The organism is Novosphingobium sp. GW821-FHT09E05, assembly GCF_059416165.1.
The window spans coordinates 1,353,037-1,463,332 of the sequence record NZ_JBWKOQ010000001.1; the positions used below are offsets into that span (position 1 = coordinate 1,353,037).

The 110,296-nt window shown below is 66.9% G+C and carries 112 protein-coding genes and 2 tRNA genes (1 of these 114 cut by a window edge); 53 read left to right on the forward strand and 61 right to left on the reverse strand.

The window, feature by feature from the left end; all coding sequences use genetic code 11:
• Window positions 1–195: 195 nt before the first annotated feature.
• A tRNA-Asp gene (locus AC07M9_RS06320) sits at window positions 196–272 on the forward strand.
• Between the two features lie 91 nt (window positions 273–363).
• Here AC07M9_RS06320 and AC07M9_RS06325 read toward each other — a convergent pair.
• From AC07M9_RS06325 to AC07M9_RS06340, 4 genes are all read right to left on the reverse strand, one after another.
• The gene (locus AC07M9_RS06325) at window positions 364–591 is read right to left on the reverse strand and encodes a DUF2842 domain-containing protein (protein WP_494882260.1); all 228 of its coding nucleotides are present in this window, start codon (window positions 589–591) and stop codon (window positions 364–366) included.
• 5 nt (window positions 592–596) lie between these two features.
• On the reverse strand, window positions 597–1,214 hold the full coding sequence (locus AC07M9_RS06330) for a 5-formyltetrahydrofolate cyclo-ligase (protein WP_494882262.1): 618 nt from the start codon (window positions 1,212–1,214) through the stop codon (window positions 597–599).
• 156 nt (window positions 1,215–1,370) lie between these two features.
• Window positions 1,371–1,691 (reverse strand): cell division protein ZapA, encoded by a 321-nt coding sequence (locus AC07M9_RS06335; protein ID WP_494882264.1) that lies wholly within the window; start codon window positions 1,689–1,691, stop codon window positions 1,371–1,373.
• Window positions 1,684–1,881 carry a hypothetical protein gene (locus tag AC07M9_RS06340; protein ID WP_494882266.1) on the reverse strand — a complete coding sequence of 66 codons (198 nt, stop codon included), beginning with the start codon at window positions 1,879–1,881 and terminating at the stop codon, window positions 1,684–1,686. The genes AC07M9_RS06335 and AC07M9_RS06340 overlap by 8 nt, the downstream gene beginning before the upstream one ends.
• 238 nt (window positions 1,882–2,119) lie before the next feature.
• On the opposite strand from AC07M9_RS06340, the gene tkt reads away from it, so the two are divergent.
• The 6 genes from tkt (at window position 2,120) to AC07M9_RS06370 (ending at window position 9,022) form a co-directional block, all read left to right on the forward strand.
• The gene (tkt, locus tag AC07M9_RS06345; protein ID WP_494882268.1) at window positions 2,120–4,108 is read left to right on the forward strand and encodes a transketolase; all 1,989 of its coding nucleotides are present in this window, start codon (window positions 2,120–2,122) and stop codon (window positions 4,106–4,108) included.
• Window positions 4,109–4,124: 16 nt separating this feature from the next.
• Window positions 4,125–5,132: a type I glyceraldehyde-3-phosphate dehydrogenase gene (gene gap, locus AC07M9_RS06350; protein WP_494882270.1), complete on the forward strand. Its 1,008-nt coding sequence runs from the start codon at window positions 4,125–4,127 to the stop codon at window positions 5,130–5,132.
• 62 nt (window positions 5,133–5,194) lie between these two features.
• Window positions 5,195–5,620 carry an MOSC domain-containing protein gene (locus tag AC07M9_RS06355; RefSeq protein WP_494883894.1) on the forward strand — a complete coding sequence of 142 codons (426 nt, stop codon included), beginning with the start codon at window positions 5,195–5,197 and terminating at the stop codon, window positions 5,618–5,620.
• Window positions 5,617–6,816 (forward strand): phosphoglycerate kinase, encoded by a 1,200-nt coding sequence (locus tag AC07M9_RS06360; protein ID WP_494882272.1) that lies wholly within the window; start codon window positions 5,617–5,619, stop codon window positions 6,814–6,816. The genes AC07M9_RS06355 and AC07M9_RS06360 overlap by 4 nt, the downstream gene beginning before the upstream one ends.
• A 117-nt stretch (window positions 6,817–6,933) precedes the next feature.
• The gene (locus AC07M9_RS06365) at window positions 6,934–8,022 is read left to right on the forward strand and encodes an acyltransferase family protein (RefSeq protein WP_494882274.1); all 1,089 of its coding nucleotides are present in this window, start codon (window positions 6,934–6,936) and stop codon (window positions 8,020–8,022) included.
• 88 nt (window positions 8,023–8,110) lie between these two features.
• The gene (locus AC07M9_RS06370; protein ID WP_494882276.1) at window positions 8,111–9,022 is read left to right on the forward strand and encodes a fructose bisphosphate aldolase; all 912 of its coding nucleotides are present in this window, start codon (window positions 8,111–8,113) and stop codon (window positions 9,020–9,022) included.
• A 136-nt stretch (window positions 9,023–9,158) separates the two neighbouring features.
• Here AC07M9_RS06370 and AC07M9_RS06375 read toward each other — a convergent pair whose 3' ends face one another.
• Window positions 9,159–9,668 carry a hypothetical protein gene (locus AC07M9_RS06375; protein ID WP_494882278.1) on the reverse strand — a complete coding sequence of 170 codons (510 nt, stop codon included), beginning with the start codon at window positions 9,666–9,668 and terminating at the stop codon, window positions 9,159–9,161.
• Window positions 9,669–9,771: 103 nt separating this feature from the next.
• Between AC07M9_RS06375 and thiE the strand changes: the two genes are divergently transcribed.
• On the forward strand, window positions 9,772–10,410 hold the full coding sequence (gene thiE, locus AC07M9_RS06380) for a thiamine phosphate synthase (RefSeq protein WP_494882280.1): 639 nt from the start codon (window positions 9,772–9,774) through the stop codon (window positions 10,408–10,410).
• Between the two features lie 102 nt (window positions 10,411–10,512).
• On the opposite strand, the gene AC07M9_RS06385 is transcribed toward thiE, so the two are convergent.
• Genes AC07M9_RS06385 through npdG form a run of 6 tightly spaced genes read right to left on the reverse strand, consistent with a single transcriptional unit; the run spans window position 10,513 to window position 15,690 of the window.
• Window positions 10,513–11,328 (reverse strand): sugar phosphate isomerase/epimerase family protein, encoded by an 816-nt coding sequence (locus tag AC07M9_RS06385; protein WP_494882282.1) that lies wholly within the window; start codon window positions 11,326–11,328, stop codon window positions 10,513–10,515.
• 5 nt (window positions 11,329–11,333) lie between these two features.
• Window positions 11,334–12,593: an MFS transporter gene (locus AC07M9_RS06390; protein ID WP_494882284.1), complete on the reverse strand. Its 1,260-nt coding sequence runs from the start codon at window positions 12,591–12,593 to the stop codon at window positions 11,334–11,336.
• Window positions 12,594–12,595: 2 nt separating this feature from the next.
• Window positions 12,596–13,516: a TIGR03619 family F420-dependent LLM class oxidoreductase gene (locus tag AC07M9_RS06395; RefSeq protein WP_494882286.1), complete on the reverse strand. Its 921-nt coding sequence runs from the start codon at window positions 13,514–13,516 to the stop codon at window positions 12,596–12,598.
• An 11-nt stretch (window positions 13,517–13,527) separates the two neighbouring features.
• Window positions 13,528–14,385 (reverse strand): SDR family NAD(P)-dependent oxidoreductase, encoded by an 858-nt coding sequence (locus AC07M9_RS06400; RefSeq protein WP_494882288.1) that lies wholly within the window; start codon window positions 14,383–14,385, stop codon window positions 13,528–13,530.
• A gap of 52 nt (window positions 14,386–14,437) precedes the next feature.
• Window positions 14,438–15,043, reverse strand: coding sequence for a 2-phospho-L-lactate guanylyltransferase (gene cofC / locus AC07M9_RS06405; protein ID WP_494882289.1), 606 nt, complete (start codon window positions 15,041–15,043; stop codon window positions 14,438–14,440).
• On the reverse strand, window positions 15,040–15,690 hold the full coding sequence (gene npdG, locus AC07M9_RS06410) for an NADPH-dependent F420 reductase (RefSeq protein WP_494882291.1): 651 nt from the start codon (window positions 15,688–15,690) through the stop codon (window positions 15,040–15,042). Before npdG ends, cofC begins: the two co-directional genes overlap by 4 nt.
• 82 nt (window positions 15,691–15,772) lie before the next feature.
• Here npdG and cofE point away from each other — a divergent pair, with 82 nt between their 5' ends.
• Genes cofE through cofH form a run of 3 tightly spaced genes read left to right on the forward strand, consistent with a single transcriptional unit; the run spans window position 15,773 to window position 19,832 of the window.
• A complete protein-coding gene (gene cofE, locus AC07M9_RS06415) occupies window positions 15,773–16,555 on the forward strand; it encodes a coenzyme F420-0:L-glutamate ligase (protein ID WP_494882293.1) in 783 nt (260 codons plus the stop codon).
• Window positions 16,552–17,505 carry a 2-phospho-L-lactate transferase gene (gene cofD, locus AC07M9_RS06420; RefSeq protein ID WP_494882295.1) on the forward strand — a complete coding sequence of 318 codons (954 nt, stop codon included), beginning with the start codon at window positions 16,552–16,554 and terminating at the stop codon, window positions 17,503–17,505. Before cofE ends, cofD begins: the two co-directional genes overlap by 4 nt.
• A gap of 2 nt (window positions 17,506–17,507) precedes the next feature.
• A complete protein-coding gene (gene cofH / locus AC07M9_RS06425) occupies window positions 17,508–19,832 on the forward strand; it encodes a 5-amino-6-(D-ribitylamino)uracil--L-tyrosine 4-hydroxyphenyl transferase CofH (RefSeq protein ID WP_494882297.1) in 2,325 nt (774 codons plus the stop codon).
• Window positions 19,833–20,008: 176 nt separating this feature from the next.
• On the opposite strand, the gene AC07M9_RS06430 is transcribed toward cofH, so the two are convergent.
• From AC07M9_RS06430 to AC07M9_RS06440, 3 genes are all read right to left on the reverse strand, one after another.
• A complete protein-coding gene (locus AC07M9_RS06430) occupies window positions 20,009–20,485 on the reverse strand; it encodes a VOC family protein (RefSeq protein ID WP_494882299.1) in 477 nt (158 codons plus the stop codon).
• A gap of 144 nt (window positions 20,486–20,629) precedes the next feature.
• Window positions 20,630–21,808: a sulfotransferase family protein gene (locus tag AC07M9_RS06435; RefSeq protein ID WP_494882301.1), complete on the reverse strand. Its 1,179-nt coding sequence runs from the start codon at window positions 21,806–21,808 to the stop codon at window positions 20,630–20,632.
• Window positions 21,809–22,015: 207 nt separating this feature from the next.
• Complete coding sequence (locus AC07M9_RS06440) at window positions 22,016–22,888, reverse strand: helix-turn-helix transcriptional regulator (protein ID WP_494882303.1); 873 nt, start codon at window positions 22,886–22,888, stop codon at window positions 22,016–22,018.
• Window positions 22,889–23,051: 163 nt separating this feature from the next.
• Here AC07M9_RS06440 and AC07M9_RS06445 point away from each other — a divergent pair, with 163 nt between their 5' ends.
• From AC07M9_RS06445 to AC07M9_RS06455, 3 genes are read left to right on the forward strand one after another with little or no spacing between them, the layout of a single operon-like run.
• A complete protein-coding gene (locus AC07M9_RS06445; protein ID WP_494882305.1) occupies window positions 23,052–23,843 on the forward strand; it encodes an SDR family NAD(P)-dependent oxidoreductase in 792 nt (263 codons plus the stop codon).
• A 23-nt stretch (window positions 23,844–23,866) separates the two neighbouring features.
• Window positions 23,867–24,880, forward strand: coding sequence for a zinc-dependent alcohol dehydrogenase (locus tag AC07M9_RS06450; protein ID WP_494882307.1), 1,014 nt, complete (start codon window positions 23,867–23,869; stop codon window positions 24,878–24,880).
• Window position 24,881: 1 nt separating this feature from the next.
• The gene (locus AC07M9_RS06455) at window positions 24,882–26,129 is read left to right on the forward strand and encodes an MBL fold metallo-hydrolase (RefSeq protein WP_494882308.1); all 1,248 of its coding nucleotides are present in this window, start codon (window positions 24,882–24,884) and stop codon (window positions 26,127–26,129) included.
• Between the two features lie 49 nt (window positions 26,130–26,178).
• Here the strand turns inward: AC07M9_RS06455 and AC07M9_RS06460 are convergent, their stop codons facing one another.
• Window positions 26,179–27,267 carry a helix-turn-helix transcriptional regulator gene (locus tag AC07M9_RS06460; protein WP_494882309.1) on the reverse strand — a complete coding sequence of 363 codons (1,089 nt, stop codon included), beginning with the start codon at window positions 27,265–27,267 and terminating at the stop codon, window positions 26,179–26,181.
• A 110-nt stretch (window positions 27,268–27,377) separates the two neighbouring features.
• Between AC07M9_RS06460 and cysD the strand changes: the two genes are divergently transcribed.
• The 11 genes from cysD (at window position 27,378) to AC07M9_RS06515 (ending at window position 39,317) form a co-directional block, all read left to right on the forward strand.
• Window positions 27,378–28,280, forward strand: a complete 903-nt coding sequence (gene cysD, locus AC07M9_RS06465) for a sulfate adenylyltransferase subunit CysD (RefSeq protein ID WP_007685178.1) — start codon at window positions 27,378–27,380, stop codon at window positions 28,278–28,280.
• Entirely contained in the window at window positions 28,280–30,217 is a 1,938-nt protein-coding gene (gene cysN, locus AC07M9_RS06470) for a sulfate adenylyltransferase subunit CysN (protein WP_494882311.1), read from the forward strand. Before cysD ends, cysN begins: the two co-directional genes overlap by 1 nt.
• Entirely contained in the window at window positions 30,217–30,954 is a 738-nt protein-coding gene (locus tag AC07M9_RS06475; protein WP_494882312.1) for a 3'(2'),5'-bisphosphate nucleotidase CysQ, read from the forward strand. Before cysN ends, AC07M9_RS06475 begins: the two co-directional genes overlap by 1 nt.
• A gap of 116 nt (window positions 30,955–31,070) precedes the next feature.
• Complete coding sequence (locus AC07M9_RS06480; RefSeq protein ID WP_494882313.1) at window positions 31,071–31,742, forward strand: TetR/AcrR family transcriptional regulator; 672 nt, start codon at window positions 31,071–31,073, stop codon at window positions 31,740–31,742.
• Between the two features lie 187 nt (window positions 31,743–31,929).
• A complete protein-coding gene (acuI, locus tag AC07M9_RS06485; protein ID WP_494882314.1) occupies window positions 31,930–32,913 on the forward strand; it encodes an acrylyl-CoA reductase (NADPH) in 984 nt (327 codons plus the stop codon).
• Window positions 32,914–33,066: 153 nt separating this feature from the next.
• Window positions 33,067–34,776, forward strand: a complete 1,710-nt coding sequence (locus tag AC07M9_RS06490; protein WP_494883895.1) for a class I adenylate-forming enzyme family protein — start codon at window positions 33,067–33,069, stop codon at window positions 34,774–34,776.
• Between the two features lie 122 nt (window positions 34,777–34,898).
• Window positions 34,899–35,330 (forward strand): nuclear transport factor 2 family protein, encoded by a 432-nt coding sequence (locus AC07M9_RS06495; protein WP_494882316.1) that lies wholly within the window; start codon window positions 34,899–34,901, stop codon window positions 35,328–35,330.
• Between the two features lie 48 nt (window positions 35,331–35,378).
• Window positions 35,379–35,825: a MarR family winged helix-turn-helix transcriptional regulator gene (locus tag AC07M9_RS06500; protein WP_494882318.1), complete on the forward strand. Its 447-nt coding sequence runs from the start codon at window positions 35,379–35,381 to the stop codon at window positions 35,823–35,825.
• A 467-nt stretch (window positions 35,826–36,292) separates the two neighbouring features.
• On the forward strand, window positions 36,293–37,030 hold the full coding sequence (locus AC07M9_RS06505) for an SDR family oxidoreductase (RefSeq protein ID WP_494882320.1): 738 nt from the start codon (window positions 36,293–36,295) through the stop codon (window positions 37,028–37,030).
• A gap of 40 nt (window positions 37,031–37,070) precedes the next feature.
• Window positions 37,071–38,552, forward strand: a complete 1,482-nt coding sequence (locus tag AC07M9_RS06510; RefSeq protein WP_494882322.1) for an aldehyde dehydrogenase family protein — start codon at window positions 37,071–37,073, stop codon at window positions 38,550–38,552.
• A 24-nt stretch (window positions 38,553–38,576) separates the two neighbouring features.
• Window positions 38,577–39,317: a TetR/AcrR family transcriptional regulator gene (locus AC07M9_RS06515; protein WP_494882324.1), complete on the forward strand. Its 741-nt coding sequence runs from the start codon at window positions 38,577–38,579 to the stop codon at window positions 39,315–39,317.
• 109 nt (window positions 39,318–39,426) lie between these two features.
• Here AC07M9_RS06515 and purC read toward each other — a convergent pair whose 3' ends face one another.
• The 3 genes from purC to AC07M9_RS06530 all read right to left on the reverse strand — a co-directional run bounded on the left by purC (window position 39,427) and on the right by AC07M9_RS06530 (window position 43,026).
• Window positions 39,427–40,209 carry a phosphoribosylaminoimidazolesuccinocarboxamide synthase gene (gene purC / locus AC07M9_RS06520; RefSeq protein WP_494882326.1) on the reverse strand — a complete coding sequence of 261 codons (783 nt, stop codon included), beginning with the start codon at window positions 40,207–40,209 and terminating at the stop codon, window positions 39,427–39,429.
• A gap of 202 nt (window positions 40,210–40,411) precedes the next feature.
• Entirely contained in the window at window positions 40,412–40,918 is a 507-nt protein-coding gene (locus AC07M9_RS06525) for a low molecular weight protein-tyrosine-phosphatase (RefSeq protein ID WP_494882328.1), read from the reverse strand.
• A gap of 284 nt (window positions 40,919–41,202) precedes the next feature.
• The gene (locus AC07M9_RS06530) at window positions 41,203–43,026 is read right to left on the reverse strand and encodes a response regulator (RefSeq protein WP_494882330.1); all 1,824 of its coding nucleotides are present in this window, start codon (window positions 43,024–43,026) and stop codon (window positions 41,203–41,205) included.
• A 412-nt stretch (window positions 43,027–43,438) separates the two neighbouring features.
• Between AC07M9_RS06530 and AC07M9_RS06535 the strand changes: the two genes are divergently transcribed.
• The 3 genes from AC07M9_RS06535 to AC07M9_RS06545 are packed head-to-tail and all read left to right on the forward strand — an operon-like array spanning window position 43,439 to window position 46,442.
• A complete protein-coding gene (locus tag AC07M9_RS06535) occupies window positions 43,439–45,193 on the forward strand; it encodes a pilus assembly protein TadG-related protein (RefSeq protein WP_494882332.1) in 1,755 nt (584 codons plus the stop codon).
• Window positions 45,190–45,792 carry a TadE/TadG family type IV pilus assembly protein gene (locus AC07M9_RS06540; protein WP_494882334.1) on the forward strand — a complete coding sequence of 201 codons (603 nt, stop codon included), beginning with the start codon at window positions 45,190–45,192 and terminating at the stop codon, window positions 45,790–45,792. The genes AC07M9_RS06535 and AC07M9_RS06540 overlap by 4 nt, the downstream gene beginning before the upstream one ends.
• Window positions 45,789–46,442 carry a TadE/TadG family type IV pilus assembly protein gene (locus AC07M9_RS06545; RefSeq protein ID WP_494882336.1) on the forward strand — a complete coding sequence of 218 codons (654 nt, stop codon included), beginning with the start codon at window positions 45,789–45,791 and terminating at the stop codon, window positions 46,440–46,442. The genes AC07M9_RS06540 and AC07M9_RS06545 overlap by 4 nt, the downstream gene beginning before the upstream one ends.
• Before the next feature lie 46 nt (window positions 46,443–46,488).
• On the opposite strand, the gene AC07M9_RS06550 is transcribed toward AC07M9_RS06545, so the two are convergent.
• The 4 genes from AC07M9_RS06550 to AC07M9_RS06565 all read right to left on the reverse strand — a co-directional run bounded on the left by AC07M9_RS06550 (window position 46,489) and on the right by AC07M9_RS06565 (window position 55,105).
• On the reverse strand, window positions 46,489–48,543 hold the full coding sequence (locus AC07M9_RS06550) for a glycoside hydrolase family 97 protein (RefSeq protein WP_494882338.1): 2,055 nt from the start codon (window positions 48,541–48,543) through the stop codon (window positions 46,489–46,491).
• Window positions 48,540–50,159: an alpha-amylase family glycosyl hydrolase gene (locus tag AC07M9_RS06555; protein ID WP_494882340.1), complete on the reverse strand. Its 1,620-nt coding sequence runs from the start codon at window positions 50,157–50,159 to the stop codon at window positions 48,540–48,542. Before AC07M9_RS06555 ends, AC07M9_RS06550 begins: the two co-directional genes overlap by 4 nt.
• 49 nt (window positions 50,160–50,208) lie before the next feature.
• On the reverse strand, window positions 50,209–52,038 hold the full coding sequence (locus AC07M9_RS06560) for an alpha-amylase family glycosyl hydrolase (protein ID WP_494882342.1): 1,830 nt from the start codon (window positions 52,036–52,038) through the stop codon (window positions 50,209–50,211).
• A 268-nt stretch (window positions 52,039–52,306) separates the two neighbouring features.
• Entirely contained in the window at window positions 52,307–55,105 is a 2,799-nt protein-coding gene (locus AC07M9_RS06565) for a TonB-dependent receptor (protein ID WP_494882344.1), read from the reverse strand.
• A gap of 293 nt (window positions 55,106–55,398) precedes the next feature.
• Here AC07M9_RS06565 and AC07M9_RS06570 point away from each other — a divergent pair, with 293 nt between their 5' ends.
• From AC07M9_RS06570 to AC07M9_RS06580, 3 genes are all read left to right on the forward strand, one after another.
• Window positions 55,399–56,433 (forward strand): LacI family DNA-binding transcriptional regulator, encoded by a 1,035-nt coding sequence (locus AC07M9_RS06570; RefSeq protein ID WP_494882346.1) that lies wholly within the window; start codon window positions 55,399–55,401, stop codon window positions 56,431–56,433.
• Window positions 56,434–56,689: 256 nt separating this feature from the next.
• Window positions 56,690–58,216 carry an MFS transporter gene (locus AC07M9_RS06575; RefSeq protein ID WP_494882347.1) on the forward strand — a complete coding sequence of 509 codons (1,527 nt, stop codon included), beginning with the start codon at window positions 56,690–56,692 and terminating at the stop codon, window positions 58,214–58,216.
• Between the two features lie 176 nt (window positions 58,217–58,392).
• Complete coding sequence (locus AC07M9_RS06580) at window positions 58,393–59,550, forward strand: isovaleryl-CoA dehydrogenase (protein WP_494882348.1); 1,158 nt, start codon at window positions 58,393–58,395, stop codon at window positions 59,548–59,550.
• On the opposite strand, the gene AC07M9_RS06585 is transcribed toward AC07M9_RS06580, so the two are convergent.
• Window positions 59,547–60,587 (reverse strand): NmrA family NAD(P)-binding protein, encoded by a 1,041-nt coding sequence (locus AC07M9_RS06585; RefSeq protein WP_494882349.1) that lies wholly within the window; start codon window positions 60,585–60,587, stop codon window positions 59,547–59,549. The genes AC07M9_RS06580 and AC07M9_RS06585 overlap by 4 nt on opposite strands.
• A 214-nt stretch (window positions 60,588–60,801) precedes the next feature.
• Between AC07M9_RS06585 and AC07M9_RS06590 the strand changes: the two genes are divergently transcribed.
• Window positions 60,802–62,004 carry a cytochrome P450 gene (locus AC07M9_RS06590; RefSeq protein ID WP_494882350.1) on the forward strand — a complete coding sequence of 401 codons (1,203 nt, stop codon included), beginning with the start codon at window positions 60,802–60,804 and terminating at the stop codon, window positions 62,002–62,004.
• 10 nt (window positions 62,005–62,014) lie between these two features.
• The gene (locus AC07M9_RS06595; protein WP_494882352.1) at window positions 62,015–62,335 is read left to right on the forward strand and encodes a 2Fe-2S iron-sulfur cluster-binding protein; all 321 of its coding nucleotides are present in this window, start codon (window positions 62,015–62,017) and stop codon (window positions 62,333–62,335) included.
• 12 nt (window positions 62,336–62,347) lie between these two features.
• On the opposite strand, the gene AC07M9_RS06600 is transcribed toward AC07M9_RS06595, so the two are convergent.
• The 4 genes from AC07M9_RS06600 to AC07M9_RS06615 all read right to left on the reverse strand — a co-directional run bounded on the left by AC07M9_RS06600 (window position 62,348) and on the right by AC07M9_RS06615 (window position 64,933).
• Window positions 62,348–62,977 carry a molybdenum ABC transporter ATP-binding protein gene (locus AC07M9_RS06600; protein ID WP_494882353.1) on the reverse strand — a complete coding sequence of 210 codons (630 nt, stop codon included), beginning with the start codon at window positions 62,975–62,977 and terminating at the stop codon, window positions 62,348–62,350.
• On the reverse strand, window positions 62,967–63,668 hold the full coding sequence (gene modB / locus AC07M9_RS06605; protein WP_494882355.1) for a molybdate ABC transporter permease subunit: 702 nt from the start codon (window positions 63,666–63,668) through the stop codon (window positions 62,967–62,969). Before modB ends, AC07M9_RS06600 begins: the two co-directional genes overlap by 11 nt.
• Before the next feature lie 7 nt (window positions 63,669–63,675).
• Entirely contained in the window at window positions 63,676–64,458 is a 783-nt protein-coding gene (gene modA / locus AC07M9_RS06610) for a molybdate ABC transporter substrate-binding protein (protein WP_494882357.1), read from the reverse strand.
• A 94-nt stretch (window positions 64,459–64,552) separates the two neighbouring features.
• Entirely contained in the window at window positions 64,553–64,933 is a 381-nt protein-coding gene (locus AC07M9_RS06615) for a winged helix-turn-helix domain-containing protein (protein WP_494882359.1), read from the reverse strand.
• Between the two features lie 536 nt (window positions 64,934–65,469).
• On the opposite strand from AC07M9_RS06615, the gene AC07M9_RS06620 reads away from it, so the two are divergent.
• On the forward strand, window positions 65,470–65,673 hold the full coding sequence (locus tag AC07M9_RS06620; protein ID WP_494882361.1) for a hypothetical protein: 204 nt from the start codon (window positions 65,470–65,472) through the stop codon (window positions 65,671–65,673).
• Between the two features lie 202 nt (window positions 65,674–65,875).
• On the opposite strand, the gene AC07M9_RS06625 is transcribed toward AC07M9_RS06620, so the two are convergent.
• From AC07M9_RS06625 to AC07M9_RS06635, 3 genes are read right to left on the reverse strand one after another with little or no spacing between them, the layout of a single operon-like run.
• Window positions 65,876–67,321, reverse strand: a complete 1,446-nt coding sequence (locus AC07M9_RS06625; RefSeq protein WP_494882362.1) for an efflux transporter outer membrane subunit — start codon at window positions 67,319–67,321, stop codon at window positions 65,876–65,878.
• Window position 67,322: 1 nt separating this feature from the next.
• A complete protein-coding gene (locus AC07M9_RS06630; RefSeq protein ID WP_494882364.1) occupies window positions 67,323–68,873 on the reverse strand; it encodes a DHA2 family efflux MFS transporter permease subunit in 1,551 nt (516 codons plus the stop codon).
• A gap of 5 nt (window positions 68,874–68,878) precedes the next feature.
• On the reverse strand, window positions 68,879–69,994 hold the full coding sequence (locus tag AC07M9_RS06635; RefSeq protein ID WP_494882366.1) for an HlyD family secretion protein: 1,116 nt from the start codon (window positions 69,992–69,994) through the stop codon (window positions 68,879–68,881).
• 94 nt (window positions 69,995–70,088) lie between these two features.
• Between AC07M9_RS06635 and AC07M9_RS06640 the strand changes: the two genes are divergently transcribed.
• Entirely contained in the window at window positions 70,089–70,868 is a 780-nt protein-coding gene (locus tag AC07M9_RS06640) for a tyrosine-protein phosphatase (RefSeq protein ID WP_494882368.1), read from the forward strand.
• Window positions 70,869–70,884: 16 nt separating this feature from the next.
• On the opposite strand, the gene AC07M9_RS06645 is transcribed toward AC07M9_RS06640, so the two are convergent.
• Window positions 70,885–71,295, reverse strand: a complete 411-nt coding sequence (locus tag AC07M9_RS06645; RefSeq protein WP_494882370.1) for a hypothetical protein — start codon at window positions 71,293–71,295, stop codon at window positions 70,885–70,887.
• 137 nt (window positions 71,296–71,432) lie between these two features.
• Between AC07M9_RS06645 and efp the strand changes: the two genes are divergently transcribed.
• The 5 genes from efp (at window position 71,433) to AC07M9_RS06670 (ending at window position 73,955) form a co-directional block, all read left to right on the forward strand.
• Entirely contained in the window at window positions 71,433–71,996 is a 564-nt protein-coding gene (gene efp / locus AC07M9_RS06650; RefSeq protein WP_007677137.1) for an elongation factor P, read from the forward strand.
• A complete protein-coding gene (locus AC07M9_RS06655; RefSeq protein WP_494882372.1) occupies window positions 71,996–72,400 on the forward strand; it encodes a hypothetical protein in 405 nt (134 codons plus the stop codon). Before efp ends, AC07M9_RS06655 begins: the two co-directional genes overlap by 1 nt.
• A gap of 57 nt (window positions 72,401–72,457) precedes the next feature.
• Window positions 72,458–73,279 carry an inositol monophosphatase family protein gene (locus AC07M9_RS06660; protein ID WP_494882374.1) on the forward strand — a complete coding sequence of 274 codons (822 nt, stop codon included), beginning with the start codon at window positions 72,458–72,460 and terminating at the stop codon, window positions 73,277–73,279.
• A gap of 192 nt (window positions 73,280–73,471) precedes the next feature.
• Window positions 73,472–73,804 (forward strand): hypothetical protein, encoded by a 333-nt coding sequence (locus AC07M9_RS06665; RefSeq protein ID WP_494882375.1) that lies wholly within the window; start codon window positions 73,472–73,474, stop codon window positions 73,802–73,804.
• A gap of 67 nt (window positions 73,805–73,871) precedes the next feature.
• Window positions 73,872–73,955 (forward strand) — tRNA-Leu (locus AC07M9_RS06670).
• Window positions 73,956–73,973: 18 nt separating this feature from the next.
• Here the strand turns inward: AC07M9_RS06670 and AC07M9_RS06675 are convergent.
• The 8 genes from AC07M9_RS06675 to AC07M9_RS06710 form a co-directional block, all read right to left on the reverse strand.
• Window positions 73,974–74,813, reverse strand: a complete 840-nt coding sequence (locus AC07M9_RS06675; protein WP_494882376.1) for a transcriptional regulator — start codon at window positions 74,811–74,813, stop codon at window positions 73,974–73,976.
• Window positions 74,810–75,964 carry a GNAT family N-acetyltransferase gene (locus tag AC07M9_RS06680; protein ID WP_494882377.1) on the reverse strand — a complete coding sequence of 385 codons (1,155 nt, stop codon included), beginning with the start codon at window positions 75,962–75,964 and terminating at the stop codon, window positions 74,810–74,812. The genes AC07M9_RS06675 and AC07M9_RS06680 overlap by 4 nt, the downstream gene beginning before the upstream one ends.
• Before the next feature lie 119 nt (window positions 75,965–76,083).
• Window positions 76,084–78,183, reverse strand: a complete 2,100-nt coding sequence (locus AC07M9_RS06685) for a sodium-translocating pyrophosphatase (RefSeq protein WP_494882378.1) — start codon at window positions 78,181–78,183, stop codon at window positions 76,084–76,086.
• Window positions 78,184–78,320: 137 nt separating this feature from the next.
• Window positions 78,321–79,280 carry a thiamine-phosphate kinase gene (gene thiL / locus AC07M9_RS06690; RefSeq protein ID WP_494882380.1) on the reverse strand — a complete coding sequence of 320 codons (960 nt, stop codon included), beginning with the start codon at window positions 79,278–79,280 and terminating at the stop codon, window positions 78,321–78,323.
• A 42-nt stretch (window positions 79,281–79,322) separates the two neighbouring features.
• Window positions 79,323–79,766, reverse strand: a complete 444-nt coding sequence (nusB, locus tag AC07M9_RS06695) for a transcription antitermination factor NusB (protein ID WP_494882381.1) — start codon at window positions 79,764–79,766, stop codon at window positions 79,323–79,325.
• Window positions 79,766–81,055 (reverse strand): histidinol dehydrogenase, encoded by a 1,290-nt coding sequence (hisD, locus tag AC07M9_RS06700; protein WP_494882382.1) that lies wholly within the window; start codon window positions 81,053–81,055, stop codon window positions 79,766–79,768. The genes nusB and hisD overlap by 1 nt, the downstream gene beginning before the upstream one ends.
• The gene (gene hisG, locus AC07M9_RS06705) at window positions 81,055–81,711 is read right to left on the reverse strand and encodes an ATP phosphoribosyltransferase (RefSeq protein WP_494882383.1); all 657 of its coding nucleotides are present in this window, start codon (window positions 81,709–81,711) and stop codon (window positions 81,055–81,057) included. The genes hisD and hisG overlap by 1 nt, the downstream gene beginning before the upstream one ends.
• A gap of 69 nt (window positions 81,712–81,780) precedes the next feature.
• The gene (locus AC07M9_RS06710; RefSeq protein ID WP_494882384.1) at window positions 81,781–82,053 is read right to left on the reverse strand and encodes a BolA family protein; all 273 of its coding nucleotides are present in this window, start codon (window positions 82,051–82,053) and stop codon (window positions 81,781–81,783) included.
• Between the two features lie 40 nt (window positions 82,054–82,093).
• Between AC07M9_RS06710 and AC07M9_RS06715 the strand changes: the two genes are divergently transcribed.
• Window positions 82,094–82,678 carry a J domain-containing protein gene (locus AC07M9_RS06715; RefSeq protein ID WP_494882385.1) on the forward strand — a complete coding sequence of 195 codons (585 nt, stop codon included), beginning with the start codon at window positions 82,094–82,096 and terminating at the stop codon, window positions 82,676–82,678.
• Window position 82,679: 1 nt separating this feature from the next.
• Here the strand turns inward: AC07M9_RS06715 and AC07M9_RS06720 are convergent, their stop codons facing one another.
• The 10 genes from AC07M9_RS06720 to AC07M9_RS06765 form a co-directional block, all read right to left on the reverse strand.
• Complete coding sequence (locus AC07M9_RS06720) at window positions 82,680–83,159, reverse strand: GFA family protein (RefSeq protein WP_494882387.1); 480 nt, start codon at window positions 83,157–83,159, stop codon at window positions 82,680–82,682.
• Window positions 83,156–83,605 carry an SRPBCC family protein gene (locus AC07M9_RS06725; protein ID WP_494882389.1) on the reverse strand — a complete coding sequence of 150 codons (450 nt, stop codon included), beginning with the start codon at window positions 83,603–83,605 and terminating at the stop codon, window positions 83,156–83,158. Before AC07M9_RS06725 ends, AC07M9_RS06720 begins: the two co-directional genes overlap by 4 nt.
• 11 nt (window positions 83,606–83,616) lie before the next feature.
• Entirely contained in the window at window positions 83,617–84,270 is a 654-nt protein-coding gene (locus AC07M9_RS06730) for a glutathione S-transferase family protein (RefSeq protein WP_494882391.1), read from the reverse strand.
• Complete coding sequence (locus tag AC07M9_RS06735; protein ID WP_494882393.1) at window positions 84,267–84,665, reverse strand: VOC family protein; 399 nt, start codon at window positions 84,663–84,665, stop codon at window positions 84,267–84,269. Before AC07M9_RS06735 ends, AC07M9_RS06730 begins: the two co-directional genes overlap by 4 nt.
• 7 nt (window positions 84,666–84,672) lie before the next feature.
• Complete coding sequence (locus AC07M9_RS06740) at window positions 84,673–85,161, reverse strand: VOC family protein (protein ID WP_494882395.1); 489 nt, start codon at window positions 85,159–85,161, stop codon at window positions 84,673–84,675.
• Window positions 85,158–85,784 carry a glutathione S-transferase family protein gene (locus tag AC07M9_RS06745; protein ID WP_494882397.1) on the reverse strand — a complete coding sequence of 209 codons (627 nt, stop codon included), beginning with the start codon at window positions 85,782–85,784 and terminating at the stop codon, window positions 85,158–85,160. Before AC07M9_RS06745 ends, AC07M9_RS06740 begins: the two co-directional genes overlap by 4 nt.
• 87 nt (window positions 85,785–85,871) lie before the next feature.
• Window positions 85,872–86,687, reverse strand: a complete 816-nt coding sequence (locus tag AC07M9_RS06750; protein ID WP_494882399.1) for a VOC family protein — start codon at window positions 86,685–86,687, stop codon at window positions 85,872–85,874.
• A gap of 2 nt (window positions 86,688–86,689) precedes the next feature.
• Window positions 86,690–87,061 (reverse strand): DUF1428 domain-containing protein, encoded by a 372-nt coding sequence (locus AC07M9_RS06755; protein WP_494882401.1) that lies wholly within the window; start codon window positions 87,059–87,061, stop codon window positions 86,690–86,692.
• A 3-nt stretch (window positions 87,062–87,064) separates the two neighbouring features.
• The gene (locus AC07M9_RS06760) at window positions 87,065–87,745 is read right to left on the reverse strand and encodes a glutathione S-transferase family protein (protein WP_494882402.1); all 681 of its coding nucleotides are present in this window, start codon (window positions 87,743–87,745) and stop codon (window positions 87,065–87,067) included.
• A 27-nt stretch (window positions 87,746–87,772) separates the two neighbouring features.
• Window positions 87,773–88,201 (reverse strand): VOC family protein, encoded by a 429-nt coding sequence (locus AC07M9_RS06765; RefSeq protein WP_494882404.1) that lies wholly within the window; start codon window positions 88,199–88,201, stop codon window positions 87,773–87,775.
• A gap of 78 nt (window positions 88,202–88,279) precedes the next feature.
• On the opposite strand from AC07M9_RS06765, the gene AC07M9_RS06770 reads away from it, so the two are divergent.
• From AC07M9_RS06770 to AC07M9_RS06790, 5 genes are all read left to right on the forward strand, one after another.
• Window positions 88,280–88,999, forward strand: coding sequence for a winged helix-turn-helix transcriptional regulator (locus AC07M9_RS06770; protein ID WP_494882406.1), 720 nt, complete (start codon window positions 88,280–88,282; stop codon window positions 88,997–88,999).
• 83 nt (window positions 89,000–89,082) lie between these two features.
• A complete protein-coding gene (gene cobS / locus AC07M9_RS06775) occupies window positions 89,083–90,078 on the forward strand; it encodes a cobaltochelatase subunit CobS (RefSeq protein ID WP_494882408.1) in 996 nt (331 codons plus the stop codon).
• Window positions 90,079–90,339: 261 nt separating this feature from the next.
• Window positions 90,340–90,552, forward strand: a complete 213-nt coding sequence (locus AC07M9_RS06780; RefSeq protein ID WP_494882410.1) for a hypothetical protein — start codon at window positions 90,340–90,342, stop codon at window positions 90,550–90,552.
• 33 nt (window positions 90,553–90,585) lie between these two features.
• Window positions 90,586–90,894 (forward strand): DUF1508 domain-containing protein, encoded by a 309-nt coding sequence (locus AC07M9_RS06785; protein WP_494882412.1) that lies wholly within the window; start codon window positions 90,586–90,588, stop codon window positions 90,892–90,894.
• Between the two features lie 149 nt (window positions 90,895–91,043).
• Window positions 91,044–91,175: a hypothetical protein gene (locus tag AC07M9_RS06790; RefSeq protein ID WP_007677072.1), complete on the forward strand. Its 132-nt coding sequence runs from the start codon at window positions 91,044–91,046 to the stop codon at window positions 91,173–91,175.
• Between the two features lie 20 nt (window positions 91,176–91,195).
• On the opposite strand, the gene AC07M9_RS06795 is transcribed toward AC07M9_RS06790, so the two are convergent.
• Window positions 91,196–91,351 (reverse strand): hypothetical protein, encoded by a 156-nt coding sequence (locus AC07M9_RS06795; RefSeq protein ID WP_494882414.1) that lies wholly within the window; start codon window positions 91,349–91,351, stop codon window positions 91,196–91,198.
• 206 nt (window positions 91,352–91,557) lie between these two features.
• Window positions 91,558–92,304: a tRNA pseudouridine(38-40) synthase TruA gene (gene truA / locus AC07M9_RS06800; protein WP_494882416.1), complete on the reverse strand. Its 747-nt coding sequence runs from the start codon at window positions 92,302–92,304 to the stop codon at window positions 91,558–91,560.
• A gap of 100 nt (window positions 92,305–92,404) precedes the next feature.
• Between truA and AC07M9_RS06805 the strand changes: the two genes are divergently transcribed.
• Window positions 92,405–92,929, forward strand: coding sequence for a cupin domain-containing protein (locus tag AC07M9_RS06805; protein WP_494882417.1), 525 nt, complete (start codon window positions 92,405–92,407; stop codon window positions 92,927–92,929).
• Between the two features lie 3 nt (window positions 92,930–92,932).
• Here the strand turns inward: AC07M9_RS06805 and fmt are convergent, their stop codons facing one another.
• Window positions 92,933–93,841, reverse strand: coding sequence for a methionyl-tRNA formyltransferase (gene fmt, locus AC07M9_RS06810; protein WP_494882418.1), 909 nt, complete (start codon window positions 93,839–93,841; stop codon window positions 92,933–92,935).
• Between the two features lie 60 nt (window positions 93,842–93,901).
• On the opposite strand from fmt, the gene recR reads away from it, so the two are divergent.
• From recR to AC07M9_RS06825, 3 genes are all read left to right on the forward strand, one after another.
• The gene (gene recR, locus AC07M9_RS06815; RefSeq protein WP_494882420.1) at window positions 93,902–94,498 is read left to right on the forward strand and encodes a recombination mediator RecR; all 597 of its coding nucleotides are present in this window, start codon (window positions 93,902–93,904) and stop codon (window positions 94,496–94,498) included.
• Window positions 94,499–94,561: 63 nt separating this feature from the next.
• Window positions 94,562–95,131: a peptide deformylase gene (def, locus tag AC07M9_RS06820; RefSeq protein WP_494882422.1), complete on the forward strand. Its 570-nt coding sequence runs from the start codon at window positions 94,562–94,564 to the stop codon at window positions 95,129–95,131.
• 72 nt (window positions 95,132–95,203) lie between these two features.
• Entirely contained in the window at window positions 95,204–96,754 is a 1,551-nt protein-coding gene (locus tag AC07M9_RS06825) for a DNA recombination protein RmuC (RefSeq protein WP_494882424.1), read from the forward strand.
• Between the two features lie 86 nt (window positions 96,755–96,840).
• Here AC07M9_RS06825 and AC07M9_RS06830 read toward each other — a convergent pair whose 3' ends face one another.
• From AC07M9_RS06830 to AC07M9_RS06860, 7 genes are all read right to left on the reverse strand, one after another.
• Complete coding sequence (locus AC07M9_RS06830; protein ID WP_494882426.1) at window positions 96,841–97,674, reverse strand: TrmH family RNA methyltransferase; 834 nt, start codon at window positions 97,672–97,674, stop codon at window positions 96,841–96,843.
• Window positions 97,675–97,692: 18 nt separating this feature from the next.
• Window positions 97,693–97,971 carry an HPr family phosphocarrier protein gene (locus tag AC07M9_RS06835; RefSeq protein ID WP_494882428.1) on the reverse strand — a complete coding sequence of 93 codons (279 nt, stop codon included), beginning with the start codon at window positions 97,969–97,971 and terminating at the stop codon, window positions 97,693–97,695.
• Window positions 97,968–98,372, reverse strand: a complete 405-nt coding sequence (locus tag AC07M9_RS06840; RefSeq protein ID WP_007677042.1) for a PTS sugar transporter subunit IIA — start codon at window positions 98,370–98,372, stop codon at window positions 97,968–97,970. The genes AC07M9_RS06835 and AC07M9_RS06840 overlap by 4 nt, the downstream gene beginning before the upstream one ends.
• Before the next feature lie 48 nt (window positions 98,373–98,420).
• On the reverse strand, window positions 98,421–99,356 hold the full coding sequence (gene rapZ / locus AC07M9_RS06845) for an RNase adapter RapZ (protein WP_494882429.1): 936 nt from the start codon (window positions 99,354–99,356) through the stop codon (window positions 98,421–98,423).
• Window positions 99,357–99,447: 91 nt separating this feature from the next.
• Complete coding sequence (locus AC07M9_RS06850) at window positions 99,448–99,882, reverse strand: HPr kinase/phosphorylase (RefSeq protein WP_494882431.1); 435 nt, start codon at window positions 99,880–99,882, stop codon at window positions 99,448–99,450.
• Complete coding sequence (locus tag AC07M9_RS06855) at window positions 99,879–101,477, reverse strand: sensor histidine kinase (RefSeq protein ID WP_494882432.1); 1,599 nt, start codon at window positions 101,475–101,477, stop codon at window positions 99,879–99,881. The genes AC07M9_RS06850 and AC07M9_RS06855 overlap by 4 nt, the downstream gene beginning before the upstream one ends.
• Window positions 101,470–102,249, reverse strand: a complete 780-nt coding sequence (locus AC07M9_RS06860; protein WP_494882433.1) for a response regulator transcription factor — start codon at window positions 102,247–102,249, stop codon at window positions 101,470–101,472. Before AC07M9_RS06860 ends, AC07M9_RS06855 begins: the two co-directional genes overlap by 8 nt.
• A 307-nt stretch (window positions 102,250–102,556) precedes the next feature.
• Between AC07M9_RS06860 and AC07M9_RS06865 the strand changes: the two genes are divergently transcribed.
• Window positions 102,557–104,164, forward strand: coding sequence for a phosphoenolpyruvate carboxykinase (locus AC07M9_RS06865; protein ID WP_494882434.1), 1,608 nt, complete (start codon window positions 102,557–102,559; stop codon window positions 104,162–104,164).
• A gap of 612 nt (window positions 104,165–104,776) precedes the next feature.
• Here AC07M9_RS06865 and AC07M9_RS06870 read toward each other — a convergent pair.
• Window positions 104,777–106,825, reverse strand: coding sequence for an ATP-binding protein (locus tag AC07M9_RS06870; RefSeq protein WP_494882436.1), 2,049 nt, complete (start codon window positions 106,823–106,825; stop codon window positions 104,777–104,779).
• Between the two features lie 207 nt (window positions 106,826–107,032).
• Between AC07M9_RS06870 and AC07M9_RS06875 the strand changes: the two genes are divergently transcribed.
• Together AC07M9_RS06875 and AC07M9_RS06880 are read left to right on the forward strand one after the other, a co-directional pair.
• Entirely contained in the window at window positions 107,033–108,193 is a 1,161-nt protein-coding gene (locus AC07M9_RS06875; protein ID WP_494882437.1) for a PIN domain-containing protein, read from the forward strand.
• Window positions 108,194–108,774: 581 nt separating this feature from the next.
• Window positions 108,775–109,128: a hypothetical protein gene (locus AC07M9_RS06880; protein WP_494882438.1), complete on the forward strand. Its 354-nt coding sequence runs from the start codon at window positions 108,775–108,777 to the stop codon at window positions 109,126–109,128.
• Window positions 109,129–109,256: 128 nt separating this feature from the next.
• Here the strand turns inward: AC07M9_RS06880 and AC07M9_RS06885 are convergent, their stop codons facing one another.
• Window positions 109,257–110,296: the 3' portion of a DUF885 domain-containing protein gene (locus AC07M9_RS06885; protein WP_494882440.1), read on the reverse strand. The gene runs 805 nt beyond the window's last position; the window shows 1,040 of its 1,845 coding nt (coding positions 806–1,845); the start codon falls outside the window, past its right edge; the stop codon is at window positions 109,257–109,259.

Genomic DNA, 110,296 nt, shown 5'->3' on the forward strand with positions numbered 1-110,296 from the left:
GGTGTAGCTCAGTTGGTTAGAGTGCCGGCCTGTCACGCCGGAGGTCGCGGGTTCGAGCCCCGTCACTCGCGCCACTTGGGAATTTCTTCTGCCCCGGCAGAGGAAACCATTCCATGCCCCTGACAAGGCACGGAATTCCGGTCAGCCGGAAACATATCAGAGGTCGGGCTTGTCTCGGCCTTTTTTCATCGCTGCGCGGGTGTAGCTCAGTTGGTTAGAGTGCCGGCCTGTCACGCCGGAGGTCGCGGGTTCGAGCCCCGTCACTCGCGCCACTTCTCATGAAGTGGCAAGCACCGCGATGAAGCAAAACGGAAATAAGGCCGGGCCAGTCCCGGCCTTTTTCGTATGTGCGGCCAGGCGCGGCTACTTGGCGGGCGCGCTCCAACGGCCGGTTTCCATCCAGATCAGGAAACGCCCCAGAGGCATGATCCACACGATCCCCAGAACGACGTAGACCGGCGTCTGCGCCAGCGCGTTCCAGCCACCGATCAGCGGCGGTACGAGGCTGGCCACGGCGACGCCGTAAATCACCAGCGCCGCGACGAGGCTGAGGATGCCGACGGGGATTCGCCAGGTGGGGGTCTCGCGCATCGGGCTCAGGCTCCTGCAACCGGTTCGACGTGGTACATGCGGGTCGGCGTGACGATGGCGGCCAATGCGCGGTCGTGGTTCTCGACAGGCAGTTCGTCGGCCAACTGGCAGTCCCACGCGAGGCCGATGGCCGGGACCTGCGGATGCGCGCCCAGCCAGCGGTCATAGTGGCCGCCGCCCTGTCCAAGGCGGTGACCGCTCGCCGTGAAGGCGAGCAGCGGTACGACCACGAGGTCCGGGATCACGGCTTCGCTGTGCTGGGCCGGCTGCAGGGCGCGCCAGGGTCCGGCGGCGAGCGCCGATTCGTCCCAGGGATTGTCCCAGATGCGGAACTCCATCGGCGCGCTGCGCGAAGCGAACCACGGCAGCGCGACCCTGCGGCCGGTTTCCGAAAGCCAGCGCGCCCATCCGAGCGCGGGCGCTTCGGAGCCGGCGGGGTGATAGAGGCCCACGGTGGCATCGGCGGGGATCATCTCCACCAGCGGCGCGGGCGGGCGGCTGAGCATCAGCGCGCGAAGCCCTGCGGGTAAGCCGGCGACATGTTCGGCGCGTGTCTGACGATGGGACCGCCGGAGGGCGGCCTTTGCATCAGCAAAAGGAATGGGGGGTGACGGGTCCACCATGGGTCGTTTCCTAGAAATCCACTGACGCGTTTGACGTCAGGTGGGAACCATGTGCGTCGGACCAGGATCCGGGCAGGGACAGTCCCCAAAGGATTTGCTTATAGCCTCAGGGATGTTCGAACGGCACGTGCCGGGCAGATCCCGTCACGTCCCTATCTAGTCGTTCGGCGCGTCACTCTCAAGGAGGGATGCGAGATTTTCGACACGCGATGCGATCCGGCCGAGACGTTCGGCCAGTGCGGGAGGGATTCCGGGGGATGCAGGCGCCGGGACCGGGCGGTTTCGCAGCTCGTGCAGTTCGTCGGCCATCATCAGTGCAGCGAACAGAAGCATGCGCGTCTCGGTCTGGCCCGCGGCGCCCGATGCGTTCGCCTTCTCGTCGATGAGGCGGCCAAGCCTGGCGACATGCGCCTCCTCGCCGTCCGCACTGGCGAGCGTGAAGCTGCGCCCGCCGATCGAAACCGTGACGTTACCCATTTTTGTGGTCCCGCTGGGCGAGCAGGGCATCGAGCCCGGCGAGGGACTGCGCGACGCAGGCCTTGAGATCATCGTGACGGCGGCGAAGGTCGGCATCCCCGTCGGTGCCGACGGGGCGGGCCGCGGCTTCGATCCGCGCCAGCGCTTCCTCGATCCGGTTGAGAGCGAGCAGGGCAGGAGCCTCGTTCATGCAAGTCTCGCTGGCCGCATAGTGTCCGCCTGGCAACCACTTGCGGCGTGTTGTTCACAATCTTGTCACGTTCTTGGCCTCGATTGGTGCCGGACATGCGGCAGGCCGCGCCGCACCTGCGGTTTATGCGAGCATTTGCGCGAATTGGGGCGGTGAACTTGACGGAACGTCGCCTCTCCCTAAAGGGGGTCCCAAGTTACGAATCGTCCCGCAATTGCCGCCTACCCGGAGCTTTCCCATGACTTTCTCCCCCGACCGCCTCGCGCCGATGGCCAATGCCATCCGGGCGCTGTCGATGGATGCGGTCCAGGCAGCCAACAGCGGCCATCCCGGCATGCCGATGGGCATGGCCGACGTTGCTACCGTGCTCTACGCCAAGTTCCTCAAGTTCGACCCCGCGCAGCCCAAGTGGGCCGACCGCGATCGCTTCGTGCTGTCGGCGGGCCACGGCTCGATGCTGATCTACTCGCTGCTGCACCTGACCGGCTACGCCAGCCCGGCTCTCGATGACATCCGCAATTTCCGCCAGATGGGCTCGGTCTGCGCCGGTCACCCCGAGAACTTCCTGATCGAAGGCGTCGAGTGCACCACCGGTCCGCTGGGTCAGGGCCTGGCGATGGCCGTCGGCATGGCGATGGCCGAGCGTCACCTCAACGCGACCTTCGGCGACGACGTGGTCGACCACAACACCTGGGTGATCGCCGGCGACGGCTGCCTCATGGAAGGCATCAACCACGAGGCGATCGGCCTTGCCGGCACGCTGAAGCTGGGCCGCCTCAAGGTCCTGTGGGACAACAACAAGATCACCATCGACGGCGACACCTCGCTGTCGACCACCGAGGACATCGCCGCCCGCTACCGCGCCTCGGGCTGGGACGTGTTCGACTGCGACGGCCATGACTTCGCGGACATCGAGCGCGCGCTGGCCGAAGCGGCCGCCTCGGACAAGCCTTCGCTGGTCTCGTGCCGCACGCTGATCGGCAAGGGCGCGCCCAACAAGCAGGGCGGCCACGACGTCCACGGCTCGCCGCTCGGCGCCGCCGAGATCGAGGCCGCGCGCGAACACCTCGGCTGGACCTCGGCCCCGTTCGAAATTCCCGCCGGGATCCTCGCCGACTGGCGCTCGCTGGGCGCCAGGGGCGCCGCCGCCCGCACCGAGTGGGAAGCCCGCCTCGCCGCCAGCGACAAGAGCGCCGAGTTCACCCGCCGCATGGCCGGCGAGCTTCCCGAGATGGACGGCGTGCGCAAGGCGCTGACCGAATGGGTTGCCGGCGATGCCAACGTCGCCACCCGCAAGGCCTCGGAAAACTGGCTCAACGTGCTGGCTCCGGCGATCCCGGAGATGGTCGGCGGTTCGGCCGATCTCACCGGCTCGAACAACACCAAGGCCAAGTGCCAGGCGCCGTTCAACCCCGAGGACTACGCGGGCCGCTACGTCTATTACGGCATCCGCGAGTTCGGCATGGCCGCCGCGATGAACGGCATGGCGCTCCACGGCGGCGTGATCCCCTACGGCGGCACGTTCCTGATCTTCTCGGACTACTGCCGCAACGCGATCCGCCTCTCGGCGCTCCAGCAGACCCGCGTGATCTACGTGCTGACGCATGACAGCATCGGCCTTGGCGAGGATGGCCCGACCCACCAGCCGGTCGAGCACGTCATGTCGATGCGCCTGATCCCGAACCTCTACGTCTTCCGCCCCGCCGATGCGGTGGAGACGGCGGAGTGCTGGAACCTTGCGCTCGAAGCGCAGGAAACGCCTTCGGTCCTCGCGCTGACCCGCCAGAACCTGCCGCAGCTGCGCAGTTCGGGCGAGATGCTTTCGGCCCGCGGCGCCTACACGCTGCGCAGCGCCGAAGGGGAGCGCAAGGTCATCCTCATCGCCACCGGTTCGGAAGTCGAACTCGCCGTCAAGGTGCGCGATGAACTGCAGAGCCAGGGCATCGGCGCCGACGTCGTCTCGATGCCCTGCATGGAGCTGTTCGCCGCACAGGATGAAGCCTACCAGCGCGAAATTCTGCCCAACGATCCTGCGATCCTGCGCGTCTCGATCGAGGCCGGGATCACCCAGGGCTGGGAACGCTACACCGCATTCAGCCGCAACGGCGGCCTGAACATCGGCCTGGACCGCTTCGGCGCGTCGGCCCCGGCCAAGGTCCTGTTCGAGCGCTTCGGCTTCACCGTCGAGGCGATCGTCCCCAAGGTTCTGGAAAAGCTCAGCGTCTAACTAGGAGGAGATTTACATGGCGACGAAGGTTGCGATCAACGGTTTCGGACGTATCGGGCGCAATGTCGCCCGTGCCATTCTCGAGCGTACCGACCATGACCTCGAGCTGGTGTCGATCAACGACCTCGCCAGCGCCAAGGCAAATGCTCTCCTCTTCAAGCGCGACAGCGTCCATGGTCCGTTCTCGGGCACCGTCGAAGTCGACGGCGACGACCTGATCGTCAACGGCAAGCGCATCAAGGTCACCGCCGAGCGTGATCCCGCGAACCTGCCGCACGCCGCCAACGGCATCGACATCGCGCTCGAGTGCACCGGCTTCTTCACCGACAAGGCCTCGGCCTCGAAGCACATCGAAGCCGGCGCCAAGCGCGTGCTGATCTCGGCGCCCGCCAAGGGCGTCGATCTGACCGTCGTCTACGGCGTGAACCACGACAAGCTGACCGCCGACCACCTGGTCGTCTCGAACGCCTCGTGCACCACCAACTGCCTGGCGCCCTTCGCCAAGGTCCTGCACGAAGCCATCGGCATCGAGCGCGGCCTGATGACCACCATCCACTCGTACACCAACGACCAGAAGATCCTCGATCAGATCCACTCCGACCCGCGCCGCGCCCGCGCTGCCGCGATGAACATGATCCCGACCAGCACCGGCGCCGCCGTTGCCGTCGGCCTCGTGCTCCCGGACCTGGCCGGCAAGCTCGACGGCTCGTCGATCCGCGTGCCGACCCCGAACGTCTCGGTCGTCGACCTGACCTTCGTGCCGAGCCGCGACACGACGCTGGAAGAAGTGAACTCGCTGCTCAAGGCCGCTGCCGAAGGCGAACTCAAGGGCGTGCTCGGCTACACCGACGAGCCGCTGGTCTCGATCGACTTCAACCACGACGCGCACTCGTCGACCATCGACAGCCTCGAGACCTCGGTCCTCGAAGGCAAGCTGGTGCGCGTGCTGTCCTGGTACGACAACGAGTGGGGCTTCTCCAACCGCATGGTCGACACAGCCGGCGTGATGGGCGGCCTGCTCTGACGCATACGATGGCGACGGGCCGCCTCATCGGCATCGCGCGGCATGCAAGGCCGCGTGGGCGGATGGAGGAACTGCAGTCCGTCGCCGTCACTGTCGCCGCGGGAGTCCAGGGGGACTTTCGCGGCGCGGTGCGTCCGGGCAAGGTGCCGCGGCGTCAGGTCTCGCTCCTGGAGGTCGAGAGCTGGCAGGCGGCAATGGCGGACCTCAACGTCTCCGACCTGTTCGGTGAACGTCCGTCATGGCATGCGCGCCGGGCGAACCTGTTGGTGGAGGGGCTGCGCCTGCCCCGGGAAACGGGCTACGTTGTGGCGATCGGGCAGTCCCTGCGCATCGCGATAACCATGGAATGCGATCCGTGCAGCCGCATGGAGGAAGTGGCGCCGGGCCTCAAGGGCGCGCTCACGCCGGACTGGCGGGGCGGCGTTCTGGGCGTGGTGCTGGAGGACGGCGAGATTGCCGTGGGCGACGAGATAAGGATCGAAAGATGAGCGCTTTCAAGACTCTGGACGACCTTGGTGACGTGACGGGCAAGGTCGCGCTGGTGCGCGTGGACCTCAACCTGCCGATGCAGGATGGCACCATCACCGACGACACCCGCATCCGCGCCGCAGTGCCGACCATTCTCGAGCTGTCCGAAAAGGGCGCCAAGGTCCTTCTGCTCGCCCACTTCGGCCGCCCCAAGGGCGAGCGTTCGTCGACCATGTCGCTCTCGATGGTGGTGGGCGAAGTCGAGAAGGTGCTCGGCAAGGAAGTGATGTTCGTGCCCGAGATCGCCGGCCCGGTGGTCGCGCAGTCGATCGGCATCCTGCGCGCCGGTGACATCGCCATCCTCGAGAACACGCGCTTCTGGAAGGGCGAGGAAAAGAACGACCCCGAACTGGTCAAGGCGATCGCCGCCAACGCCGACTTCTACGTCAACGACGCCTTCTCCGCCGCGCACCGCGCCCACGCCTCCACCGAGGGCCTTGCGCGCGTGCTGCCAGCCTATGCCGGCCGCTCGATGCAGGCCGAACTCGAAGCGCTCGAAAAGGCACTCGGCAAGCCCGAGAAGCCGGTTGCCGCCGTCGTCGGCGGCGCCAAGGTGTCCTCCAAGCTCGACGTGCTCAAGCACCTCGTCACGCTGGTCGATCACCTCATCATCGGTGGCGGCATGGCCAACACCTTCCTCGCCGCCAAGGGCGTGGACGTGGGCAAGTCGCTTTGCGAGCACGACCTGACGGGCACCGCCAACGAAATCCTCGCCAATGCCGAGGCCTCGGGCTGCACCGTGCACCTTCCCTACGACGTCGTCGTGTCGAAGGAATTCGCCGCCAATCCGCCGTCCCTGCGCACCTGCAACGTCCATGAAGTCGCCGCCGACGAGATGATCCTCGATGCCGGCGCGGCCGCTGCCGAAACGCTGGGCGACGTGCTCAAGACCTGCCGCACCCTGGTGTGGAACGGTCCGCTCGGCGCCTTCGAGATGGCGCCCTTCGACGCCGCCACCGTGGCGCTCGCCAGGACCGCCGCGGCGCTGACCGTGGAAGGTTCGCTGGTTTCGGTCGCGGGCGGTGGCGATACCGTCTCGGCGCTCAACCATGCGGGCGTGGCGCAGGACTTCACCTATATCTCGACCGCCGGCGGCGCCTTCCTGGAATGGATGGAAGGCAAGGAACTGCCCGGCGTCGCGGTGCTTTGCGCCTGAACATCTACACATAACCTACCCGTCATTCCCGCGCGGGGATGACGAATGGTTTGGTATGCGACTTGTGCCACGATCTGCGCGAAAAGAAGGCGAGAAGACCTCGGAAATGTGCCCGGCATGAGCCACCATGAACCAACGACTCCGCCCTGGCAGGGCCGGCACGTCACGCTGGACGGCATGCGCGGGATTGCCGCGCTGGCCGTGGCGCTGTTCCACTACAACATCTCGCAGGCTCCGCACGGCTACGTCGCGGTGGACTTCTTCTTCGCGCTGTCCGGCTTCGTGCTCTGCAAGACCTACCTGCCGCGCTGGCAGGCGGGGCTGACGACCTGGGCCTTCATGAAGCAGCGGGTGATCCGGCTCTATCCGCTGTTCCTGGTGGGTATCGTGGTGACGACGCTGTCGGCGATCTCGAACCACTTCACCGGGCAGGGCAACCTCTACAGCTACGGGATGATGGCGCAGGCGCTGCCGTTCAACCTGCTGATGCTGCCCTCGCCGGTGACGAACACGCTGTTTCCGCTCAACGTGCCGGCGTGGTCGCTGTTCTTCGAGCTGGTGGCGAACCTGGGGCTGGTGCTCGTACTGTTCCGACTCCCGCGCATCGGCCTGCTGGCGGCGACGCTGGTGGCCGCGTGGTGGTTCGGTCTGGCGGTGCTGGAGAACGAAGGCGGCAATCTCGGCGCGGTATGGCACCAGGTCGGCATCTCGATGGTGCGCACGACGATGTCGTTCACGGCGGGCGTCCTGCTGGCGCGCCTGCCGCTGCCCGAGGTCCGCCGCGCCGGATGGCTTGGGGTCGCCTGCCTCGCCGCCATCGCCGCCATGCTGATGCTGAACCTGACCTCGGTGCCCGATGCGTACTATGACCTCGTGTGCAGCCTTGTCGTCTCGCCGCTGCTGGTCTGGCTCGGTGCGCGCTGCGAGCCATCCAGGGCTCTGGCGCCGGCGGCCTGGTTCCTGGGCGAGGTGTCCTATGCGGTCTACGCGGTACATTGGGCGCTGATGGAGCCGCTGCGCTATTTCAAGGACGACCTGGGCTGGAATCCGGTCCTGATGGGCGCGGTCTACCTCGCGTGCTGCGTCGCGCTGGGGTGGGCTGCGGTGCGCTGGGTCGACGTTCCGATGCGCAGGAAATTCGGCAGGATGCTGCGCGAAGGGGCGCGCCGTGCTCCGCCGCTGAAGGAGCGCGCGCTGCCACGCTAAACGCCCCGCCGGCTCTGCCGCAGTTGCGAAATAACGGGCCTCGGGATAGGCTCGACGACAAGTGCTGAACAACTCAGGAGGAGAAACCATGCAGTATTCAGACATGACCGCCAAGATGGCCGACGGTGACGGTTTCATCGCCGCGCTCGACCAGAGCGGCGGTTCCACGCCCAAGGCCCTGAAGGGCTACGGCATTGAGGAAGGGGCATGGTCGAACGAGGAGGAGATGTTCGGCCTGATCCACGAAATGCGCGCGCGGATCATTGCCTCGCCTGCCTTCACCGGTGAAAAGGTCATCGGCGCGATCCTGTTCGAGCGCACCATGGACGGCAAGGTGGGCGGCGTCCCGACCCCGGAGGCGCTGATCGCCAAGGGCGTGGTGCCCTTCATCAAGATCGACAAGGGCCTTGAGGACGAGGCCAACGGCGTTCAGCTGATGAAGCCCAATCCCACGCTCGACACGCTGCTGGCGCGGTCGAAGAAGCTTGGTGTGTTCGGTACCAAGGAGCGTTCGGTCATCAACTCGGCCAATGCCGAGGGTATCGCCGCGGTCGTCAAGCAGCAGTTCGAGATCGGCCTGCAGGTGCTCGGCCACGAGATGATGCCGATCATCGAGCCCGAAGTGAACATCAAGAGCGAGACGCGCGCCGAGTGCGACACGATCCTGCTTGCCGAGATTCTCAAGAACCTCGACGAACTGCCCGAGGGCAAGAAGGTCATGCTCAAGCTCTCGCTGCCGGTGGTGCCGGGCACGTTCGACCCGCTGGTAGAGCATCCCAAGGTGCTGCGCGTGGTCGCGCTGTCGGGCGGCTATGCGCGTCCCGAGGCCTGTGCCGAGCTGGCGAAGAACAAGGGCATCATCGCCAGCTTCAGCCGCGCGCTGCTGTCGGACCTGCGCTCGCAGATGAGCGACGCGGAATTCGACGCCTCGCTGGGTGAGGCGATCGACGCGATCTACGCCGGTTCGACCCACAAGGTGGAAGCGGCCGCCACCGCCTGATCCCGGCGGTTCGCAACGACAGGAGGCGGTGCCCCAGGGGCGCCGCCTTTTTGTTTGGGCGGCGGGCACGAGCAAGTTTTCTGATTTGAGCGGATAGCGACTTATCTGGGCTCGTACACGCGCTGACGTCCGGCCGTCAGTACCCGCCCATGAAGCGCAAACCGAAGCGGTAGTCCGAAGGCTTCACTGCGCCGCTGCCGCTGCCGGCCATCTTGTCGGGGCGCACCTCGACGAGTTCGAGGGTGCCATCGGCCACGTTCACAGGCTTGCCCGAGGTCAGCTCCACCGTGCCGCCGGTGCCGCTTTCGATGCGGATGCGCAGGCGCAGCTGGCCCGCCCAGACGCAGCGGGCGTTCATCGGGCAGCGGCTGTCCTCGAGCACTTCGAGCGGCGTCACCCGCGGGCCATCGACGCTCACCGTCTGCCCGAGTGCGGCGTAGGTAAGCGCCGGTTCTCGCTCCGGCATCTGCGGCGCGGGCGGCGGGTAGTCCGGGACGGGGGTGTAGACCGGCACCGGCGCCGGTCCCGGCACCGGCGCGGGCGGCGCGGATTGGGGCGGGTATTGCGGCGTGTACGCCCCCTGCATCCGCGCGGGGTCGGCCGGCGGGATCACGGTGCAGCCGGCAAGCGCCAGGGCAGCCGTCACGGCGAATGCAAATGGGGTCCTCATGCCCCCCAACCAACACACCCGCGCCTGAACGGTTCCGGAACGCTTGGCGTTGGCGCGGCGGCAAGCTAGAGCGCGCAGCATGACCGATGAAACTCCGCGCGAACCCACGCTCCTCTACCTGATCTCGCCGCTCGATGTCGGCGGGGCCTTCCCCGACCGCCTTGCCCGCGCGCTCGACGCCGGGCCCGTCGCGGCGTTCCAGTTCCGGGTCAAGGACGTGGACCAGCACACCGCTGCCAAACTCGCCGAGCCGCTGCTGCGCATCTGCGCCGACCGCGAGGTGGCGTTCATCGTCAACGATTCGATCGGTCTTGCCAAGCGGCTCGGCGCCGACGGCGTCCATCTCGGGCAGGACGATGGCTCGATCGAGGAGGCGCGCGGCGAACTGGGCCGCGACGCGCAGATCGGCGTGACCTGCAACGCCAGCCGCCATTTCGCCATGGAAGCGGGCGAGGGCGGGGCGGACTACGTGGCGTTCGGCGCGTTCTATCCCACGACCACAAAGGAAACCAAGCACGTCGCCGGGCTGGACCTGCTCGAATGGTGGCAGGGGATCTTCGAGATTCCCTGCGTCGCCATCGGCGGCATCACGCCCGACAACTGCGCGCCGCTTGTCAAGGCGGGCGCGGACTTCCTCGCGGTGTCGGGCGCGGTGTGGAACGGCGACGAGGAAGCGGCGGTGCGCGCCTTCCATGCGGCGATCAAGGCTGAGTTCTGACCGGGTAGTAGGGGGCGAAAGGTCCTCCCTCCTTCGTCATCGCGAGCGCAGCGAAGCAAGCCAATCGCCTGATCTCAGCCGTCATCCCCGCGTAGGCGGGGACTATAGGTCTGGGCAAGTCTCCACAGGTCCCATCAGTCTGCGGGCAGCCGCCATCATCGGGGCCAGGCGTTCGGCGGGCCCGGCGTCCTGCGCCTTGCTCACCTGCGGCACTTCCAAGCCAATCACTACGTCCGCCGGAACCGCCGCGAGGAAGTCCGCCAGCAGGAGGTCACCTTCGCCCGGGCCGAGCCGGTTTTCTCGCGCCTCCAGTCCGTAGTCCGCCGTAAGTGCCGGCATCGGCACGTCGCAGATCTGGACGTAGCCGATGCGCGATGCATTCACCCCGGCCAGTTCCTCGACGCTGCTCCCGCCCCGGAAGAAGTGCATCGCATCGACGAGCACGCGCGCGTTGCCGGCTCCGCAGGCATCGACGAAGGCCAGCGCCTGCGCGAACGAGGCGGGCGGCATCAGCGGGAGGAACTCGACCGTGGCGACCATGCCCCGCTCGCCCGCCATCGCGGCGAGCCGGGCGAAGGGTTCGGGCGAGGCCACCATGTTCACCGCATTGACCACCGGCGCGCCGAGCTCAGCGAACAGGTCCAGCATCGGAGCGAAGGCGTCGGCGTCCAGTCCCTCGCGGATGAGGAATCCTTCGCCCAGCGACACGTTCACCCCGGTGTCGGCCATGGCGGCGAGCGTGTCGCGTCGCAGGGCGGGGTCCGCCAGCAGGTCCCACCCCGGGTAGCGGTGCGGATTGGCGGTGATCGGCCTTGGCGCGAGGCCGATGCGGGTGACGCCGAGGCCTGCCGCAAGCTGCACGAACTCGACCGGCGGCAGGCCGAGGACGCTGATGAACTCGATGGCGAGGCGGTCCACCGGCGTCACTCCCCAGCCTGAGGGTCGGGGAACACCGGATAGGGCCCGAGCCCGACGAACAGCAACGCGGCGACCAGCATGGCCGGCGCGGCGATGGTTTCGAGCAGGTCATAGCTGCCGGCCGCGTCGTGGACGGCCCCAGCGAACAGCGGGCCGACTGCGGTTCCGGCCATCATCAGGGAGGCGATCGTGCCCATGATCGTCCCGAAGTTGCGCAGGCCGGCGTAGCGGCTGATGAGATAGGTCGAAATCTGCAGCCCCGCGCCCGAGGCGAAGCCGATGCACATCACCCCGACCACCAAAGGCAGCGCGCCGGAGAACAGGCCGATCAGCAGAAAGTGTCCTAGGCTGCCGACCGCGAAGCCGAGGAACGGGATGACGCTGCCCTGCACCTTGTCGAGCAGCCAGCCGCAGCCGAGCTTGCCGACGATCCCGGCAATGCCTGCCAGCGCCGCGATCTCGACTGCGCGGTTCATCGGGATGCCGCTCTCCGAGACGATGCGCACGAGATGGACGGTGACGCCCGAGCCGACCACCGAGGACAGCAGCGTCGCCGCGCCGATGCGCAGCACCCGCGCGTCGCGGATCGCCTGGGGGAGGGTGAAGCCGGGCAGGATCACTACCGGGCCCTTCGCCGCCGCCTTGTCGATGACGCGCGCCTTGCGGGCATGGGCGTCGAAGTAGAGAAATACCGTCAGCACCAGCGCAAGGCCCGCCCAGCCCAGGCCCAGCCAGATATAGGCGGAGCGCCAGCCGAAGGCGTTGATGAGCGCGTTAGCGGTGATCGGGGCGAGGGTCTGGCCGACCGCCGACCCGCTCAGCATCACCGCCAGCGCGAGGCTGCGGCCTTTCGTGAAGACGCTGGACACGCCCGCGCTCCACACCGTCGACTTGATGCCCAGCGCGACGACGCCGTAGACCACGTAAAGCGCGGTCCACTGCACCAGCGAGCCGTCGACGACGCTGAAGGCGGCGAAGGCCAGGCCCGAGAGCGCCATGCAGGTGATCGCGATCCGGCGGGTGCCCAGCCGGTCCACCGCGAGCCCGACGAATGGCCCGCCGAGCATCGAGATCGTCGCGAAGATCGTCAGGCCAGAGGACAGCGCGGTGCGGCTCCAGCCGAACTCGTGCTCGAGCGGGCCGATGAAGGTGCTCAGCGAGTATGTGATGACCGAATAGAACGACATCCCCACCAGCGCGGCGAGCACGGTCGGCCAGGCCTGGCGCCATTCCTCGCGCGTGGTCGTCGGCGGGGTTTGGGGCACGCTCAGAAGTCGATCTTGGAGATGACTTCCTCGCCGAACTTCTGCGCCTCTTCGAGGTATTCGGCGCGGGTCTCGGTGTAGATCGTCGCGCCAGAGCCGTCGACGCCGAGCGACTTGAGGTTGGCGAAGTGGTCCAGCGCTTCCTGCGCTTCCCAGCCGGCTTTCACCGAGTAGGTGGACGAGGCGATGACCTTGGGCGGCACGGCGCGGCCGACCTTCTCGCAGTGCTCGGCCATGTAGGCGATGGCGGCGAGGATGTCGTCGTCGCCCTCGAGGTTGGCGGTGCGGGCGGTGTCGGTGATCGCCTTGGGGACGAAGAAGGGGTGCCAGGCGTCGCCCAGCTCCACCGCGCGGCGCAGGGCGCGCTTGGAGTTGCCGCCGACCAGCAGCGGTGGGTGCGGCAGCTGCGCCGGGGTCGGCAGCACGCGGTTGCCGAGCGCGGTGTAGCCGTTGCCCTCGAAGGCGAAGTCCTCGCCGGTCCAGGCCAGCTTCATGGCCTTCATGTACTCGTCCATGATGTCGTTGCGGCTGTCGAAATCGACGCCGAGCGCCTTGTACTCGGCCTTCATGTACCCCGCGCCGAGACCCAGGATCACGCGCCCGGCAGTGAAGTGGTCGAGGCTGGACACCGCGCGCGCGGTGATGAACGGGTTGCGGTAGGGGAGGACGAGGATGTTGGTCTGGAGCCTCAACGTCGTCGTTGCCGCGCCCAGCATCGAGAGCATCACGAACGGGTCCTGCGCATAGTGCCCGCCGTTGTCGAGCCAGCGCGAGGACGGCACCGGGTGGTCGGTGACGGTGCCGGCATAGAATCCCGCCGCCTCGACCGCCTTCGCGATCTGGTGGAGCGCTTCCATCGTGCCCCATTCCTGGGGCTTGTCGATGTGGTCGAAGGGCAGGCTGGTGCTGAGGGTGAAGGTCATCGCTCTCTCCGTTATTCCGTTATCTCGGGGGGCAGGACCCACGCGTCGCTCCTGTCGCGCACCCAGCCGCCCGAGGCCCAGGAGCCGCCGTCGACGGGAATGATCGTCCCCGTCACGTAGCTGGCCATCGGCGAGGCGAGGAACACCGCGACGCGGCCGCATTCCTCGTCGATCCCTGCGCGCCCGGCGGGGATGCGCTTGCGGATGCCCTCCACTTGCGCCGGGCTGGGCTGGTACCACTTGCTCTCGTCCACCTCGCCGGTGAAGTTGCCGCGCGTGCCGGGTGTCACGGTGTAGTCGGGCGCGATGGTGTTCACGCGGATGCCGTGCTCGGCGAATTCGAGGGCGAGGGTGCGGGTCAGGTTGTTGATGCCAGCCTTGCACGCGGCATAGACGGCATAGCCGGGCGCCGCGCGGCTCGCCTCGATGCTGGTGACGTTGACGATCGCGCCGCCGCGCTTCCCTGCGATCATCACCGGCACGGCGGCCTGCGTCGCGGCGAGGTTGCTGACAAGGTTGAGGTCGATGTGCCGCCGCCAGTTCTTCTCGGTGAGGTCGAGGAAGCCGCGCCTTGTCACCCCGCCCGCGTTGTTCACGAGGATGTCGAGCCGGCCGAAGGTGTCGGCGGCCTTCGCCACGGCGTCCTGCAGCACCTCCACGTCCATGACGTTGCCGGGGATGCAGAGCGCGCGGCGGCCGCGTTCCTCGATCATCCGGGTGACCTGCTCGCAGCGTTCGGGAACGGCTTCGATGATCGCAACGTCGGCGCCCATGTCGGCCATGCACAGCGCGATGGCGCGGCCGATGCCGCCGCCACCGCCGGTAACGAAGGCCACCTGGCCGGTCAGGTCGATGTCGCTTGCCTGCACGTTATCCCTCTCCGCCGTGTCGCGCCGTTTTCGGCTTTTCGCGCCCCCGCGATCAGGTCGAGAGGCTGAACAGGTGTCCAGCATCAGCGAGATCGCCGGGCTCGTCTATGTCTTTCTCCAGTCCCGGCCCGGTGATCGTCACCGCGTTCAACCCGAGGATTTTCGCGGCCGTTCGGTGTAGTGCGGCGCTGTCGGTGCCGAAGTGGAAGCGCCATCCTGCCGCCTCGGGCAAGGGCAGCGAGAGGGCGTTGGTGCCGCGTGCGTGCCGGTCGGGCGCGATACCGACCGTGCCAGGCGGAAGCTGCGCCAGTTGCTCGATTTCTGCTGCTGAAAGGCAGGGAAGGTCGGCGGGAAGGACGATCAGCCGGGCGGGCGCGTCGCCGCGCCCGACAATCTCGGCCAGCGCCTGTTCCAGCGCCGCATTGAGTCCGCCGCCCGCATCCCCGATGCGTTCGAACCCGGCGCCGACGCCTTGCCGCTCCGGCCCCACCAGCATCACGCGCGCCGTGACGCCGCTCGCCACCCCGACCACATGCGCGAGCATCGCCTCGACCAGCCCGTCGCGCTCTCGCGGCGAAAGCACGGGGGCGAGGCGGGTCTTGCCCGCCCCCCGCGCCTTGACCGGGATCAGCGCCCATGTGGTCGGCCCGGTGGTCACGGTATCGCGGGGGCCTCGGTCAGGTTGGTGAAGCGGATGCCGGCGCCGTCGGCCTTGTAGGTCTTGTTCATGTAGATGAGGATCGAGGTCAGCGCCTCGGCCGCCGCCGAATTGGCGAGCGCGCCGCCCGAGAGGCCACGGATGCCCATGCCGGGGCAGAGATCGACGACGGTCTTGCGCGCCTCGATGTCGTCCGAGAACACCAGCACGTCGCAGTCGATCGCATGGTCGGAATCGAGGTGATGGGCGGACACGTTGTGGAACGCCGTGACCAGCCGCACGTCGGGGCCGAGATGCTCGCGCGCCTGCAAGGCGGCGCTGCCCTCGGCGGGAAGCTGCACGCGCATGACCTTGGGGGGGACCAGCGGCACGGTGGTATCGACCACCACGGCCTGTCCCACGCGGTCCCTGATCTCGCCCAGCGTCGCGCCCTGCGAGGCGAACGGCACCGCGACGATGACCACGTCCTTGCCCTCGGCCGCGTCGGCATTGGCGGCGAAGCCCGCCGCGCCCAGTTCCTTGGCGGTGACCTGCGCCTTGTCGGCGGAGCGCGAGCCGATGGTGACCTGATGCCCCGCCGCGACGAGCCTGCGGGCGATGCCCTTGCCCAGCGCTCCGGTGCCGCCGATGACTGCGATTGATGCCATGTTGCTTAATCTCTCCCGCGAAATCTTCGCGCTGGTAATTGTCGTTGCCCGCTGCGGACGTAAGGTGCGCCCGGGAGGATCAATGACCGCTATTCCAGAACTCACCGTGCGTGCCCTTGCCGGATTGCCCATGTTCGCCACCGGCATGTCTATAGCGCAAGCGATTTGCACCGCGCTCACCGCAGGCGGGGACGCCTTACGCGACGGCGATATCTGCGTGATCGCGCAGAAGATCGTCTCCAAGAGCGAGGGACGGACGGTGGAGCTTGCCGATCTGATGCCGGGCGAGGAGGCTTTGGACCTCGCCAAGCGCACCGGGCGCGAGGCGGCGATGGCGCAGGCGATCCTCGACGAAAGCGCCGAGATCATGCGGCCGCACCCCGCCGCGATCATCGCCCGGCACAGGACCGGCCATGTCCTCGCCAATGCCGGGATCGACGCCAGCAACGTCGAGGGCGGCGACGCAGACACAGTGCTGCTCTGGCCGGTCGATCCCGACGCCTCTGCGCGCGCCATCCGTGCCGATCTGCGCGCGGCGAGCGGGGCCGAGGTCGGGGTCGTGATCGCGGATTCGATGGGCCGTGCATGGCGGATCGGCACCGTCGGCACAGCCATCGGCTGCGCGGGGCTGACCGTGCTGGAGGACCGGCGGGGCCGGGCGGTGGACCTCTTCGGCCGCACCTTGCAGGCCACGGTGATCGCGATTGCGGACTCGGTCGCAGCCATGGCTACGCTGGCGATGGGCGAGGGCGACGAGGGTACGCCGGTGGCGCTGGTGCGCGGCGCCGGCCGCTGGACCTCGGCAGAAGACGGACCGGGAGCGGCGAGCGGGTTGCGCCCGGTAGAACAGGACATGTTTCGATGAGCGGAAAGCACGTATTGGCGCTCTCGGGCGGGGTCGGCGGCGCCAAGCTGGCGGCGGGGCTGGCGGCGGTGCTTGCGCCGGAGGACCTGACGATCGTCGTCAACACCGGCGACGATTTCGAGCACCTCGGCCTGACGATCTGCCCGGACATTGATTCCGTGACGTATGCGCTTGCCGGCCTCAACGACACGGTGCGCGGCTGGGGCGTCAAGGACGAGACGTGGCAGGCGATGGCCATGCTGCGCGGGCTCGGCGAGGCGGACTGGTTCAACCTCGGCGACCGCGACATGGGCATGCACATCGCCCGCTCGTGGCGGCTGCGCGAGGGCGAAACGCTCTCCGAAGTGACTGCCCGGCTGACGCGCAATCTCGGTATCGCGCACGCGATAGTTCCCATGAGCGACGCCCCCTTGCGCACGCAGGTCGAGACGGCGGAGGGGTGGATGGACTTCCAGCGCTACTTCGTCGCCGAGCAGTGCCGCCCGGTCGCGACGGGGGTGCGGTTCGAGAGCTCACCCGGCGCCGCGATGTCGCCTGCCTTCGCTGCTGCGCTGGCGCGGGAAGACCTCGGCGCCATCGTCCTATGCCCCTCGAATCCGTACCTCAGCGTCGATCCGATCCTTGCCGTCGATGGCGTGAGAGAGGCGCTGGCGGCGCGCAAGGTGCCGCTGGTGGCGGTCTCGCCGCTGGTGGGCGGCACCTCGCTCAAGGGCCCGCTGGCCAAGCTGCTGGGCGAACTCGGCAGGCCGGTCAGCAACATGTCGATCGCCGATCACTACGGCGATCTTCTCGACCATCTGGTGATCGACGAGGCCGACGCCGCCGATGCGGGGGACTTGCAGGCGCGCGGCCTTTGCGTCACCGTTACGGGAACAGTCATGTGCGATGCCGAGGTTCGGGAGCGGCTTGCGCGCGTAGCACTGACCGCAGCCCGTATCGAAACAGGATGACCATGGCTCGCGACGACGAAGCACTGATAACCCGACTCCTTTCCGCGCCGCTGGACGACGTGCTGGCCGAAGCGCGGGCCCGGCGCGACACGCGCCACGGGCCGCTCACGCCCGCGCGGATGACCTATTCACCCAAGGTCTTCATCCCGTTGACGCGCCTCTGCGCCGACGTCTGCCACTACTGCACCTTCGCCACCACGCCTTCGCGGCTGGAAGCGCCCTACCTTACCGAGGAGCAGATGCTGGAGATCGCGCGCGCAGGCGCGGCGGCCGGGTGCAAGGAAGCGCTGTTCACGCTCGGCGATGCGCCCGAGCGGCGCTATGCCGTAGCCCGCGAATGGCTGGCCGAGCGTGGGTTCGAGCGCACCATCGACTACGTGCGCCACTGCGCCGCGCTGGTGCTCCGGGAAACCGGCCTACTCCCCCACGTCAACGCGGGCGTGCTGGACGAGGCGGACTGGCGGATGCTCCGCCCGGTCGCGGCTTCGGTCGGGCTGATGCTGGAGAGCACTTCGGACCGGCTGATGGATAAAGGCATGTGCCACCACGGTTCGCCCGACAAGCTGCCCGCCGTGCGCCTCGCCTCGCTGGAGGCGGCGGGCCGTGCGAAGGTCGCCACCACCAGCGGCGTACTCATCGGTATCGGCGAAACCCCGCGCGAGCGCATCGAGGCGCTCCTCGCGCTGCGCGACCTGCACGAGGCGCATGGCCACCTGCAGGAAGTGATCGTCCAGAACTTCTGCCCCAAGCCCGGCACCAAGATGTCCGGCGCCATCGAGGCGAGCGAGGCCGATTTCCTGCGCACCATCGCCGCCGCGCGCATCGTCATGCCGCTCGAGGTGTCGGTGCAGGCCCCGCCCAACCTCAACGACGAGCGCCTGGCCGAACTGATCGACGCCGGCATCGACGACTGGGGCGGCATCTCCCCGGTAACCCAGGATCACGTCAATCCCGAGGCCGCCTGGCCAGAGATCGACCGGCTCGAAGCCATCTGCGCCAAGGCCGGCATGCCGCTGGGCGAGCGCCTGACGGTCTACCCGCGCTTCGTCGAGGAAGACGGCTGGCTCGACCCGGCGATCCGCCCGGCGGTGCTGAAGCTTTCCGATTCCGAAAGCCTCGGCCGCGACAGCCAGTGGAGCCCCGGCATGTCCGAGCGCGCGCCCGGCAATGTCACCTCGCCGCTGGGCCGCCGCCATGAGGGTCCAGTCGCCAGCCGCATCCACCGCATCCTCGACCGCGCGGCGAGCGGCACGGGGCTCTCGGAAGACGAGATCACGGCCCTGTTCGCGACGCGCGGCAGCGCGGCGCAGGCGGTCGTCGAGGCGGCGGACGCCCTGCGCGCGCAGGTCAGCGGCAACGATGTGACCTACGTCATCAACCGCAATATCAACTATACCAACATCTGCACCCACACCTGCTCGTTCTGCGCGTTCAGCAAGACCAGCAGCAAGGGCGGCTTCCGCGACAAGCCCTACAACCTCGACCTCGCCGAAATCGCCGGCCGCGCCCGCGAAGCGGTGGAGCGCGGGGCCACCGAGGTCTGTCTGCAGGGCGGCATCCACCCCAGCTATACCGGCGACACCTATCTCTCGATCCTGCGCGCGGTGAAGGAGGCCTGCCCGGACCTGCATGTCCACGCCTTCTCCCCGCTCGAAGTGAGCCAGGGTGCGCGCACGCTGGGGATGCCGGTATCGGACTATCTCTCGATGCTGCGCGATGCGGGCCTCGGCTCGCTCCCCGGCACGGCGGCGGAGATCCTGTGCGACGACATCCGCGAGAAGATCTGCCCGGACAAGCTGACCACTCAGGAATGGCTCGATATCGTCGGCACCGCGCACCGCGTGGGTCTGCCGACGACTTCGACGATCATGTTCGGCCACCTCGAAAACCCGCACCACTGGGCGCGGCATCTGCTCGAACTGCGAAACCTGCAACTGGATACCGGCGGCATCACCGAGTTCGTGCCGCTCCCGCTCGTCCACATGGAGGCGCCGTTCTACCGCAAGGGGCAGAGCCGCAAGGGGCCGACCTGGCGCGAGTCGGTGATGATGCATGCGGTGTCGCGCCTCGCCCTGAATGGGGCGATCGATTCGATCCAGGTCTCGTGGGTGAAACTAGGCATGGACGGCGCGGCGGCGGTGCTCGCGGCGGGTGCCAACGATCTGGGCGGCGTGCTGATGAACGAAAGCATCAGCCGTGCGGCAGGCGCCTCGCACGGGCAGCTGGCCGACGTAGCCGACATGCGCGCGGCGGCCGAGAGTGTCGGCCGGCGGCTGCGGCAGCGGACCACGCTGTACAAGGACGTGGTGGCCAACGAGATGGCCTAAAGCCGGGCCCTCACCAAGCCGCTTGACCCGATAAACCGCACCCCGTCGTCCCCGCGTAGGCGGGGACCCCGCTTGTTCTTTCTAGGGCGCCAAGGAAGCGGGGCCCCCGCCTGCGCGGGGGCGACGGGTGTGAGGGTGTGGGTTTGGAACGGGTAGGCGGAGTTATCCGCCCCGCCTCACATCGCGCGGATGTACTGCCACATCGGTTCGGGCATCCAGGTATACTCGATATAGTGCCCGAAGACCTTGCGCGCATCGAGGTAGAGGAACTTGAGCCCGCCCTCGGCCTCGCCGGTCAGGTCGCGCTCCATGGCGATCGGGAACGCCTGCGCATCGACGCGGGCGCGGAAGTTCTCCCACTCCGGAATACGGAAGCAGATGTGGTGGAAGCGCAGCGGGCCGCCGTTCGACAGGCAGTTGGCATAGAGGCCGACCTCGTCGATCTCGTTCTCGATCAGCTCGTACTGGAGCTCGCCGATCCAGATGAAGCAGATGCGGCCCTTCTGGCGTTTGGGGCCGTCGGGGGTGAGCACGGTCTGGTCGATCGGGATGATCACCGGCTCCTTTTCGAGCCCGCGGCCCCGGAACAGGTCGATGCCCGCCTCGAGATTGTCGCACATGTAGGCGTTCTGGTAGTGGATGCCTTCGAGCATTTCTCTCTCCCTTGGCGCGCACGCCGCCATTCATCCTGCACCGTCATCCCCGCGAAGGCGGGGATCCCGCTTGTTTTCGACCTCGCGAGGAAGAAGCGGGGTCCCCGCTTTCGCGGGGACGACGGTATGAGGTTGTCGTGAGCCTCAGCCCTCCCGCACGACATCGTAGCGCGACAGGTAGCGTTCGAAGAGCGGCTCCAGCTCCGCCTTGCTCAACCCGTACTGCGCCAGCTTGTATTCGTGGCGGCCGAACTTGTCCTGCGGGTTGTCGTCCACCCACTTCTGGACGCCGGCTTCGGCCTCGGCGGTCCATGCGTCGCCGAGTTGGGCGTAGACCTTCTTCGTGGCGGCGACCGGGTCGGCGACGATGTCGGCGTAGTGGACGTCGATGATCTTGTCCTCGCCGAAACTGTCGCGGAAATCCATGATCCGGTTGGCATGCTCGGCGGCCTGCCAGGGGTAGTCCTCCTTGAGCCACTCGGCGTCGATCCGGCCCATGTGCGCCTGGTGGCTGAGCGAGATCACCGAGCACAGCGAACCCGTCGCGGTGAACGGATCGCGGTGGGTCCAGATCACGCGGGCGTCGGGATAGACCTGGAAGATCGTCTCCAGCCACAGCGAGTGCGAGGGTTTCTTGACGTTCCACACGCCGGTGGTGTGGTGCTGCAGCACCTGCAGGAACTTCTTGTGGTACTCATAGGCGCTGGTCATGTCGCACGAGAAGATGAAGTCCTTGTAGGCGGGCAGCTTGCCCTTGGACTCGATCATCAGCGTCTTGAAGTCGTGGGCCATGAAGAACACGCACTCGTTGGGATAGATCGCCGAGCCGCGATAGTACTTGGCCATGCCGGGATTGGCCTCGAGTGCGGCCTTCTCCTGCGCAAGCCTAGTCACCGCACGGGGATCGGTGGTGAGCAGGGCGTTCGAAGTCACCGGCGGCACCGGATCGTCGATCTCCCAGGTCAGCGGCGAGCGGCGCGTCGGGTCGGCGGCCAGCAGGTTCGACATCAGCGTGGTGCCGGTGCGCGGCACGCCCATGACGAAGACGGGACGCTCGATCTTGCGCTCCAGCACCTCGGGATTGTCGCGCAGGTACTGCGAGACTTTCAGGCGGCCGCGCAAGTAGTGGAGCGTGTCGCCCCGCGCGCGGGCGATGCCGCCTTCGCTCATCCAGCCCTTGGCGATGCCGTCGTTGAACGAGGCGGTGAAGACGTCGAGCCCTTCGCGGTAGGTGTCGCTGTCGAAGGCGTCGATGCCGGTGTCGGTCATCGCCTGTTCGATGAGCGCGTCGGCGACCAGTTGGTCGGTGGCGGTGGTGGCCATGTGTGGTGATCCTCTTCCCATCAGGCCGCTCGGGCGGCCGTCCATGGCGCGAGATAATCGACCGGGGGGCGAGATTGGCAATGCGGGTGGATCGTCAGATCGGGCCGTTGTGTCGAGTTCGGGTCAAGACCCGACTGGACGGGTTGGTCTACCAACCCTTCCTCGCCTTCGCGGGGGTGACGAGTTGTTGGTGGGCAGGGTTCGAGGCTAAGCCAACACCCGCCCCTGCCGCTGCCGGAAGGTGCTCGGGCTCGCCCCCACCGCGCGGCGGAACGCGAAGGTGAAGCTGGAGGGCGAGGCGAAGCCCATCCCGAAAGCGATGGTCTTCACGCTCTCCCCCTCCATCAGCAGGCGCTTGGCGGCTTCCATCCGGCGCTGCTCGATATAGTCGCCGATCGAGCAGGCGCGGCTGACCCGAAACCCCCGCGTCAGTTGCCGCACCGACAGCGCACATAACGCCGCCAGCTCTTCCAGCGAAGGCGCGCTGAGGTCGTCGGCGAGGCGCTCGTCGATCAGCCGCAGCCGCCAGCCGGACAGCCCGCCGGTCATCGGCCGCTCGGCCACTTCGAGGCAATGGCGGCCCAGCTCGATCGCCAGTTCGCCGCCGAGGAAGCCCAGCATCCGCTGCGCCGAGAGGCCGGGGTGGCGCACTTCGGCGGTGATGCGGAACAGCAGCGCGCGCATCTGCGCGCTGCCGATGTCGAGCGCGGCGGCGAGGTGCGGGTCGTCCCAGGTCAGCGCGCGCCCGACGAGATCGTGGACGAGGTCGGCGTCGATCGTGCAGATGAGCGAGGCCTGCCGCCCGCTGCCTCCCTTGACGAACAGTTCCTCGCCGGGCGGCAAAGCGAAGATGTCGCCCAGCCGTTCCAGGCGGTGCGGGCCCCAGCGTTGGCGATATCCTCCGCGCGACTGCAGTGGGCGAGGGGTGAGGCACATGTTGACGTGATAACCCTCGCTTACCGAATGGCGTCCGTCGGTCGGCTCGGGAATGTCGTAGCGGACGATCTGTGCGAGCACGCCGGCCGTCTCCAGCTGCGCGTCTACGCTGGCGGTGGGGCGATGGACATCGCTGAAGGTCATCCTCGGGTCTCCGCGTGGCGCCTTATCCGTAATATGTCCCGGACGCCATCTTAGGTCCCGAATTCTATATCCCGCGACCTTGCCCGACAAGGCGCGGGCGAGGAACATCGCGCCCACGAAAGCGCCGCTTGAAGGCGGCTCGAATGGGATAGAGGGAAGTTACATGGCTAAGGGCCTTTTCGACTGCGCGGGCAAGGTGACGGTGGTGACGGGCGGCAACGGCGGCATCGGCTTCGGCTTCGCGATGGGCGTCGCCAAGATGGGCGGCGACCTCGCGATCTGGGCGCGCAATGCCGAGAAGAGCGCGAAGGCCAAGGCCGAACTCGAGGCGGCGGGCGCCGGCAAGGTGATCGCCTACCAGATCGATGTCTCCGAAGAGCAGAACATCATCGACGGCTATGCGCAGGTCATGGCGGATTTCGGCCGCGTCGACTGCGTCTTCGCCAACTCGGGCGCATCCCCGCGCTACAACTCGGTCTTCGATATGCCGACCGACCACTGGCACGACTTCCAGAAGACCGCGCTGCACGGTGCGTTCTTTACCCTGCGGGAAGGCGCGCGTCTGATGAAGGAGCGCGTCGAGGCGGGCGATGAAAGCGGCGGCAGCCTCGTCGCCTGCGGCTCGCTCTCGCTGTTCCAGGGCATCCCGGGCAAGATGGAATACGCCTCGTCGAAGGCGGGCATCGCCGCCGCCGTGCGCTGTCTGGCGATTGAACTCGCACCGCTCGGCATTCGCGCCAACGTGGTGGCGCCGGGCCTCATCATCACGCCGATGATGGGCGAGGGCGCGCGCGCCGACGCGGTCGCGCAGCACTTCGCGCCCACCATTCCGATGAAGCGCACCGGCTTCCCGGCCGACTTCGAGGGCATCGGCGCCTACCTGTGCTCGGACGCCAGCAGCTTCATGACCGGCGAGACGATCACGATCGACGGCGGATACATGGTCAGGCCGTAACAGCGGCATACGGGAGAGAGACGATGAAGCGGTTGAACATCCACGGTGTCGGCGATGTCCGCCTCGACAGCTACGAACGTCCCGAGGCGGGCCCCAAGGACGTCGTCGTGCGCATGAAGTCGGTGGGCATCTGCGGCAGCGACCTGACCTACATCAAGGTCGGCGGCATGCCCGCCGAGCCCGGCGGCCAGACCGCGCTGGGCCATGAGGGCGCGGGCGAGGTGCTCCAGGTGGGCGCCGAAGTCAGCGGCATCGCCGTGGGCGACGCGGTCATCGTCAATCCGATGATGACGCCCAGCAACATCGGCTCGGGCGGCCCCGAAGGCGCCTTCACCGAGGAACTGCTGGTGCGCGAGGCGCGGCTGGGCGATTCGATCCTGCCGATCCCCGAGGGCGTCAGCTACGATGTCGCCGCGATGTGCGAGCCGCTGGCGGTCGCCATGCACGGCGTCAACCGGGCCGAGGTGAAACCGGGCGACAAGGTGGTGGTGTTCGGCTGCGGCCCGATCGGGCTCGGGATGCTGCTGTGGCTGAGGGACCGTGGCATCACCGACGTCGTCGCGCTCGACCTGTCCGAGGAACGCCTCGAACGCGCCCGCGCCATCGGCGTGCAGGCGGCGCTCGACCCGACCAAGGTGGACCTGCGCGCCGAACTCGCGCGGCTCCACGGCGAAGTGCCGAGCTACGGCCGCGTGGGTGTCGGCACCGACGCCTACATCGACGCGGCGGGGGCGCCGCACATTCTCACGCAGGTCATCATGATGGCCAAGTTCCATGCGCGGCTGGTCATCACCGCCGCCTACATGAAGCCGCTGGAATTCCCCGCCGGCCGCATGCTGACGAGCGAGATGACCATCACCACGGCGGTCGGCTATCCCACCGAGATGCCCGAGGTGATCGCCGCCATGCCCCGCCTCCAGGACAAGATCGCGGCGATGATCAGCCACACGCTGCCTTTCGACGACGTGCTCCACGGCCTCGAGATCGCGGCGACGCCGCAGTCCGCCAAGGTCATGATCCAGTTCGAGGACGCCTGACATGAGCGACGTGAAAGACGCAGGACCCAAGCTCGCCGATCTGGTGCGCTCGGGCGACGAGCAGGCCGAGGCCATTGTCGTCACCGACTTCATCTTCCAGGCGAACGACATTTCGAACGCCTACCTCGTCACCACGTCCGAGGGTGACGTGATGGTCAACACCGGTTTCATGGACAACGCCGAGCGCACCAAGCGCCTGCTGGCGCCGCACCGCACTGGCCCGCTCGCCTTCGTCATCCTGACGCAGAGCCATGCGGACCACTACGGCGGGCTGCCGGAATTCGTGGAGGAGGGCACGCAGGTCGTCGGCGGTCCCGGCTTCAACGAAGTACTGGCCGACATGAACCGCCTCCAGCCCTTCTTCGGGCCGAGGAGCGGAAAGCTCTGGGGCTCCACCCTCAAGCGCGGCTCCGCGCCCAAGGCGCCGCCGCACGTAGAGCCCGACATCCTCGTCGACCGCCGCCTGACTATCGAACTGGGCGAGCGCACCTTCGAGGTGATCTCCACCCCCGAGGGCGAGACTATCGATGCTCTGACGGTGTGGATGCCAAACGAGAAGATCGCCTTCACCGGCAACGTCTTCGGGCCGGTCTGGCTGTCGATGCCGTTCCTCAACACCCTGCGCGGCGACAAGCCTCGACTGGTGCGCAATTATCTGAAGTCGCTTGAGGTCATCCGCGAACTCGGCGCCGAGATCGTCGTCACCGGGCACGGCGAGGCGATCCGCGGCAAGGAGCGCATCCGCGCCGACCTCGACAAGCTCCACGCCGCCGTCAGCCATGTGCGCGACTACACGCTGGAGGGCATGAACGCCGGCAAGGATGTCCACACCCTGATGCGCGAATTCGCCTGGCCTAAGGGGCTGGAGATCGGCGAATTTCACGGCAAGGGCAGCTGGGCGGTCAAGTCGATCTGGCGCGAGTATTCTGGCTGGCTGCACTACGAGGACGGCACCACCGCCCTCTACGGCGTGCCGCGTTCCAGTGTGGATGCGGACCTGGTCGAACTGGCCGGCGGCGCGGCGAAGCTGGCCGAGCGGGCGCAGGCGAAGCTGGACGCGGGCGCTGCTCTGGAGTCGGTGCATCTGGCCGACATCGCGTTGAACGCCGAGCCTGGCAGCGTCGAGGCGCTCAAGGTGCGCAAGGCCGCACACGAGGCGCTGCTGACGGCGAGCGGCGGCAAGAACCTGTCCGAGACCATGTGGCTGCGCTCCGAGATCGCGGCGATGGAAGCGAAGCTGGCGGGCTAAACCGACGTCGTCCCCGGCTCGACCGGGGACGACGGATTTCTTCAAACCCTCAGGCCATCACCGCCACGCTGTCGCACACCAGGCGGACGAGTTCCGCCTGTCCGCGCACGCCCAGCTTGGCGTAAAGTCGTTTCGAATAGTTGCGCGCGGTTTCCAGGGTCAGGCCCATGGCCTCGGCCGCCTCGGCGATCGACTGGCCTTCGTTCAGCGCGATCGCCAGTGCCGCCTCGCGCGGAGGGAGGTCGAACAGCCGGGCGAGACGCTCCACGCTTTCGGCCGTGCGCGCATTGGGAAGGCGGCACAGCGCCAGCATCGAGGGGCGCGGCATGTCGCTGGTGGCGGTCAGCAGGGCTTCCAGCCTCGGGTGCTCGTGCAGAAGGACCGGGCGCGGCGCCGGCGGATCGCTGGAGGCGAACAGCGCCGCCGCCGCCGCCAGCTCGCGCTCGGCATGGACCCCGAGGTCGCGCAGGCGCTCGCCCAGCCGCGGGGTGTAGCGCAGGTTCTCGCGCATCCAGGTGTCGAGGCGTGGGTCGATCGAGAGCAGCCGGGCCTCGCGGTCGAGCACCATCCAGGCGGTGGCGCTGCGGGCCATGCCCTGCGTGCTGACGCTGGCGCGGATACGGTGCCGCTCCAGCGCGACGTAGCTGCGCAGCGCGGCTTCCACATAAGGCGCGAGCGAGGAGAGCAGGGCGCTGTCGGCTCCGGTGCAGGGCCGCGCGCGCGCCATGATCAGCCAGGCGCTGGTGTCCTCGATGTCGGGCACTCGCACCACGCGCTCGTCGGCGATACCGAGGCGCCGCATCTTGCCGCTGCGTTCGGCGCGGAACACCGGGTCGTGGTCGACGAATTCGGCGACGGAATAGACCCGCCCCGGCCGCAGCCGGTCGTAGTGCAGGCGTTCGAGCGCGTGCATCTCGAAGGGATCGACCTCGCGCGCTTCGGCCCTGAGGTCACGGCCGGCGTGAAAGTCGGTGACCTGGGCGTGCGGGCCGTCTCCTTGCTTCATGACGATGCTGACGTATTCGGCATCGGTGCGCCGCCTCAGCCGTTCCAGGAACTCGGAAAACTGCCCGTCCTCGCCCACTCCGCGCAGCAGAGGAAGCAGCAGGTCGGTCTCGTCCCTCGAAGTCAGTACCATGCCCTCCCATATGGGAGGTTTGTCGGAATGTCATCCCTGCAAAAGACGATTCGTGCCCACGATACGAAGGGGGCAAACCCCACGAAGGCCCATGGAAGGGATAGCCTGAAATGAAGACCCTGACTCACCTCGACCGATTGGAGGCCGAGGCCATCCACATCATTCGGGAAGTCGTCGCCGAGGCGGACAAGCCGGTGATGCTCTACTCGGTCGGCAAGGACAGCGCCGTAATGCTGCACCTCGCGCGCAAGGCGTTCTATCCCTCGCCGCCGCCGTTCCCGCTGCTCCACGTCGACACGACCTGGAAGTTCAAGGCAATGTACGAACTGCGCGACAAGATGGCGCAGGATTCGGGCATGGACCTGCTGGTCTACCAGAACCCCGAAGCGGCCGAGAAGGGCATCAACCCGTTCGACCACGGCGCGCTCCACACCGACATGTGGAAGACCGAAGGGTTGAAGCAGGCGCTCGACAAGTACGGCTTCGACGCCGCTTTCGGCGGCGCCCGCCGCGACGAAGAGAAGAGCCGCGCCAAGGAGCGCATCTTCTCGTTCCGCACGTCTTCGCACGGCTGGGACCCGAAGAACCAGCGCCCGGAGCTGTGGAACCTCTACAACGCCCGCAAGGCCAAGGGCGAGTCGATCCGCGTCTTCCCGATCTCGAACTGGACCGAGCTGGACATCTGGCAATACATCCACCTCAACGACATCCCGATCGTGCCGCTCTACTTCGCGGGCGTGCGCCCCACCGTGGAGCGCGACGGGATGCTGCTGATGGTCGACGACGACCGCTTCCCGCTGCAGCCCGGCGAGGAGCCGGTGATGCGCTCGATCCGCTTCCGCACGCTCGGCTGCTACCCGCTGACCGGCGCGGTCGAGAGCACGGCCAGCACGCTCCCCGAGGTGATCCAGGAAACCCTGCTCACCACCACGTCCGAGCGGCAGGGCCGCGCCATCGACAAGGATGCCGGCGGCGCCGGCATGGAAGTCAAGAAGCAGCAGGGGTACTTCTGATGTCCGATATCGAAACCAAGGAAGCGGTCTACGTCACCGACCAGCTGATCGCCGACGACATCGACGCTTACCTCGTCAGCCACGAGCACAAGACGATGCTGCGCTTCATCACCTGCGGCAGCGTCGATGACGGCAAGTCCACGCTGATCGGGCGCATGCTCTACGATTCGAAGATGATCTTCGAGGATCAGCTCGACGCGCTCTCCGCCGACTCCAAGAAGGTCGGCACGCAGGGCCAGGAAATCGACTTCGCGCTGCTGGTCGACGGTCTCGCCGCCGAGCGCGAGCAGGGCATCACCATTGACGTGGCCTACCGCTTCTTCAACACCGAGAAGCGCAAGTTCATCGTCGCCGACTGCCCGGGCCACGAGCAGTATACCCGCAACATGGTGACCGGCGCCTCGACCGCCGACCTTGCCGTGATCCTGATCGACGCGCGCAAGGGCGTGCTGGTGCAGACGCGCCGCCACTCGTACCTGTGCCACCTGATCGGCATCAAGAACATCGTCCTGGCCGTCAACAAGATGGACCTGGTCGACTACGACGAGGCCGTGTTCGATGCCATCGTCAAGGACTACACCGAGTTCGCGTCCTCGATCGGGATCGAGAGCTTCACCGCGATGCCGATCTCCGGCTTCAAGGGCGACAACATCACGACGCTGTCGGAAAACACGCCCTGGTACACGGCGCCCAAGTACCCCGGCATCACGCTGGTCGAGCACCTCGAAACCGTCGAGGTCCTGTCCTCGGTCGATGCCGACAAGCCGTTCCGCATGCCGGTGCAGTGGGTCAATCGCCCGAACCTCGACTTCCGCGGCTTCTCGGGGCTCATCGCCACGGGCGGCGTCAAGGCCGGCGACAAGATCCGCGTCCTGCCCTCGGGCAAGACGAGCACGATCACTCGCGTCGTCACCTTCGACGGCGACCTTGACGAAGCCGTCGCCGGCCAGTCGGTGACGGTCTGCTTCGAGGACGAGATCGACTGCTCGCGCGGTTCGGTCATCTCGGTTGCCGACAACCCGCCGCAGACCGCCGACCAGTTCGACGCCACTTTCGTGTGGCTGGCCGACGAGGCTCTGATCCCGGGCCGGGCCTACTGGCTCAAGCTGGGCACGCAGATGGTCTCGGCCACGGTCCAGGAGCCCAAGTACACGGTCAACGTGAACACCATGGAGCACATGGCGGCCAAGACGCTCGAACTGAACGCCATCGGCGTCGCCGAGCTGACCACCGACAAGCAGATCGTGTTCGAGGCCTATGCCGACAACCGCACGCTCGGCGGGCTCATCCTGATCGACAAGATGACGAACGCCACGGTCGCCGCGGGCATGATCAACTTCTCGCTGCGCCGTTCGCAGAACGTCCACTGGCAGGCCGTCGACATCGACCGCCGGCAGCACGCGAACCTCAAGAACCAGAAGCCGGCGGTGCTGTGGTTCACCGGGCTCTCGGGCTCGGGCAAGTCGACCATCGCCAACCTCGTCGAGAAGAAGCTGCACCGGATGAACCGGCACACCTTCCTGCTCGACGGCGACAACGTGCGCCATGGTCTCAACAAGGACCTGGGCTTCACCGAGGCGGACCGCATCGAGAACATCCGCCGCGTCGGCGAAGTCGCCAAGCTGATGACCGACGGCGGCCTCATCGTGATCACCGCCTTCATCTCGCCGTTCCAGGCGGATCGCGAGATGGTGCGCTCGATGCTGCCCGAGGGCGAGTTCATCGAGGTGTTCATCGACACCCCGCTGAAGGTGGCCGAGGCGCGCGACGTCAAGGGCCTCTACAAGAAGGCGCGGTCCGGGGAGCTCAAGAACTTCACCGGCATCGACAGCCCCTACGAGGCGCCGCGCAATCCCGAGGTCCGCATCGACACCACGGTGCTCTCGCCGGAAGACGCCGCCAGTCTCATAGTCGATACCCTGCTGGGTGACGCCTGATGTCGTATAGCGACGGTGATCTCGCCGCCAAACTGGCCGACGAGGCGGGCAAGATCCTCCTCTCCGTCCGCGAATCCGGCCTGTTCGGGGGCAAGGCGCTCGGCAAGGCCGGCGACCAGACCGCGAACCAGTTCCTCTGCCACGCCCTGCGCGAGCAGCGGCCCGAGGATGGCCTCCTGTCCGAGGAGGAGAAGGACAACGCCGAGCGTCTCGCCAAGAGCCGGGTGTGGATCGTCGACCCGGTCGACGGTACCCGCGAATACGGCGAGGCGCGGGCCGACTGGGCGGTCCATGTCGGCATGGCGGTGAACGGCGTGCCGTTGCTCGGCGCGGTGGCGCTGCCCGGTGCCGATCTCGTGCTGCGCTCGGACAAGCCGGGAGAAGTCCCGGCTGCGCCCGAAACCTTGCGCATGGTGGTGAGCCGCACCCGTCCCGCCAAGGAGGCCACCGGCGTCGCCGAGGCGATCGGTGCCGAGCTGGTGCCGATGGGCTCGGCCGGCGCCAAGGCCATGGCGATCCTGCGCGGGGAGGCGGATATCTACCTCCACTCCGGCGGTCAGTATGAGTGGGACAGCTGCGCGCCTGCCGCCGTCGCGCTCGGCTGGGGGCTCCACGTGTCGAGGATCGACGGCTCGCCGCTGGTCTACAACCAGCAGGACGTGTACATGCCCGACCTGCTGATCTGCCGGAAGGAACATGCCGACATGGTCTTGCGCGAGGTCGAGGCCTTCCTCTGAAAGTCCCGTCGTCCCCGGTCAGCCGGGGACGACGATCCTTCCGGCGATGATAATCAACATTGTCGATCATAACTGCCGCCGCTATAGCCGCACGCTTTCCGGCGTAAGGGACAGTTATGGAAGTCAGGACCAGACGCCGGGTGCGCGACCCCGCTGCGACGCGCGAGACGATCCTCGACGCGGCGTGCAATCTGCTCGCCAAGGACGGTCTCGAAGGGGTGAGCCTTTCGGCTGTGGCGCACCTCGCCGCCGTCAACCGGGGTACTGCATACCAGCATTTCGAAACGCGCGAAAAGCTGATCGAGGCCACTATCCAGTGGGTCTCGGACAAGCTGTTCCTGGCCGTCTTCGGTGATCCTGCGACTATCGGCGAACGCCGCGTCGAGGAAGTCGACACCGCCGCGCTCACCGAACGCCTGTGCGGTTTCGCCATGGAGAACCCTGAAATTTGCCGCGTCTGGCTCCAGCAGGTGCTGGCGTCGCCGGACCCCAGTCAGGATCCTTTCTGGCGGGAATACGCGGGTTCGCTCGAGCGTTTCGCGGAAACGAAGCTGGCGATGCCGGGCGTGGACAGCGAAGTGCTGGCGGTCATGAACCTTGCGGGCGTGTTCTTCTGGCCGATTTTCGCGCGCTCCCACGCCGCCAACGAGGACGAGCGCAACCATCTTTCTCACCGTTTCACGCACGAGATTCTGCGCCTGTCGATGTACGGTTCGATGAGTGCCCAGCGCTTCCCCGAAGTTGCGGCGCGGCTGTCGGCGAAGTCGACTCCCAAGGCAGCGGGTTGAGGCTCCTGCGACACGAACGGAAGGTGCGTGGGTCCATCAGGCACCTCACCATCCGACGACTTCGCCTAGGCGATGCCGCGCTGCAGCGGCATTGACGCAGGCCCCTCGATCCCGTCAGCAGGACCGGCACATTTTCGGCGCGTGATCCCGCGATGGGGTCGCCGCGCTTGCCGAGGAGGGATTACCCATGTTTTCCGCAATCGTGATCGACAAGAACGACGATGGCCAGACCGTCACGCTGCAGCAGCTCGACGAAGCCGCGCTGCCCGAGGGTGATGTCACCATCGACGTCGCCTACTCGACGCTGAACTTCAAGGATGGCCTCGCCATCACGAACAGCTCGCCGGTCGTGCGCAAGTTCCCGATGGTGCCCGGGATCGATCTCGTCGGCACCGTGACCGAGAGCAGCCACGCCGACTGGAAGGCCGGCGACACCGTCGTGCTCAACGGCTGGGGCGTGGGCGAGGGCCACTGGGGCGGCCTGGCGCAGAAGGCCCGGCTCAAGGGCGACTGGCTGGTGCCGCTGCCTTCCGCCTTCACCCCGGCGCAGGCCATGGCGATCGGCACCGCCGGCTACACCGCCGCGCTCTGCGTCGACGCGCTGGTCGACTTCGGCGTGACCCCCGACAAGGGCGAGATCCTCGTGACCGGCGCCACCGGCGGCGTCGGTTCGGTCGCCATCGCGATCCTCAAGAAGCTGGGCTACTCGGTCGCCGCGCTGACCGGCAAGCCGGACGAGGCCGACTACCTCAAGTCGCTGGGCGCCGAGACCGTAATCGACCGCGCCGAACTGTCCGCCAAGGGCAAGCCGCTGCAGAAGGAGCGCTGGGCCGGCGTCGTCGACACCGCCGGCAGCTTCACGCTCGCCAACGCCTGCGCGCAGACGAAGTACGGCGGCGCCGTCGCCGCCTGCGGCCTGGCGCAGGGCTTCGACCTGCCCGCCACCGTCATGCCCTTCATCCTGCGCGGCGTCGCGCTGCTCGGCATCGACAGCGTCATGGCCCCCAAAGCCAAGCGCCTCAAGGCCTGGGACCGCCTGGCCAAGGACCTCGACCCCGCCGCACTCGACACCATCGGCCAGACCATCGGTCTCGGCGAAGCGATCGAGGCGGCCGCCAAGTTCATGTCTGGCGAGGTCAAGGGCCGCTATATCGTCGACGTGAACGCCTGACCTGCACGCACCACTTCGTCATTCCCGCGAAGGCGGGAACCCATCTGACGACTTGCCATGTCGCGCCGGCATCAGATGGGTCCCCGCCTTCGCGGGGATGACGAAAAAGGTGCAGGTAGAATGATCCTGAACCACAATGAAAACGAGGATGGCATGACGGGTTCGGTCGAGGTTGTGGACGGACTGTCCATCGTTCACGGGATTCCGCTGGGCGAGGAGCAGGGCGTCGGCGCGCTGACGCTGGGCGGCTACGTGCGCGAGATCGCGGAGCGTTTTGGCCCGAACGAGGCGGCGGTGATCCACCTGGATGGTGAAGTCCTGCGCTGGACCTACGACGAGCTCTATGCCCGTTCGATGGAAGTCGCCAAGTCGCTCATCGCGCTGGGCACCGGCAAGGGCACCCGTGTCGGCATTCTGATGACCAACCGGCTGGAGTTTCTCTCTGCTGCCTTCGGGGCTGCGCTCGCCGGCTGCGTGGCGACGCCGGTCAGCACCTTCTTTACGCCTGCCGAACTGGACGTCGTGCTCAAGGCCTCGGGCGTCTCGGTCCTGCTGCTCGAGCGCAAGGTGCTCAAGAAGGACTTCGCCGAGATGCTGGCGGGCCTCGAGCCCGAAGTGCTGACTGGCGAGCCCGGCAAGCTGGCTTCGCGCACGTTCCCGTTCCTGCGCTACGCCGCGATGATCGACAGCGAGGAACCTCTCGGCATGATCGAGGGCTACGGCGCCTTCCTCGCGCGGGGCGAGGGCGTTGCCGAAGGCCTCGTGCTCGCAGCGAGCGATGCGGTGGCGCCGTCGGATCCGGGCATCCTGCTGTTCTCATCGGGCTCCACCGGCAAGGCCAAGGGCATCCTCAGCGCGCACCGCGGGGTGTGCCTGCAGCTCTGGCGCTGGCCGCAGTGGTACGCGATCCAGGATGATCTCCCCGCGCGGACGTGGTCGGCCAACGGCTTCTTCTGGTCGGGCAACTTCACCATGGCGCTGGGCGGCACCCTGTCGCGCGGCGGCAGCCTTGTTCTTCAGCGCTGGTTCGACGCGGCCGAAGCGCTCGATCTTATGGCCGCAGAAAAGGCCAACATGGCGCTGGCCTGGCCGCACCAGTGGGCGCAGTTGGAAGCGGCGCCCAACTATCTCGACGTCGACCTGTCCTCGCTGGTCTACGTCTGCCAGAACCAGCCGATCTCGCGCCAGCCCACGGTGTCGAGCCAATGGCTGGAGCCCGGCCAGGCCTACGGCAATACCGAGACCTTCACGCTGATCTCGGTCTTCCCGGCCGGCACCCCGGACAGCATCGCGGGCAAGTCGCACGGCATTCCCACCGCCGGCTCCACCATCAAGATCGTCGAGCCGATGACCGGCGCGACCATGCCGCTCGGCGAGCGCGGCGAGATCGCGGTCAAGGGCCCGACGCTGATGCTCGGCTACCTCGGCATCCCGCTCGACGAATCGCTCGACGGCGAGGGCTTCCTGCGCACGGCCGACGGCGGCTATGTGGACGAGCAGGGCCGGCTGTTCTGGGAAGGGCGCCTCAACGACATCATCAAGACCGGCGGCGCCAACGTCTCGCCGCTCGAGATCGACGAGGTCATCCGCGCCCATCCCGAGGTCAAGGTCACGCAGACCGTGGGCGTGCCCGACGAACTGCTGGGCGAAGTGGTGGTGACCTGCATCGTTCCGGTCGAAGGCGCGACCCCGAGCGCGGAGGAGATCCGCGATTTCGCCAAGGCCAAGCTCTCGAGCTACAAGCTGCCGCGCCGGGTGTTGTTCGTGGCCGAAAGCGACCTCAAGACCACCGGCAGCGCCAAGATCAAGACGGCCGACTTGCGCAAGCTGGCGGCGGAACGGCTCGCGGAGATGGATGCCTGAGGGGGGAGGGAGGAGGACCACTCCTCCCTTTTCCCTCGTCGTCCCGCCTTCGCGGGAACGACGAGGGAAGGTTTTGAGAAAACGAGGGCGGTCGACGAGCCGTCTGATCGGGAGAGAGACCAATGACACCCGACTTCGCCGACTGGCTCGCCATCTGCAACCTCAAGGCCGCCTATTGCCGTCTGCTCGACACCAAGGACTGGGACGGCTGGAAGGCTCTCTTCATCGAGGACTGCGTGGTCGACACGACCGCCAGCGGCGGCACCGTGGAGCAGGGGCGCGAGCACTTCGTGGCGATGGTCAGCCGCTCGCTGGCCGACGCGAAGACCGCGCACCAGATCCACGCCCCGCAGATCACCGTCGAGGGCGACACGGCGCAAGTGGTCTGGGCCATGCAGGACCGCGTGATCAAGGACGACTTCGCGCTCACCGGCTACGGCCATTACCACGAGACCTGCGTGCGCACGCCCGAGGGCTGGAAGATCGCGAAGCAGACGCTGACCCGGCTGATCGTCGAGATGGACCGTCCTGGTTCCGAGGGGCCAGCATCCTGAATTCGAATTGTCTGGTCAACCTCGGGGCGGCTCAGTAGTCCTGCTGCGATGGAACGCAGGGTGGGCACGGTCCTGGGACAAGTCGCGCGCCTCATGCGGCGCGCCTTCGACGAGCGCGCGAGAGAGATCGGAGTGACCCGGCCGCAGTGGCAGGTGCTCGGCGTGCTGCGCCGCTACGAGGGCATCCGCCAGGCAGGCCTCGCCGAAATCCTCGAGGTCGAACCGATCACCGCCGGGCGCATGATCGACCGCATGCAGGACGCAGGGCTGGTAGAGCGCCGCGCCGATCCCACGGACCGCCGCGCCTGGAAGCTCCACCTCACCGCACGCGGCAACGAGATGATCGAGCGCCTCCAGCCGCTCGCCATCGAGACCTCCGAAGCGGCGCTCGCCGGGGTCAGCGATGCCGACAAGGCGCAACTGCTCGCGATGCTGGAGACCATCCTGGGCAACCTCACCGGCAAGCCTGCGACGAGCGACCCGCTGGATCACTGAGCGCGGCGGCGTGGTTCGGCGGCCAGCCCCCTGCAACTGATAATCCCCGTCGTACCCGCGAAGGCGGGGACCCCGCTTGTTCTTTCTACCTCGCGCAATAAGCGGGACCCCCGCCTGCGCGGGGCGACGGGGGGTTTTGGTCGAAAAGGATCGGGCCCTTGTTCCACCCTTGAACCGGGCCATAAGCACGCTGGATCCGGTCCCATAATCTTCGTCGCCCTCGCGAATGCGGGGGCCCCGCTTTCTTCTGCGAGCTCGAATGAACAAGCGGGATCCCCGCCTTCGCAGGGACGACGAGCTTGGTGTGAAGGCGGGTACCGTCGATGCACTGCCAGCCCCCCTCACATCGCCCCGGCGCGTGCGCTTCGAACCATCGTCGCCGCGATAGGCTGGCCGTTGCCTGTTCGCTATGATGCTGGAAAGCAGTCGGACCCGTACAACGGGCAACCGGTCTAGTGGGAGGAACTGTGGGTAAGACGATCGTCATCACCGGCGCCGGAGCCGGTCTCGGCAAGGCCCTGGCGCACCGCTTTGCGAGCGAGGGCGAGACCGTGATCCTGCTCGGCCGCACGCTGTCGAAAGTCCAGGCCGTGGCCGACGAACTCGGCGGCGATGCCCTGGCGGTGGAGTGCGACGTGGCCAGCGCGGATTCCGTGCGCGCGGCCTTCGCCGCGATCGCCGAAAAGCACCCGAAGATCGACGTGCTGATCAACAACGCCGGCATCTACGAGCCCTTCACGATCGCGGAGGCGACCGACCGGCAGATCGACTCGATCATCGCCACCAACCTCAGCGGTCCGATCTACTGCTGCCGCTCCGCCATCCCGATGATGGAGCGCGGCGGGCTGATCATCAACGTCGGCAGCGAATCCGTGACCGTGCCTTTCGTGATGCTGTCGCTCTACCAGTGCAGCAAGGCGGGGCTGGAGATGTTCACCACCTCGCTCGAGGCGGAGCTGGAGGAATCGGGCATCCGCGTCGCGCTGCTGCGCGCCGGGCCGATGTTCGACGAGGGCAAGGACTCCCCCAACTGGGACCGCGACGCCGCGATGCGCTTCCACATGGGCTGCGCGAAGAACGGCCTCGACCTGCGCACCCGCGCGGTCTCGCATTCCAACTCGGTCACGGGCGTGTTCCGCGCGGTCATCGACCTGCCGGCTGACGTACGGGTTTCCCATATCTCGATCGGCGCCCGCACGGCCTGAGCGTCCCCAGTCTCCCAGATTTCTCGCCAAGGATCCTCTCATGACCACTCTTCCCGACGCAAAGCTCTACATCGACGGCAAGCTGCGCGACGCGACCGGCGGCGCCACGTTCGACATCATCAGCCCCTGGACCGGTGAGCCGGTCGGCAAGGCCGCCGACGCCACCGCTGCCGACGTCGAAGAGGCGATCGCCGCCGCCCGCCGGGCCTTCGACGAGACCGACTGGTCGACCAACATCGAAAAGCGCGTCGCGCTGGTGACGAAGTATCGCGAATTGTTCGAGCGCGAGCGGGCCCGCGTCGGCCAGCTCGCCATCCACGAGGCCGGTGCGGCGCAGGGCGCGGTCACCCGCGCGCATGTCGACATGGCGCTCGACGGCTGGGACGAATACATGAACGTGTTCGACAAGCTCGAGTGGGAAAAGGACTACGGCGAGAAGCCCGCGTTCGGCTTCATCCACAAGCGCGTCGGCCTGCGCGAGGCGGTCGGCGTCGTCGGCGCGATCACGCCGTGGAACGTGCCGCTCTACGTCAACATCGGCAAGGTCGTCGCGGCGCTGCTCGCGGGCTGCACGGTGATCCTCAAGCCCGCGCCGAACACGCCGGGCATGGGCGCGATCTTCGGTGAGCTGGCCGAGGAGGCCGGTTTCCCCGCCGGCGTCATCAACGTGGTGTTCGGCGCCGATCCGGCGCTGGCGGGCGAAATGCTGGTAACCGATCCGCGCGTCGACCTGATCTCGTTCACCGGCTCGACCGGCGTCGGCAAGCGCATCATGGAGCAGGGCGCGGCGACGCTGAAGCGCGTGTTCCTCGAACTGGGCGGCAAGTCGGCGAAGATCGTGCTCGACGATGCACCCAACTTCACCATGGACGTGGCGATGACCATGCTGGTCTTCCACGCCGGCCAGGGCTGCGCCGTGCAGTCGCGCTTGCTGGTGCCCAAGAGCCGCTACGAGGAGGCCAAGGCCATCCTCAAGGGCGCCTACGGCAACTTCGGCGACAACTGGGGCGACGTCGCCAACCCCGCGCACATCATGGGCCCAGTGGTTTCCAAGCGCCAGATGGAGCGCGTGAAGAGCTACATCGACCTCGGCGTCGAGGAAGGCGCGACGCTGCTGGCGGGCGGCAAGATCCGTCCCGACAAGGGCGGCGGCTGGTTCGTCGAGCCGACCTGCTTTGTCGATGTCACCAACGACATGCGCATCGCCCAGGAAGAGATCTTCGGCCCGGTTCTGGTGGTCATCCCCTATGAGGACGACGAGGATGCGATCCGCATCTCCAATGACAACGCCTATGGCCTGTCGGGCGGCGTCTCGGGCAGCCACGACCGTGCGATGAACATCGCCCGCCGTATCAAGACCGGCTCGATGAGCGTCAACAACGGCATGTGCATCGCCGGCGACATTCCCTTCGGCGGCTTCAAGGCCAGCGGCATGGGCCGTGAATGGGGTCTCGAAGGTATCGAGGAGTATACCGACGTCAAGATGCTGGCCTGGCCGGTCGGTCAGGTCGAGCCGGCCTAAACCACGACTCGGGGGGCATCGGTGGTGGGGGACGAACCCGAGGTGGTCGGCGCTGGCCACCTCGCGGCCCTGTCGACGTCGCTATCGGCGGCGGTGGCGGTGGCCTGCGCTGCGGTCAGCCACAACGTCAACGGACAGAAGCTCGGCCGTAAGGGCAGGGTGACGCGCGAGCGCATCCTGGCAGCGGCGATCGAACTGATCGAGGCCTCGGAGGAACCCGTGACGCTGGGCCGCGTCGCGCTTCAGGCCTCGCTCGGCATGACTTCGGTGTATAACTACTTCACCGACATGACGGAACTGCTGCTGGCGGCGCTCCAGCCGGTCATGGCGACGGCCGAGGAGGACTACCTCTCGGTCCTGCAGGAACGCTGGCCCGATGAGGCGCTGTTCGAGCACTGCTACCGCTTCGTACGCCGTTATCACGCCTTCTGGCTGCGTCACTCGCGCCTGCTCCACATGCGCAACGCGCTGGCGGACCAGCAGGACGCGCGCATGATGCATCACCGGATCGAGAGCAGCCGCCCGATCATCGGGCTGCTGGTGCGCCAGATGGGTGCCGAGCCGCTCGGCCTGGGGCCGCATACCTCGATGGCGACGATGTTGATGATCGGCATCGAGCGCTCGGTGACGCTGGTGACCGACCGCGAACTGCGCCGCCTCGTCGAAATGGGGCCGGAGGTCAGCGAGGATCGCTATCTCATCCCAGGCGCGAGGCTGATGGAGTTCGCGATCAGCGACGCCAGGGCGGGCGTCCGGCGCGTGTGACCCCGTCGTCCCGGATCAGCCCGGGGCGACCATCTACTGATCGCTCGGCCCAAACCAAAAAGGCGACGCCCCGGGGGCGCCGCCTTTTTGGTTCGACCCTTGGCCGGGCTTACTTGCCGCGAAGCTTGCGGTGCTTGGTCAGGTCAAGGACTTCGCTCGGGTTGGCGTCGTCCTGCAGCAGGCCGAGGCGGCGGGCGACTTCCTGGTAGGCTTCTTCCTCACCGCCGAGGTCGCGGCGGAAGCGGTCCTTGTCGAGTTTTTCGCCGGTGGTCATGTCCCACAGGCGGCAGCCGTCTGGGCTGATCTCGTCGGCCAGGATCACGCGGCTGTAGTCGCCGTCCCAGATGCGGCCGAACTCGAGCTTGAAGTCGACGAGGCGGATGTTGATCGCCGCAAACATGCCCGCCATGAAGTCGTTCACGCGGATCGCCATGGCGGCGATGTCCTGCATCTCGTCGGCGTTGGCCCAGCCGAAGCACGCGATGTGCTCTTCGGCGACCATCGGATCGCCGAGTGCGTCGTCCTTGAAATAGTACTCGATCAGCGTGTGCGGAAGCATCTCGCCCTCGGGAATGCCGAGGCGCTTGGAGATGGAGCCGGCGGCCACGTTGCGCACCACGACCTCGATCGGGATGATCTCGACCTGGCGGACCAGCTGCTCGCGCATGTTGAGGCGGCGGATGAAGTGGTTGGGGACGCCGATGTGGTTGAGGCGCGTGAACACATACTCGCTGATGCGGTTGTTGATCACGCCCTTGCCCTGGATGGTGCCCTTTTTCTGCGCGTTGAACGCAGTGGCGTCATCCTTGAAGTACTGGATCAGCGTGCCGGGCTCGGGACCTTCATAGAGGATCTTGGCCTTGCCTTCGTAGATCTGGCGGCGACGGGACATGCGGCATGGTCCTTGAAACGACATAAGAGCAAACCCCGGCGATCAAGACGCTTTGGCGACTTTCACGGCCGGGGCATTCGAGCGCGCATATAATGCAAGCGGGGTCAAAAGCAAACCGCCCGGACGAGACTTGACGACAGGCGCCGGGCTGGGAGCCATGGGCGGTGCAACAAGGCCGCATTAGCAGCGCATTAGCGGCACATTAGCGGCTTGGCCCGAAAGCCGTGCCGTGCGCGGCGCTTCGGTGCCGCAACTCGGCAAGGAGGTGGCGCGCGGCGTCGCTGACCTGTCGCCAGGTTTCCTCGAAACCCTCTGGCCCGCCGTAATAGGGATCGGCGACATCCTGCCCCAACTGGCCCGGTACATGGTCGAGAAGCAGCGAGAGCTTAGCGCGGCTCCGGGCCGGTGCGATCTGCTCCAGGTCGGCAAGATTCGCAGCGTCCAGGGCCACGATGTGGTCGAAACGGTGGAAGTCGCGGGGGCTGACCTGCCGGGCACGGTAGCCACCTATGTCGATGCCGTGGCGCCGCGCCTCGTCGCACGAGCGCGGATCGGGGCTCTTGCCGACATGCCACGAACCGGTGCCCGCCGAATCGACGGTGGCGTCGAAGCCTTCCGCTTCCGCCTCACGCCGAAGGGCTGCTTCGGCGAGGGGCGAACGGCAGATGTTGCCGAGGCAGACGAACAGTACGGAGGGGGCAGGGGACATGGCGCGGCGATAGCGGAGCCCGGGCCGCGCGTCTCTCAGTGATGGCCGAAAAGGCGCCTGAGAATGGACGGCGCTTCCATGGGCCGGATCGGACCATGGATGCGGCGGCGCATCAAGGGGTCCTGCGGAGCCGGGGCGCTCCAGATGCGGTGGGCCCCATCGTTGCGATCATTCGACAAGGCCATGGCTTTGCTCCGTGGTTTGGGGTTCCGTTCGAACCACCCAATGCACCAGCGGCGGGATGGTTTCCGGGAGCAGGTCCATGAGCGTCGACGACGGCAATTCTACCTTGCCATCGCCGTGGCCTCCGCGGCGAGTTGGCGGATCATCCGGCGCACGTCGGACGCGACGAACGGCTTGCCCAGCATCGGGCGAGCGGCGTGGCCCGCGGGGAGGTGATCGCGGTCGTAGCCGCTCACGAAGGCAAAGGGCGTGTCGCGCGCGGCGAGCAGGTCGGCCACGGCGTCGATCTTCTCGCCGTTGAGGTTGCCGTCGAGCAGGGCAAGGTCGGGGCGTTCGTCGCGGATGATCGCCAGGGCCTGCTCGCAGGAAGATGCCGGGCCTATGGCAACGGCGCCGCCGTCCTCGATCTCCATCATCAGTTCCATCGCGACGAGCGGCTCGTCCTCGACCACCAGGATGCGCATCGGTGGCAGGCTGTCGGAGATCGGTGCGGGCGGGCGCGCAGGAACAGGCCGGCTCGCCACGGCGGTCGGCGCCGGCGGGCCTGCTTTCGCGGCCAACGGTAAGGTCATGCTCCAACGTACGCCGCCAGGCGCGAACTCGGAGGTGATGCGCGCGCCGTCGCCGGCCATGCTGTGCTGGATCAGCGTGGAGCCGAAGCCGCGCCGTTCGGGCGCCGACACCGGCGGGCCGCCGCTCTCCGCCCATTCGAGCGACAGCTGGCCTCCTTCCAGCCGCCAGCCCAGACTTACCCTGCCGACCGCATTGGAGAGCGCGCCGTACTTGTGCGCGTTGGTGGCGAGTTCGTGGAAGATCAGCGAGAAGCGCAGCGCCAGTTCGGGCGGCAGTTCCACTTCCGGTCCGTCGAGCAGCAGGCGATCCTCGCTCACCGCGCCGATCGCCACCTGGTCCGCGATCAGGGCGCGCAGACCGGCGCTTTCCCAGGTCGTGGCGCTCAGCATTGAGTGCGCGCGTGAGAGCGCCTGGAGACGGCCGGAGAAGGTGTCCTGAAACTCCTTCTCCGACCGGGCGTGACGGAAGCCTTGCGAGGCGATCGCCTGCACCGTCGCCAGCGTATTCTTCACCCGGTGGTTGAGTTCGCCGATGAGCAGCCGCTGGGTATCCTCGGCGCGGCGGCGCTCGGTGACGTCGAGCAGTTCGATCATGACGCTGCCAGGCCGCAGGCCGCTCCCCGCGAGCGAGGAGCAATACCATTCGCCTTCGCGAAGGGTGCCGTCGGCACGGGTGAAACGATGCTCCTGCATCGCGCGCCGGTCGCCGCCTTCGAGCAGCGCGTTCATGCCTGCAAGGAAAGCCTCGCGTGCTCCGTTGGCCGGGATGAACGGCGCGGCGGCGAGGGGGAGGCCCAGCATTTCGGCGGCGGGATAGCCTACCATACGCTCGGCGCTGCGATACCAGCCCACGATGCGCAGGGTGGAATCGATCTCCAGCACGGCAAGCGGCGAATTGTCGCCGTGGGCGCGCAGCCTTCCGAGGGCAGCGCCGAGTTCGTCACGCTGGAAGGCGATCTCACGCCGCTGCCGGGCCAGTTCGACGAAGACCGCGACCTTGGAGTTGAGCTCCGTGATGTCGAGAGGCTTGAGCAGGTAGTCGACCGCGCCGGTCTCGAAGCCGCGGAACTTGCGGCGCTCGTCGGTGGCGACGGCGGTGAGGAAGATGATGGGGACGCCGCGCGTGCGCTCCGTCCCGCGCATCAGCTCGGCAAGCTCGAAACCATCCATTTCCGGCATCTGCACGTCGAGAAGGCCGAGCGCGAAGTCATGCCGTAGCAGCAGTTCGAGTGCCTCGATCCCGGAGGAGGCGGTGACGAGTTCGACGCCGGGCTGGTCGAGCGCGGCTTCCAGCGCGATCAGGTTCTCGCGAACGTCGTCGACGGCGAGGATCTTGATCGGTTCATTCGGCATCGACGGACCTCCCCGCGTCATGGGCGGCGCGGCGCCGGGCCGTTTCAAGCGGGGACGATATCGCGGCAGTGGCCGCTTCGATCATGGCCGACGACGGCTGGCAGGGCGGCGACGAGGCCAGGGGTTCTGCGAGGTCGTATCCGCACGCGGTGGCCATATCGTTCTTTGCGCCATCTCTTGTCTTGCGGGAGCACGCCGGGGCCGATCGCGCCGCTCCCCGGTAGCGCGATCCCCGGATCGCGCATGAAAACGCGCCGAAGTTGGATCGGTTCCCGGTGGATTGGAAAAAGTTTCACGGCGGCCCTGGGACGCGGCCGAAGCCTCCGGAATCGTCGCAAAAACTTCCTTAAGACATTCCTGATAACCCGGCCCGATTATCCAGCTTATTCAAGAAGCGAGCCTGGTTTACAACATGCGCCAAGCACCTCAATTCGCCGTCCGGCTGTCGCGCGACGCCGGTGGCAACATCATGCCGATCGCGGCGATCGGCCTCCTGGTGGGCGCGCTTATAATCGGTTCGGCGGTCGACCTTGGCCGCACCTATCTTGCCGAGGAGCAGTTGCAGTCGGCCTGCGACGCCGGCGTGCTGGCGGGGCGCCGCGCGGTGACGACCAACGGCTTCGATGCCTCGTCCGAGGCTGCCGCCAAGGCGTTCTTCAACACCAATTACAACGACGCGGCACAGACCACGCGCGCGACCACGTTCGTTCCGGTCTCGACGGATGACGGCAATACCGTCACCGCCGTGGCGACGACGGTGCTCGACACGCTGCTCATGCGCGTGTTCATGAAGGACAGCTTCAACATCAGCGTCAGCTGCGCCAGTTCGATGGGCGTGGGCAACGCCGACGTCATGATGGTGCTCGATACCACCGGCTCGATGGCCTACGCGCTGGGAGACGGCACGCGGATCACGGCGCTGCGCACGGCGATGAAGAACTTCTACACGACCATGAGCAACGCGACCGCGAGTTCGAACGCGCGCATTCGCTACGGCTTCGTGCCGTTCAGCTCCTCGGTCAACGTCGGGCGGCTGCTGACCGATCTCGACACCCGCTACGTGGTCGACTCGCGCGCCTACCAGTCGCGCCAGTACGAGCCTGACGACTCGGGCGACAATGACACCACGGGAAGCTGGACCCAGATCTCGAGCCCCAGCTACACGTCGAGCACCTGCGACGGAAAGATCCCGGCGACGACGACCAGCGATGTCGGCTCGGGGTCCTCGAAGAAGCAGCGCCGGATCGAGTATTCCTGCCGGAAGTCCGGGAGCAAGTACTACATCAACTGGCGTCAGGTGGATCGTCCCTACGTGATGCACTACGAGCAGGTCACGTGGCCGACGAACGTGTTCAAGACCTTCGCCACCACGACCACGCCCACCGGCGACTACGGCGCCAACCAGAACACCACCTGGGGCGGCTGCATCGAAGAGCGCGAGACCGTCGCCGACACGACGTTCAGCTATTCCTCGACCGCCGGCATGTCGCCCAAGGCGGCGCTCGACGTCGACCTGGACAGCCTGCCCAACGTGAAGGACGATCGCACCAAGTGGGCGCCGATGTGGCCGCAGATCACTTATCTGCGGTACAACGGGAACAGCTACACCCGGTCCGAACCGATGATCAAAGGCGCGCTGGGCGGGAACTACTGCCCGGTGGCGGCACGCCTGCTCGGCGAGATGACCAAGACGGCGTACAACCAGTACGTCGATACGCTCAATCCCAGCGGCGGCACCTACCTCGACATCGGCATGATCTGGGGTGGGCGCCTCGCCTCGCCGCAGGGGATGTGGCAGGGGCTCGTCAACGACGACCCGGCCAACGGCGGCGAAGTCGCGCGGCACCTCATCTTCATGACCGACGGCGAAATGGAGCCCAATGCGTACATCCCGCAGGCCTGGGGCATGGAATACTGGGACCGGCGCGTGACGACCGATACGTCCAAGGACGCTGCGCGCCATACCTCGCGCTTCCTGGCGACCTGCGAGGCGATCAAGGACAAGGGCATCCGCATCTGGGTGGTGGCGTTCACCTCCGCCCTCAGCAGCGACCTCAAGGCCTGCGCCACGGACAACAGTTCCTACCTCGCCAACAGCGCCACGGACCTGAACACGGCCTTCCAGGAAATCGCCAAGCAGGTGGGCGAACTGCGGGTCGTCGAGTGACGCGGGCTACGTCTGACGGGCGGCGGCGTTCCTGCCGCGGCGACGAGCGCGGGGCGACGGTGGTCGAATTCGCGATCGCCGCGCCGATCCTCATCACCCTGCTGCTGGGAATCTACGACATGGGGCACTGGGCGTACCTGACGGCGGTGCTGCGCGGCGCGGTCAATCAGGCGGCACGCAGCGATGCCCTGGAAACGGCCGACACCGGCAAGGCGGACCTCTATGTCTCCAGCCTCGTGAAGGGCGTGGCGCCGGGAGCCACGGTCGTCTCCAAGCGCGTCAGCTATTACGACTTCGCCGATATCAAGCGCGCCGAGGCGTGGAACGACAAGAACGGCAACGGCACCTGCGACAACGCCGAGGCCTACACCGACGAGAACAAGAACGGCCAGTGGGATGCCGATGTCGGCACCAACAGCAACGGCGGCGCCAACGACGTCGTGCTCTATACGGTCACGGTCACGTACGCACCGGTGTTCTTCATTCCCTTCGGCACCAGCAAGAACACCGCGCGGACCATCAGCGCCAGCGTGGTCAAGAAGAACCAGCCCTACGCTCTCCAGCAGAAGTACGGCTCGGCATCGGGGAACTGCCCATGAGGACCCCACGCCTGCGCCCCGCGGACTTCGCGCGCCGCCTGCGGAGGGACAGCCGCGGCGTCTCGTTCATGGAATTCGCGCTGATCCTGCCGATCATCATCACGCTGGGATTCTACGGCGCGGAGCTTGCCTATATGGCGACGGTCAACATGCAGCTGGGCCAGCTCGCCTCGTCGCTGGCCGACAATGCCTCGCGCCTGGGGCAGACCGACAACAGCGCCGTCACGCCCACGGTCAAGGAAACCGACATCGATTCCGTCATGACCGGCGCCCTCGTCGAAGGTTCGAGCATCAAGTTCGAATCGAGCGGGCGCGTCATCCTTTCCAGCCTCGAGGTCGATCCCGCCACCGGGCGCCAGTACATCCACTGGCAGCGTTGCCGGGGCAACCTCAAGGCGAACTCGAAGTACGGAGCGGCGGGCGCGGGTCTCACCGGGACCAAGCTCACCGGCATGGGCAATCCGGCGATCACCGCCAACGCCAATTCGGCCGTGATGTTCGTGGAAATCTACTACACCTACCAGCCGCTGTTCGGCACCATGTTCGTGGGCACGCCGAGCTTCCACCGCGAATCGGCTTACATCATCCGCGATGATCGCAACCTGACCCCGGGCGTGACGGGCGGCAACGGCAAGTCGCTCTGCACCTGAGCATTGCCGCCCTCCACGGGCCCCCGGGATTACCCGCCGGCTTCTGTCAGCGCGCCGGCTCCAGCCTGATCGCGGTACCACCGCCGGGTGCCAGCCATACGTCCATCGTGTCGCCCTTGCGCACCGTGCGGGTGTCGTAGGCGATCGAGTGGCGTGCATCGGTGAGGTAGGTTGCGCCTTCGCCGTCCTTCCACACGCTCGCCTTGTAGCGCTTGCCGGGTTCGAGGAAGTCGAACCTGAGCGTCACGGTTCGCGCGGTCGCATCGTTGACGCCGCCGACGAACCAGCGCTTCGAGCCACGGTCCAGCCTCGCGAAGATCGCGTAGTCGCCCACTTCGCCGGCGATCAGGTGGCTTTCCGCCCAGTCGGTCGGGACGGACTCGATGAAGTCCATCTCGCGCGGGTACTTGTCGAGCTGTTCGACGAAGTCCGCCGCCATCTGGATCGGCGAGTAGATCGCCAGGTAAAGCCCCAGCTGCTTGGCAAGGGTGGAGGCCAGCGGCCCGTTCGCGCCTTCCAGGCTCAGCACGCCGGGGGTGAAGTCCATCGGGCCCGAGAGCATGCGGGTGTAGACCAGCGTCGGCTCGTGCTCGGGCCCGTTGGCGAACGTGCCCCAGGCGTTGTATTCCATGCCGCGTGCGCCTTCGCGGGCGACCCAGTTGGGGTAGGTGCGGCGCAGGCCGGTGTCCTTGACCGGTTCGTGGGCGTCGATCGCGATGTGATGGCGCGCGGCCGCCTCGACGACGGCGAGGTGATGGTTCACCTGCCGCTGGCCGTCGTGCCATTCCATGCGCAGCGGCCCGGCCGGATCACCCGGCTTGTCGGTATTGGCGATCACGCCGCCGGCGTCGGCGACATAGCCGGTCTTCACCACTTCCACGCCCAGCTTCTGATAGAGGGCGAAGGCGTCCTCCATCTGCGGTTCGTAGACGGCGATGTTGCCGCCGGTCTCGTGGTGGCCGATGAGGTGGACGCCCTTGGAGCGGGCGTACCGGGTCACCGCCTCGAGATCGAAGTCGGGGGTCGCCTGGGTGAAGCTGAACTCGTCGCCGTGCCCGAACCAGTCGCCGTTCCAGCCCTTGTTCCAGCCCTCCACCAGGACGCCCCGGAAGCCATGCTGCGCAGCATAGTCGATGTACTGCCTGGCGCGTTCGGTGGTGGCGCCGTGCTTCGGCCCCTCCGCCCAGGTCCAGTCGTTGCGGATCATGCCCCACCAGATGCCGATGTAGCGGGCGGGCTTCACCCAGCTGACGTCGCCCAGCTTGTTGGGTTCGTTGAGGTTGAGTTCGAGGTCGTTCTCGACCAGCCCGGCCGCATTGTCGGCGATGCGGACCGTGCGCCAGGGCGTGGCGAAGGGCAGATCGCGCACGACCCGGGCACCGCGCGACGAGGGCGAGAGCGTGGTGCGGAATTTCTGGCCTTCGGCGCGCTTGAACCAGTAGCCGGCGTAATCGACCAGGGCCGCCTCGTGGAACGACAGGTGAGTGCCGTCCTCCAGCTTCATGGTGATCGGCGTGTGCGCGGTGGAGACCGCGTCGATCGGGGTCTGCTGGTAGACCTGTTCGTAGCGGTTCCACTCGCCGCCGGGGATCCACCATGCGGTGCCCTTGGGGACGATATCGAACTCGGTGGTCTCCTCGGCGATGTTCATCGTCTTGAGGCCGGGCTGCTCGGGGATTTCGTAGCGGAAGCCGACGCCGTTGTCGAACAGGCGGAAGGTCACGTTCATGCGCCGCTGGCCGTAGGTCGCGCCCTGCTGGAAGCGCACCGTGACCTGGTTGTAGGTGTCCTTGACGAAGCGGCGTTCGCCCCAGGGCTGTTCCCAGGTGTCGTTGCCCTTGGCGGTTTCGCTGCCCGCGATGGTGAAGCCGCGGGCCATGTTGAGCCCGTCGGTCAGCACGAAGCCCAGCTTGCTCGGTGCGATCAGCAGCTTGCCCTTGCGCGAGAGCGACCAGGTCGGGCGGCTGTCGTTGTCGGTGGCGACGGTGAGCACGATCGAGCCGTCGGGAGAAGTGGCGGTGACCTCTTCGGCCAGCACCGGAGCGGCGGCGAATACGGCGAGGGCGATGCCGGCGCCGGCCAGCAGGTCGAACGGCTTCATGCGGTTTCTCCTTCGATGATCCAAAGGCCGCCCCAAGCGGGCAGCGTACCGGGCTTTGCGTCGTTCACGGCGGCGAGGACGCGGCCGTGGCTCGGAATTTCGGTTGGCCAAAGCGCGGCGTTCGGGCTGATGTTGAACGCGGCGATCAGGCTTGCGCCATCGAGCCTGCGGCGCAGCACGAGGCGGGTTTCGTCCGCGACCAGCACGTCGCACGAACCCCGGCGCAGCGCGGCGGTGCCGGCACGGAGCTGCAGCAATTCGCGCGTCAGGTTGAGCAGCGAGGCGGGGTCCGCCTCCTGCCGGTCGACCGCGCGTTCGAGGTTGTGCGGGCTCAGCGGAAGCCAGGGCGCCGAGGAGGTGAAGCCGCCGTGCTCGTCCTGCGCCATCCACGGCAGGGGAGTGCGCACGCCGTCGCGCGAGAGGGTGAGCGGCCAGTTGGCGATCGCCTCGGGGTCGCGCAGCTGCTCGAAGGGAATCTCGTCCTGCAGCAGGCCCAGTTCCTCGCCCTGGAACAGGATCGGGTTGCCCCGCAGCGACAGCAGCAGCATCGTCTTCATCCGCGCGAAGGCGCCGATGTCCTCCGGCGCGCACCAGCGGGAGAGCGCGCGCGGGGCGTCGTGGTTTTCGAAGGCCCAGCTCGGCCAGCCCATGCCGGGCTCGTCGGGCCAGAAGTCGAGGGCGGCGGCGATGCGCTTCGGGGTCAGGCTGTCGGCATAGAGGAAGTCGAAGCCGTAGGCGCTGTCGAGCCGGGCGGCCCCTTGCGTGAACGCCTTCATCTCCGTGCCGGAATTGAGGCCGCCGACCTCGGCCAGCGAGAACGTGCCGGGGTAGCTGGCGATCAGTGCCTGCAACCGCTCGATGAACGGCAGGATCGCGGGGTGCGACTGGTTGTGCAGCTGGGTCTGGTAGTCGTACGGCCGCGTGCGCAGGGCGCCGTCTTCGGGCGCGGGCGGATTGTCGCGCAGCATGGGGTCGTGCATCGAGTGGTTGAGCGCGTCGATGCGGAAGCCCGAGACCCCGCGATCGAGCCAGAACTTCGCCACGTCCAGCAGCGCCTGCTGCACGTCCGGGTTATGGACGTTGAGCTGCGGCTGCGAGACCAGGAAGTTGTGCATGTAATACTGCCCGCGCCGCGCATCCCAGCGCCATGCGGGGCCGCCGAAGATCGACTGCCAGTTGTTGGGCGGCGTGCCGTCCTGCTTCGGGTCGGCCCAGACGTACCAGTCGGCGCGGGGGTTGTCGCGGCTGGCGCGGCTTTGGGCGAACCAGGGGTGCTGGTCGGAGGTATGGGCGTAGACCTGGTCGACGATGACCTTGAGGCCGAGGTCGCGGGCCCTGGCGATGAGGGCGTCGAAATCCGCCAGCGTGCCGAACATCGGGTCGACCCCGCAGTAGTCGGAAATGTCATAGCCGAAGTCGGCCATCGGCGAGCGGTAGAAAGGAGAAATCCATACCGCATCGACACTTAGCCGCGCGACGTGATCTAGCCGCGCGGTGATGCCGGGCAGGTCGCCGATGCCGTCGCCGTTGGAATCGGCGAAGCTGCGCGGGTAGATTTGGTAGATCGCCGCGCCTTGCCACCATGGGGCCTGTGCGTTCGTGTCGGGGTTCGTCATCGCCGGTTCCGGGGCATCCATGTGTCGATAGGGAGGCATTAGCGCGGGGTTAGCGTGCGTCTGGGGCCGAGGCGGCGCAAACGGCGAAACCGAGCGGCGCAAGCGTAACCGTGGCCGAGCCGGGCGCGCTCGGCGCCGGGGCGCAGCCGCTTCCGGCCAGCGCGGCGAACCCGTGCGAGGCGGGGTCGACCTGTACCTGCGCGGACAGCGGCTTGGTCGAGGTGTTGAACGCCAGCAGCACTTCGCGCCCGTCCTTCGGATCGAAGCGCGAGACGGCGAAGAGGCCCGGCTCGTCCGACGCGGCCCGCAGGACCGTCGTACCCGAGGTCAGGGCCGGCGTCGCGCGCCGCAGTTTGGCAAGCTCGCCGATGAACCGGTAGAGCGGGTGCGCGGTGTCGAAGTTGGCCTGCGCGGTGGTCGCGTCGGTGCCGATCAGTGCCTCGGAATTGTACGCCGGGACTTTCGAGGCGAACATGTCCTGCCGGGAAAGCTGGTCGTTGCCCGCGCCGACGAAGCCCTGTTCGTCGCCCGAGTAGATCGTCGGCACCCCGCGCAGCGTCAGCAGCAGCGCATGGGCCAGCTTGTCGCGGGCGAGCAGTTCGTCGGCGCCGATGTCGGGGCGGGCCTGCCTGAGGAACATGCCCAGGCGCCCGGCGTCGTGATTGCCGAGGAAGGTGGGCAGCTGCATCGCGCCGGCCTTGCCGCCTTCGTAGAGGGCGTCGTCATCGACCAGGCGGGCCAGTTGCCGGGTGCCGTCCCTGCCGCCGCTCGCGGTGAGAGCCGCGCGCATGAAGGCGAAGTCGAGCACGGCGGGCAGGCCGGCATTGCGCGTCCACGAGGCGAGCAGGGCGGTGTCGAAGTCCTCGGTGGCGATTTCGCCGAAGACATGGAAGTTGGGCACGCCCTTCGCTTTGGCGCGGGCAATCATGGCGGGGACGAAGGCCCGCCAGAACGCGGGATTGACGTGGCGGGCGGTGTCGATGCGGAAGCCGTCGATCCCGAAGCGATCGATCCAGTCGCCGTAGATCTCGATCATGCCCGAGACCACGCGCGGGTTCTCGGTGGCGAGGTCGTCGAGCCCGACGAAATCGCCGTACTGCGCGCTCTCGCCCTTCCAGTCGGTGTTGCCGCGGTTGTGGTAGTAGATCGGGTCGTTGAGCCAGGCGGGGACTTTCACCTTGCGCTCGGCCTTGGGGACGACGGGGGTGTAGGCGAAGGTCGGGTCGGTGAGCCTGGCCCAGTTGTCGGCGGTGGGAACCGCGTCGCCCGCGAAACCGGGGTTGATCGCCGGGCCTCTGACGCCGCCGCGCCCCGAAAAGGGATAGTCCGCCCGCGAGCGGTACGGGAAGCCCTCGGCGGCGTCTTGCGCGTACCGGATCACGTCGGCGGTGTGGTTGGCGATGATGTCCATGTAGACCTTCATGCCCCGCGCATGGGCGGCATCGACGAGGGCCTTGAAGTCGGCGTTGGTGCCGAGGTGCGGATCGACCTGCGTGAAATCGGTGATCCAGTAGCCGTGGTAGCCCGCGCTTTCGGCGCCCTTCGCGCCCTGCACCGGCTTGTTCTTGAAGATCGGCCCGACCCAGATCGCGCTGGCGCCGAGACCCTGGATGTAGTCGAGGCGCTGTGTCAGGCCCTTGAGGTCGCCGCCGTGGTAGAAGCCCTTGTCGGTCGGATCGAAGCCGGTCTGGAGCTTTCCGCCCTTGAGGCCGCCCCGGTCGTTCGCGGTGTCGCCGTTCTCGAAGCGGTCGGGCAGGACGAAGTAGATCACTTCCTGCTCGGGCGTGCGGGCACGCATGTCCGTTTCGGGGCTGGCCGCCGCCGCGCCGTGGCCGAGGGCCAGTGCAAGGGCCATGAGCGAGGGAAGGAGGCGGTTCATCAGGCGTTCTCCGAGGACGGCATTCCCGGCTCGGCCGGGAAGCGATCGCGTTTCATGTCGCGCTGCGGACGGCCCGTCATCGTCACTCCGAAACGGCCTCGGGGCGGCGGCGATTTTCGGGCAGCGTCACCGCGGCCGGTGTGAAGACGTTGGGCGGAACCGGAAAGGGGAGGGAAGACCTCGCCGGTTCCGCCCGTCGGCGCCGCAGGTGGGGAGGAGGATCCCCTGCGGCGCCGGAAGCGCAATGACGCGAATGCCCGCGAGGCGCTCAGAACTTGTACGTGAAGCCGGCCAGGAAGCGGCGGCCGTAGGTCTGGTAGTCGATGACCTCGCGGTCGTCGCCGGGGTTGGTGGTGACGAAGGGCGCGTCGGTGAGGTTCTGGCCCTGGATGTAGAGGGAGAGGCCCTCGAGCGCGCTGCCCGGCTGGAAGTCGTAGCCGATCTGCGCGTCCACGATCGTTTCCGATGCCGCGCGGCGACGCACGCGGTTGGCCGCGAAGCCCGAGACTTCGCCAAGGAACGTCGAGCGATAGCGCACCGACCCGCGGGCGTTGAAGCCGGCCTTCTCGAAGTAGGCGGTGCCGTTGGCGACCCACTTGGAATAGCCCGGAAGCGCGCTGGCGGCCTCGCCCGGCGAGGGCTGGATCTTGCTCTTGGTATAGGCGACCGAGCCGGTCACGCCGAAGCCTTCCAGCGCCGATACGAAGGCGTCGAACGGCAGGGTCGTGGCGATCTCGACGCCGTAGAGCTTGCCGCCCTTGCCGTTGATCGGGACGTTGATCAGCGCGGTCTCGGCGAAGGGCACGTCGTCGTCCGCCGGGGCCAGCGCGAGGCTGCTGGTGGGGACGAGGACGTCCTGGTTGTAGACGTAGCTCTTGAGGTCCTTCCAGAAGAACTGCGCGGCGATGTAGCCCTTGCCGGCGAAGTACTTCTCGAACGTCAGGTCGAGCGCATTGGCGCGCCAGGGACGCAGGTCCGGGTTGCCCGAGCTGCCGCTGACCTGGGCGACGGGGGCGCCGCCGGCGTCTTCGGTCACCAGGTAGCTGAAGCTTTCCGAGGCGCGCATGTCGTCGAGGCGCGGGCGGATGATCTCGCGGGCGGCGGCGAAGCGGACCACGAACTCACCGGGGAAGCGCAGCGACAGGTTGAGGCTGGGCAGCACGTCGAGGTAGTCGGTGCTTTCCTTGCGCGCCGTGGCGCCGACGTTGGGCGAACCGTTCGGGTTGGTGCCGAGCAGGACGGCGGTGCCGCCGTTCGAGTTCTGGTCGGTCCACTGTGCCTGGACGCCGAAGTTGCCGGTCAGGTGCGCCGAGCCGATGTCGCTGTCGAGGTTGCCCTGCAGGTAGGCCGTCATCAGCCGCTCGCGGATCGCGTAGCTTTTGACCACGACATCGCCGTAGGGGTTGGCGACGCGGTTGTAGATCCCGTCGCGCACCAGCGCGGCGGGGTCGTAGCTGATGACCCGTCCGAGGCCGGCATAGCCGAGATCGGTCGTGCCTTCGCGGTACTGCTCGGGCACCACCACGCTGGTCAGGCCGTCGGTGTTGGCGGCGAGGCCCAGGAAGTATTCCTCGGGCACCAGCGTCTTGGAGCGGTTGGTGTAGTTCATGCCGACCTGGAACGAATGCAGCGGACCGCTTTCGAACTCATGCTCGACCTCGGTGCGGAACTGCCACAGCTCGTCCTTGATGTGACGGTTGTTGTAGTAGCCGTCCTGGCCGTTGCGGATGGCGGTGCCGTCGGGCGCGATCTGGGTGCCGCCCCAGCCCTGCGGGCTGGTCAGCAGGATCGTGTCGAAATCGCCGTAGTCCAGGCCGGGCGAGAACACCGAGCCCTTGGTGCCGGTGGCGAAACCGATGGTGTCATAGGCGCCGATCGTGTTGCGGCCGGTGCCGGCGTTGGTCTCGATCGTCAGTTCGCTGCGGTCGGTCTTGGAATAGCTGACGTCGAGGAAGGCGTTCCAGCCGTCGTCGCCTTCCCACTTGGTGTTCCAGCCGAACGAGTAGAGCTTGGCGTGGCGCTGGAACAGGTCGTTGCGCACCACGCTCTTGACGCCCGAGAACGCGCCCGCGGTGACCAGGCCATCCTCGACCGTGTAGCCCGGGTTCAGCACGGCGGTGTCGGGGTCCATGGCCAGCGGCATCTCGATGCCGCGCTTGATCTGGTCGTCCTTGAAGTCGGAATAGAACCCGTCGAGCGTGGTCGTCAGGTTCGGCGTCGGGCGCCATTCGAGCGTGCCGTTGAAGCCGAGGCGCTTGAGCTTGGTCGAGGTGACGAGCGCCTTGGCGCCGCCGATCACGCGGTCGCCGTTGGCGAGGTCCGAGTAGCCCCAGGCGTTGTATTCCTCGACCTGGTAGGGTTCGTCGGTGTAGCTGGCGCCCAGCGCGATGCCCAGCGTGTCGTTCGCGAACTGGTCCACGTACATCGCGTTGACGCGGTAGCCCTTGTCGGTCGAGCCGGCGTTGAGCTTGCCCAGGTCCGCATAGGAACCGCGCGCGCCGACCGAGACGATGCGCTTGCCCGCGTCGAGCGGACGGATCGTGCGCATGTCCACGGTGCCCGACAGGCCCTGGCCGACGAGGCTGGCCATCGGCGTCTTGTAGACGTTGACGGAACTCACGACCTCGGACGGATACTGGTCGTATTCCACCGCGCGGTTGTCGCCGGTCGAGGTCTGCTCGCGCCCGTTGAGCAGCGTGGTCGAGAAGTCGGGCGAGAAGCCGCGGATGGCGATCGAGTTCGAACGGCCGTTGACGCGCTGCGAGGTCAGGCCGGGCAGGCGGGCGATCGATTCGGCGATCGAGGCGTCGGGCAGCTTGCCGATGTCCTCGGCCGAGACCGATTCGACGATCTGCTCGGCGTTGCGCTTCTGGTTGATCGCGCTCTGCAGCGAGGCGCGGAAACCGGTGACCACGATCGAGCCGGCATCGTCGACGACCTCGTCACCCGTGGGTTGCTGGGCGTCCTGCGCATAGGCTCCGGCCGGCATGGCGGCGGCGACCAATGCAGCGGCGATGGCCATGCCGGACGACGTCCCGGCAGCCGAAATTGCTTTGTGAAGCGGCATTTCCTTGTCCTCTCCCTGACCCGGTCGGTTTTTTGCGAACCGTGCGACCGTAGTGTTCCTCCGAGGGTCCGCACATTGCTGCCGCGACTCCATCGACCCCTGTTGCTTAAGGGGATATTGCGATGCGCATAATATGGCATACGTATACGCAGATGCCGACGGGCGACGCTGCGTGGCTTCCATGCAACCTTCGCGACACGACTTAGGCGTGCAGTTCAAAGGGTTTGGAGCCAGGTCAACCCAGGTTGTTGCAATGCAGCACCACTCTGGGCGCAGCTATCGAGAAAAGAGAGATGGGACGCAAACCGACCAATCGACCGACCAGTTTCGACATCGCCTACCGGGCCGGCGTCTCGCAGCCGACGGTCAGCCGGGCGCTGCGCGGCAGCAAGTCGGTGAGCGCGGCGACGCGCGAGCGGATCGAGGCGATCGCGCGCGAACTGAACTATTCGGTCGACAAGAACGCCTCGTCGCTGCGTTCGCAGCGCTCGAACACCATCGCGCTGCTGTTCTTTGAGGAGCAGGCGCCCGAGGATTCCAGGATCAACCCGTTCTTCCTGGCGATGCTCGGCGCTATCACGCGCGCCTGCGCCAGCCGGGGCTTGGACCTGCTGATCTCGTTCCAGAAGCTGGAGGACGACTGGCACGTCCGTTACCAGGACAGCCACCGCGCCGACGGGCTGATCCTGCTCGGCTACGGCGACTACAAGCTCTATGAAAGCCGCCTGCGCCAGCTGGTCGGGCAGGGCACCCATTTCGTACGCTGGGGCAGCGTCGACGAAGCGAACATCGGCGTCACCGTGGGCTCGGACAACCTCGGTGCGGGCCGCATGGCGGGCGAGCATCTGATCGGCCTTGGGCGCCGCCGCATCGCGTTTCTGGGGCAGGCGGACGAGCATTACCCCGAGTTTGCCGACCGCTACCGGGGCCTGTGCGAGGCGCTGGAGGCAGCGAATATCGCGCCCGACCCGCGCCTGCAACGCGATGTCGTCAACCTCGAGGACATGGGCCACGCGGCGATGCGCACGCTGATCGCACAGGGCGTGGCCTTCGACGCGGTGTTCGCCGCCAGCGACACCATCGCGGTGGGCGCCATGCGCGCGCTGGCCGAGGCGGGGCTGGCGATCCCGGGCGACGTCGCCGTCATGGGATTCGACGACCTTCCCGCCGCCAGCATGACCAACCCGCCGCTCACCACCGTGATGCAGGACCTGCGATGCGCGGGCGAACTGCTGGTCGAGACGCTGGCGGGCCAGATCGAGGACCGCGAGACCCCCTCGCGCACCTTGCCCGCACGGCTGGTGGTGCGGCGCAGCACGGCCGGGTAGCGAAGCGACAGGATGTTCAAGGACTGAAGTAACACCTCGTCGTTCCCGCGAAGGCGGGGACCCCGCTTGTTCTCGTACGCAGCGGAGGATGGAAAAAGCGGGGTCCCCGGCTGCGCGGGGCCTACGGCGTGTGTGAGGAGGGGCGCTCGAGGTCAGTCCCTTGCATTCGTATGCGTATTGTCGCCTGGGACCCGCCATGCGAGGCAGTCGCCATATCCAACGCGGCACCAGTCCGCGCGGAACGGGGAAGGACGCGATGATCGACGCCACGACGGAAAAGCCGCGCCAGGGCTGGGCGGGGCTGTGGAACATCAGCTTCGGCTTCTTCGGCATCCAGATCGGTTTCGCCCTCCAGAACGCGAACATGAGCCGCGTCTTCCAGTCGCTTGGCTCGGGCATCGACGACCTGCCGGCGCTGTGGGTCGCGGCGCCGCTGACCGGGCTGCTGGTCCAGCCGATCGTCGGCCACCTGTCCGACCGCACCTGGCTGGGCCGGCTGGGGCGGCGGCGGCCGTACTTCCTGGCCGGCGCGGTACTGGCGACGGCGGCGCTCCTGCTCATGCCCGAAAGCGCGGGGTCGGGCTCGGGCTCGGGCCTGCTGATGGCGGCGATGCTGCTGTGGATGCTCGATGCCAGCCTCAACGTCTCGATGGAGCCGTTCCGCGCCTTCGTCGGCGACATGCTGCGCCGCGACCAGCACACCGCCGGCTACGCTGTGCAGACCGCCTTCATCGGCTCGGGCGCCGTGGTCGGCTCGCTGTTCCCCTACGTGCTGGAGCACCTCGGCGTCTCCAATGCCGCCGGGGCGGGGGAGATTCCCGACACCGTGCGCTTCAGCTTCTGGGCCGGCGGAGCGGCGCTGCTCGCGGCGGTGCTGTGGACGGTTCTGACCACGCGCGAATACTCGCCCGAAGAACAGGCCGCGTTCGGCGACGGGCAGGGGGAAGACGGCGCCGCCGCCGCCTCGGCGCTTGCCGCGCGCAGCATGCTGGGCGGGTTGGCGTGGATCGCTGCCGGCGCCGTGGTCGCGGCGCTGGTGCGGGCATGGGCGCTGGAAAAGGAAGTCTACCTGCTCGCCGGGCTGCTGGCGGGCTACGGGGCGGCGACGATGCTGGCGATCCGGCTGGCGCGGGCGGGGCGCAGCGCCTCGATGCTGGCGGGGATCGTCGGCGACTTCGCAGGGATGCCGCCGCTGATGAAGCGGCTGGCCTTCGTGCAGTTCTTCAGCTGGTCCGCGCTGTTCATCATGTGGATCAACACCACGCCGGTGGTCGCGCAGTACCACTTCGGCTCGGCCGACCCGGCGAGCGCGGCCTACCAGGAGGCGGGTAACTGGGTGGGAGTGCTGTTCTCGGTCTACAACGGCGTTGCCGCCGTGGCCGCGCTGGCGCTGCTGCCGCTGCTCTCGGCGCGGCTGGGCAAGGCGCGGACCCATGCGCTGTGCCTCGTCGCCGGTGCCGCGGGGTTCGCAGGCTTTCTCCTGCTGCGCGATCCCAGGGCGCTGCTGGTGGCCGAGATCGGCATCGGCGTCGCCTGGGCCTCGATCCTCGCCATGCCCTATGCGATCCTGGCGAGCAGCCTGCCGCAGGCGAAGCTGGGCATCTACATGGGGCTGTTCAACGTCTTCGTGGTGCTGCCGCAGCTGCTGGTGGCGACGGTGATGGGCTCGATCATGAAAGCCTTCTTCTCCGGCGAGCCGATCTGGACGATGGCCTTCGCGGCAGGCACGCTCATGGTCGCGGCGGTGGCCGCGCTGCGGATCGGGGAGGGGGAGGCGGTTTAACCGGCCTGACCGGAGAGTCTGGCCTCGGGGCGACACAGTTCGAACCGCGACGGGATGGGGGCATGTATTGCAACGCTCGCAGGCGTTGCGGGATACGGTAACAATCCATCTTCGCGAAGCATCGTTATTGCTCTAGAGGCATCCGGGAGAGGCACTCAGCGAAAGGGTCAAAAGACATGCGCGCCACCCCCGATTTCGACTTCGCGCTGGGCGAGAGCGCGCAGATGATCCGCGACACCGTCGCCCGTTTCGCCGACGAGCGCATCGCGCCGCTGGCCGCCAAAGTGGACGCCGAGGACTGGTTCCCGCGCGAGCTGTGGCCCGAGATGGGCGCGCTCGGCCTGCACGGCATCACGGTCGAGGAGGAGTGGGGCGGCATCGGCCTCGGCTATCTCGAACACGTCATCGCGGTCGAGGAAGTGAGCCGGGCCTCGGCTTCGGTCGGGCTGTCGTACGGTGCGCACTCGAACCTGTGCGTCAACCAGATCCGCCGCTGGGGCACCGACGAACAGAAGGCGAAGTACCTCCCCCGCCTGATCTCGGGCGAGCACGTCGGCAGCCTCGCCATGTCGGAAGTCGGCGCGGGCTCGGACGTGGTTTCCATGAAGCTGCGCGCCGAGGCCGTCCCCGGCGGCTTCCGCCTCAACGGCACCAAGTTCTGGATCACCAACGGCACCTGCGCCGACACCCTGGTGGTCTACGCCAAGACCGGCGAGGGCTCCAAGGGCATCACCGCGTTCCTGATCGAAAAGGGCATGGCCGGTTTCTCGATCGGCCAGAAGATCGACAAGATGGGCATGCGCGGCTCGCCCACCTGCGAGCTGGTGTTCGACGACTGCCTGGTGCCGGAAGAGAACGTCATGGGCCCGCTCCACGGCGGCGTCGGCGTGCTGATGAGCGGGCTCGACTACGAGCGCGTGGTGCTTGCCGGATTGCAGCTCGGCATCATGCAGGCCTGCCTCGACACCGTCATCCCCTACCTTCGCGAGCGCAGGCAGTTCGGCAAGCCGATCGGCGCGTTCCAGCTGATGCAGGCCAAGGTCGCCGACATGTACGTCGCGCTGCAGTCCGCCCGTGCCTATGTCTATGCGGTGGCGCGGGCCTGCGATGCCGGGCAGACCACGCGCTTCGACGCGGCGGGCGCGATCCTGCTGGCGAGCGAGAACGCTTTCCGCGTCTCGGGCGAGGCGGTGCAGGCGCTGGGCGGCGCGGGCTATACCAAGGACTGGCCGGTCGAACGCTACCTGCGCGACGCCAAGCTGCTCGACATCGGCGCGGGCACCAACGAGATCCGCCGCATGCTTATCGGCCGGGAACTGATCGGGGCGGGCTAGGCCGCCTGCAGGCTGCGCCGCACGTAGTCCTCGAAGCGGGCCGGCTCGCGGCCGAGCAGCCAGCGCAGCGTATTGGCATTGCCCCGCCCGCCGGTGCGCGCCTGCCAGGCGTTGAGGCGGCTGACCGCGTCGACCACGTAGGCCGAAGCGGCGCCTGCCGCTTCGAGGCCGGCGACCAGCTGCGCGGCGGGCATTTCGCCGGACGCCACCGCCCGGCCGCTCACCGTGGCGATCAGCGCGGCGATCTCGGCCGTGCTCAGGGCCTCGTCGCTGGCGATGTCGTAGCTGGCGAGGGCGTGGCCGTCCTCGGTCGCGACCTTGGCCAGCACTTCGGCAAGGTCCGCCAGATCGACATGGCCCTGCCGCGCGCCGAGCGGGAAGGGCAGTTCGAGCGCCCCGGCATCGAGCGCTGCGGCCACGTCGATGTTCTGCATGAAGCTCTGCGGGCGCAGGATCGTCCATTCGAGGCCTGACTCGGCAAGGTACCCCTCGACCTCCAGCTTGGCGGCATTGCCCGGAACGCTGCTGGCCTGGACATGGAGCGCGGAGACATAGACGAACCGCTTCGTCCCGGCTGAGACGGCCGCGTCGATCATGCCCGTCCCCATCGCCGCCTCGCGCGGGTGGAAGGCCGGGGCGTAGTGGATCACGGTGTCGATCCCCTCGACCGCCAGCGCGCGGTCGGCCGGGTTCTCCAGATCCCCGCACAGGCAATCGACGGCGCGCGCGCGGCGGTCGCCGGTTTCGAGGTTGCCGGGGATGACCTCGATCGAGCGCGAGCGGCGGTCGCCGGTTTCGAGGTTGCCGGGAATGACCTCGATCGAGCGGCGATCGCCCGTCTCGAGGTTTCCGGGAATGACTTCGATCGAGCGGCGGTCTCCCGTTTCGAGATTGCCCGGAATGACCTCGATCGAACGCGCGCGGGTTTCGGGATAGCGGCAGAACCCGCGGATCGCGACATCGGGGTCCCGGCCGCGCAAGGCGTCGATCACATGGCTACCCGTCCGGCCCGTGGGCCCCACCACCAGAATGCGCATCGCTTCCCTCCATAATCCCGCGGGACCATTACCGGTGATGCCCTCGCAAGGGTACTGACAAGTCCCGTTAGACCGCGCCTGAAGGTCGCTGTCATTGCGGCGTGGGTCAAGCACCTCGAGCGAACTATGGCTTCCCGTACCCGGCATAAAGATCTACTGTGTATCACATAAATCGTGATCGTCCGCGAGGCGGATCCGGCGAGGGAGAGTCCAGATGACGACGGCGACCCAGGCCCCCACCGAGGCGACCGGCTGTCCGGTCGGCCATGGCCGCGACGACCGCAAGAGCGCGAGAGTGGCCGAGGCGAACCTCGCCCCCGCGCCGGGATCGCGCGTGATCGGCTCGTTCGCGCTAGGGCGCGACATCCTGCGCTCGCCGAAGGTGCGCCAGGCCGGTGCCAGCGCGGAAGTGGTCGACCTCAGCCATCCCGACGAGATATCGTTCTTCTTCCTCGACGGCGACCTGCACCGCAAGCGCCGCGCCGCCGTCGCCGGCCTGTTCGCGCCGAGAACCATCGTCACCCGCCATCAGGCGGTGATGATCCGGACCATGGACGGCATCGTCGCCGACCTTCAGGCGAGGGGATCGGCCCCGCTCGACGAACTGAGCTGGCAGATGGCGGTGGACGTCGCGGCCGACATCGTCGGACTGACCGACAGCGACACCAATGCGAACCTCGCCAGGCGGGTGAAGAAGGTGCTCGACGCCTCGGTCGGGCGCAGGCCCGGGCGGCTCAACGCATTGGTGTTCGCCGCCAGGATGCTGGTCCACGTCGGGGCCTTCTGGAAGCACGACCTGCTGCCCGCCATCGAGGCGCGCCGCAGGCAGCCGCGCGACGACGTGATTTCCCACATGGTCAAGGAGAACTACTCGAAGAAGGGCATGATCATGGAGTGCCTCAGCTACGGCGGGGCGGGCATGATGACGACGCGGGAGTTCATCGTCATGGCGGCGTGGCACCTGTTCGAAAAGGCGGACCTTCGCGAACGCTTCCTCGGCGGCGGGCAGGACGACCAGTTCGCCATCCTCGAGGAAATCCTGCGCCTCGATCCCGTCGCCTCGATGCTCCACCGCCGCGCGGCCGAGCCGGTCGAGGGCGTGCTGGCCGATGGCGAGACGGCGTGCATCTCGATCCGCGAGGCCAATGTCGACGAGGCCATCACCGGGCCGTGCCCCTTCCAGCTCGACCCCGACCGGGCGAAGCGCATGAAGGTCGCCGGGCCCTACATGAGCTTCGGCGACGGCCCGCACCGCTGCCCCGGCGCGCAGGTGGCGCTGCACGAGACGCGCATCTTCCTCGACCGGCTGCTGCGGCTTCCCGGCGTGCGGCTGGTGTCGGAGCCGGAGGTCCTGTGGAACCCGCAGATACAGGGCTACGAACTACGCGGCGCGGTCGTCGCCTGCGATCGCACCTGACCCGGCGCGCATGGTCGGCATCACCTTCGTCGCGGCGGACGGCCGCGAGCAGCGCATCGACGCCGCCAGCGGGCTCTCGCTGATGGAGAACGCCCTCGCGGGCGGGATCGAGGCGATCGAGGCGATCTGCGGCGGCAACGCCTATTGCGGCACCTGCCGCGTCCACGTCGAACCCGCCTGGCGCGCGGTGACGGGCGATGTCACCGAGATCGAGGAACCGATGATCGAGGCCAGCGGCGATACCGATCCCGGCGTCCGCCTGTCGTGCCAGATCCCGGTGACGGACGCGCTTGAAGGGCTCGTGGTCCGCACCCCGGTATCGCAGAGCTGACGCCGTCCCCGGTCAGGCCGGGGACGGCGCAACCGGCACGACGTGATCCGCCAGCCGCTCCACTTCCGCGCGGTCATGGCTGACGTAGAGGATCGGCAGCCGCAGCTCGTCGCGGATGCGCTCGATCAGGCCGAGGATTTCGCTGCGCCGGTCGAGGTCGAGCGAGGCGAGCGGCTCGTCCATCAGCAGGAATTGCGGCCCCGACAACAAGGCCCGCCCGATCGCGACGCGCTGCGCCTCGCCGCCCGAAAGCGTCGCGGGCATGCGATCGAGCAGGGCGCCGATGCCCAGCAGGTCGAGCGTGTGGTCCCAGTCGAGCGCTGGCTGCGCCGCGGGTTTCAGCCCGAACCTGAGGTTCTCGCGCACCGTGCGATGGGGGAACAGGCGCAGGTCCTGGAACACGTAGCCGCAGCGGCGGCGCTCCGGCTGGAGGTCGATGCCGGCGGCGCGGTCGAAAAGGACGGTGCCCGCGACCGTAATGTGGCCCTCCACGGGCCGCGCCAGTCCGGCGACGGCGTCGAGCAGGCTGGTCTTGCCCGCGCCCGAGGGGCCGAACAGCGCGGTCAGGCCGGGCCCGGCGACGAACGCGTAGCTCAGGCGCAGCGGCCCGCGCCGCAGCGTCACCGCGACATCAAAGGACATGGCGACCCTTCTCCTGCCCACTGCGCCGCGCCAGCCACTCCGACAGCACGAGTGCCGCCACCGAAAGCGCCACCGACAGCCCGGCCAGCCGCGCGACCTGGACGTCGGAACCCGGCATCTGCAGGGCGCTGTAGATGGCCAGCGGCAGCGTCTGCGTCTCGCCCGGAATGTTCGAGGCGAACGTGATCGTGGCGCCGAACTCGCCCACCGACCGCGCGAGGCCCAGCACCAGCGCGGCAAGGATGCCGTTGGCCGAAAGCGGCAGCGTGACGCTTGCGAAGGTGCACCACGGCCCGGCGCCGAGCGTTCGCGCCGCGCCTTCCAGCCTGCGGTCGACCGCCTCCAGCGACAGCCGCATCGCGCGCACCATCAGCGGCAGCGCCATGACCGCCGCCGCCAGCGCCGCGCCGGTCCAGCGGAACAGGAACGTGAGCCCGAACGCCTGCTCGAGGAAGCGCCCGGCAGGAGCGTTGGGGCTGAAGGCGATCAGCAGCAGCCACCCCGTCACCACCGGCGGCAGCACCAGGGGGAGATGGACCACGGCGTCCAGCAGGACCTTGCCCGGAAACCGCCATCGCGCGAGCACCCAGGCGAGCGCGAAGGCCACCGGCAGCGCCGCCGCCATGGCAACGCCGCTGACCTTGAGCGACAGCAGCAGGATCTGCCATTCGGCCGGCGAAAGAAGCTCCACGATGGCGCTATTTCGTCCCGAACCCGAAGCGGCGGAACACCGCCTTGCCCTCGGCCGACACGAGATAGCGGCGGAAGGCTTCGGCCTCCGGGTTGCGCGAGGAGGCGATCACCGCGACCGGGTAGCTGATCGGGTCGTGGCTCGAGGCCGGGAACACGCCGACGACGCGCACGCCCGGATCGGCGCGCGCATCGGTCGCGTAGACCACGCCCAGCGGCGCCGCGCCGCGGCTGACGAGCGCCAGCGCCGCCCGTACGCTTTCGCCCGGCGCCAGCTGGCCTTGCACCGAATTCCAGGCGCCGAGCCTCGTCAGGGCCTGCCTGGCATAGACGCCCGCCGGCACGCCTGAAGGGTCGGCGATCGCGAGGCGGCCGCTTCCCAGCGCCCTGGCGAGCGGCATGCCCGGCGCGATGCGCAGGCGCACGGTGCTGGCGCGCGGGGCGATCAGCACCAGCGAATTGCGCAGGAACGAAACGCGCGTGCCCTTGCGGACGAGGCCCTTGGCCTGCACCGCGTCCATCCATGGCTCGTCGGCCGAGACGAAGATGTCCGCCGGCGCCCCGGACTGAATCTGCCGGGCGAGCGCCGAGGACCCCGCGAACGAGATGCGCGGACGCGGATGCCCCTTGGCCGTCCACCCGTCCGCGGCGGCATTCATCGATTCCTGCAGGCTGGCGGCGGCCAGCACGAGCGGCGCCTGCCGGTCCGGCGCCGCCTGGATCTGGGCGGGCAGCGCGATGACGAACGCGGCCATCAGCATCGCCATCGAGCGGGCGAGGGACTTCAACATCAAGGGAACTCCGGGGGGATATTGTATCGCACAGTATATCGAGCGTGCGACATTGCAAGGCACGGTGGAGGCGGCGTTGGTCGCGGCGGGAGGGTCAGTCCTTCTGGCTGGCGCGCGGTTCGGGCAGCAGGCGATCCGCCAGCGCGTCGTAATCCGGTCCCCGCGAGGCCATTGCGATGCCGTCCTGCAGCGCGCGGTAATGGGCGAGCACGCTTTCGCCCAGCTCGGTCAGCCGCGCGCCGCTGCCGGCGGCGCGGCCCGGTGCGGTGTGGACCAGCGGGCCGTCCCAGCAGCGGTTCATCGCATCGACCAGCAGCCAGGCCCGGCGATAGCTCATGGTCATGGCACGGCCGGCTGCGGAGATCGAACCATGCTGCCGGATGGCGTCGAGCAGGTCCGCCTTGCCGGGACCCATGGCAATTTCGGCGCCGCAATGGATCTGAATCTTGATCTTGAGGCTGGGCTTGGCGGTCATGGCCCAAGCCTAGAATGCCCCATCGCCGGCGGCAAGGGCGCGGAAGGGCGACGGTGGCGGCTCAAAGCGACTCCGCGAATCGGTTTGGCTCCGCTGCGAAACGCCCTGTCTCCCTCTCCATAATCCCGACCCGGATGGGCCTCAGCGCCACGCGTGTTGCAGTGCACTGCCAATTTGGCCCGTGGCTGCTGCCATGCGGCAGATTTCCCCCCCGATTTATGCGCAACGATTGCGAGCCTCTGAAAATCCACCACGATCACCGATTTTGCACTGCAAAATCGACAGCTAACGGCAGCGAAAAATATGTCGTCGGCGAGATCAAAAATTACCCTCTAAGTGGATATAATTTCGCATTCTTTCCGGCGATTAAAATCATGTGAGGCGTTCGGGATATTCTGGAACAATCTGACAGATTTTGTTATATGTTCGACAGGTAACGAGCGGGACGTGACGCCAATAGGTGCACCCCGCGGGTTTGATCAGGATGTAGAGCGCCGGAAGCGCTTCGGACATCGTCTCGGCATTGAGGATGCAATATGAAGGTCGCCGAAGAGAACATTATTCATTTCGAACGCTTTTCCGAAACGGGGAGCTTTTCGACGAGATTGCCTGCCGGCATGGTTTATGCGGCGCAGCGCATGGGCCGCAGCGAGGAGGAGCACGATGGCCGCGGCCTGATCGTCGCGATCCTGCTCTGCATGGCCTGCTGGGCGGCGCTGGGATACTTCCTGCTGGCTTGACCCGCAATCTGCATGCGTATTCGCGCGTTGCCGCGTTAAACAGGCGCGGAAATAGCGGCGCGGTGTAAGCACGCGGTCGGTGTCTCCGGATTTGCCGGACGATGCACGCCTGCCGCGTGGATGGCGCCATGTTCCACAGGACTTCGTATCCGCGAGCAAGGCTTCGGTTCGGCCAAGGTGCCGGTGAGCGCCCCGCGCCGTTTCACCCCCCCGACTGTATATTCTCCGGCGTCCATCCCCCCGCCGTGGCGACGTAGAGCCGCGCGACGTTCTGGTACTGGCGGATCCGCGCGTCGAGCAGGGTGAGCTGAGCCCGCTGGTAGGCCCGGTTGGCGTCGAGGACCTGCAGGACTCCGCTGTTGCCCACCTCGAAGCTGCGGCGCGACAGTTTCAGCGAGCGCCCTGCCACTTCGGCCGCCTCCTGCCGCGCGGCGATCTCGCGGTCGTCGGTGTCGAGTGCCCAGAGCAGGCCCGCGACCTGGCCGAACGCTTCCTTCACGACCTGCCGGTAGCGCGCGGCCGCCGCGCGTGCTTCCGCCTCGGCCCCGCGTTTCTGGGCCTTGAGGGTGCCGCCGTGGAAGATCGGGGCGGAAAGGCCGGCGAAAAGGTCGAAGGCGTTGAAGCGGCTGCCGGCGATGCGGTCCGGCTCGGAGGTCGACTGCGTCAGGCTCGCGCCCAGCGTCACGTCGGGATAGAGGTCGGCGGTGGCCACACCCACGGCCGCGACCGCGGCGTGGAGGCGCGCTTCCGCTTCCAGGATGTCCGGCCGTCTGTGGACGAGCGCGGACGGCAGGGCGACGGGCACCTGCGCGGGCAGCACGAACGCGTCCAGGCCGAAGTCGGTCGCCTCCAGCTCGGCCGGCGAGAGGCCCAGCAGCACCGCCAGCATCGCACGGCCCTCCGCCAGCTGGCGTTCGAGCGCGGGCGTGGTGGCGCGGTCTCCCGCGAGCTGCCCCTGCGCGCTCAGCACTTCGACAAGCGTTCCCGCACCGGCCTTGCGCCGCGCCTCGGTCAGCGAGGCGTTGCGTTCGTCTTCCGCGAGCAGGGCGCGCTGCGTGGCGATGGTGTCGTTGAGCGAGGCGATGGCGAGCACCTGCGCGACCACCCGTCCCGCGATCAGCAGGTGCGCGGCCTGCACCGCGCGCGCCTGCGCCTGCGCCTCGGCGCCGGCCTGTTCGAGCGCCCGGCGGTTGCGGCCGAACAGGTCGAGGTCGTAGGAGACGCCGCCGCCGAGCGTGTAGAGGTCGAACTCGGGGTTCGGGATGTCCCCGCCGCCGAAGCTGTCGGACAGGCCGAAGGCGGCGAGGTTGACCTTCTGATACTCGGCGCGGGCATCGGCATCGACTTGTAGCAGCTGCCGGCCCCGGACGGCGGCGATCCGCTGGCGCGCCCGCTCGAGAGTCGCGCGGCTGGCGGCGAGGCTGTGGTTGCCGGTGATGGCCCGGTCGACGAAGCTGTCCAGCCGCGGCGAGGCGAAGGCCTTCCACCATTGCCCGTCGGGGCCCTGGCCCCAGGCAATGGCTTCGGCCTTGGCCGGTGCGCCATAGCCTGCCGTGGCCGCGGGCGCTTCGGGCGCCGTATAGTCCGGCCCGACAGTGGTGCATCCCGCGACGAGGAGGATCGGCGCGGCAAGGGAGAGGCGCTTCATGTCATTCCCCAATCGGAAGCGAGGCGGTGTCGACCGGGCTCCTGCTGGCCCGCAGCAGCAGCACCAGCGGTATGAGCATCAGCGTCAGGACGAAGACGAAGTGGTAGCTCGCGACATTGCCGACCATGGTCGCCTGGCGCGCCACTTCGCCGCTCAGCCGGGCGAGAGCCTCGGTCGAGCCGAAGTCGAGGTCGGGACGCGCGTAGAGCACGGCCGGGTTGTCGGGGCGCAGGCCCTGGACCAGCGTGTCGCGCGAGGCGGCGATGTCGCGGATGAACTGCACGTTGAGCACCGAGATGCCGATCGCATTGCCGACATTGCGGGTGAGCGCGTACATCGCCGCGCCCTCGTTGCGCAGGGCGGCGGGCAGGGTGGAGAACACCACCACCGAGATCGGCACGAAGATCAGCCCGCTGCCGAAGCCCTGCACGAAACCGATCGCCAGCAGCGCGCGCTCGTCCACGTAGAGGTCGATGTGCGAGTACATCAGCATGCTCGCGGCCATGATCGACAGGCCGGCGATGATGACCGCGCGCACGTCGATCACGGCGATGAGGCGCGTCACCAGCAGCATCGAGGCGAGCGTGCCGATTGCGCGCGGCAACCCGACGATCCCTGCGTCGAGCGCCGAGTAGCCGAGCAGCGACTGGGTCATCACCACGATCAGCGGGATCGTGGCGAAGGCGACGATGCCGATCATGATGCTGAAGATAGAGCCCACCGCGAAGTTGCGGTCGCGGAACAGCTCGGGGCGGATGAAGGTGTTCTTCGCCGTCGCCATGTGGACCACGGTGAGCCAGCCGGCGATGATGAGGATCAGGGCATAGATGCGGATCTCGCCCGAGTCCCACCAGTCGAGATGCGCCCCCCGGTCGAGGATGAGCTGCAGCGAGGCCAGGGCGATCGACACGGTGGCGAAACCGAACATGTCGAAGCGCGGATGCTCGCGGTTGGGGCGGCGGACCAGGAACGCCCACATGCCCGCGAACGAGAGGATGCCGAAGGGTACGTTGATGAAGAACACCCAGCGCCAGCTCAGGGCGTCGGTGAGGTAGCCGCCCAGCGTCGGCCCGATGATCGGCCCGGCCATCGAACCGAGCGCGAAGATCGCCATGGCCTTGGCGTGGTCCTGGGGCGGGTTGATGTCGAGCAGGATCGCCTGGCTGAGCGGCACCAGCGCCGCCCCGCACGCGCCCTGAAGGAAGCGGGCGAGGACGATGGTGGTGAGGTCGGTCGCCAGCCCGCATGCGGCCGAGGCGACCGTGAAGCCCGCGACCGAGACCAGCATCACCAGTTTGCGACCCAGCCGCCCGGCAAGCCAGCCGCTCAGCGGCGTGGCGATGGCGCCCGCGACGAGGTACGAGGTCAGCACCCACAGCACCTGCTCCTGCGAGGCCGAGAGGCTCGACTGCATGTGCGGCAGCGCCACGTTGGCGATGGTGATGTCGACCGCGACCATGGTGGAGGCGATCATCGACGGGATCGTGATCAGCAGCCGCCGGGCGCGGGTGGGGTAGACGGCCGGCTCGGCGGCCAGGGCGGCGGACGCCATCGCCGTCAGCGTGCCGCTGCCGGGGTTTGCGTGTCGGGCCTTAAGAAGTGGCGCTCGTGGCCGGTATCGACCTCGACATTGGTGCTGAGGCCGGCGCTGAGCGGGAGCCCGGCCGGGACCCGGTCGATCGTGACCTGCACCGGCACGCGCTGGACCACCTTGACCCAATTGCCCGTCGCGTTCTCGGCCGGCAGCACGGCGAAGCTGGAACCGGTGCCGGGGCTGAAGCTCTCGACATGGCCCCGCAGGTCATGGTCGGGGAAGGCATCGACGGTGATCCGCGCGGGCTGGCCGGCGCGCATGTAGCGCAGCTGGTCTTCCTTGAAGTTGGCCTGCACCCAGAATTTCAGCCCTGTCATGATGAAGACCGGGCGTCCGGGGGTGACGAAATTGCCGACCTGCAACTGGTTGACGCGGGTGACGACGCCGTCCTGCGGCGCGCGCACCACCGTGTCCGACAGGCCGATCCGGGCCTGTGCGAGCTGCGATGCGGCCTTGCGCACCAGCGGCTGGCGCTCGACGTCGCCGTCCACGGTGCCCGCAAGACTGGCGCGCAGCGAGTCGGCCTTGGCCTGCGCGGCGGCGATCGCGTCGCGCGCGGTCAGGGCGTCGGTCGCGGCCTCGTCGTATTGGGCGCGCGAGGATATGCCTTCGGCCTCGAGCGACTTCTGGCGCGCGGCCTCGCCGGTCGCGTAAGCATAGCGGGCGCGGGCGGCGCTGACCTGCGAGAGCGCCTCGCGGTAATCGGCGCGCAGCGAGCCCACATCGGTGCGGGCGTTGGCGAGTTCGGCCTCGGCCTGGGCGACATTGGCCTCGAACGTGCTCGCCTTGATGCGGAACAGGACCTGGCCCTTGGTAACGCGCTGGTTCTCGTGGACCTCGATCGCAAGGACGGTGCCTGCCACGCTCGGGCTGATCGCGACCATGCCCGTCTGGAGCGAGGCATTATCGGTCGATTCGTAGCGGCCCCCGGTCAGGTAGAGCCACGCGGCGGCGGCCAGAACCACGACCGGGCCGGCGATCATCAGCACCTTGCGAAGCGGGCGCTTGCGCGGCGCGGTCACCGTGACGAGGTCGCCTTCGGCAGGGGCCTCGGCCGCAATCGTGGTTTCAGCGTTCATGAAAAATCCTGTGTCCCGACCTTGCTCGAGGCGATACTAAGCATGGCTACTATCGGCAATAGCGAGACTCGGGAAAGCCATGAATGCGAACGCCGTGAACGACCGTGTCCTCGTCCTTGAGGGGGTTCACAATTTCCGCGATGCCGGTGGTTATGCCGTGGCCGGCGGGGGGCGGATGAAGCGGGGCATGATGTGGCGATCGGGCCAGCACCACGGCGCCACGGACGAAGACCTGGCGCGCATCGACGCGTTGGGCCTGGCTTCGGTGTTCGATCTCAGGACATCGAAGGAACGCGGAGCTCACCCTTGCCGCAGGCCGCAAGCCTTTGCTGCCAAAGTCTTTTTCTCGACCGATCCCGAAGTGCGTCACGCCCCGCACATCGCCGCCGCGCAGACCACCCGGCAGCGCACGGCCGAGGGTACGCGCGAAAGCCTGGTGCGCAACTACGGCGACATCTGCTTCCGGCCGGAACTTCAGGCGATGATCCGGAGCTACATCGACCGATCGGCGCAAGGCGCGGGGCCAGGGCTGGTGAACTGCATGGCGGGCAAGGACCGCACCGGAATCGCGGTCGCGATGCTTCAGGAAGGGCTGGGCGTCCACCGCGACGACATCATGGCCGACTACCTGCTCACCAACACCGCCGGTGACGTCGAGGCGCGCATAGCCTCGGGCGCGGAGACCATCCGCGTCATCACGGGGCAACTCGATGACGCGGTGCTGCGCGTGCTGATGGGGGTCGAGCCGGAATACCTCGACACCGCCTGGAAGGCGATCGAGGAGCGGCATGGCACCGTTGACGCCTACCTTGAAGACGCGCTGGAACTGGACGGCGCGAAGCGGGAGCGATTGAAGGCGGCACTGGTGGAGTGACGCCTTCGGCGCCGGGTTATTTCCGCGACGTTCTCACGCAGCGCATGTCGCCGTCGCTGCCGTCGGGTTTCACCTCGCGCAGGAAGCCGGTCGAAATGCGGTGGAGCTTCAGTCCCTTGAGTTTCCCGCCGGTCATCGTCACCTGGTCGCCCGCGAACAGGTAGCTGCCCCGGATCGCGCCGGCCTTGTAACTCGACGAATTGACGACGCGGAACTCGTAGTCGGGCATCGGCTTGCCTGCCGCGCCGCCCGCGTCGCCGGGCATCTCGCAAGTATAGGTGCCGAGCGCCAGTGTCGCGATGGCGCCGCTGGGGGCGGCGGGCGGCGCGGGGCTGGCGGCGCATCCGGCCTCTGTCAGGAGGAACGCCAGGCAGGACAGGACCGGAGCATGGCGGAAGCGGGATGGTCGGGTGAGGGTGCGCATCATGGCGATGGGCTAGCATCGGCGCGAAGCAATTGCCATGCCTCGCTGCCTCGTCTAAGGGCCCATGCTTTCCAAGGATCGTGACGGCGCCGCCGCCGGTGCGATGCTTGAGCTCTTTCCCAGTCTGAAGGCAAGAACCCATGAAGATCAGCGGCGTCGACATCCGTCCCGGCAACATCCTTGAATACGAAAAGGGCATCTGGAAGGTTGCGAAGACGCAGCACACCCAGCCCGGCAAGGGCGGTGCCTTCATGCAGGTCGAGATGAAGAACCTGATCGACGGCCGCAAGACCAACGTGCGCTTCCGCAGCGCCGACACCGTCGAGCGCGTCCGCCTCGACACCAAGGACTTCCAGTTCCTCTACGCCGAGGGCGAGGATCTGGTGTTCATGGACACCGAAACCTACGAGCAGATCTCGCTCCCTGCCGACCTGCTGGGCGACGCTGCCGCCTTCCTCCAGGACGGCATGCAGGTCCTCCTCGAAATGTGGGAAGAGCGCCCGATCTCGGTGCAGCTGCCCGAGCAGGTCGAGGCCACCATCGTCGAGGCCGACGCCGTGGTGAAGGGCCAGACCGCGTCCTCCAGCTTCAAGCCCGCCATGCTCGACAACGGCGTGCGCGTAATGGTGCCGCCGCACATCGCCAGCGGCACCCGCATCATCGTCGACGTCTACGAAAAAGCCTACGTGAAGAAGGCCGACTGATGCGCGCGGTTCTTTCTGTCGTGGCCCTTGCTGGTCTCGCTCTGGGCGCCGTTCCCGCGGCCGCCGCTGCCCCCAGGAAGGCTGCTGCGCCCAAGGCGGCTCCGGCCGCCCCCGCAGCGGCCCAGGCCGTGCAGTCCGAGCATGCGGTGCTCTACCTCAAGGTCCTGATCAGCGCGTTGCAGTCGGACGAGATCAAGCCGGAAGCCAAGAGCGCGCTTGTGGGCTGCCTCTACGAGAACCCTCTCGGCAAGATCAGCGGATCGATGGACAAGGTCTTCACCGAGAACCCCGACAAGGTTCACCGCGACAAGCCCGCCGAAGTTCTCGCCGTGCTGACCGCCGTCTGCGGCTTCAAGGGTGATCCGACCCAGCCCGCAACGGCAACTGCCCCCGCCGGGCGCTAATTCGAGGCCGGCAGGTCCCATCCGGGGGCCGCGCCGGACACAGGAGCAAATACAGTCATGGCCGCCATTTCCGGTCTCATCCGCGTCATCGAGAAGGCCGCCCGCAAGGCCGGCAACCGCCTGCGCCGCGACTTCGGCGAAATCGAACACCTGCAGGTCAGCCGCAAGGGGCCTGCGGACTTCGTCTCGAAGGCCGACCAGGCTTCCGAGCGCACGATCTGGGACGAACTGCGCGCCGCGCGGCCAGAATGGGGCTACCTCTTCGAGGAAGCCGGCGAGATCGAGGGCGACCCGACCAAGCCGCGCTTCATCGTCGACCCGCTCGACGGCACGACCAACTTCCTCCACGGCATCCCGCACTTTGCGATCTCGATCGCCGTGCAGGAGCCGCGTCTCGACGGCAAGGGCTGGGGCGAAGTGACGGCGGGCCTGATCTACAACCCGGTCACCGACGAAAGCTACTGGGCCGAGAAGGCGCGCGGAGCCTGGCTGCAGGATCGCCGCCTGCGCGTGTCCTCGCGCCGCCACCTCGACGAGAGCCTGATCGCGACGGGGATCCCCTTCGCCGGGCATGGCGACGCCGGCCAGTGGACCCGGATCTACCACGCGATGGCTCCGCAGGTTGCCGGTATCCGCCGCTTCGGCGCCGCTTCGCTCGATCTCGCCTGGGTCGCCGCAGGCCGCTACGAGGGCTTCTGGGAAGCCGACCTCAAGCCTTGGGACACGGCGGCGGGCTGCCTGCTCGTGCGCGAGGCCGGCGGCTTCGTGTCGGACTGGAAGGGCCGCTCGCAGCCGATCTGCGACACCGAGATCCTCGCCGGCAACGACGTGCTCCATTCGCGCCTCCACAAGCTGCTGGCGACCGCGCTCAAGGCCTGACGAGTCGCGCCATCGTTCCCGGTTTGACCGGGGACGATGGCCGCCGCCGTTGATTTTCCATCCTCGACGCTTGACCTGTAGGGTTCCGTTTGTCGCGCGCATGCCTCGCTTTGGCGCAGCGAGAACGATCGTCTCTGAATTGCCACGCAATCGTCTTGGTAATTTCCGCAAGCAGCATGATGATGCGGGACCATGGAACGCCATGCTTCTCATCATTGCGCCTTGGCGCTGATCTGCGCCGCGCTGCCGGCGTCTGCAGAGGCGCAGAGCGTTGCCCCCTCGGGCGCGGCCCGCTTCGACCTGAGCGCGGTCACGGGAAGGGTGCTTCCCGGATCGGGCCGCCCGACGCTGCGTTCCCAGATCATGGAAATGGAGGGCGAGGCGGGCAAGCCGGACAAGACCAAGTTGCGCCTCACCTACCAGCCCGACGACGAAGGCCCGCGTTTCGAGATCGGCACGCTCGGCTCTCGCAAGGGGGCGATGAAGTCTCGCCTTCTCCACGTCGCGATGGACTGGAACTTCTGAGCCGGGATCCCGCGATCGGGCTTGAACGGTGTGCAACTGCCGTCTAAGCGTCGCCCCGCCTGACCGTGCCCCTGTGGCGGAATGGTAGACGCGAACGACTCAAAATCGTTTGTCGAAAGGCGTGCCCGTTCGAGTCGGGCCAGGGGCACCATACTTCCCGCGTCGGCGTTCAGCCGGCGCCCAGCTTCCTTGCCATGCGCCAGCCGAGCGCCTTGGTGCGGTTGGTGGCGGGCCAGCGGCCGGGAGGCGACGGCCTCAGGCCGAGCTTGCGCATCAGTCCGTTGAACGCCCGCGCATCCGCTTCGGCGAAGCTCCATTCCGAACGCCATGTGATCGACAGCGAGACCGATGGCTCGGGGCCGTTGCGCACGAAATGCGGCGCCATGACCGGCACGTACAGTGCCTCGCCCGCCGCCAGCGGGAATTCGCGGCCGCCAGCGAGCAGGTTCTCCCGCCACTTCAGTTCTCGTCCGCCGCCGGTGTGGTAGGTTTCATGGACCTCGTCGGGCGCATAAGCCGCGTCGCCCGCTGGGAACTGGGTCATGACCTTGGAGCCGCGAACCTGCATGAGGATGTTGTGCTCGGGATCGAAGTGGTAGGGCGTCACCCCGCCCGCCGAGGTCACGAAGACGAAGCCTTGCGTCTTCAGCATCCGTCCGGTCCGTGCCTCGATGGCGGGCCGGATTTCCGACAGCAGGCCCGCCAGCAGCCCGGCATAGGCGGGGTCCTGCTCGACGTTCTTCAGCACCGCCCAGGACCGCGTCGTCTCGATGTGGCGGATCGTCTCGCCGATGGGGATGCCGGTGGGCGCGGGCTTGCCGTCCACGCCGATCGGCTGGTCGGCGGCGTTGTATTCGATCGAGGCGGCGGGCAGCGCCTCCGCCAGCCGGGCCAGCGCGTCCAGCTCCATCAGCGGATGCGCGCCCAGCGCATGGGCCAGCTTGTGTGGAACCTCGGGATAACTGGCTGCGAACGCCTCGTGCGACGAGGCTGGAAAGACGGCATTCATGGTCGGGATCCGGCAGGGTTGCGCGCCATCTCGGCGCCGACGAACCGGTGGAAGGCGGCGCGGCGCAAGCGTCCGCCGATGGCGATCGAAAGCCGGCCCACCGGGCGCCGCTCCCGCCAGAGATGGTCGATCATCGGATGGTCGGCGCTGGCGCAGCTGTCGCTCCAGGCGATGCCCGGGCGTTGCAGCATCGCCAGGTTCTCACGCTGGAGCAGCACGCCGGGCGAGAAACGGGCGTATTCCTCGGCGAAGGCGGTCTTGTACGAATAGGCGCCGGGCGGGGTCAGGAACGTCGCCAGCATGGCGAGGGGGCGTCCGTCGAGCGTGAGGGTCAGGCGTTCCAGCCGGCCCTCAGCGGCAGCGCCGTGCAGGCTTTCGCGGAACATCCGCGCGGTGCCCTCGTCGCAGGCGAGCGCGGAGCCTGCCCTGCCTTTCCAGCCCGCCTTCTCAAGCGCGAGAAACACATCGCACCAGGCGGCGATGCCATCGGCATCGGCGCGGCGCTCGAAGGCGACTTCGCCTTCCTCGGCGAGGCGGCTCGACTGGCGGCGCAGTTCCTTGCGCTTCTTGCCCGACAGCGAGGCGTCCAGATATGCGTCCGGCGCAAGGTCGGAAGCGAGCATTGCGCGGGTCTCGTTTTGGACGACTTCGACCTGACGGGCCTCACCGGCAGCCGTGGCTACCAGCGCTGCGTGCAGGGGGCCGTCCAGCACCATCCCGCGTAGATGCATGAACAGGGCCGTGCCCGGTTCGGCGTCGGCCCAACTCAACACGGCCTGCCAGAACGCCATTTCCGCGCCCTTGGCGACGAGCGGCACGCCGCAGAAGCAGTTCGCGTGGAGCCAGCTCGAAATCTGCGGCACCGGCCAGCGGTAGTAGCGACCTGCGCGGACCACCGGCAGCAGGCCGGCCAGTTCGCCGTCCTGTTCGAAGCGGAGCACCATGACTTGCCCGGTATCCGGCAGGTGGCGCAGCGAGGGCAGGAGATACCAACTCTCGAAGAAGGGATTGGGCTCGCTGGCGGCGTGTGCGAGGCGATTCCAGGCGTCGATTTCGGATTCAAGGTCGCGCCATGGCACGCAGGTCAGGCGCGAGCGTGCGGGGCGGGCAGGAGCCCGCGGCGCGATCTGGTCGTGGGCCTTGGATGCCACCTGAGCGGATTTCCCGAATGCTCGGCCGATTGCCGGTTCGAGAGACGAATAGCGGACATCCATCAAGGAAATGCTAATGTAACACGTCGTCCCCGGCCACGCCGGGGACGACGCATGGATCACCCCGCCGCCAGCGCCGCGAGCAGCAGCAGCGCGACGATGTTGGTGATCTTGATCATCGGGTTCACCGCCGGACCCGCGGTGTCCTTGTAGGGATCGCCGACGGTGTCGCCGGTGACGGCCGCCTTGTGGGCATCGGAACCCTTGCCGCCGTGGTGGCCGTCCTCGATGTACTTCTTGGCGTTGTCCCACGCGCCGCCGCCAGAGGTCATCGACAGCGCCACGAAGAGCCCGCTGACGATCACGCCCAGCAGCAGCGCGCCGAGCGCGGCGAAGCCGTTGGCGCGGCCGCCGACCCAGCCGATCACGTAGTAGACTGCGATCGGCGCCAGCACCGGCAGCAGCGAAGGCACGATCATCTCCTTGATCGCCGCCTTGGTGACGAGGTCGACCGTTCGGGCGTAGTCGGGCTTTTCCTCATAGGTCATGATGCCCGGCTTTTCACGAAACTGCGCGCGCACGTCGAGGACGACGTCGCCTGCCGCGCGGCCCACCGCCGTCATGCCCATTGCCCCGAACAGGTAGGGCAGCAGTGCGCCCAGCAGCAGCCCGACGATGACGTAGGGATTTTCGAGGCTGAAGTTCACGTGAAGCTCGGGAAAGAACTCGCGCAGGTCGGTGGTGTAGGCGGCGAACAGCACCAGCGCGGCAAGACCCGCCGAGCCGATGGCATACCCCTTGGTGACGGCCTTGGTGGTGTTGCCCACCGCGTCGAGCGCGTCGGTCCTGGAGCGCACGTCGTCGTCGAGGCCGGCCATCTCGGCGATGCCGCCGGCGTTGTCGGTGACCGGGCCGTAGGCGTCGAGCGCCACGACCATGCCGGCCAGCGCCAGCATGGCCGTCGCCGCATAGGCGATGCCCAGCAGCCCGGCGAGCTGGTAGGCGATGATGATGCCGGCGACGATGACGATCGTCGGCAGCGCCGTCGCCTCGAGGCTGATGGCGAGGCCCTGGATCACGTTGGTGCCGTGGCCCGTCTCCGAGGCCTTGGCGATCGAGCGCACCGGGCGGTAGGCGGTGCTGGTGTAGTACTCGGTGATCCAGATGATGAGGCCGGTGATGACGAGCCCCAGCAGCGCGCACCAGAACAGGTCCATGCCGGCGAAGCCCAGGTCGCCGATGGGCGCCGCCATGTCGCCCTGCTGGACGAACAAGATGCACCCGTAGATCGCCGGGATCGACAGTACCGCGGTCACCAGGAAGCCCTTGTACATGGCGCCCATGATGTTGTTGGAGGCGCCGAGGCGGACGAAATAGGTGCCGATGATCGAGGTTACGATGCAGACGCCGCCGATCAGTAGCGGCAGCGTCATCAGCGCGAGCAGATACGCGCCGAGCCCCTTCACCAGCAGCGCGGTCAGCACCATGGTGGCGCCCACGGTGACGACGTAGGTCTCGAACAGGTCGGCGGCCATGCCGGCGCAGTCGCCCACGTTGTCGCCCACGTTGTCGGCGATGACGGCGGGGTTGCGGGGGTCGTCCTCGGGGATGCCCGCCTCGACCTTGCCGACGAGGTCTGCGCCCACGTCAGCGGCCTTGGTGAAGATGCCGCCGCCCAAGCGCGCGAAGATCGAGATGAGCGAGGCGCCGAAGGCGAGGGCGGTCAGCGCCTCGACCACGGTGCGGTCGGTGCCGCCCACGGTGTGTCCGGCGATGGCGGTGAGGTACCAGAAGAACACCGAGATCGCGAGCAGGGCGAGGCCCGCCACCAGCATGCCGGTGATCGCGCCGGCGCGGAACGCCAGCGTCAGGCCCGCCTGCAGGCCCTTCTGCGCGGCGGCGGCGGTGCGCACGTTGGCGCGCACCGAGATGTTCATGCCGATGAAGCCGGCGAGCCCCGAGAGGATCGCGCCGATGACGAACCCGGTCGCCGAAATCGCGCCCAGCGTTACCGCGAGGATGACCGCGACGACGACGCCGACGACGGCGATGGTGGAATATTGCCGCTTGAGGTAGGCTTGCGCGCCTTCCTGGATGGCGGCGGCGATCTCCTGCATCTTTTCGGTGCCTGCCGGAGAACTCAGCACCTGACGACTGGTGACGAAGCCATAGACGATGGCCAGAAGCCCCAAGACAATTGCGATCGTGATCAAATTCACTGAACGCCCCCTTCCCAATGGGTTTTGTTACTCGACGGGTTTTTCCCGCTCGAGGCGGCAAGGGCTATCGTGAAGGCGGGGGGCTGGCAAGCGGGCATCTGATCCGCCGCCTTCCCGGATCAGGTCCGGGACGATGGTCAGTGTTGGTAGCCTAGCCGTTCAGGCAGCGGCATCGGATGGCCGTCGTGGACGAGCGAAAGCCCGCTGCCTTCGCCGACCGTGCCGATGGCGGTGACTTGCCGGCCCAGGGCGCTGGCGGCTTCGCGGATGAGTGCGGTATGGACGGGCGGCGCGGTGAACAGCAGTTCGTAGTCGTCGCCCACCGTCATCGCGGCGACGCGCGCCTGTAGGGAGTCTCCTGCGACGGCGAGCAGGGCGGGAGAAAGCGGCACCGTTTCGGCGTTGATCAGGACCGCAACCCCGCTTGCATCGGCGATACGGGAGGCATCGACCAGCAGGCCGTCGGATATGTCCATCATCGCATGGACCAGCGGCGCCAGCGCCGCGCCGAGGCGCGGCTCGGGCATGGGCCGGCGATAGCGCCCAGCCAGCGTGGCGACATGCTCTGCAGCGCCTTCAAGCCGATCGGAGGCAGCGGCCAGCCCCAGGCCGGCATCGCCGATCGTGCCGCTCACCCACACACGGTCCCCGACGCAGGCGGCGGTGCGGCAGGGAACGGCGCAGTCCTTCGGCCCGGTGCCCAGCGCGGTCAGCGAGAAGCTGCGCGCCGAGCCCTCGGGCATGCGCACGGTGTCGCCGCCGAGGAGGGGAATGGCGAAATGGCGGCAGGCGGCATCGAGACCGGCGAGGAACGCCCGGTCCCATTCGTCCTCGCCCAAAGCGTGGGAATAGAGGCAGCCCAGCGGCGTGGCGCCCTTGGCGGAAAGGTCTGAGACGTTCACCGCGACGAGCTTCCACGCGACGTCGCCCGCCGGATCGCCCGGCAAGTAGTGGACGCCCTCGACCAGGGTATCGAGCGTCAGCACCAGCGTTTCGCCGCCGATGGAGAGCACTGCAGCATCGTCCGCCAGCGCCCGGGCGCCGGGTGTCGTCGCTATCGCGCGCAGCGCGTCAATGAGGGCGAATTCACCGGCCATCGCGCGGTGATGCCGTCAGCGTGGCTCCAAGTCGAGTCCGCGTCAGCGAACCGACTTCGCCACCGAATCCAGCACGCCGTTGAGGAACTTCGACTCGCGCTGGTCGAAGAAGGCGTGGCAGACGTCGAGATATTCGCTGATCGCGGCGCCGGTGGGTACGTCGGCGCGGGCCATCAACTCGTACGTGCCGGCGCGCAGGATCTGCAGCATCGTCTTGTCGAGGCGCGGGAGCGACCAGCCTTCCGACAGCTTGGACGACAGCAGTTCGTCGATCTCGTCGCGGCGGGCGATCGTGCCCTTCACGACGTCGTCGAAGAACGCCACTTCGGCCTGCGCAAACTTGGCGTCGTCGATTTCCATGCCGAGGCGGTGGCGGTGGAACTCGTCGAGCAGGACCGGCAGCAGCGTGCCTTCCATGTCGAACTGGTAGAGCGCCTGGACGGCGGCGAGACGGGCGGCGGCCCGCTTTTGCTTGGAATTGGACATTATTGGCCGAGCCTTATGGAAATGGAGCGCGCGTGCGCCGGAAGCCCTTCCGCATCGGCAAGGGCGACGGCGGCGGGGCCGATGGCCTCCAGCGCCGCCTGGTCGAGCTGGATGAAGCTGGTACGCTTCATGAAATCGAGAACCGAGAGCCCCGAGGAAAACCGTGCCCGGCGCCCGGTGGGCAGGACGTGGTTGGGGCCCGCGACATAGTCGCCGACCGCCTCGGGGGTCATGCGGCCGAGGAACACCGAGCCCGCGTGGCGGATGCGGCGCATCAAAGCCTCGGGCTCGTCGGTGGCGATCTCGACGTGCTCGGCCGCCAGCGCATTGGCGAGGGCGGGGGCCTCGTCGAAGCTGGCGACGGCGATGATGACGCCGTTGTCGGTCCAGCTGGTGCGCGCCGTCGCCTGCGTCGAGAGGCCGGCGAGTTCCAGTTCCACCGCTGCGGCGACGGCATCGGCGAAGGCCGCGTCGTCGGTGATGAGGATCGACTGCGAGGTCGGGTCGTGCTCGGCCTGGCTGAGCAGGTCGGCGGCGATCCGGCGGGGTTCGTTCTTCCCGTCGGCGATGACCAGGATTTCGCTGGGGCCGGCGACCATGTCGATGCCTACCACGCCGTAGAGCTGGCGCTTGGCCTCCGCGACCCACGCGTTGCCGGGGCCGGTGACGACGTCAACGGGCGCGATCCGGTCGGTGCCGTAGGCGAGCGCGGCGACGGCATGGGCGCCGCCCACGCGCCACACTTCATCGACGCCGGCAAGGTACGCGGCGGCGAGGACGAGGGGGTTGACCTCGCCGTTCGGGGTCGGGGTGACGACGGCCAGCCGCTCGACGCCCGCGACCTTGGCGGGGATCGCGTTCATCAGCAACGACGAGGGATAGGCGGCGCGGCCGCCCGGTACGTAGAGCCCGGCCGCGTCCACCGCGTTCCAGGTGGCGCCGAGGCGTACGCCTGCGGCGTCGGTGTAGTCGCGGTCCTCGGGAAGCTGGGCTTCGTGGTAGGCGCGGATGCGGGTGGCAGCGAGTTTGAGAGCCTCGCGCAAGGTGGGATCGAGCGCGTCGAACGCGGCCTTGCAGGCCTCGGCGCCGACCTGCCAGCCGGTCACGTCGAGATCGTGGTGGTCGAACTTGGTGGTGTATTCGGCCAGCGCATCATCGCCCCGCTCGCGGACGGCCTGGATGATCGCGGCGACGTCGGCGGCGACGTCCACCGCGCTCTCGCGGCGGTCCGATACCACGCGGGTGAAGGCCTCCGCGAAGTCAGGATCGCTGCTGGACAGACGCAGCATCAGGCGGCGACCTGCTCTTGCGCGACGAGCGCGCGGAAGGCTTCGACCAGCGCGGCGACGCGGTCGTCGGTCTTGAGTGCGGCGCGGTTGACGATCAGGCGCGCGGAAATGTCGAGGATGCGGCTCGTCTCGACGAGGCCGTTCTCCTTGAGCGTGCGGCCTGTGGAGACGAGGTCGACGATGCGGCTCGAAAGGCCGAGCGAGGGCGCCAGTTCCATCGCGCCGTTCAGCTTCACCACTTCGGCCTGCACGCCCAGCTTCTCGAAGTGGCGGCGGGTGAGGTTGGGGTACTTGCTGGCGATGCGCAGGTGCGATGGCAGCGCGCCGCCGGTCTCGCCCACGGGCTCCGCCACCGAGAGGCGGCAGTGGCCGATCGCGAGGTCCACGGGCGCGTAGAGGTCCGAGTACGCGAACTCCTCGACCACGTCCGAACCGACGATGCCGACTTGCGCGGCGCCGTGCGCGACGAAAGTCGCCACGTCGAAGGCGCGCACGCGGATCAGGCGCATGTCGCTGTTTTCACAGGCGAACGAGAGTGCGCGCGATTTCTTGTCGTGGAACTCCGCCTCGGGCCGCACGCCGGCACGCGCCATCAAGGGCAGCGCTTCGTCAAGGATACGGCCCTTGGGCACGGCGAAAGTCAGAGGTGTCGGCATGGTGCGCGCATTTAGGCGCGGGAAGCGCAAAGGGCAACCGTGAAGGCGGGGGCGGTGAAAGCTGCCGGATTATTCGCCCGGAGCGCGCGCCTTGATCGCCACCGCATGGACGCGGTTGCCGGGGATGTCGCCGAGCGCGGCGTTGACCAGGCGTTGGCGCTGGAGGCGCGAGACGCCGGCGAACTGGGGGCTCTCGATCAGGATGGTGAAATGCGATTCGCCGCTGCCGTCGTCGCCGCTGTGGCCGCGGTGGGTGGCGGAATCGTTGACCACGTCGAGCGCGGTGGGGGCGAAGGCAGCGGTCAGCAATTGACGCATTTCGAGTGCAAGTGGTCCGGTCATGGGCTTCACAATAGGCGTTCGATCGCCCATCTGGAAGCCGGTGAGACAGCATAGATTTCATGGCAGGGTCGAGTCCGGCGGTCGCGAGTGCGCCTGGCCGGGGTGCGGGGAGGCCGGCGAGTTCCGCGCGCCGGGCGGTCGGCCCTCGGGTTTCGACGGTCCGGGCGACTACCGCTGGTTCTGCCTCGACCACGTTCGCGCGTTCAATTCGGGCTACGACTACTTCGACGGCATGGACACCGAGGAGATTCTGCGCGCCCAGTCGCCGCTGCACGGGTGGGAGACGCAGAGCCGCGCCTTTCGCCCGGACGGCGGCGTCGACGGAGTGCCGCGCTGGGCCGACTTCGCCGATCCGCTGGAGGCGATCCAGGCCCGGGCTAGGAGCCACCTGAACCGGCGCCGGGCCGAGATGAAGCCCGAGGCCGTGCGCTTCTCGCCGGACGAGCGGCGCGCGCTCGAATTCCTGGGGCTGGACACGGACATCGACCGCAAGACGCTGCGGATGCGCTACACGCGACTGCTGCGCCAGTATCACCCGGACCACAACGGCGGCGACCACAGCCATGCCGCGAAACTGCAAGCGGTGGTCGAGGCCTACCAGGTGCTGAAGAAGGCTTTCGACTGAGCTAGCGGCCCATCAAGGCGCCCCAACGGGCCGCGCCGTCCTCGCCATAGATGCGGGGCACGTCCTTGCCGGAATAGAAATGTTCGAAGCATTCCGATCCCGGCGGGATTTCCACCCAGGGCTGGCGGCTGCTCGTGAAGACATGGACGTCGGGCGGGCAGGCAGCCGGATCGTCGAGCGTACCGACGCGGACGAAGCTCGCGCCCTCGCCGGCGCCGCCGTAGTGGCTCCACATCGCGACCTTGCACGAGGGGCAGCGCAGGACGGTCTGGCCCTTGCCGCTGTCGGAAGGCGTATCGACATGCTCGGGCGCGGCGCCGAGCACTTCGATCCGCTGGGTCTCGATCACCGCGTTGAGCGCGAATGCGCTGCCCGACTCGCGCTGGCAGGAGCGGCAGTGGCAGCAGTTCACGACGATCGGGGCAGCGAGCAGGCGATAGCGGACCTCGCCGCAGGCGCAGCCGCCTTCCAGCGCGGTCATTTCGATTCCTTCTCGCAGATCGCCGCGAGTTGTTCGGCGCAGGCGGCCCAGCCTTCGGTGAAGCCCATTTCGGCGTGCTGCTTCATGGTTTCCTCGGTCCAGTGGCGGGCGGTGGCGGTGTAGCGTGTGCCTTCGCCTTCGGGGGCAATTTCCCAGATGCCGATCATGAAGGGGCCGTTGGGCTGGAAATCGTCGACGACCGCGTCGGTGGTGATGAAGCGGCGGCCTTCGTCGAAGGCAAGGTAGATGCCGTTCTGGGGCGCGACTTCGCCGTCGGGGCCGAACATCGTCATCTTGCAGACGCCGCCGGGGCGGCGGTCCTGCTCGTCGACTTCGGCGCGCCAGGGGACGGGGCACCACCATTCGTTCTGCCGCTCGGCGAGGACTTCCCAGACCTTTGCGGGAGGCGCGGCGATGAAGCGGGTGATCGACAGTTCGTTGGACATCGTTCTCTCCTTCAGTCGCGGTCGGGTGCGCCGAGCGGGAAGCCGGCGCGGTAGGGGCGAGCGGCCTCGACGCAGGCGGCGACCGGAGGCAGGCTCAGCAGGTGGGCGCGCCAAGCGCGCAGGCGGGGCAGCATCTCGGGAATCGGATGGACCCAGTCGGCGTAGAACAGCGCGGGCGCGGCGGCGCATTCGATCAGGGTGATCTGGCCCTGCGCCGGGTAGAACTGCAGCCAGCCCTCGAGCCAGGCATAACTGCGGTCGAGCCGGGCGCGGGCTTCCTCGACGCGGGCCATGTCGGGGTTCTCGGCGTCGCGCAGGTATTCGTTCACGACCTCCTGCATCGGGCCCATGACGTAGTTGTCGAACACCCGGTCGAGCATCCGCATGCCGATCGCGGCGTCGGCGTCGGAGGGCAGGAGCACGTCGGTGCCGGCGTGGTGCTGCGAGAGGTATTCGATGATCGAGCTGGCCTCGAACAGCAGGTTCTCGCCGTCGCGCAGGACGGGGAACTTGCCCTGCGGTCCGGCCGACTGGATCACCGCCGCATTTTCGGGGTGATCGGGATCGACGATGTGGAATTCGTAGTCGAGCCCCGCAGCCTGAAGCGCAATCTGCGCCTTCCAGGTGTAGGACGAGAAGGGGTGGCCGTAGAGCGCCAGGGTCATGCGTCGTTCTTTCCGGGGAAGCCGCCGTAAGGCACGGTCAGCGCTTCGAGGATGTGGCCGTCGGGGTCCTCGAAGTAGAAGCCCCGGCCGCCGTCGTTGTGGTTGATCTCGCCCGCGCGGCTGCGGGCAGGGTCGGCCCAGAAGGTCAGGCCGCGCGCCTCGATCCGCGCGAGTATGCCGTCGAACGCAGTTTCGTCGACCAGCATGGCGTAGTGCTGCGGCGATACCGGCTTGTCCCGCTCGGCAAAGTCGAGCGAGACGCCGTTGGCGAGCTTCACCACGCGGAAATGGTACAGGTCTACCGGCTCGGGCAGGCCGTAGATCTCCGCGAAGAAGTCCGCCGAGACATACCGGTCGCGGCACCAGATGATCGTGTGGTTGAACTCGACCGTCATGCGCGACTCAGGCGGCTGCCACCGCCGCCTCGATCGCCGCGATGTCGATCTTGCGCATCGTCATCATCGCTTCCATCGCGCGCTTCGCGGCCTCCCTGTCGGGATTGGACATGGCATCGGTGAGGGCGCGCGGGGTGATCTGCCAGTTGAGGCCCCACTTGTCCTTGCACCAGCCGCACTGGCTTTCCGCGCCGCCGTTGCCGACGATGGCGTGCCAATAGCGGTCGGTCTCCTCCTGCGTGTCGGTGGCGATCTGGAACGAGAACGCTTCGGACTGCGGGAACTGGTCGCCGCCGTTGAGGCCGATACACTCGATGCCCATGACCGTGAACTCGACGACCAGCACGTTGCCTTCCGAACCGTCGGGGTAGTCGGCGGGGGCGCGCTGGACGGAGTCCACCGTAGTTTCGGGGAATACGCTTGCGTAGAAGTTCGCCGCGTCCTCCGCGTCGCCGTTGTACCACAGGCAGACGCGGGCCTTTGCCTCTCCGCTCATTTTTTCATCTCCTCTATCAGCTTGCCGTCGATGGCCTTTGCGGCCTTGTAACCGGGGCGGGCCTGGCAGCGCTCGGCATAGCCGACGAGCGAGGGCAGGGGCGGCATGATCCCGAAGGTCAGGCCCCAGTCGATCGAGCTGCCGACATAGACGTCCGCCATCGTGAAGCGGTCCCCGCAGACCCAGGTGTCGGCGGTCAGCTTCTCGTCGATGGTGTGGATGGTGCGGTCGAAGCTGCCCCAGCCGGCCAGCATCTCCTGCTCTGGCTTGGGCTCGAACTTGAGCGCGCGAGAGGTGATCGACTGCTCGATCGGGCCGGAGGCGAAGAGCGACCAGCGGTAATAGTCGGCCATCTCGCCGTCGTTGGGCAGCAGGCCCGCTTCGGGGTGCATCTCGGCGAGGTAGAGGCAGATCGCCGCCGCCTCGGTCACCACGCGGTCGCCGCCATCCGCGTGGTGGACGATGGTGGGCACCTTGCCCATCGGGTTGGCCTTGAGGAAGGAGTCCGGCTTGTCCTTCCAGTCGATCAGCACCTGCTCGTAGTCGGCGCCCACTTCATGCAGCGCCCAGCGAGCGATCTGCCCGCGCGACATCGGGTTCGTGAAGAAGGTGTAGTCGGCCATCGGCGTTCTCCCTCGTGGGTGTGAATGCGCGGAACATTGATGGAACATGCGGGCGGCGTCAATCACCGCCCGCATGTCGTGAACATGTCAGCCGGCGCGTGGGCCGACCAGTCCGAAGTAAGCGCCCTGTGGATCGAAGGCGTGGACGGTGTACTCGCCGGTCGGGATCTGCATGGGCTCGCCTTGCGGCTTGCCGCCGCCGTCCTTGACCGCGGCGAAAGCGCGGTCGATGTCGTCGACGCCGATGTAGTAGGTCCAGCCCGCGACCGGCATGAAGTCGGCTTTCTTCATCACCGCGCCTATCCCGATGTCGCCGAGCTGGAGGAAGCGGTATTCGCCGAGCGGACCCATCGGCATGCCGCCCTCCTGCTTCCAGCCGAAGTGCTTCTTGTAAAAGGCGACGGCGGCCTCGTCGTCAGAGGTGACGAGTTCGTTCCAGCGGATTGTCTGCGGTTTTTCGACCGAGAACACGTCGCTCGTGGCGTCGGGATCGTCAGCCGGCGGCTCGGGGGTCATGAGGTAGAATGCGGCGCCCTGCGGGTCGGTCACCATGGCGAAGCGGCCGACGCCTTCCATGGTGGTGGCGGGGACGTGGATCTGCCCACCCTCGGCGACGATCTCGGCGGCCTTGGCGTCCACGTCGGGGACGTAGATGTACCCGAGCCATCCCGGCGAGGCGCCCTGGCCGATCATCTCGTCGTCGAGAGCGAAGACGCCGCCATTGTAGCCGCAGCCCGCGCCGCCGCCGTCCAGCCGCTCGATCATGCGGTAGTCCATGCCCGCCTGGGGCATCTCGTTGGCGCCGATCCTCCAGCCGACGACGCTGCCATAGAACGCGGAAGCCGCGTCCGGGTCGCTGGTCATAAGCTCGTACCAGATGAAACTGCCGACAGGATTGCCCATGGCTATTCTCCGAGAGTGACGATGGGCGTGAAGCCGCCGTAGATCATGCGCATGCCGTCGAAGGGCATCGGGTTTGTCTCGGGGTCCATGCGCGGGTCGGTCTTCATGACGTCCATGACCTCCGCCATGCCCTTTTCACGGGTTTCCTTGTCGGGCCATTCGATCCAGCTGAAGACCACCGCCTCGTCTTCCTTGCACTCGACCGCACGGAAGAAGTCGGTCTGCTTGCCCTTGGACACGTCGTCCTGCCAGCACTCGAGGATGCGGGTGGCGCCGTGGTCCATGAAGACCTGGTCACCCATCTTCGCATGCTCGATGAACTTGTCCTTGTTCGCCTTGGGGACGGCGATCACGAAACCATCGATATAGGCCATGATTCAGGCTCCTTCCTTCTGCTTGCTGGGTTCGTTTTCGGCAAAGGGCGCGAGCTGGGCTTCCAGAGCGCGCTGGAATGCGGGGCGGGCGATGGCGCGTTCCACGTAGGCGGCGAGCTTGGGCCGCGCCTCGAGCAGCGCCGGGTCGGGCAGGCCGCGCAGGATCGTGGCCATGGCGATGTCGGCGATCGAGAACGCGCCTGCCAGCCATTCGTCGTCGCCCAGCGCGGTCTGCAGCCGGTCGAGCCTGCCGCCCAGCGCTTCCATCAGCGAGGGCTTGCGCAGTTGCGCCCACTCTTCCTTCCGGGAGATGGTGCAATTGACCAGTTCCATCACGGAAGGCTCGACGGAGTTGAACGCGGCCAGCAGCCAGCTCAGCACCGCCGCGCGCTCCTGCGAGCCGATCGGGGGCAGGGCGCCCGCCTTCTCGGCGATGTGGATGAGCGTGGCGCCGCTTTCGAACACGCCGACCTCGCCGTCGCGCACGTAGGGCACCTGGCCCCAGGGCTGGTCGGTGAAGTACCACTCGGGCCGCTCCAGCGCGCTGATGAGGCGCACCTTGTAAGGCAGCCCCCATTCCTCGCAGGCCCAGCGCGGGCGCAGGTCGCGGACGTGGCCCTGCGCGAAGGAAGGCACCCACTCGAAGGCGGTGATTTCCAGGTCGGCGTTCGGATCGATCGGCATCGTCTCTCTCCCGCTTGTGTCTTGGGTTCAGGCTACCGCGGGGACTTCGGATTCTCCCGAGGCGACCGCCGGGTCCATCCACATCGCTTCCCAGAAATGCCCGTCGGGGTCGGTGAAGCTGCGGCTCATCATGAAGCCATGGTCGGATGGCGGCGCGATGTCGGCGGTGCCGCCGTGCTTGCCGGCGCGTTCGTTCATCGCATCGACTTCGGCGCGGCTGTCGCAGGCGAGGCAGAGCATCACTTCGCTCGAGCCCGAATCCGGGATCGGCCGGTCGGTGAAGCCCTTCCACTTCGCGTGGCTGAGCACCATCACGTAGATCGCCTCGGACCAGACCATGCAGGCAGCGGTCTCGTCGGTGAAGCGCGGCTCGTTGACGAAGCCGAGCCCGGTGTAGAACGCCTTGGCGCGTTCGACGTCGGCGACGGGCAGGTTCACGAATAGCATGCGGGTCATCGTGGTCTCTCCTCAACGGGCGTCTTCGGCGAATCGCCCCTTGCCCAACGGTGCCCATGGTGGTAACTAAAAGCAACCATGAAGTTACAAAAAGAAACGAGTCGCGCGAAATCCACTACGGACGGTGATCCTCCGCGCACCCATGGCCGCTGGTACGGCGATGCCTGCGGAGCGGCCTTCGCCATGGAACTCATCGGTGAGCGCTGGTCGTTGCCGATCATACGCGAGATGATGCTCGGTCCGCGTCGTTTCGGTGAAATCCGCGCCGAACTGCCGGGCCTGAGCGCCAAGACGCTGACCGAGCGGCTGGAGAGCCTCGAAGGCACCGGTATCGTCCGGCGCGAGACGCTGCCGCCGCCCGCCTCGGTGCAGGTCTACCGACTCACCGAGTGGGGCCTGGCGCTCGAACCCGTGATGCAGGAGCTCGGCCGCTGGGCGGTCCGATCGACGCTGCACGATCCGACGCTCCCGATCACGCCAGTCTCGCTGATGCTCTCGCTGCGCACGATGATCGTGCCCGGGCGGATCGGCGACATGACCCTGACGGCGGCGCTGGAGGTGGGGGTTGCGCACTTCACCGCTCGACTCGGCGGCGGAGAGCTGCTCATCCATTCCGCCCGCGATGGCGACCCCGCGCCCGACCTGCGCTTTACCGCCGAGGGAGGCTTCCCGTTCCTCGCGGTGTTCTACGGCAAGTGGCCGGCCGACGAGGTCGGGCTGCGGATCGAGGGTGATGCGGAACTGGCGCAGAAGTTCGTCGATCTGTTCAGCCTGCCGCCCAAAGTGCATGCCGACTGAGGTTCGCTCCACCCCTCCAAACGACCAGCCCCGTCCAAACCTTATTGCGATGCAGCGCCCCGTCCATTAGGCGAGAGCCTGCAATGACAGAATCCAAGAACATCACCGCCGAGAACCGCGACGCCACCGTGCTGGCCGCTCCCGACATCGAAGTCGACGTGCGCGAAACCTTCGGGATCGACATCGACTGGAAGGTCCCGGCCTTCTCGGTCGCTGACGAGCGCGTGCCCGACCTCGACGAGACTTACGTGTTCGACCCGGACACCACGCTCGCGATCCTGGCGGGCTTCGCCTACAACCGGCGCGTGATGGTGCAGGGCTACCACGGCACCGGCAAGTCGACCCACATCGAGCAGGTCGCCGCGCGCCTCAACTGGCCGTGCATTCGCATCAACCTCGACGCGCACATCAGCCGCATCGACCTGATCGGCCGCGACGCGATCGTCCTGCGCGGCGGCATGCAGGTGACCGAGTTCCGCGAGGGCCTGCTGCCCTGGGCGCTCCAGCACCCGGTGGCGCTGGTGTTCGACGAGTACGACGCGGGCCGCCCCGACGTGATGTTCGTGATCCAGCGCATCCTCGAGACCGAGGGCAAGCTGACCCTGCTCGACCAGAACCGCGTGATCCGCCCCGACAAGCACTTCCGCCTGTTCGCCACCGCCAACACGGTGGGCCTTGGCGACACGTCCGGCCTCTATCACGGCACCCAGCAGATCAACCAGGGCCAGATGGACCGCTGGAACCTGGTGGTCGCGCTCAACTACCTGCCCGCCGCCACCGAGGCCGCGATCGTCGCCGCCAAGGTGCCGCAGATGGACGCCGGCATCATCGCCAACATGGTCAAGGTCGCCGACTTCTCGCGCCAGGGCTTCATGAACGGCGACATCTCGACGGTCATGAGCCCGCGCACGGTCATCACCTGGGCGCAGAACGCGGTGATCTTCAAGGGCGACGTCGGCTTCGCCTTCCGCCTCTCGTTCCTCAACAAGTGCGACGAGACCGAGCGCATGCTGGTGGCCGAATACTATCAGCGCGTGTTCGGGCAGGACCTCCCGGAGAGCATCGTCGCCAAGGCCTGATCGTTCAGGATTCCATTGCGGACTGAAGGGGCGCTTTCGGCAACGGCAGCGCCCTTTTTCGTGGCCATGGTCCGTTGCGGTGTCCTTGACTATTACTTGATCGCGCCTATCGTCGGCTGATCGAGGACATTCGCTTTTGTAGGCAGTCTCTCGACTGAGAGACGCTTGTGCTCCCGCTTACCGGTGGAGCAACGCGATGATCTTCGACATTTTCTGGTTTGATATTTCGCCTGTTCGGGTTGCAGCCTGATGAGCCGCGCCATGAACGTGACCCTTCCCGAAGCGGAAGTTGTCGCCCTGTGCGAGAAATTCGCCGTTTCGATCAGCGCGATCGAGCCACTGCCCTCGGGTGGAACCCACCTTGTCTGCACCCGCAGCGAAGGCGCTGACGAGATGCGCGTGAAGATGAAGGCGCACATCGTCGAGGGCGTCGTCAGGCGCTTCCCGTTCTATCGCGCCAGGGGAGCCTGGTAGGTCCAACTTGCCTTTTGATGAAAGGATCGCGCCGTGGGAATACAATCACGCCTGACCATCCGTTCCGGCAAGGAAGACAGCCCGCCTTCCGGACGCCTTGAAGCCGATCGCAACAAGGCGCAGAACGATGTCTCGTCCGCACATTTCGACATCTACCGCTCCGAATGCGTGAGCGTGACGTCCACCCTGTTCACCGGCGGTGACTGGCACTGGCGCCTGATGTCCGGCGCGGGCCTCGTCCTTGTCGACTGCGGCGGCTACCGCGAGCAGGCCGATGCCTCTGCGGCGGTGGAACATGTGCGCAGCGAAGCATGGTCGGCCACGGTCTCGACGTGCGCATAGGCGGCCACCTGATTTGTAATGGGGTGCGCCTACAATTCGTGCGGCGCCGGGGCGCATCGGTGGTACGGCGGTCCATCGCGAGATTGGGATACCAAGCGTCTCGCGGCTGAGGGATGCGAAGTGCCCCCGCTTGAAGCAGGAGCACCACCATGGCCAAGTCACAGAAGCGCACCACACGCGAAGTCCGCAAGCCCAAGGCGACCAAGACCAAACCGGCGCCTAATGCCATCGGCATATCGCCCGTCATGGCGGTTACCCGCAAACCGACCGAAAAGCTCTGAGGCTGACGGGACGGGCGTGGTCAGAGCGGCGTTGCCGTCACCACCATCCGTCCCAGGTTGACCGGCCGGTCGGCGCCGATGATGGCGGGCTTCGGCTTCGCGGGCATCGCGGCGACGCCGGAAAGAGCGCCGCAGGATAGGGCAAGGGCTGCGAGGGCGGGAAGCAGTCGGGTCATGCGGGGAACCGTTCGTCTGTGTTTCGGACGATCCCCGTCTGCACCGGACCTGTCGCACGACTATGCTGGCTCTGCACCAAACTGTCCGAAAGTGTATTGACCGGTAATCGCAACAAGCACGTGGCGGCTCTTTCGAACCAGGTATCAGACAGGGCCCTGCGCCTAAATATAGCAAAGCGGCGAACCAAACCCCGGGGGGCGAGCACTTACTCGCCGGGGTAAGTGGCCCGCACGAAATAAAGTCCGTCCGGCGGCGCGTTGAGGCCGAGCGCCTGCCGGTCCTTCGCCGCCAGCGCCTCGGCCAGTTGCTCCTCCCGCCACCGGCCCATGCCGACGAGCGCCAGGCAGCCCACCATCGAGCGGACCTGATGGTGCAGGAAACTGCGCGCCTCCGCCTCGACCAGCACCACCTCGCCCTCGCGGCGTACCGCAAGCCGGTCGAGCGTCTTCAGCGGCGAGGACGCCTGGCAGTGGGCCGATCGGAACGTCGTGAAGTCGTGCAGTCCCACCAGCATATGCGCCGCCCGCTGCATCGCCTCCGCGTCGATCGGCGTGCCCACCTGCCACGCCTTGCCCCGCTCCAGCGTCAGCGGCGCCCGGCGGTTGACGATGCGGTAGACGTAGGCCCGGCCCGTGCAGGAAAACCGCGCATGCCAGTCGTCCCCCACCGCCGTGCAGTCGAGCACCGCGATCGGGTGGGGCCTGAGCAGGGCATTGAGCGCCCCCATCAGCCGGAACGCCGGGAGCGGCTTCTCCACGTCAATGTGGGCGCGCATGCCAAGGGCATGGACCCCGGCGTCGGTGCGGCCGGCGGCATGCATGACCACCGCCTCGCCGGTCACCGCGCGGGCGGCGTCCTCCACCGCCTGTTGCACGGAAGGGCCATGCGACTGGCGTTGTAGGCCCATGTAGGGGCCGCCGTCGAATTCCAAGGTGATCGCGAAACGGGTCATTTCGCCCAGCCGATACAGGACTAACCGCCACGCGCAATGGGCTTGGCGACCGGGGCCGCAAGTGGCACCATCGGCAACTGACCGGGAAAGGAGCCGAACAATGGCCGAAGCCAAGCGCCCTCGCTTCGAAATCTTCCGCGGCGCCGATGCCCCGACGCTCGATGAATGCGCCTGCATGGCGTACGAAGGCGAGACGCCCAACCTCGTGTCCGTCCAGCCCAAACTGGCCGAGGCGATGGCGGTTCGCGGGGAATATGCCGATGTCCCCTATCGCCGCGAGGGCATGAGCCTTGCCCGTCTCTGGGTGAAGAGCGGCTTCCCGCTACCGCTCCATACCCACGACTGCGACTGCCTCTACTACATCGTCGCCGGTTCGATCCGCATGGGCACCGAGACGCTGTCGGCAGGCGATGGCTTCTTCGTCGGCAGCGAAGTGCCCTATGCCTACACCGCTGGGCCGGAAGGCGCTGAAGTCCTCGAATTCCGCACGACCGACAGCTTCAACATCAGGGTCAAGGACAAGCCCGTTTCGGCATGGGAGAAGCTCGCCGGTACCCTCTTCGATGGCCACGCGCGCTGGGCGGACGAGCCGCCGCCGGTGCGCCGCATGCCCGAGAAGGCGTGATCCTCAGTCGAGCCGGGTTCCTGCTGAGACCGGCCGGCCTCGGAGCAGGTCGGCGCTGTCCATCGCCGGCTTGCCCGCCCGCTGGATGCGCGTCACCCGGACGGCTCCTGAACCGCACGCGATGGTCAGCGCGTCGTCCAGCGTGGTGCCGGGCTCTGCGCTACCCTCGACTACGTCTGCTGCCAGCACCTTGTAGCGCTCGCCCCCCAGCTCGAAAAAGGCGCCGGGTGACGGCGTGAATGCCCGCACCTGCCTCTCCACCGCCTCGGCCTCTTGCGAGAAGTCGATCCGCGCCTCGGCCTTGTCGATCTTCTTTGCGTAAGTCACGCCATCCTCAAGCTGGCGTACGGCGCGGTGCACGGCGAGGTCTCGCAGCGTTCCGACCAAAAGCTGCGCGCCTCGGTCGGCGAGTTCTGCGGTCAGCTCGCCGGCGGTCTTGCGCTCGATCACGGTTCGCAATGTCGCCAGCATCGGCCCCGTGTCGAGCCCGGCCTCCATCTGCATGATGGTGACCCCGGTCGTCGGATCCCCTGCCAGGATGGCGCGCTGGATCGGCGCCGCCCCCCGCCAGCGCGGCAGGATCGACGCGTGAATGTTGAGACAGCCGAGCCGCGGCACATCGAGCACGGCTTGCGGAAGGATCAGCCCATAAGCCGCGACCACGGCGATGTCGGCGTCCAGCGCCGCGAACGCCGTCTGCTCCTCGGCCCCTTTGAGCGAAACCGGGTGGCGTACCTCGATTCCCCGCGCCTCGGCTTCCTTCTGGACGGGCGAGGGCGTCAATTCCTTGCCGCGCCGCCCGCCGGGACGCGGCGGCTGCGTGTAGGCGGCCAGAACCTCGTGCCCGGCCTCGACCAGCGCGACGAGCGCGGGCACCGCGAAATCGGGCGTTCCCATGAAAACGATGCGCATGATGTGGGGAACTCTCCGGGGCTCTTCCTAAGGGCAGGCGCAGGCCCTATCTCCCCGTGCATGGCATCGCAAGAGATCGAGACGCTGACCGCCGCCCTGTCGCGCCTGCCCGGCCTTGGCCCGCGCTCGGCGCGCCGGGCCGTTTTGTGGCTCATAAAGCGGCGCGAGACCGCTTTGGCACAGCTTGTAGATGCACTCGTCGCGGTGCGCGAGGCGCTGGTGGAATGCGACGTTTGCGGCAACGTCGAAACCACCAACCCTTGCGCGATATGCGCCGATCCGCGCCGTGACGCCCGCTCGCTCTGCGTGGTCGAGGAAGTCTCGGACCTGTGGGCACTGGACCGCGCGCATCTGTTCACGGGCAGGTATCATGTTCTCGGCGGCCGGTTGTCCGCCCTCGATGGAGTGCGGCCGGAGGACCTTGCGCTCGAGAGCCTCTTTCGCCGTATCGGCGCGGGAGAAATCGACGAAGTCGTCCTGGCCATGAACGCCACGCTCGAAGGGCAGACGACCGCACATTACATCGCCGAGCGTCTGGAAGATTTCCCTGTGCGCGTTACCCAGCTTGCCCATGGGCTCCCCGTTGGCGGTGAACTGGACTATCTTGATGAAGGCACCCTGGCTCAGGCCATTCGTGCACGCCGCCCGGTGAATTGATCCGATCGGAGTGATCGGCTGCGCGTTCTTGCGAAAGTCGTCCATCGCGATTATCTGGCAAAAATGGCTATCCGTGAAATCCTAGAAGTCCCTGACCAGCGCCTCAAGCAGGTCTCGCTCCCCGTTGAACGGTTCGACGACGAACTGCGTACGCTCGTAGACGACATGTTCGAGACGATGTACGATGCCCCCGGCATCGGCCTCGCCGCCATCCAGGTGGGCGTTCCGCAGCGCGTTCTGGTCATCGATCTGCAGCCTGAGGACGAGGATGCCGAACCGGAGGTCTGCCACTCGCACGGCGACCATCATCACACGCACCAGCCTACCCGGCGCGAACCGCGGATATTCATCAATCCGGAGATACTCGATCCTTCCGAGGACCACATCGTCTATCAGGAAGGCTGCCTTTCCGTTCCCGAGATATATGCCGATGTGGAGCGGCCCTCGCGTATCCGCGCTCGCTGGCAGGATCTTGACGGCAACGCGCACGAGGAAGAGATGGAAGGCCTGATGGCGATCTGTCTCCAGCACGAGATGGACCATCTCGAAGGCGTCCTGTTCATCGATCACCTTTCGCGTCTCAAGCGCCAGATGGCGCTCAAGAAACTCGAGAAACTGCGCAAGGCCGCGTAACGAACCGGCTTGCGCGATCCGGAGCGGCATGAAAGGGCTTGTGTTCCCTTAATGTTCCTGTAAGCTCTGGCGATGGAAATAGCAGTCGTCACGATCATCGCGATGGTCATCGGTCTTGCCGTTGGCTGGTTCGTCGGGTCTCGGCCCGTCCTGCATTGGCGCTCTCAAGCCGAACTGCGTGAGCGGGAGGCCCGGGAAGGTGACGCAAGATACCTGCGTGTGTTCGCCGACCTTGAAGCCGCGCGCGAAAGGGCGAGTCGTGCGGATGAGTGGGCTTCGGCGCTCGACCGGGAGCGCGGCGAACATGCCGCGTCGGCGGAAGGGCTGCGCCGGGAAGGCGCGATCGCGCTCGATCGCGTTCGAGGCGAATTGACCGCAGTTCTCGAAAAGGCGCGCGCCGACAATGCGGTGCTGGTCGATGCCATGCGTCGGGAACAGCGTGAACTTGCTTCGGAACTCGCGACTCTTCGGGAAAAGTCCGCCAATTTCGAGGAGCAGAAGCGTTCGTTGATCGAAGCGCAGGGGATACTGCGCAAGGAGTTCGAGAATGCGGGCGCCAAAGTCCTTCAAGGTGCGCAGGAAGCATTCCTGCACCGCGCAAACGCGCGTTTCGAGGAAAGCGAAAAGACGAACGCGGAACGCATCCGCCTGATCCTCGCCCCGGTGGGAGAGCGCCTGAAAAGCTACGAGGAGCAGGTCGCCGGACTCGAAGCCAAGCGGATGGACGCCTTCGGCCAACTTGGCGGTCAGATAGAGGCGCTGCGGGTGGGGCAGGAGCAGGTGCGCGCCGAAGCGGTCCGTCTTGGCAATTCGCTGCGCAATGCACCCAAGGCGCGGGGACGCTGGGGCGAGCAGCAACTTAAGAACGTGCTCGAACAGTGCGGCCTAACAGAACATACCGATTTCGTGACGGAGCGATCCGTCGATACCGAGGAAGGGCGCCTGCGGCCGGATGCCATCGTGCGAGTGCCCGGTAACAAGCAGCTCGTGATCGACGCGAAGGTCTCGCTGAATGCCTATCAGGACGCTTTCGAGGCCGAGGAGGAGGCATTGCGTGCCGCATTCCTGGCCCAGCACGCGACATCCATGCGCAACCACATCCAGACGCTGAGCAACAAGAGCTACCAGAGCCAGTTCGAGAACGCGCCGGACTATGTCATCATGTTCGTGCCCGGCGAGCATTTCATCGCCGCCGCCCTCGATCACGATTCAGGCCTTTGGGATTACGCTTTCGACCGCAAGGTGCTGCTTGCGAGCCCGACGAATCTGGTCGCCATCGCGCGCACTATTGCGCAGGTATGGCAGCAGGAGGGGCTTGCGAGGGAGGCGCGTGAAATTGGCAAGCTCGGCAGCGATCTCTACAACAGCATCGCCAAGACGCAGGAAGATCTGGAAAATGTCGGGCGTCATCTTGGACGGGCCGTCAACAGCTTCAACAGTTTCGCGCGCACGTATGAGGGTAACGTACTGGGCCGCGCCCGGCGCCTCAGCGAAAAGCATATCAAGATCGGCAAGCGTGAGATTTCCGATGACGTGCCGCTGGTCGAAGCGGCGCCTCAATTCGCGGATGCCATTCCGCGGGTTGATGAGAATGCGGAAGATGTATCGCAAGCTGCAGAATAGGCGGGACGGTTCGTTTGCCTGTAAGTGCGTGGCGGTCTCCCATTTGGCTATTCAAATGGCGTGTAAGTCGCGATGAACGCCCCGCCTCAGGTCGGGCGCAGGTGCGCGAGCGCTTCGTAGGCCAGCACGGCGCCAGCGACGGCGGCATTGAGGCTGTCCGCTCGCCCCAGCATCGGCATCGTTACTCGCAGGTCGCACGCTGCTTCGTAAGCGGCAGGCAGTCCCTGCGATTCGTTGCCGACCATGAGGAAGCACGGCGCCGCATACGAAGCCTGCCGGTAGTCGGTGGGATCGCGCAGCGATGCAGCGACAAGCTGGCCGTCTCCGCTCCGCAGCCAGGCAATGAATTCGTCCCAGCGCGTGATCGCCAGTTTCTGGGTGAAGATCGCGCCCATGCTTGCACGCACCGCCTCGACCGAAAAAGGATCGGCGCAATCGTCGATGAGGATCAGGCCCCCGGCGCCAACGGCGTCTCCGGTGCGCAGCATGGTGCCCAGGTTTCCGGGATCGCGGAGCGCCTGCGCGACCAGCCAGATCTGCGCCGAATTGCGCTCGACGGCTGCGAGGCTCGTGTCGAACTCGGTAAAGACACCGGCCACGGCCTGCGGGTTGTCCTTGCCGGTGACTTTTGCAAGGATATCGACGTCCATCTCGACGATCTCGCCGCCGGCGGCTATCACCGCGTCTTCAAGTGCGTCGATCAGGGGGTGAGGTTCGCGGCCGATGGCCATGACCAGCATTTCCGGCACGATACCGCATTCGCGCGCGTCGGTCAGCAGGCGCAGCCCTTCCGCCAAAAACCGCCTTTCGCGTTTGCGGTGCTTTTTGTCGCGGAGCGAGCGCAGGAACTTGACTACGGGGTTTGAAAAACCCGTGATGGTGCGGCGCGCACCTTGCGTCGGCAGGTCTTGGGAAGACACGGTATCAGCCAGCCTGCGTCATTCTTCGCCGAAGCCGTCGCGGACGAGCCCGGCGAGAATGGCAAGCGCGTCCTCCGCTCCGTCGCCGGTGCAACTGATTTCGATCGTGTCGCCCTTGGCGGCGCCGAGCATCATCAGGCCGAGGATCGATCCGCCGGCGGCACTGGTGCCGTCCTTGCTGACCGTGACAGCGACGGACGTAGGCAATTCCGCAACGTGATTAACGAACTTGGCGCTGGCGCGGGCATGAAGTCCCCGCTTGTTTACTATGAGAACCGACTCGCAGGCGTCGATCATGCATCCTGTCCCAAGTATTCGCTGGCTATCGTAATGTAATTGCGGCCGGCATCACGTGCCGCGGCAACCGCTTCACGAACCGGCATGCACCCGCGCGCCTTGGCGAGACGTATCAGCATGGGCAGGTTGATGCCGGCGATCACTTCGACCTTTCCGGCCTGCATCAAGGAAATCGCGAGGTTCGACGGCGTGCCGCCGAACAGGTCCGTAAGGACGATCACGCCTTCGCCCGAATCGACCTTGGCAATGGCTTCGGCGATCTCCGCGCGGCGGCGTTCCATGTCGTCATTCGGTCCGATACAAACGGTCGCGACATCAGCCTGATCGCCGACGACGTGTTCCATCGCGTGTACGAACTCCTCGGCGAGATTGCCGTGGGTAACCAGGATCATGCCGATCATGCTGGGAGAACGCTCCGAAATACCTGCAGGTGCACCCAGGATTTGTCGTCATTTTTCACGCCGCAGACCTCCTTCCAGAAGATCGGCTGCGCGCGAGCCCAGGTTGCGGTGCAGCAATGTGGGGGAAAATCCCGATTGACGCAAGGCTGTTGCGATTTGCTCCGCCGTAAAAACGGACCGATGACGTCCACCGGTGCAGCCGAATGCAATATGGACATAGGCTTTGCCCTGACTGCGATAGCGTGGAAGCAGCAGCAGCAGCAGGTCGCGAATCCGTGCAAAAGATTCCTCGTAGGCCGGATCCTTGCGAATGTAGTCCCCGACCGCGGGGTCCTGCCCGGTCTGGGGGCGCAATTCGGCATCCCAGTGCGGGTTGTCCAGGAAACGCATGTCTAAGACGAGATCGGCAACGGGCGGCATCCCGCGCGAGAAACCGAAGCTGGAAACGGTGACGATCAACTCGCCCGTGTCGCTGGAGGCGAAACGCTCGCGAATCACGCGTTGCAGGTCGTTCGACGTATATTCGGTGGTGTCGATGAGCAGGTCGGCCCAGCGACGCAACGGCGCAAGCAGTTCACGTTCGGCCCGAATGCCGGTGGATACGGGGCCGTCGCCGGCAAGGGCATGGCGGCGGCGCGTCTCATTGTACCGGCGTTCGAGCTCCGAGCTTGAGCAGTCGAGAAACAGCGTCGTGAGTTCGATGTCGCGCCGCTCGGTGAGCGCTTTGACCTGCGAGATGACGCGGTCGGGATCAAAGCCGCGCGTGCGCGAGTCAAAGCCTATCGCGAGCGGGGGGGGATCGGCATCTACACCGCTCGGCGCCGTATCGATCAAGGCGTCCAGCATGCGGATCGGGAAATTGTCGACGATTTCCCAGCCTAGATCCTCGAGCACGCGGAGCGCGGTCGTCTTTCCGGCACCCAGCATGCCCGTCACCAGCAACAGGCGCTGGCGTAACGTTCCTTCCGGCGTCGCGCCGCTCATTCCCGCTTCATTCCCCATCCCCCCTCTCTGCGCGCAGAGGGCTCGGAAGGGAAGGGGGCGAAAATCGCCATGGCCCCGGGCGTGGGGGTTCTTATTGGGACAGTCCATAATGGCGCAGCGCCAGTTCGACCTTGAGTGCCGACGTCGTCGCTTCCGGACGAAGTTCGACAAGCGGCAATTCGATTCCGCAGATCACGAGGGTCTGCGGCTTTTCGATGTAGCGGGGGGCTTGGGGATCTAGCCTTATGAAAAGCGCGACAGGCGCGGCCTCGACACAGGCGAACGGCAGCAGGCCCAGGTTGCGCACTTCGAGCAAGCCGCGTGTGTTGGGGTGAGGGCGCGCGATCAGGTGTTCCCGCTCCGCGTCGAGCACGAGCGAATCGTCGCCGATCAGGATGGCGCCGCGATCGATAAGCGACAGCGCGAGGCTTGATTTGCCGGCGCCGGGCGCACCCTGGATGATGACGCCGCGCCCGTCGATGGCGACGGCGGTCGCCTGGAACACAGCGGGGCCGGGCGACGTCATTGTTCCGATTGCCAGGCGGGAAGAGACAGGACCAGGCGTGCGCCGGGAGTTCCATCGGTACGGTGGGTGGCGACAAGCTTGCCGTAGTGCGCCTCTACGATGGTGCGTGCGATGGCCAGACCGAGACCGCTGTGTTTGCCGAATTCCTCGCGCGAGGGGCGCAGGGAATGGAAGCGCTCGAATATGCGTTCGCGCGCCGCTGCCGGAATTCCCGGCCCGTGGTCGGCGACGGCAATCTCGATCCGCGATTCGAGATTGCGAAGAGTAATTTCGATGGGGCCATCGGGCGGCGAGAAGGAGACGGCATTGTCCAGCAGGTTTTGCAGGACCCGTTCGAGCCGCGGGGCATCACCCGCCACCATCATGGCGGGGACGTCGGCTTCATCCTTTCCGTCTCCCGGTATGATCGTTATCGGCCGCCCACCGTTGACGCCGCGCTGTTCGCGCTCGGCGACAAGCGCGCGGACGAGGCCGCCCATGTCGAACGGCTCGAAGGTGGTGCGGCTTAGCTGGGCATCGATGCGACTGGCGTCGGCGATTTCGGTGACCAGGAAGTCGATCCGGCGCACGTCGTCCTGGGCGATGCCGATGAGCTGGCGGCGCAGATCCGGCGCTTCGACGCGATCGAGGCTTTCGAGGGCGCTGCGCAGCGAAGTCAGCGGGTTCTTGAGTTCGTGAGCAACGTCCGCCGCGAAGCTTTCCACCTCGTCGATGCGCTGGCGCAGGGCGCTGCTCATGTCGGAGATGGCGCGGGCGAGCAGGCCGATCTCGTCGCGCCGGTCGGGCAGACGCGGCACGACGACGCTCCGGTCGCGGCCAAGACGAACGCGCACGGCGGCGCGCACAAGCTTGCGGAGCGGCTCGACGATGGTCCTCGCGAGGAACAGCGAAAGGAGGATCGATACTCCCAATGCGCCGCCTACGATTATCGCCAGCGTCTGGCGGGCCATGCGTACGTTTTCGGTGATGTCGCGCGCGTTGCGGGTCACGAGCAGCGCGGAGCCGTCGCTGCCTACTGGCGTCGCAGCGATGATCATCGGAGTGCGGTCCGGCGCTGCCTGGTGGTTGATCCGGGTCTCGCGATCCGCGAGTGCGGCGGCGACTTCCGGCCAGGCCGATGCCTCGGCGCCGGGCGGGTCGCGGTAGGCCGGGATGGGCGGGGCGCCCAGCACGAAATCCATGCCGCGATCGAGGATGCGTGCGGCATCCTGGAGCCACGGTTCCTCTGCCGGATCGATCAGCGCGTATGACGGGCGGGCGAGTGCGAAGCTGTCACCCGCCAATCGGCCACGAGGATCGAACAGCCGCAGGCGCAAGTCCTGCTCGGTGCCAATCCGCGCGATCAGGACAAGGCGTCCGCGCAAATCCTCGTCCGCGATGGCATCGGCAGTGATCTCCGCTTCCGACTTGGCGAGGCGGTAGCGTTCGGCCAGCAGTTCGCGGCGGTAGCTGTCGATGTAGAAAAGGCTGCCGGCCATCAAGGCGAGTGCAATCACGTTGACCGCGAGGATGCGGGCGGTGAGCGAAACGCTCCACGACAGGCCGAGACGCACGGCCAGGCGCGGACGCGGCTTGGCGCGCGATTTCTCAACCATCGGTGAAGGAGTATCCGGCGCCGTAGAGCGTGTCGATGGCGCCGAACTCCCCGTCCACGGCGCGGAACTTGCGGCGCAGGCGCTTGATGTGGCTGTCGATGGTGCGGTCGTCGACATAGACGTCGTCGCTGTAGGCCGCATCCATCAGTTGGTTGCGGCTTTTCACCACGCCCGGCCGGAGCGCCATGGCTTCGAGGATCAGGAACTCCGTCACCGTCAGCGAGACGGGCTTGGCGTCCCACGTCACCTGGTGCCGTGCGGGGTCGAGCATGAGGCGTCCGCGCACGACAGGGTCGGGCAGGTCGCCGGGAGGGGCCTCCTCGGGCTCGGCGCGGGCAAGCTCGCTCCGGCGCAGTATTGCCCTGATCCGCGCGACGAGCAGTCTTTGGCTGAACGGCTTGGCGATATAATCGTCGGCGCCAAGCGCGAGACCGAGCGCCTCGTCGGGCTCCTCGTCCTTCGAGGTCAGGAAGATCACCGGCAGCCTGGAATGCGCGCGCAGCGATTGCAACAGGGTGAGGCCATCCATGCGCGGCATCTTGATGTCGAAAATCGCTAGGTCCGGTGGGTTCTCGAGCAGGGCCTTGAGGGCGGTTTCGCCATCGGCATAGACGCGCGTGGCGAAACCTTCCGCCTGGAGACCGATCGACAGAGTGGTCAGGATGTTGCGGTCATCGTCGACCAGCGCGATCGTCTGGTGCCGTGGTGCGGCAGGCGCGTGAGGACCAGTCGAGACGTCGGACGAGAGTGGAGGATCGGATGCATCGGCCATGGGCGTCCGCCGTTTCCCTTTCGCTGCGGGGAGCGACGCTACCTAGCGCCTGCCTTGCCCGCTGGCAATTGCGCGGCCTCCGGTCGACTGCAAACGATGCGCGGTCCCGGCGGGCCTGGATCGGTCCAAAATCGATGCATCGATAGGCCCGCCCGGGCGAATAAACAGTCGTGGATAGATGCTTGACGGTTCCAATTGTTGCCAAATTGACGGAAAAGAGACTGTCGCTTATTCGCGGCCCGATTCTTGCGCAGGAATCGAGAATGCGACCGCGGGTGCTCCTGCAGGTCGCCATCTTTTGGAGGAGATGACATTGACCACTTCGCTTAGCTATCCGCTCGAGAAACAGGGCATTCAGACGAAGGCTCAGATCTTCGCGAACCTCGGCACGGCCCCCCTGGTGGAGCAGGCGGTTAAGAACGGAGAGGGCGTGCTTTCGGCCGACGGTCCTTTCGTCGTCGCCACCGGCAAGCACACCGGACGTTCGGCGAAGGACAAGTTCATCGTCCGCGACGCCGAAACGGAGTCAACGGTCTGGTGGGGCAAGACCAACGTTCCGATGACGCCTGAGCACTTCGCCGCGCTGAAGGAGGACTTCCTCGCCGCCGTCGCGGAAAAGGATACGCTCTACGTCGCCGACCTGTTCGGTGGCTCGCAGCCGGAGCACCGCGTGAACGTGCGCGTCATCAACGAGTTCGCCTGGCACAACCTGTTCATCCGCACCCTGCTCGTGCGTCCAACGACCGATGAACTGGCCGGCTTCGCGCCCGAATACACGATCATCGACCTGCCCAGCTTTCGCGCCGATCCCGAACGCCACGGTTCGCGCAGCGAGACGGTGATCGCGGTCAACTTCTCCGAGAAGCTGATCCTCATCGGCGGCACTTCCTACGCCGGCGAGATGAAGAAGTCGGTCTTCGGCATCCTCAACTACCTGCTGCCGGTCAAGGGCGTCATGCCGATGCACTGCTCGGCCAACATCGGCCCGGACGGCGACACCGCCGTGTTCTTCGGCCTCTCGGGAACCGGCAAGACCACGCTTTCGGCCGACGCCAGCCGCACCCTCATCGGTGACGACGAGCACGGCTGGTCCGACACCGCCGTGTTCAACTTCGAGGGCGGCTGCTACGCCAAGATGATCCGTCTCTCGGAAGAGGCCGAGCCGGAAATCTACGCCACCACCCGCCGCTTCGGCACGGTGCTGGAAAACGTGGTGATCGATCCCGTGACCCGCAAGATCGACCTCGACGACAACGCGCTGGCCGAGAACAGCCGCGGTTCCTACCCGATCGACTTCATCCCGAACTGCTCGGAGAAGAACCTCGGGCCGGTGCCGCAAAACATCATCTTCCTGACCGCTGACGCCTACGGCGTCCTGCCACCGATCGCGCGCCTGACCCCGGACCAGGCGATGTACCACTTCCTCTCGGGCTACACCGCGCGCGTCGCGGGCACCGAGATCGGCGTGACCGAGCCCGAAGCGACCTTCTCGACCTGCTTCGGCGCACCGTTCATGCCGCGCCACCCCTCGATCTACGGCAACCTCCTCAAGGAGCGCATCGCCAAGGGCGGAGTGAAGTGTTGGCTGGTCAACACCGGCTGGTCGGGCGGCAAGGCGACCATGGAAGGCATCAAGCGGATGCCGATCAAGGCCACCCGCGCCCTGCTCAACGCCGCACTCGACGGCAGCCTCAACGCCGCCGAGTTCAAGGAAGACCCGAACTTCGGCTTCGAAGTCCCGGTCGCGGTCGCGGGCGTCGACAGCAAGCTGCTAGACCCGCGCGGCGCCTGGGCCGACCCGGCCGAGTACGACAAGACCGCGCAGACCCTGGTCAAGCAGTTCATCGACAACTTCGAGCAGTTCGAAGAGCACGTCGACGAGGGCGTCCGCAAGGCGGCTCCGGTCGCCGCGTAAGCTTCGGTTTCTGAAAAAGGGCTCCGGCACTTCGGTTCCGGGGCCTTTTTCATGCGCGCGGCAGGTCCCATGAAGAGCGAAACGCTGCGGTTGGACGACGGTGAGAAAGACCGATGCGAGTCTAGCAGATGGCCGGGATGTAGGAAAATAGGCGGGTGCTGGGTTGGAGTACCCGATATATGATTTACTCCTATGACCGTTTTGCGCCCATCTTCGCCGTCTGACTGCCGCTTACCCGTGCCGGAAAGCGGACGTTCAGCTTATCACTTGCTCTGGGACGAAACGGTCATTCCGAACCGGCTCGTTAAACGGCGGTCGCTGACAACAGCCGCCGTTCGCGCACCGGGCCTTTATCGGTTCACTTCCGGTGAGCAGCAGGCCTCTTGCTATTGGCGAAATGACCCAATCCCGGCGATTCACGACCGAAGGCAGCCGCTCGTTCAGGTGCCGCTTGACGCTCAAAACTTGGCCGTTGATTGGCCATCCGCGCGCTTGAAGCCGACGTGGAACCTGCACCACTCGACATCGGAGGGGTTTGCGGAGCCATAGGTCCAAAGCGACATGTAGATTTCGAAGGTGTCATGCAGCCACAACAGCACGCACCGACAATCGCTATTCCCGCTCTCCTATAGTGCCAAGACTTCCGAGCGTCCCCTTCGGCTTGCGATCGTAGGAGGAGCGTCCCTCTAGCATCTGCACAAAGGCTTCGTTGCGGTTGGTGGCGCGATCGACCAGACGATCGAAGGCGACGACCTCGAGCATGAGGTTGAGAGACTGGAAATACCGATACGCCATCTGCCCACCGTAGTTGGTGGTGACAAAATCCTCCATCTGGAGGTATTTCTGCAGGTTGTCGTTCCAATCGGCAATCACGTATCCGCGCACCATCGTGTCCGGCGGAACCGCGACCTCGCGACCCGCCGAGGTCTTAATCCTGCCCTTTGTGCGGATGTCTGAGATCTGTCGCTTCAACTGGTCGACCGGGTTATTGGTCGAACTTTCGATGCTAGTCGCGTATCCCGTTTTCTGAGGGCGCTTCATCTCGACCACCATGAGCTCGTTCTGATTGTTGACGAGCAGGTCGTGCGCGTAATCGCCCTTGGCCCTGTGGTTGCCGTCCGGCGTGCGATCACTCGAGATGTACTGCGCGTAGGCCAAGTCGTCGTCTAACAGCCACAGGTTGTGCGAGCTGTAGTCGATCTCGTCACTGTCCTTGTAACGCGGATAGATCAACGCATGCACCTTATCTTCAGTAGCCAGCCCGCCCTCCTGCTTCTTCAGGAGTTCGCGGAAGATCGTGATGACGTGATTGCGATAGGCTACATAGACCGCCAGCGCCTCTTTGGCGTCTGCCGGGATCTGCGTCTTGACCAGATGCTCGAGCTGCTCGACGCTGGCGTTTTGGTCCAGCTTGGAAAAGTCGAACTTCTTGCGGAAGCGCTCCACGAATAGGTCCTGGGCCAGCTGCTCCCGCGTCTCCGTTATGGACCGTTTCCTCACGAAGTCCTCGGGCGAGCGGTCGCCAAGACCGCGCCGCAGCAGCGGATCGACCGCAATCAGATGCTCTACATCGGCGACCATCTTCGCACGACGGTCGCTGGTATAGGCGCTTTCGATCTCCAGAATATGCTGCTTTGCCAATGCGACGAGGTGGTCCCTGATCGACTTCTTCACGCCGTCACGGACCACCTTGCCGTGGAGGTTCGTGATTCGGTCACGCGACTGCGACGAAACAAAGAAGTCGCTCGATACGGCCACCAGATAGAAGTAGCGGCGTAGACCGGTCTCGCTCGCTTCGACGAAAGGTTTGTCATTCACGCCCGAGGAAATGTTCTCCAAGTCGCTCGCGGCGCGGTTGTTGGCATAGAAGTAGAGTCGATGCTTCTTGGCCTGAGCCTCGCCGACTTTGAAGTAGCTGAAGTCGAACCGCTGGCTCTTTTGGCCGATTTCCAGATACTCCGTCCGGGATCCACCAACCAAAAGCGAGTCGTTGAAGTGATCGTATAAATTGAAGCGTGCATCATCGATGACCAGCATCGTCTGCTTCGGGATCTTCCGCTGTATGAATTCGATCAGGAAATGATCGAGCAGAGCGGAAACTATGGCATCCTCGGCGGCCTCGCCCAAGTAGCGCTGCCCAGAGAGGTCGAAATAGTCCGCAGCCTCGTCAAGGGGCGACCGCATGAGCACGGTCAGCCCAGTGTCGAAGCGATGCTCCCCCGCACCGTCATCCGCGTCAATCTCGACCAGGTTGTCATCGGTCGCGAACGGCTTGTAGCCATACGTCCCGCCCGTCACCGCGCTCGATGCGTCGGCCTGACGGGAGGAGTAGAACACCTCTCTGAAGATCCTGAAGGCTATGAAGCGGCCGAAACCTTTGCCGCCGCGCTCGAACTTGTTGCCGGTCAACGGTGTAAGGAAGGCAGCCAGGTTATTTTCGTCGAACCCGACGCCGTTGTCAGCGATGACTATCTGGCGATCACCACTTGAGATCTCGATCTCGATGCGGCCATGCTGCTCTACGTCACCCCCCCAGCGCTCCTCGATGGAATGAAGGGAGTTCGAGACGGCCTCGAACAGCGGAAAGAGGAAGCCGTGCAGACCTTCTGGCAGCGTAGCGCGCTTGACCTCGGAGGCCAAATCGATTGACTTGTGCTTCACTTATAACCCCGGGATGAATGGCTGACGCCAGACGGATACAGGATGCCCTGCGCGTGCCAAGAGAGCAAGCCGACGCTGCGACCTACGAACGGCAAAATTCGGCAAATAGGAGGCTGCCTTGACCCGATCGCGAAGGCGCGGTCGCGCAGGTTTCGGCAGCACATCACGACGCTCGGATTCGAGTTGTTTGTCTGATAGTAGCGGCCGATGCCCTATGACGCCTTCACAATCGACACCAACGCCATTATTCAGGGGGGGATGAACTTCGAGGCCGGACTGCTCGCGCAACTCGACCAGTTCAAGGATGGTCCGCTCCAATTCGTCATCTCGGAGATCGTGGTCCGCGAGACGCTGAAGCACCTGAACGTGAGCACCAAAAAGGCTAGAGACGCTGCGCGTTCCGCTCTAGATCGCGCGGCGCAGCTTGGCCTCATCAGCTCCGACGCCGCAAAGACCGCGATCGACGCCCTCGCCGATTCCAGGACAGTCGCGCGCAGCAAGGTCGCCTCGTTCTTGGAAGCGACCGGCGCGGAGACCGTGCCGGCGAACCTGTGTGCGATCGATGCCCTGCTGAAGTCCTACTTCGATCCCACGCCGCCGTTCGAGGCGACCGGCGACAAGAAGAACGAGTTCCCGGACGCGCTCGCGCTCCTCAGTCTCGAGGCGTGGGCGAAAGCGGCCGGTAAGACAGTGCTCGCCGCCAGCGCAGACAAGGGATGGCAGTCGTTCGCGGAAAAATCCGAGCACATCTTCGTCGAGGGCGACCTCGCCGACGCGATGCAGATCGTCCAAGCACACGCCGAGGCAGCCGCCAAGGCGGTAAACACGTTCCTGCGCGGGATCGCAGAAGGCGACTTGCCCGACGACGCCAGGTCGATGAACGCCTTGCTTGCTGACGCATTGGCCGAATGGGAATTCGACGTCGAAGCCTCGGCCCCCTACCGCTACGAGCTAGATGAGACGGAACTGCGCCTGGAGAGCTTTGAGCTCACGGAGCGTGACGGCGACCACGGCGTCACTGTCGTCCGCCTCACCGCCGACGAGGTAGTCTGCAGGGTCGACGTCGAGATCACGGCCAACGCGCACGCACAATTCTCTCTGTTCGCATGGGACAGCATTGATCGCGAGGAGATAGGTATGGGCGGGACGTCAGCCTCCAGCGAGGAGACCTTCGACGCGGCTGTGCTAATCACCATTGCAGGATCGATCGATGGGCCAGTCGCGGACCTGGAGATTGTCGATCTCGAAGTCGTGGAAGCACTCGACAGCGTCGACATGGGCGAGATCAACCTCGACTTCGGCGAACGCGACGAGATAGATGATTACAACCAACTACAGCTCATGCTGGAGGCTGAGGAAGGTAACTAAGGGCCGCCCGTGCTCCGGAAACCGGCACCCTGACGCGTGGCTGACGAAGTCCACCGTCGGACGCAGACGACACGGGCGTCATTCTCCTAAGTGGCCCGGCGAACTCCATATTCGCTAACTTGCGGCGTTTTGCACTTTTGGCGTCGCTTCGCCGATCTCGGCGCTCGCGTCTATCGCGAGGCCGAATGAACAGCGGTTTTCGGGACAAGCCGAAACGTGCGCAAATGGCGGATCTGAGACGCAAAACCGAGTCGCTGGGTTGCACTACCCAACTGGCGGGTTTCACCAAGATTTGCCGCTCACATCAACGAGGCTGTACGTCTTGAGCTGGTCGCGAGCTGCCCCAGCTAAGCGACAGCTTTCGCGGTGAAGGCGCTCCGATCCGGACAGTCCACTACCGGCCAATGCCTGCCATATGCGCCGACCGTCGGCTGGTCGCGCCCCGCCGCAAACCCATCCTCGCCACACCAGCCTCCGCTCCGTCCCGCCGCCGCCACCGATCCCCGCTCGGGGAAATTCCGGCCTTTCGCTCGTCATGCTTTGCCCCCATATCTGAACTCCACCACCACGGAGTACTGCACATGGGACTATTCGACGGCATCCTCGGTCAGGTCAGCGAGCACGCGGACGTGGTCAATCTCGCGGAGAAGCTGGGCATCGACCCGGCCGTGGCGGAAAAGGCGATCGTGGCGCTCGGCATCGCGCACCAGCAGGACGGTGACACCGCGCAGCTCGCGGCGGAGCGTACCGGGCTCGACGTCGGCACGATCCAGCAAATCATCGCGCAGATCGGCGGCGAGGGCTCGCTGACCCAGTTCGCCAGCGCCGTCGCGGCCGATCCGGGCAAGGCCGCCAGCTTCTTCGACAAGGACGGCGACGGCAGCGTCCTCGACGACCTCAAGGGTATGGCCAAGGGCCTGTTCGGGAATAGCTGAACTTGACCGCCGTCATCTCCGCGTAGGCGGGGATCCCGCTTCGTTTCTCGACGGCGAAGGAACAAGCGGGGCCCCCGCCTACGCGGGGGCGACGGATGCGAGAGATGGCCGGTCGGGCTGAGCCACGCTCAGCCCTTCTTCCCCGCTATATAGGCCTCGACGTTCTGCGCCAGCACGTCGAGCGGGACGTTGCCGCCATCGACCACCGCCTGGTCGAAGTCGCGCAGGTCGTAGGCCGAACCGAGCGCCGCCATCGCCCGCGCGCGCTGGGCGACGATCTGCGAGTGGCCCATCTTGTAGCCGCAGGCCTGTCCCGGCCATGAGCAGTAGCGGTCCACCTCGTTCACCACTTCCTCGCGCTTGTTGCCGTTCTTCTCCATGAAGAAGCGGACCGCCTGGTCGCGGCTCCAGCCCTTCGAATGGAGCCCGGTGTCGACCACCATGCGGCAGGCCCTGAATGCCAGCGACTGCAGGTAGCCGAGGCGGCCGACAAGGTCGTCGTCGTAGGCGCCCAGTTCGTCGGCCAGTTGCTCGCCGTAGAGCGCCCAGCCTTCGGAATAGGCATTGAACGCAAGGATCGAGCGGATCAGCGGCAGGCGGTTGGCGTATTCGCCCTGCCAGACGTGGCCGGGAATCGCCTCGTGGTGGACCAGCGTGGGCAGGTCGTACTTGCGGTGCAGGTCGGTGGTGCGCAGGTTCAGCCACATCTTGCCGGGCACGGCGCCGTCCTTCGACCCCGCGCCACCATAGGCAGTGGGCGCGCCGGGTTCTTCGGACAGCGGCAGGCGGCGAACCTCGACGTTGCCGGGCACGACCTGGCGGAACGCGCGCGGCATCTGCGCGCGGATCCAGTCGATGCGGGTGCGGATGAACGCGAGGATTTCGGTACGGCCGGGGTCGCCTGCCGGGAACATGAAGCGCTTGTCCCCGCCGAGCACCGCCATGCGCGCGCCGACGGTGCCGGTGGTGTAGCCGAGGCTCCTGAGGATCGGGTCCATGCGGCCGTGGAGTTCGGCGAGTTCGGCCAGCCCTCGCTGGTGGATGTCCTCGGCCGGGACCTGCGTCGTGGTGCTGGCGCGCAGGGCCCAGGCGTAGAATTCGGCGCCTTGCGGCCGCTCGCGCATGCCGGGGTCGCCCTTCGCGAGCGGGCGCTGGCGCTGGAGTTCGG

Excerpts from the sequence above, each read along its gene's own strand:
- AC07M9_RS06395 (WP_494882286.1), bottom strand. The coding sequence starts at position 13,516 with ATGACCTTCACCCTCAGCACCAGCCTGCCCTTCGACCACATCGACAAG.
- def (WP_494882422.1), top strand. The coding sequence starts at position 94,562 with ATGGCTATCCGTGAAATCCTAGAAGTCCCTGACCAGCGCCTCAAGCAG.
- AC07M9_RS06340 (WP_494882266.1), bottom strand. The coding sequence starts at position 1,881 with ATGAACGAGGCTCCTGCCCTGCTCGCTCTCAACCGGATCGAGGAAGCG.
- AC07M9_RS06740 (WP_494882395.1), bottom strand. The coding sequence starts at position 85,161 with ATGAGCGGAGAGGCAAAGGCCCGCGTCTGCCTGTGGTACAACGGCGAC.
- AC07M9_RS06475 (WP_494882312.1), top strand. The coding sequence starts at position 30,217 with ATGTCGTATAGCGACGGTGATCTCGCCGCCAAACTGGCCGACGAGGCG.
- AC07M9_RS06570 (WP_494882346.1), top strand. The coding sequence starts at position 55,399 with ATGGGACGCAAACCGACCAATCGACCGACCAGTTTCGACATCGCCTAC.
- modA (WP_494882357.1), bottom strand. The coding sequence starts at position 64,458 with ATGTTGAAGTCCCTCGCCCGCTCGATGGCGATGCTGATGGCCGCGTTC.
- AC07M9_RS06590 (WP_494882350.1), top strand. The coding sequence starts at position 60,802 with ATGACGACGGCGACCCAGGCCCCCACCGAGGCGACCGGCTGTCCGGTC.
- AC07M9_RS06440 (WP_494882303.1), bottom strand. The coding sequence starts at position 22,888 with ATGACCTTCAGCGATGTCCATCGCCCCACCGCCAGCGTAGACGCGCAG.
- AC07M9_RS06445 (WP_494882305.1), top strand. The coding sequence starts at position 23,052 with ATGGCTAAGGGCCTTTTCGACTGCGCGGGCAAGGTGACGGTGGTGACG.
- AC07M9_RS06655 (WP_494882372.1), top strand. The coding sequence starts at position 71,996 with ATGCGCGCGGTTCTTTCTGTCGTGGCCCTTGCTGGTCTCGCTCTGGGC.
- cofE (WP_494882293.1), top strand. The coding sequence starts at position 15,773 with ATGACCGCTATTCCAGAACTCACCGTGCGTGCCCTTGCCGGATTGCCC.
- AC07M9_RS06355 (WP_494883894.1), top strand. The coding sequence starts at position 5,195 with ATGGAGGAACTGCAGTCCGTCGCCGTCACTGTCGCCGCGGGAGTCCAG.
- thiE (WP_494882280.1), top strand. The coding sequence starts at position 9,772 with ATGACCGATGAAACTCCGCGCGAACCCACGCTCCTCTACCTGATCTCG.
- cysN (WP_494882311.1), top strand. The coding sequence starts at position 28,280 with ATGTCCGATATCGAAACCAAGGAAGCGGTCTACGTCACCGACCAGCTG.
- AC07M9_RS06450 (WP_494882307.1), top strand. The coding sequence starts at position 23,867 with ATGAAGCGGTTGAACATCCACGGTGTCGGCGATGTCCGCCTCGACAGC.
- AC07M9_RS06855 (WP_494882432.1), bottom strand. The coding sequence starts at position 101,477 with ATGGTTGAGAAATCGCGCGCCAAGCCGCGTCCGCGCCTGGCCGTGCGT.
- AC07M9_RS06525 (WP_494882328.1), bottom strand. The coding sequence starts at position 40,918 with ATGTCCCCTGCCCCCTCCGTACTGTTCGTCTGCCTCGGCAACATCTGC.
- AC07M9_RS06430 (WP_494882299.1), bottom strand. The coding sequence starts at position 20,485 with ATGCTCGAAGGCATCCACTACCAGAACGCCTACATGTGCGACAATCTC.
- AC07M9_RS06645 (WP_494882370.1), bottom strand. The coding sequence starts at position 71,295 with ATGATGCGCACCCTCACCCGACCATCCCGCTTCCGCCATGCTCCGGTC.
- rapZ (WP_494882429.1), bottom strand. The coding sequence starts at position 99,356 with ATGAGCGGCGCGACGCCGGAAGGAACGTTACGCCAGCGCCTGTTGCTG.
- AC07M9_RS06760 (WP_494882402.1), bottom strand. The coding sequence starts at position 87,745 with ATGCCGATCGATCCGAACGCCGACCTGGAAATCACCGCCTTCGAGTGG.
- AC07M9_RS06325 (WP_494882260.1), bottom strand. The coding sequence starts at position 591 with ATGCGCGAGACCCCCACCTGGCGAATCCCCGTCGGCATCCTCAGCCTC.
- npdG (WP_494882291.1), bottom strand. The coding sequence starts at position 15,690 with ATGGCATCAATCGCAGTCATCGGCGGCACCGGAGCGCTGGGCAAGGGC.
- cofD (WP_494882295.1), top strand. The coding sequence starts at position 16,552 with ATGAGCGGAAAGCACGTATTGGCGCTCTCGGGCGGGGTCGGCGGCGCC.
- AC07M9_RS06665 (WP_494882375.1), top strand. The coding sequence starts at position 73,472 with ATGGAACGCCATGCTTCTCATCATTGCGCCTTGGCGCTGATCTGCGCC.
- AC07M9_RS06495 (WP_494882316.1), top strand. The coding sequence starts at position 34,899 with ATGACACCCGACTTCGCCGACTGGCTCGCCATCTGCAACCTCAAGGCC.
- AC07M9_RS06780 (WP_494882410.1), top strand. The coding sequence starts at position 90,340 with ATGAACGTGACCCTTCCCGAAGCGGAAGTTGTCGCCCTGTGCGAGAAA.
- AC07M9_RS06790 (WP_007677072.1), top strand. The coding sequence starts at position 91,044 with ATGGCCAAGTCACAGAAGCGCACCACACGCGAAGTCCGCAAGCCCAAG.
- AC07M9_RS06620 (WP_494882361.1), top strand. The coding sequence starts at position 65,470 with ATGAAGGTCGCCGAAGAGAACATTATTCATTTCGAACGCTTTTCCGAA.
- AC07M9_RS06745 (WP_494882397.1), bottom strand. The coding sequence starts at position 85,784 with ATGGCCGACTACACCTTCTTCACGAACCCGATGTCGCGCGGGCAGATC.
- AC07M9_RS06750 (WP_494882399.1), bottom strand. The coding sequence starts at position 86,687 with ATGGGCAATCCTGTCGGCAGTTTCATCTGGTACGAGCTTATGACCAGC.
- AC07M9_RS06880 (WP_494882438.1), top strand. The coding sequence starts at position 108,775 with ATGGGACTATTCGACGGCATCCTCGGTCAGGTCAGCGAGCACGCGGAC.
- AC07M9_RS06865 (WP_494882434.1), top strand. The coding sequence starts at position 102,557 with ATGACATTGACCACTTCGCTTAGCTATCCGCTCGAGAAACAGGGCATT.
- cobS (WP_494882408.1), top strand. The coding sequence starts at position 89,083 with ATGACAGAATCCAAGAACATCACCGCCGAGAACCGCGACGCCACCGTG.
- AC07M9_RS06660 (WP_494882374.1), top strand. The coding sequence starts at position 72,458 with ATGGCCGCCATTTCCGGTCTCATCCGCGTCATCGAGAAGGCCGCCCGC.
- efp (WP_007677137.1), top strand. The coding sequence starts at position 71,433 with ATGAAGATCAGCGGCGTCGACATCCGTCCCGGCAACATCCTTGAATAC.
- AC07M9_RS06630 (WP_494882364.1), bottom strand. The coding sequence starts at position 68,873 with ATGGCGTCCGCCGCCCTGGCCGCCGAGCCGGCCGTCTACCCCACCCGC.
- AC07M9_RS06565 (WP_494882344.1), bottom strand. The coding sequence starts at position 55,105 with ATGCCGCTTCACAAAGCAATTTCGGCTGCCGGGACGTCGTCCGGCATG.
- AC07M9_RS06770 (WP_494882406.1), top strand. The coding sequence starts at position 88,280 with ATGAAGTTACAAAAAGAAACGAGTCGCGCGAAATCCACTACGGACGGT.
- AC07M9_RS06560 (WP_494882342.1), bottom strand. The coding sequence starts at position 52,038 with ATGAACCGCCTCCTTCCCTCGCTCATGGCCCTTGCACTGGCCCTCGGC.
- AC07M9_RS06765 (WP_494882404.1), bottom strand. The coding sequence starts at position 88,201 with ATGACCCGCATGCTATTCGTGAACCTGCCCGTCGCCGACGTCGAACGC.
- AC07M9_RS06585 (WP_494882349.1), bottom strand. The coding sequence starts at position 60,587 with ATGCGCATTCTGGTGGTGGGGCCCACGGGCCGGACGGGTAGCCATGTG.
- truA (WP_494882416.1), bottom strand. The coding sequence starts at position 92,304 with ATGACCCGTTTCGCGATCACCTTGGAATTCGACGGCGGCCCCTACATG.
- AC07M9_RS06600 (WP_494882353.1), bottom strand. The coding sequence starts at position 62,977 with ATGTCCTTTGATGTCGCGGTGACGCTGCGGCGCGGGCCGCTGCGCCTG.
- AC07M9_RS06460 (WP_494882309.1), bottom strand. The coding sequence starts at position 27,267 with ATGGTACTGACTTCGAGGGACGAGACCGACCTGCTGCTTCCTCTGCTG.
- nusB (WP_494882381.1), bottom strand. The coding sequence starts at position 79,766 with ATGTCCAATTCCAAGCAAAAGCGGGCCGCCGCCCGTCTCGCCGCCGTC.
- AC07M9_RS06435 (WP_494882301.1), bottom strand. The coding sequence starts at position 21,808 with ATGGCCACCACCGCCACCGACCAACTGGTCGCCGACGCGCTCATCGAA.
- cysD (WP_007685178.1), top strand. The coding sequence starts at position 27,378 with ATGAAGACCCTGACTCACCTCGACCGATTGGAGGCCGAGGCCATCCAC.
- AC07M9_RS06555 (WP_494882340.1), bottom strand. The coding sequence starts at position 50,159 with ATGACGAACCCCGACACGAACGCACAGGCCCCATGGTGGCAAGGCGCG.
- AC07M9_RS06805 (WP_494882417.1), top strand. The coding sequence starts at position 92,405 with ATGGCCGAAGCCAAGCGCCCTCGCTTCGAAATCTTCCGCGGCGCCGAT.
- AC07M9_RS06850 (WP_494882431.1), bottom strand. The coding sequence starts at position 99,882 with ATGACGTCGCCCGGCCCCGCTGTGTTCCAGGCGACCGCCGTCGCCATC.
- AC07M9_RS06370 (WP_494882276.1), top strand. The coding sequence starts at position 8,111 with ATGCAGTATTCAGACATGACCGCCAAGATGGCCGACGGTGACGGTTTC.
- AC07M9_RS06575 (WP_494882347.1), top strand. The coding sequence starts at position 56,690 with ATGATCGACGCCACGACGGAAAAGCCGCGCCAGGGCTGGGCGGGGCTG.
- AC07M9_RS06795 (WP_494882414.1), bottom strand. The coding sequence starts at position 91,351 with ATGACCCGACTGCTTCCCGCCCTCGCAGCCCTTGCCCTATCCTGCGGC.
- hisG (WP_494882383.1), bottom strand. The coding sequence starts at position 81,711 with ATGCCGACACCTCTGACTTTCGCCGTGCCCAAGGGCCGTATCCTTGAC.
- AC07M9_RS06360 (WP_494882272.1), top strand. The coding sequence starts at position 5,617 with ATGAGCGCTTTCAAGACTCTGGACGACCTTGGTGACGTGACGGGCAAG.
- AC07M9_RS06635 (WP_494882366.1), bottom strand. The coding sequence starts at position 69,994 with ATGAACGCTGAAACCACGATTGCGGCCGAGGCCCCTGCCGAAGGCGAC.
- AC07M9_RS06365 (WP_494882274.1), top strand. The coding sequence starts at position 6,934 with ATGAGCCACCATGAACCAACGACTCCGCCCTGGCAGGGCCGGCACGTC.
- AC07M9_RS06875 (WP_494882437.1), top strand. The coding sequence starts at position 107,033 with ATGCCCTATGACGCCTTCACAATCGACACCAACGCCATTATTCAGGGG.
- AC07M9_RS06725 (WP_494882389.1), bottom strand. The coding sequence starts at position 83,605 with ATGTCCAACGAACTGTCGATCACCCGCTTCATCGCCGCGCCTCCCGCA.
- AC07M9_RS06840 (WP_007677042.1), bottom strand. The coding sequence starts at position 98,372 with ATGATCGGCATGATCCTGGTTACCCACGGCAATCTCGCCGAGGAGTTC.
- AC07M9_RS06550 (WP_494882338.1), bottom strand. The coding sequence starts at position 48,543 with ATGAAGCCGTTCGACCTGCTGGCCGGCGCCGGCATCGCCCTCGCCGTA.
- AC07M9_RS06500 (WP_494882318.1), top strand. The coding sequence starts at position 35,379 with ATGGAACGCAGGGTGGGCACGGTCCTGGGACAAGTCGCGCGCCTCATG.
- AC07M9_RS06595 (WP_494882352.1), top strand. The coding sequence starts at position 62,015 with ATGGTCGGCATCACCTTCGTCGCGGCGGACGGCCGCGAGCAGCGCATC.
- AC07M9_RS06335 (WP_494882264.1), bottom strand. The coding sequence starts at position 1,691 with ATGGGTAACGTCACGGTTTCGATCGGCGGGCGCAGCTTCACGCTCGCC.
- purC (WP_494882326.1), bottom strand. The coding sequence starts at position 40,209 with ATGTCCCGTCGCCGCCAGATCTACGAAGGCAAGGCCAAGATCCTCTAT.
- AC07M9_RS06510 (WP_494882322.1), top strand. The coding sequence starts at position 37,071 with ATGACCACTCTTCCCGACGCAAAGCTCTACATCGACGGCAAGCTGCGC.
- AC07M9_RS06735 (WP_494882393.1), bottom strand. The coding sequence starts at position 84,665 with ATGACGGTCGAGTTCAACCACACGATCATCTGGTGCCGCGACCGGTAT.
- AC07M9_RS06615 (WP_494882359.1), bottom strand. The coding sequence starts at position 64,933 with ATGACCGCCAAGCCCAGCCTCAAGATCAAGATTCAGATCCATTGCGGC.
- AC07M9_RS06835 (WP_494882428.1), bottom strand. The coding sequence starts at position 97,971 with ATGATCGACGCCTGCGAGTCGGTTCTCATAGTAAACAAGCGGGGACTT.
- AC07M9_RS06825 (WP_494882424.1), top strand. The coding sequence starts at position 95,204 with ATGGAAATAGCAGTCGTCACGATCATCGCGATGGTCATCGGTCTTGCC.
- AC07M9_RS06730 (WP_494882391.1), bottom strand. The coding sequence starts at position 84,270 with ATGACCCTGGCGCTCTACGGCCACCCCTTCTCGTCCTACACCTGGAAG.
- AC07M9_RS06490 (WP_494883895.1), top strand. The coding sequence starts at position 33,067 with ATGACGGGTTCGGTCGAGGTTGTGGACGGACTGTCCATCGTTCACGGG.
- AC07M9_RS06580 (WP_494882348.1), top strand. The coding sequence starts at position 58,393 with ATGCGCGCCACCCCCGATTTCGACTTCGCGCTGGGCGAGAGCGCGCAG.
- AC07M9_RS06330 (WP_494882262.1), bottom strand. The coding sequence starts at position 1,214 with ATGGTGGACCCGTCACCCCCCATTCCTTTTGCTGATGCAAAGGCCGCC.
- cofH (WP_494882297.1), top strand. The coding sequence starts at position 17,508 with ATGGCTCGCGACGACGAAGCACTGATAACCCGACTCCTTTCCGCGCCG.
- tkt (WP_494882268.1), top strand. The coding sequence starts at position 2,120 with ATGACTTTCTCCCCCGACCGCCTCGCGCCGATGGCCAATGCCATCCGG.
- recR (WP_494882420.1), top strand. The coding sequence starts at position 93,902 with ATGGCATCGCAAGAGATCGAGACGCTGACCGCCGCCCTGTCGCGCCTG.
- AC07M9_RS06675 (WP_494882376.1), bottom strand. The coding sequence starts at position 74,813 with ATGAATGCCGTCTTTCCAGCCTCGTCGCACGAGGCGTTCGCAGCCAGT.
- fmt (WP_494882418.1), bottom strand. The coding sequence starts at position 93,841 with ATGCGCATCGTTTTCATGGGAACGCCCGATTTCGCGGTGCCCGCGCTC.
- AC07M9_RS06535 (WP_494882332.1), top strand. The coding sequence starts at position 43,439 with ATGCGCCAAGCACCTCAATTCGCCGTCCGGCTGTCGCGCGACGCCGGT.
- AC07M9_RS06755 (WP_494882401.1), bottom strand. The coding sequence starts at position 87,061 with ATGGCCTATATCGATGGTTTCGTGATCGCCGTCCCCAAGGCGAACAAG.
- AC07M9_RS06625 (WP_494882362.1), bottom strand. The coding sequence starts at position 67,321 with ATGAAGCGCCTCTCCCTTGCCGCGCCGATCCTCCTCGTCGCGGGATGC.
- AC07M9_RS06480 (WP_494882313.1), top strand. The coding sequence starts at position 31,071 with ATGGAAGTCAGGACCAGACGCCGGGTGCGCGACCCCGCTGCGACGCGC.
- thiL (WP_494882380.1), bottom strand. The coding sequence starts at position 79,280 with ATGGCCGGTGAATTCGCCCTCATTGACGCGCTGCGCGCGATAGCGACG.
- AC07M9_RS06720 (WP_494882387.1), bottom strand. The coding sequence starts at position 83,159 with ATGACCGCGCTGGAAGGCGGCTGCGCCTGCGGCGAGGTCCGCTATCGC.
- hisD (WP_494882382.1), bottom strand. The coding sequence starts at position 81,055 with ATGCTGCGTCTGTCCAGCAGCGATCCTGACTTCGCGGAGGCCTTCACC.
- acuI (WP_494882314.1), top strand. The coding sequence starts at position 31,930 with ATGTTTTCCGCAATCGTGATCGACAAGAACGACGATGGCCAGACCGTC.
- AC07M9_RS06455 (WP_494882308.1), top strand. The coding sequence starts at position 24,882 with ATGAGCGACGTGAAAGACGCAGGACCCAAGCTCGCCGATCTGGTGCGC.
- AC07M9_RS06545 (WP_494882336.1), top strand. The coding sequence starts at position 45,789 with ATGAGGACCCCACGCCTGCGCCCCGCGGACTTCGCGCGCCGCCTGCGG.
- gap (WP_494882270.1), top strand. The coding sequence starts at position 4,125 with ATGGCGACGAAGGTTGCGATCAACGGTTTCGGACGTATCGGGCGCAAT.
- AC07M9_RS06530 (WP_494882330.1), bottom strand. The coding sequence starts at position 43,026 with ATGCCGAATGAACCGATCAAGATCCTCGCCGTCGACGACGTTCGCGAG.
- AC07M9_RS06710 (WP_494882384.1), bottom strand. The coding sequence starts at position 82,053 with ATGACCGGACCACTTGCACTCGAAATGCGTCAATTGCTGACCGCTGCC.
- AC07M9_RS06860 (WP_494882433.1), bottom strand. The coding sequence starts at position 102,249 with ATGGCCGATGCATCCGATCCTCCACTCTCGTCCGACGTCTCGACTGGT.